Source organism: Brevibacillus fluminis, from assembly GCF_003710825.1.
Lineage (GTDB): Bacteria > Bacillota > Bacilli > Brevibacillales > Brevibacillaceae > Brevibacillus_D > Brevibacillus_D fluminis.
On the sequence record NZ_RHHQ01000006.1, the window covers coordinates 1 to 114080 of the forward strand.

Consider the following 114080-nt stretch of genomic DNA (forward strand, 5'->3'; position numbering starts at 1 on the left):
GGCAGCGAACAATGCAGCAACGCCAGGAACATTAACGGAAGCGGGCGCCAACGACGGACGCTTAACGTCCTGAGTTATTACGGTAACTGCTACGAACGGTACATTTGCAGCGGATATAGCGAAAAGTGACGTGACAGTAACGGGCTTGCCAAGTGGAATGGATTACACAGTAACTTACGTGGATGCAACCCACATTACAGTAACCTTAACAGGTCAAGCTACGGATCATGAAAATGCTGATGATACCAATGTGAGCGTTACGGTTGCGCAAGCTAAAGTAGCTGGAGCAACGGCAAATGTAAGCACAGGAAACGTAGCAATTGACTTCAATGATTAATAAAAAATAAGTGGGCAAGTGATTTTTTCGAAAGATTACCATTTCGATTGTTTCAAACTGTCGAGAAACCCTAAGAGAAACCTCAGGAATCTTTGGGGTTTCTTTTTCTGTTTTTAATTGTCCCCAAAACGTTTTCAAACAGTAAAAACGGATCTGTTCGAGCTGACACAATTAATTTAACTATCAAACCTGCACTTGAACATCATCTTGTTATCAACTATTGATGCAATAGGGATGTTTTAATTGATTGGATTGTAAGGAGAAACCTTATAGAAGAAATAGAACAAAGAAGTTGAGGGGATAACCGAGTTCCCCCTTGACTTCCCCCCACGAAACCCCACAAAATAAAACCAATACCCTTCACCCAATAAACCTTTCACCCACCACCAAAACCATGTTTACCCCCCAAAAAAACAGGGAACCAAATCCCCAACCAACGAAAGCAGAGTAACAGAGAAAAAACAGAGAAAAAACAGAGAAAAAACCAAACCAAGGGAGCCACTTCAACAAATGCAAACGCACATGAAAAAATCAAAATCTTCACTCTCCATCAAAATCATCACCACAACCGCCATCCTATTCCTAATCGCATTTCTCATCAACGGCATCCTTTCCTACTGGCTCAACGGAGCAGCCATCGAGGATACCATTGGCAGCTACGGCGCACAGCTTGCCAGTAACGTAGCAAAAGGCGTAGACGCAGACGCCTACCAGCAGTTCCTGCAATCGCGCACCCAGGACGACAACTACTGGAAGGTGCGTGACCAATTCAGCACCTACCGGGAAAAAATCGGCGCCAAATACATATACACGGTCGGGCTGACCAACGATCGCCAAGTCGAGATCCTGATCGACGGAGCGGCGAAAAACGATGACACTGCGTCACCGATCGGGGAGATTTCCGATGCTACGCCCGATTCCTTGGTGGCACCGGTATTCAATGGCGAGCTTACCCACAGCGCCATCGTCCACAGCGAAAAATACGGCGACTTGATCAGCTCCTATGCGCCGATTGCGGACAAGTCGGGCAAAGTCATCGGCGCCCTCGGGATCGATATGGAGGCGAGCTTTGCCAACACGCTGATCGATAAAAGCATCCAAAGCTTCCTGCAAAAAAACATGCTCTTGATGGTCATCGTCTTCCTACTGATCCTGACGATCTTGTTCCTGCTGATCCGCAAAAGCTTAAAGCCACTTGCCGTCATGAAAGAATATGTGACCCAAATTGCGGATGGTGATTTGACGCTCGATGATTTGCAAATCAAGTCGCGCGATGAGATCGGGGCGCTTGCAGCGGCGGTCGACCAGATGAAAAACAATTTGAAGCTACTGATCGGGATGGCGCGGGGGCTGTCGTTTGGCATTCAGGGTACAACCGACGAGCTGACGGAGTCCATCGCGAATAGTAAAGCAGCGTCACACCATATCGCAGCGTCCATCAAAGAGGTGGCGAGCGGCGTGGTTGTCCAACAGCATGGGGTGGAGGACAGCGCCAAAGCGACGGAGGATCTGTCGATCGGGATCCAGCGCATTGCAGAGTCCGCTTATACGGCGCTTGAATCTGCGATCGAATCGGGCCAAGCATCGGCAAGCGGGGGCGAGGCGATGGAGAAGGTTACCAGCCAGATGTCGACGATTGAGTCGGCGTTTGGGGCGTCTTTCCAATTGGTGCAGCAGCTCGGTTCGCGCTCGACGGAGATCGGGGTGATCGTGGAGACGATTACAGCCATCGCGAACCAGACGAATCTGCTAGCGCTTAATGCCGCGATTGAAGCGGCGCGTGCGGGTGAGCAAGGGCGCGGGTTTGCTGTCGTAGCGGACGAGGTACGCAAGCTGGCAGAGCAGTCGCGTGACGCGGCTGTCCAGATTTCCGGGCTAATCGAGTCGATTCAACTCGACACGCACCAGGCCATTGTGGAAATGGAAAAAGGCAGCAAGGATGTGCAGGAAGGGCTGCAGGTCACAGGTGACGCGAAAGCGGTCTTCTTCACGATCGCGGCGGTGGGCAAACGGGTTGAAGAGCAAATGCAGGAGGTTTCGTCGACTTCCGAGCAAATCTCGGCAAGCTGCGAAGAGATTACTGCAATGGTGCAGCGTATCGCGGATGTCGCCAGAAATTCGTCTGACAGCACGCTTGCGATTACGTCCGCGGCAGAACAGCAGCTGACAATCGTCAAGCAGGTGACGGACGGCATGGATTCGCTACGCAGCATGACAAATGAGCTGGAAGCAACCATCCAGCATTTTAAAGCATAATCCTGATCGTCCATGATATCTCCCGTATTCCGGGAGATTTTCTTTTCTTTTGAGGGACACACCGATTCAAGCGCCCTTTTCCATGCTCCCGCATATTCTATCTCAAAAAGCAAGGGAGACGTCAGCCATGATCCACCCACATACAGAATTGCGCTATATAAATGAAGTGATCGGGTATGGGGTATTCGCGACACAGTTTATTCCAAAAGGAACTATTGTTTGGGCGCTGGATGATCTCGACCAGATTTTAGAGGAAAAGGCCGTCAATGAACTGGAACCTCTGCGCCAGGTCAACGTAAAAAAATATTCGTATCGCAACCAGCATGGAAAATACGTGCTCTGCTGGGATAACGGCAAATTTGTCAACCACAGCTTCCGCCCGACGTGTGCGGCAACCGCGTATGAGATTGAGCTCGCATCGCGCGACATATATCCAGGGGAAGAGCTGACCGACGATTATGGCACGTTGAATCTGGATGAGCCGTTTCACTGCTTGCCGGAAACCGGAGAGAACCGGACGGTAGTGCTGCCTGACGATCTGCTGCGCTACCACCAGCAATGGGACCAGTTGGCGGCTGATGCGTTCCAGTGCTTTTTGCAAGTGAAGCAGCCTCTGTTCCATTTGATCAAGCCCGAATATGTGGAGCAGGTGCTTGCTGTTGCACACGGGAAAATGGTCCCTGAAACGATCTTGTCCACTTATCATGTACGTGCCTGACAGAACGCAAGCTTCGGGTGCGCTGTTCCTTTCTCCGGAAATGGTCCGCACCTCGTCCATGCGCGAACGATGCAACCTCCTTGCAAAACAGCGCCGCGATTGAATATTGACCTGGCAAAAGAGGGAAGCCTACGGGTAGCAAGCTGGTGAAGGAGGCGATGGCATGGAAAAAAGCACATATTCGGTCAGCATTCATTCGAGTGCGAGTACGTGGGAATTGCGGGAAGGCACTGGCGATGCTACGAGCGATTTCGTCATCGAGGCCACCCCGGTAGAGATCGGAGTCCTCAAAGATTTGTTCCAGCAGGCGGCGCTTGCAGATGTGCGCTCGTATGGGCACGCGCACATTTTGGTGAGCGACGTATCCGATGAGGATCATATGGAGTATGATCAGGCTTTGACCCATATTTATGAGATGCTGCATAAGCTTGGGACAAAAAAGACCCAGCGCGATATCGAATCGCTCGGTGTGCTGACAGCGCTAAAAGGGTATGCTGGCAATAATATCCACAATCCCGACCTGCTCAGAGGGACGGTTTATACACTGCCTGAGGTTGAATAGGCGCACAAGCAAGGCTCCGCATCAGTGAAAGAAGCGGAGCCTTTTACGTGCATCCCTAGCTACGCGTCAATTGATGCGCAGCCGGGGGTTTCTACGTTCATCGTGAATGCTAACACGCATGTTTCAAAGGGCTCCTACGAATTTCGCCCCGTCTGTCCTCGATAAGGATGGCTATGGCAATCGGTGTAAGAGGTTTGGCCGACGATTTCGTGCGTATGGCCGCCATTCGCGAGTGGAATGGGCGGGCCGGTCCATCCGCGAAAAGGATGCTCGTGTCCATCCTCATAGGAGGAAATCCCCGAGTAGTAATGGACATGCTGATCGCCTTCGTCGCCCTCCGTCGATGTGGTTGTGCCTCGCACAAGATGCCTGTGCCCTGCGGAAATCGAGGTCGGTAGCGCGAATGGGTGAGCGTGGAGCAATGTCTTTTTTTCAATGGCAGTGGCAACAGGATGGTCATAATCCTGTAACACAAAAACCCCCTCCTTCTGCTGTACTCACAGTACATGCGGGAAAGGGCATTTTGGCTCTAGGCGAATATCACGGTTTTTAGGCGATTGCCTCATTGCGGTTGGAGATGATGGAAAGCAATTTCGCTAAACGAATATTTTTCTGTAACTTTTTACATGTGGGCCCGTAAGACATAATAGTAAGGCAAGAGCCACTGAATTCGGGAGGGAATGCATGATGTTAGTTACAACGACAAATACGGTTGAAGGAAAAGAAATCAAAGAATATTTAGGAATTGTTAGTGGAGAGGTTATTCTTGGGGCCAACGTTGTTCGCGACTTCTTGGCAGGCATCACGGACATCATCGGTGGACGCAGCGGCGCGTATGAAAGCAAGCTGCAGGAAGGCAGAGAGCTCGCGCTGCGGGAAATGACGGAACGCGCACGCCAGCTTGGCGCAAACGGCATCGTCGGAGTGGACCTCGATTTCGAAACGCTGCGTGAAGGCATGATGATGGTCATCGCTTCGGGTACAGCCGTGCGCATCGGCTAAAAAGCTAGGTAAACCAGCAACCTGAAAACGGGAAAGCACATAAAAAACACGATCCGCTGATGAGCAGATCGTGTTTTTTTATGAAAAACGCCGCGACGTTTTTCATTAGATTGGATGTGACCGTTTTTGTGTTTAGTTATGTGCTGTGGATGCAGACAAAATCGACATCACGATTTCATCAGCCTCCATGCGATGATGCAGATCCGGGCAGGTGGTATCGGATTGGGAAATCGTCCAGCCCGCGACTTTTGTTCCGCAAATGGTAGCTTCTTTCAAATCAGCACCGCGTACCAAAGCCGCTACGGCACCGGAGAAGAACGCGTCGCCGGCACCGCTTGTATCGACGACTTGCACTGGGAATACGTGTTGATGACCCGTCTCATTCGTTTCTGCATGGTAATAGACGGAGCCTTGCTCCCCAAGCGTTACAATCATCGAACGCAGACCGGCACGTTTGACGTAGTCCGCGAGCAGACGTTTTTGCTCCTCTGGCGCTTGCTCGGAAAACGGTTGTTGCATCAGCATGTCGGCCTCATAGTTGTTGCAGATGAAGCAGGACAGCCCTTGCAAAAGCTCAGGATGCTGCATGATCGTGTCCAGGTTGCCCGGAATGCCATAAACCGGTTTACCGGCGGCATGAGCGAGGGTCAAAATCCGTTTGGCGATCGTCTCATTCAGATCCAATTCGAGTGCGATGTGGGAAGACTGGGCGACGATAGCCTCGCCGTGCTGAGCGACGATCTGTTCGAAGACATCGAGCTCCGGCATTTGTGAGATCGAACCCGCCAGTTCGCCACGTTCGTCTAAGATCGCCATCCACATACCCATACCACGAGCAGGGGCAGCTTGCATGAAGCCGGTATGGATGTTCAGGTCGTTTAGACGATCAATGACCTCCGTCCCCATGCCCGTCGCGTCGACGGAAGAGACAAAGGAAGTGGAAATGGAGAGGCGTGCCATATTTTCGGCGATATTGCGACCGACTCCACCGTGCACAAACTGGATGGAGCCCAAGTTTCTTGTTGTGGCGTGATAGGTTTGGAAAGGAAAGCCTTTACAATCGACAAAAACCGTACCGATCACCGTTACCAGGTGGCTCATGTTCAATGGTCAACTCCTACATAGAAAATCATCCTTTCTAGTATAGGAACAGTCTAGGCGTTTGTCCATGACCGGAATGGAAATAAAAATCGGGCTGCCAACAACATCCATGTTGACAGCCCGATTTTCCACTCATTTACCACGGTGCTTTTGCTTGGCTTTTTGACGGGCGATCTCTCGCTTATAGGCGAGCTGTTCCTCCTTTCGCTCACGGGAAGCGGTCTTTCGCTCTTTTTTTGCGATGCAAGAGCTCAAGCTTGATCGCTTCCTGTGCGAATGTGGAGATGCCGCGCTGCTGCAGTTCACGGTTCGCTTCACGGGCCATTCGCTTCGGATTAAGTCTGCGTTCTGCCATCGGCTTGGTGTCGACAAGCTGCGTCGCTTGCTCCATCAATGGCAGCATCGCATGATTGACGAAGAAAAGCACCTCCGCGTCTTTCGGCTCTGCACCGAATATGTGTCGCCGTGCTTTGAGCTTGTCGCTCTCATGCTCTTCGACGACACCCACCCATAAGGAACAATCTGCGTCAAAAAAAACAGTTAACTTCATGGTAAACCCCCTCTTGTTTTGCAACAAGAACGACGGACATCCCGAGGGGGGAAGGTTACTGACACCGCAGCCGCAGCAGGCTGGCGATGCATCCGGACTACCAACCGAATCGTGTTTTTTCGCTCTTTCTTGAAGCATTATTATAGAAGGTTTCGAAACGGGTGAAAAGAGATGGCGATGCGATCGCGTTTGTTTTGGGGCACAAGAACCGTAACTATTTTGCAACCATTTGCAGGATGCATCTTGTTACAATAGGGATGAACAGCAAGATGAACGTGAAGGGAAGGGAAATCATGAGGAAAAACCGAGCGGCCTTGGCGATGAGCATGTTGTGTTGCCTGCTCGCCGGCTGTGGGATGAATGCATCGCCGGCAGATTTGGTACGCTCGCCGAAAATGGATGCAGGGCAGCAAGAGGTGAGTCAGGCACTCTCCATCTTTTTGCCGCCAGGGGCGAAAATGGTTGTTCCGCGTCGGCCTGACAACCAGTCAGCTGTTACCGAGATCGACTTCGACGGAGACGGGCAAGATGAGGTTGTCGTCAATTATAAGGAAGAACGCAATGACTATGAAATCAATACGCTCGTACTCGGTAAAACGGCGAAAGGCTGGGAAAAGCGGGCAGAGTTGAAAGGGCTGGCGCAGGATCTGGATTATTTCAGCGCTGTCGATGTCACCGGGGACAAGCGACCCGAGGTAGTCATCGGCTACAGTGGCGGTGATAATCTTGATCGTGAGCTGGACGTATATGCGTATCGCAACGGCGGCATGCAACAAATGTGGAAGCAGCCGTACAAGGCGATGGACGTCGGTGACTTGACCGGTGGCGGGACAGCGGAAATCGCGATCATGGAGCATGATCACGACAAAATGACGGCTTCGGCAGCCTTGTACGACTTTTTAACAGGTAAACCCCACAAATTGGATGAGCTACCAACCGAGGGCGCCATCAATGGCTATAATCAGGCACTGATCGGTCTTGCGGCTCCGGGGCGGAACGCTTTGTTCGTCGATGCGGGAATCGGCGCTCATTCCGAGTATACGGCGCTGATCATGTGGCAAAATGGCAAGCTACAAAACGTCTTGAAAAAGGATGACAACGATACTGCGCTCACCTTCAAAACCTATCCGTTGGCCTCAGCGGATGCAAATGGCGACGGGATCGTCGAAATCGGGCTGCAGACCGAGCCTGCGGGTTCTGAGCAGTTGGCCATCGTCGAAATTCCTTTTATCGAAAGCTGGTACCAATGGGATGGGAGAAACGGTCTCAAGCTGGTAGGTGAAAGCTACTCTGATTACGGGGCAGGCTTTACGTTCACAATCCCGGATAATTGGCGCGGAAAGTTCACGCTACAGCGCGAGCAAGGGATCGACAATGGCTCTGTAGTGTTTTTGTACTTACCTGAATTCCCGCAGAAAAAAGTCCAGCTCATGCGTCTGCTGGAATGCAAACGCAGCGATTGGGTAAAAGTGGAGCAGGATCTCAAGAAGCAGGGCGCCGTCTACGGCATCCTCAGCCAAAATAAAACGAAGCTGGTCCTCGCGGTCCAGCCAGCCGATGAGCCTGCGCCGCGCAGCGCGCATCGAGAAGAGTATCAGCAGATGCGTTTGACGCTTCCCCAAATCAAGCAATATTTCCGCACGTTTTAATGGAGGCTAAGGAGGATAAAGCGCCCGATGACAGTGAAAGTGTTATTGCTCGAAGATGAACAATCAATCCGCGATTTCGTTCGGATCAATATGAAGCGCCAAGGCTATGAGGTAGTCGAGGCGGCGAGCGGAGAAGAAGCGCTCAGCGTGGCGCATCAGCATCCCGACCTCGATATCGCGATCCTCGACGTGATGCTCCCCGTTATCAGCGGGTTTGAGGTATGCCAAAAGCTGCGCGACCAATACCCGAGGCTTGGGATCATCATGCTGACGGCGAAAGGCCAGGAAGCAGACAAAATCGCGGGTCTTGAGTACGGTGCAGACGATTATGTCGTCAAGCCGTTCAGTCCGGCTGAATTGGTAGCACGGGTCAAATCACTCTATCGCCGGATGCATGCCGATGCGCCGAAGGTAGAGCCCAAAGACGATGCGGTGCTGCGTTCGCATCCATTCACGCTGCGGTTGGACGAACGCAAGCTGTACAAAAACAGCGTCGAGGTCGATCTGACCCCAAAAGAGTTGGAGATCCTCAAGCTCTTGATGGAAAATGGCGACAAGGCGGTGAGCCGCGATGACATTTTGAGCAGCGTCTGGGGAAAATTTTATGTCGGTGATTTAAAGATCGTCGATGTGAACATTCGCCGAATTCGGCAAAAAATCGAGGAAGACGCGTCACATCCGGTTTATTTGGAAACGGTTTGGGGCTATGGCTATCTGTGGAGAAAGGGACATCATGATGAAGGGACTTAAACGACGGGTAGCGGCAGGCTTTTGCCTGATCATATTGCTGGTGGTTGCCGTAATGGAAGGGCTGTTTCTGTTCACCGTCCGCCAGTATTATTTGGGTAGCGCTATTGAGGCGCTGCGAACACGTGCCACGACTTCAGCTGATTTTTACAATAAATATTTGCCGGGATACACGCTGCACGATCGTTCCAAATATGTGCTTGAGAACATTTCCAAAAACGAGTTTGCCAAAGTGGAGATTGTTGACCCGCAAAAACGCGTGGTGCTGGACTCGTACGGATTCGCAGCAGACGGGTTGATCGAAACATCCGATGTCGATCACGCGCTGCGCGGCGAAACGGGCGTCTGGGTTGGTGACAACAAGGGGACGGGGGAGCGGATCATCGCGGTATCGAACGCCTTGGAGAACGATCAGGGTAATATCGTTGGGGTACTGCGCTACACCGTTTCCGCGGAAGGCTTGTACAGCGTCATCAACCGGATCACCTGGATCGCGATCGGCGTCGGGCTACTGGTGATTGCAGGCTCGATCGTGCTCAGCCTGTTGCTGGCCCAGCGCATCATCAACCCGATCTCCGAGTTGACGCAAGTCGTCAAGCAGATTGCCAAAGGCAATTTTTCTTCCCGTGCGAAAAAACGCTATGACGATGAAGTCGGCCTGCTCGCCGACTCGTTCAACTTCATGGCGGAGGAGCTGGGGAAAAACGAAAAGCTCAAAAACGATTTCATTTCCTCCATCTCCCATGAGCTCCGCACGCCGCTCACCTCCATTAAAGGCTGGGGGGAGACGATTTTGTCGGGAAATCTCGAAGACAAGGAAGAGACGGTGCTTGGTCTTGAGGTCATTTCACGCGAAACGGATCGGTTGATCGGGCTGGTGGAAGAGCTGCTTGATTTCTCCAAATACCAGTCAGGCGAGATGAAAATGAACCGCTGCCAGATCGACCTGCGGCATTTGGTCGTTGATCTCGAACAGCAATTCGGCCATCATTCCAATCCGAAGGAAATCAGCTTTGTGGTTGCCTGCGAGCCTTCCCCCTGTATGATTGTCGGCGACGCGAATCGTCTGAAACAGCTGTTCGTCAATCTGCTCGATAATGCGTACAAGTTCACGCCACCGAACGGGAAAATCGAGCTTATTGGCACATGCACAGGCAAGGAGGCGATCGTCACGGTTCACGACAACGGGGAAGGCATTGAACCGGAGGACCTCAACCGTGTAATGGACAAATTTTACAAAGGGAAAAGCAAAAAATCCGGGAGCGGCCTCGGCCTTTCCATTTGTAAAGAAATTGTAAGGCTGCATGAAGGAACGATCACTATCGAGAGTGTTCCACTAGAAGGGACAACCGTAACAGTGGCGCTGCCTTTGGCTGCCCAGAGCCATCCTGTCCAAACCTGAAAGTCGTGCCAGCAGACGTAAAAACTAGCAAAAAGTTTCACTTTTCATTGCGAGATTGATAGGGTAAAGTATGGTAAGATCAAGGGTTCATAGGGGAAAGAGGGAACAGATGTGAAACGATCGTTACAATTCATGCTGGCGACCGGTTTAGCCGTGGTGGTGGCAGCGACTGGCATGGAAATCCCCCAAGCATTCGGGGCTACGACGACCTCAACAGCCGCGCAGGCAAAAGGAGCGGCTTGCAGCATAAAGGTAGTGAGGAGCAAAACGGCGGAAGGACCGGTGGTCGCAAGCGGATCAACGCAGCTATTGCCCAATGAGAACGGGCGAATTTATTTCTACGCATCCCAGAGGGGCGACTGGGCGATGATGGATCAGTCAGGCAAACAAGTCGACCAGGGTGTGCGTCAATCTTTCGTATCGAATCCGCTACCAAACGGGAAATATACGCTGACCTTTACGCCAAAAGACACAAAGTGTGGCACATGGAGCACGACGATCAATGTGGAGTCCGTCACTATTTATCAGGGAGCGGCAGGAAGCGGGCAAAAAATCGCCCCTAAGCAAATCGTCAATGTTACCGAACTGCCGGCCAATTTGCAGTTCACCGCTTCTTATCCCGGGCAATGGACCGTGGGCGGCATCAATGAGACCGTATACGAAACGAAAACGTTCCAGTTTACTGTTCCTGCACAATTCGCGGGCCTGAGCATTCCTGTTACATACGTTCCCAATGGCGGGGACGACGACAGTTCGACCCAATTTTTCATCCAGGCAGGCGGAAAACAAAATTCGTCCTCAAGTGGAACCCCCTCCGATTTTGACATGGATGTGGTGAGCCAGATCAACGCGAATTCCACCCCAACAGAAGAGAAAGAGGGACTGGCACAAAACGCATCCGTGACCATTTACCAAAATTCGCTGTATAAATTATGGGTGACACCGAATGCCGAGGCGTTCATCAAAGACCGGGTAGAATACCAAGAAGCCGATCCCGGCTTCTGGACCGTCAACAACGTACTAGCGACAAATGATCATCTGAACTGGAACGATACGGCCCTCAATCTGGCAAGCTACGGGGCAGGAACGTATAAAGTCATGTATCTGAGCAAAACGGATGCCACCAGACAATGGACGGGAACCATCCAAATCGTCAAAGACGCAAAGCCTGCAAGCTCACGCGGCAGTTGCGATCCGGTTGAATCAGGTTCGGCTCCAGCAGCACAGAAGCTGTCGCTTCAAACGGATAAAGGGGCGATTTTACCGAATGGAGGTACAGTGACCGTCTCCACACAGGCAGAATTGGCCGACTACCGGGCGTTAAAGTTAACCGGTACGCATGCGGTTAAAACCGGTATGCAAAAAATCAACAAAGATAACGTGAAAACCAATATCCATTATGTGCATGTGCCAAAGCTTGAATGGGTATCAGAACCGCTTACGTTCGGTGAGCAGCATGAATATTCCGGCGGAAGGATTTCGTCTGCGAATCGGGTGGAAGTGCGCTACAACAATACGGTTCTGGCATCGCTCGTTCCATCTACAGGTGATGACGACGAGGAAGTCGATGGGGAAACGGCGCTGAATGTGGCAGCCCTTATCGCCAAAAACGGGAACAAAGCCGGAAATTACACAATCAATATTGAAAATACATTGTCCAATCTCACGTGCGGATATGAAGAGAATGCGGATTCCTATGACAAGGTGCTTGGCACCAATACGATGAAGCAAACATATACGATGACGATCACGCTGAAGTAGCAGCGGTAAAAACCAGAGGGTCATGGCGATCCCTCTGGTTTTTTTTCTTAGCAACTTTTTCTAGTAAAATGCGTACTACATAGTGTCAAATGCGACTTAAGTACTAAATGAGGTGAACTGTTTTTTGGAGAGCAAGCAAGAATTGGAGCAGATGCTGCTTGAAATCGCAAAATGGGAAAACGCTCAGAAGGACCTCTGGTTTTGGGAAAAGCTTGGGCGGCTGCCGTTTGTCTGGCTGGATAGGCTGACACCTGCGTTCGTCCAGGAAAAGCTTGGTGCAGCCATCGATGAGCTCGCCAGCTTTTTGGAGACAGGCGGCAAGTTTTTGACGGACGAACGTGCGGTCCGCAAGCGTTTCGCTGAACTGCCAGGACTGACAGAGGTGGAGCGGCAATCAATTGCCGATGGGCGGCTTGTAAATCTGTCCATCGCGCGCATGGATTCGGTTGCGGGAGACATCGGGGATTCGCGAGCGCGGTTTGCTACCATTCAAGGAGCGACGACCGGTTTTGGTGGATTGTTCACGCTGGCAGCAGATATCCCTCTATTGATCGGGACTTCCTTAAAAACATTGCAGGAGATCGCGCTCTCCTACGGATATGATCCGCACGCGAAGGAGGAGCGCTTGTTTATCGTGAAATGCCTTCAATTCAGCTCATCAGACTATGTTGGCAAGAAGGCCATTCTCAGTTCGCTGGAAGCTTTTACAGAACCTGAGGGAAAGGTGCGGGACAATTTGATTGCCGAGCTGCAAGGATGGCGCGAGATGGTGATCGTTTACACCGAGAACTTCGGTTGGAAAAAGCTGTTCCAGCTCGTTCCGATCGCCGGCATGGTTTTTGGCGGGTATTTAAACCGCAAGACGGTCGAGGACACGGCGGAGGCTGGCAGGATGCTCTACAAAAAGCGAAGAGCGCTGGAGCGACTAAGAGAAAATGGATAGAGAGAAAGATGGGAGATATATGAAAACGTTGCAAGGAAAAATGCTTGTATTCTTTAGTTTGCTGCTCTTGATCGGCGGCAGCCTGATCGGCTTTTTGATATACCGCTCTTCTACGAATCTGGTGATCGATTCAGTGGGAATGCAAGCGCGGCTCATTTCGGAAAACATGGCAAAACGGATACCCGTCGACGATTTCGTTAAAATCGTAGAGGCGGTTCGCGTGGCGCCGGATGATGAAGCCAATCAAGCAAAGGTTGCCGCCATGCCGGAATATACTGCCATTCGCAAAAGCTTGAATGAATACAAGGAAGCAAACGGCTTGAAATATTTGTACACCATGGTCGAGCGCGAACCGTCGACCTACATGTATGTCGTGGATGGTCAACCCTTGGGCCAGACCAACGGTGTGTCATCGCCGGGTGAAGTGGAAGCCAATACATACAAAAGCATGCAGCAAATATTCCAAACGGGGCAGACTCAGGTCGGGGATTTGAACATCGATGATACGTACGGGGCGACGATCACAGCCTATGTGCCGCTCGAGGACAAGTCGGGGCATATGATCGGAATCGTCGGGGCGGATTTTGACGCGACCGCAATCTATCAGCTCATGGCGAAAAACAAGCGCGATCTGATCTTCATCACGGCCGGCATACTCGCATTCACCCTGCTGCTCAGCTGGCTGTTCGCGCATTATTTGGTCAAGCCGCTTCGCCGTTTGACGGGTGCTGTCCAAGAGATCCGAAAAGGGAATCTCGCCGTGCAGATCGAGCCTGGCAGCAAAGACGAGATCGGCATCCTCGCGCAGGCGTTCGGTGCGATGGTTTCCGATTTGAACCAGATGGTGCGGGGAATTAATGAAAGCTCGTATACGGTGTCCCAGTCGTCCCATCATCTAGAATTGACCGTGGAGGCGGCGAATCGACGCACCGAGCAGATGGCGCGCCAGGTGGAAGCGCTGCGCGATGGTGCAGAAGAGCAGTCACATCTCGTGCAGCAGACGGGCCAAACGATCGTGGCGATGTCGCGGGAGATCGATGACATTTCCGCGCGTTCCCACAACGTGCAGGAGCGCTCGCAGGCCGCCACACAGCTAGCGGATCAAGGGAACATGCAGATCACGCAAACGGTCGAGAAGATGAACGCAGTGCAGCATGCGCAGCAAGAAGCGGAGCAGGTGATCGGCGCATTGGATGACAAATCGCAGGAAATCAGCGAAATCGTCCATGTGATTACCGGCATTGCGGCGCAAACCAACCTGCTTGCGCTCAATGCTGCGATCGAAGCGGCGCGAGCGGGCGAGGCTGGCAAGGGATTCGCCGTTGTGGCGGATGAGGTGCGCAAGCTGGCGGACCAATCCGGCGTTGCGGCGAGCCATATTGAATCGCTGATCGCTGATGTGCAGTCCTGCATCGGGCAGGCGGTCGAGACGATTCGCACGGCTACTGTGCAAATGGGGCACGGCGTAGAATCGATCCAGCGATCAGGTAGCACGTTCTTGTCGATTATGCAGGCGGTGCATGTGGTCAATGAGCAGATCGATAGCGTGGCAGCAGCGGCAAAGCAGCTGTCTACGGGAAGCGAGCGCTTGGTGGATGCCACCAAAGGGGTAGAAAGCTTCGCTGTTCAGACAAGCCAGGCTGCCGATCATTTCGGCGAAGACATGGCGGAGCAGCTCGCGGTCATTCAAGAAGTGAGCGCCTCGACGGAAGAGCTGTCGGCGATGGCTTCTCAGCTTCACGTCTTGATTCGCAACTTCAAGACTGACGAATAGGTTGTCTCTTCGAAACGAATCTGGTAGAGTAAAAGACAATTACATAGTACCGTCTAAATAGAGGTGCGCAAAGAATGAGTACATTTGTCCGCAGTGGCGCGAGGGAGCGCCGGGCATGTGGAAAGGTCAATGCGCCGAAGCTTGCTGCCGTTCCCCTTCGGCACCGGCTGGGGCAATCGCGTGAAGAACGCGTGTCTTGTCATGAAAGGCAACTTTCATGGAGCGCTATTTAACCTTGGGCTAATGGAAAGTGCAATGGGTAAAGAGCGATCTAACTCATTGCATTTCTTTGTATTGCAGCAAATCATAAACCTTGGAGGAGAGAAACAAATGACTATGATGGACGCAAATGAGATCATCGCTTTTATTCAAAAGAGTGAGAAAAAGACACCTGTAAAGGTCCACGTAAAAGGCGACCTCGCGGGCATTGATTTTGGCGCATCCACGAAAACCTTCATCACCGGCAACGTTGGCGTACTGTTTGGCGAGTGGAAAGAAATCGGGCCAGCATTGGAAGCGAATGCAGCAAAAATCGAAGACTATGTGGTGGAAAGCGATCGCCGCAACTCCGCTATCCCGCTTTTGGACACCAAAGGCATCCAAGCGCGCATTGAGCCAGGTGCGATCATCCGCGACCAAGTGACCATCGGCAACAACGCTGTCATCATGATGGGCGCATCCATCAACATCGGCGCTGTAATCGGCGAAGGCACCATGATCGACATGAACGCTGTCGTCGGCGGCCGCGGCACGATCGGGAAAAACTGCCACGTCGGCGCTGGTGCTGTCATCGCAGGCGTTATCGAACCGCCTTCCGCACAGCCTGTTATCGTCGAGGATGACGTTTTGATCGGAGCAAATGCTGTTATTCTGGAAGGTATCCGCATCGGTAAAGGCTCTGTCGTCGCGGCAGGTGCGATCGTGATCGAGGATGTACCGCCAAACGTAGTTGTGGCAGGAACGCCAGCACGAATCATCAAGCAAATCGATGAGAAAACCAAATCCAAAACAGAGATCAAACAAGAGCTCCGCCAACTGTAAAACAAGAGCGAAGCGAGCTGAGAGGAGAACCTGACATGGATTGGCGTCAATTGGATGACACCTACGTGATGTCCACTTACAAGCGGTTGCCGATTGTAGCTGCCAAGGGCGAAGGCAATTACCTTTATGATACGGAGGGCAAGGAATTCCTGGATTTGTTTACCGGGCTTGCCGTCAATGTGCTTGGTCATTCTCATCCTGCAATCATGCAAGCATTACGTGAGCAGGGCGAAAAATTTCTGCACGTCTCCAATTATTTTTACAATCCTCCGGCTATCGAATTGGCGAAGGGCTTGGTGGAGCATTCGATCCCGGGCAAAGTGTTTTTCGGCAATTCCGGTGCGGAAGCGACGGAAGCGGCCATCAAGCTGATCCACAAGTACGCAGCAGGGCAAGGCCATGAAAGAAGCGGCATTGTGGTCGTAAAAAACAGCTTCCACGGCAGAACGCTGGGGGCGCTCCGTTTGACGCGCCAAGCCCATGTGTACCAAGACTTCCCTCAGCCGGCTTTTCCGGTCTATGAAGTAGAACCAGGGGATATGGCGCAGCTTGCTCAAGTGCTCAAGGAAAACAAGCCTGTCGCGGTTTTGCTGGAGCCTATCCTTGGATCCGGTGGCATTGTGACTTTGACTGTCGACTATCTCAAGGCGGTAGAGACGCTTTGCCGCAAAGAAGGTGTGCTGTTCTGCATTGATGAAATCCAGACGGGGATGGGACGGACCGGTCGTCTGTTTGCCTATCAGCATGCGGATGTCATTCCGGACTTGATTCTGTTTGCTAAAGGCGTCGGCGGTGGCCTGCCATTGGGAGGAGTAATCGCAGGCGAAAAGCTGCAGAGCTTGTTTGCCCCAGGTGATCATGGAACGACCTTTGCACCTTCGCCGCTTTCCGCAGCACTCGGAAATGCTGTGCTGAAAACGGTCTTGGATGAAACGTTCATGCAGAATGCCCGCGACAACGCATCGTCTCTGTGGAGCGGGTTGGAGCGCATTGGCGCCGAGTTCCCCGGACTGATCAGCGAGGTACGGGGCAAAGGCATGATGCTCGGGATCGTGCTCGAGGCAGCGCCGGAGCAAGTCAGTCAGCTGCAGCGCGCGATGATGGACAAAGGAATCTTGGTCGACGTTACGCAAAAGACGATTGTCCGCTTGCTGCCAGCACTGATTCTCGAACCGGCACATGTAGATCGCTTCCTTGCCGCGTTCCGTGAAGAATTGAGCAAGCTGCACAAAGGGGTGACCGCATAGCCATGGCATTTCCTTACACGCAGATTCGCCGTGATTTGCATCGCATACCGGAACCTGGTTTTCAAGAATTCAAAACGCAAAGCTATCTGCTGGACTATTTGTCCACGCTGCCGTCGGAGCGATTCGAGCTGAAAACATGGCGAACCGGCATTTTGGTCAAAGTAAAGGGACTTGCACCGAAGCGGTTGATCGCCTGGCGTGCTGATATGGACGGATTGCCGATCCGGGAAGAAACCTCGTATGACTTCCAATCGGAGCATGAGGGCTTCATGCATGCCTGCGGGCACGATATGCACATGACGATGGGTCTTGGCATCTTGACCCACTTCGTGGAAAATCCGATTGCCGATGATCTGTTGTTCGTGTTCCAGCCGGCTGAAGAAGGACCGGGCGGAGCACTGCCAATGCTTTCGAGCGAGGAGTTCAACGAGTGGCGTCCAGATTACATTTTTGCCTGCCACATCGCACCTGAATATCCTGTAGGAACGATTGCACTAAAGGAAGGGATCTTGTTCGCGAACACGTCCGAGTTGTTCATGGACTTGAAAGGATTGGGCGGTCATGCCGCTTACCCGCATAGGGCCAATGATATGGTAGTCGCTGCTAGCCATCTCGTCACACAGCTGCAATCGGTCGTCGCGCGCAATATCGATCCGCTCGATTCCGTGGTGATCACCGTCGGCAAAATCGAGGGTGGCACCAAGCAGAACATCATCGCTGAAAATGCGCGGCTGGAAGGCACGATCCGCACGATGTCGATGGAATCGATGGCAAAGGTGAAGGGCCGTATCGAAGCGCTGGCCAAAGGGATTGAAGCCGGATTCGAATGCAAGACTGCCATTGATTACGGCTCCAATTACTGCCAGGTCTATAATGATCCGGCGCTGACCCGCGATTTCATGGAATGGGCACGTGAGGAGAGCGACGTGCAGGTGATCGAGTGCAAAGAGGCGATGACAGGAGAAGATTTCGGCTACTTTCTGTCAGAAATCCCCGGCTTCCTGTTCTGGCTCGGCGCAGACACACCCTATGGGCTTCACCATTCCCGCATCGAGCCAAGCGAGCGGACGATGCAAGTCGGCATCAATCTTGTGACACAGTACCTTACCTGGCTTTCTCAGCAGGCGAACCAAAGCGCCTAGTCGATAGGCGCTTTTTTTCTTGCTGTGCGTTTTTTGGCAGCGATTGTTGGACGATAGTCCCAGTAACCGTGCTGAATCTGCTTATGCTGTGTATAACTATGCTTTTTTACCATTCGGGCCTTGTGGATACTGTGGATTTTGTTGAAAAAAAGGTCGGAAACACCACAACTTTTTCCTACCCCATGCGTATAACCTTATGAGATGAAAAACGTGAGAAAAGTAACCATACTGTGATGGTAGGCAAATGGAGGATTGAAGGCATGAGAAAAGCAGCGATTGTGGCATGCGCAACCATAGCAATGGCTATTGCGGGTACGGCCAGTACAGCGATCGGTGACGGAAATGTAAAAGTAGTGGTGGACGGAAATTTGGTTGGTAGCGAATTTGCCGCGTCAGATACGGATTCTTTGCAGCAACTTGTCGGTACTATGGGCGGACTATCAGCATATGATAAAAAAGCAGGAAAGTTGGCAGTGGAAAAGCCAAAAGTGAACGTATTGCTTTTGGAAGGAGTCCAACAATACAAAAATAAAAGCATCGTCTTCACCAACCCAATCCAAGGGTACGGAGATAAAGATGTGCCACGGAGCTTCAATGCCTTCGTAGAAATCGACAACGCTCCGGTGAGCAACGAGCTGAAAGTGCGCCTGGTGCTGATTGGCCCAGACGGTAAAACGGTGGATAGAGGGAAAGAGTGGACCTACTCTACGAAAAACGGCACAAGCTTTTACTTCTCTGAGCCGTTCATCTCCACGAAACTGGAGCAATACGGAACGTACACGCTGCAGGTTTGCATGAAAACGGAGAAGTACGACAACTATGTGGTAGTAGGCGAAAACAGTTTTACAGTTGGCCGCTAAGAAATTGGCTTGTCTTTGATTTCAAAAAAATTGCGATTGTGGTATAATTGAATTTGCACAGCTCTTCCTCTTGCGCAAGTTATATGAGAAAGGAAAGATGGGAGCGAATGGATAATTACCCCCCCATGCAGTCATCTACTGATGGAGATGGCCCGAGTATAAGTATCGCCTGGAAAGATGAACAGTCCATTCTGGCAAAATGGCGTATGACCGAGGAGTTCCAAAAGGAGATTGAGCGTGAGTTCGTAATCCCGTTTGCAGAGCTTCCGTTTGTTCTCCGCCTGTACGATGTCACAGATCGAGCGCATATACGGAATGATGGGTCGGATATTTATTCCGATTTCGACATCAACCATCGTTCGAGTGAATGGATTCTTTATGGGGTCATGCCGGGACTTTCTTATTGTGTTGATTTGGGGATACGCATGATTGATGGACGGTTCTATTCCTTTAGTCGATCCGAGATGATTACCAGTTAAACTCTCCTTTTTGAGGAGAGTTTTTTGTGTACCAAAAAAGCGATAAAAAAACAGCCGTCAGCAACAGCTTACGACCGTTTTGCACAAAAGTGACTGTTTTAAGGTTTACGTGGCTGAAAATATTGAATGCGTCCGTTGAATAAGTGCAATTCCGCTTTGAATTCACGTGCTAGATAGCGGCAATACTCATTTGCCTTGCTCATATCCCCGTTCGTTGCAGATTCCGGTATAGCGACTTGAATGTAGTGCTTTTCTTTCCCATCCGCTTCTTTCGACCCGACGCCAACAACCATGTATTTGTACTCCTTCGGGTCTTTCCCTTTGAGCAAAAACCATTGGTCTGCCCCTTCCGGACGGTCTTCCACGACATAAGGAAAAGCTGCTTCCGCATATCCCCAGCCCAATTGCTCGCCGGTCTTTTGGGTCATGTCCGTATACCGCTTGAACTTGGCTTTGACATCCGGGATGGTAGCGGTTTGTGCGGTAGAACCGTCAACAAAATAAATAAAGGCTGATTTCATCTTCATGTAAGCGCTCACCTCTACGCATGCAAAATCGGACTCGCATGAATCTTTCCTCCGCCTAGTTTAGCATTCCTCCCTTTCTTTGACAACAGATTGAGATGTTGGAAAGAAGATTATTGGCAAGAGGACGTGCCTGGTTCGATATGATAAGGATAAGATCGCAAAAATGAAAAAGGGGGGGATGCATGTGGAGCAGTATGAGAGCTTGTATGATCTGTCTGAATCGGCGCAGGTGCGCTTCATCGGGGTCGTGTCTGAGCATACCCGGTACGATTTTGGCATCGTTTACACGTCCCGTTTTTTTGGAAAGCCGCTGGTGGTCTGTATGCAGACCGGGCAATCCGCTTTGCTCGGTTCAGACGATGCACATACCCCCGGTACCCTTCAACGCGTATTTCGCCTAACGAATGAGAATCAAGCGGTGGAGTTGTCCAAAATGCTTTTGGAGCTTCTTCCAGCGTTACCGATGGTGGAAAACCAATATTGATGCTGTAGCAAGCAGTGAGTAGCAATCTCGAGCAGTGGGCACATCCCGCTGCTCATTTTTTGTCGACCAGTCTCCATGCGTGCGATGAAAAAAGAAGTTGACTGTGGCAATGCAGACTCGGCAAGATAATAGCATCATGATTTGGAGAAAGAGGAGATTACTGTGGAATGTTTTCGCCATTGTTGGAGGGCTGATGAGCCGATCGGAACCGTCGTGCTGGTGCATGGGACGGGAGAGCATCATGGTCGCTATGAGCATGTGGCCCGCTATTTGAACAAACGGGGTATTACGGTTGAGAGCGGAGATTTGCCTGGCTGGGGACGCTCCGCAGGCTTAAAGGGGCATGTCGGCCAGTTTGACGATTACGTTGCGGTCGTGGCTGAGTGGGTCGAGGAGGCGAAGCGGAACGCGAAAGGCCCGGTGTTTTTGCTCGGTCACAGCCTCGGTGGTTTGATTGTGACACGCTATATCGAGCAATATGCGTCACAACATGGTTTAGACGGTTTAATTCTCTCTTCGCCATGCTTGCAGCTTAAACTTGAGGTTTCGCAATGGAAGCGGGGCTTGGCGGAGATGCTGAACCGTGTGTGGCCGACGCTGCGGCTCGCCAATGACATTGCACCGTACCATGTGTCGCGCGATCCAGTGGTGCAGGCCGCGTACATCAGCGATCCGTTTAATTATCCAAAGGTGAGCGTTCGGTGGTTTACTGAGCTGTTGAAAGCGATGGAGCAAGCGTGGCAGGACCAGAAACGAATCGATTTGCCGGTGCTGACGGTGCAGGCGGGGGATGATTACATCATCGATGCGGATGGTGTGAAGCGGTTCGTGGATGGGATACCGGTTGCGGACAAGGAGTATGAGCGGTTTGCAGGCTTGTATCATGAAGTCATGAATGAGCCAGAACGCGATGTTGTGCTGGACAGAATCGGTACCTGGCTGGACAAAAAGTTACACAAATAATTATTTTTCGCTAAATGTGCTATACTCTGTTGACGGAATTAGTGTGTCATATTATAGTGGTGATAGTAGATGAATTCCGTGGAGGGGTAGCAGATGGGAACGATTGTATGCCAAAGCTGTGGGACGATTATCGACCATTTTGAGTCCAATTCAGTGAAAACGCTCTACGGAGTGTGCGACTGCAAATGTGAAAAGCAACAATCAAAAATTACAACAACTAACGAATAAACGGTGCGCAGCGGATGCGCATCTTTTTTTTGTTTACAACTCCTCATCCTTCCATAATAATGGAAGAGAGTTTACATGCTGTTTTGTAAATGACTTTGGTAAGAGAGGAGAAAGAAAAGAATGAAAGTAAGACGAATGCAAGGAGCGTTGGCTGCTCTGGTTCTCGCTACTTCCTTATGGAGTGCGACCACGCCAGCGCATGCGGAATCGATCGGGTCTGAAGAATCGATCACTTCCAGCGCACTGTCTGTTTCGAAAAAAGGAATGGACCTTTCTGAAAAGTATGCGGTTTGGGTGAGCACCAATGAGGATAGCGAACAATCGATTGTGCTATACAGCATCGACAATGAAAAAGGAGAGCGGATCACCACATCCAGTTCATCCAAAAGCAGTCCGGTGACCGCCGGCAATTATGTTGCGTGGATTGACTATGGCCGCAAAGATGGCGATATCTATCTGTATGACATTACCTCGCAAAAGACAACGAAGGTGACGGACAGCACGTTTAAGGCGACAGATCAGGAGATTCAGATTTCTGAAAACTATCTGGTTTGGACAAATGCAAAAGATAAAAACATTTATGCTTACGACCTTTCTAAGAAATCGACGATTCAACTGACAACGAAGGGCAAGGCGAGTCACCCGAGCGTCAGCAACAGTTACGCAGTGTGGCAGGATAACAACTCAAGCGATGCTGACATTTTTTATTACGATTTCAAAAAGGGAAAAGCGGTGCTGGCAACTGACAATTCGGAAAACCAGACCTATCCCGACATTTCAGATGATGTAATCGTGTATGAGGATGATCGCAACAGCTTAACAGAGATTTATTCCTACGATATTTCAACTGGAGAAGAAACACGGGTTACAAAGAGCAAAGCATCTACGGACAGCAACAAGGAAGGTCCGCAAATTTCTGGAAACAAAGTCATTTATCTCGATGATGAAGAACTCCGCATCCAGTCCCTGTCTAGCAGCAGCTATGACGAGGTAGGGAGTTCCGTATCAAGCCGCTTGCAAGCGAGAATCAACAGCAAATACGTTCTCTATGCGGTTGAAGGAAGCAACTCTGTATCCCTTTACCTGTACAACATAAAACAAGATGAATCGTCAACGTTAGGTAGCCAGGCGGGCGACCCGGCTTCACCGGCTGCATCCGACCGTTATGTCATCTATTTAAACCAAGGCAAAAAACAAGATCAAGTCGTTTTGTATGATGTCAAATCAAATGTTTCCACCGTTCTGACATCAAGCAATGAGTCGCCGCGTAAGCCTCTGGTGAGCAATAAATATGCGGTCTGGTACGATTTGAAGAAAGACGTGCTTGTCAGCTATGATTTGAAAACAGGCAAGAAAACATCGATCACGACAGACGATGACGTGCCACATGAAGATTTTTATGCGTTGCAAGGTCAAAATCTTGTGTGGGCAGATGAAACACGCAAAGGCTATTCGTTGATGCTGACAGATTTGAAAACGAATAAGTCAAAAGATATCGAAGACGTGTCCACTGAACTGAAAGGTCTGGACCTGTACGATAGTCGCGTTATATGGGCGGATGGACAAGATAACAAGATCGAGGTCAGTGTTTATGATATCGATGATGAAGATACAACCACGCTCAAAAACCGCATTTCAGACATCGACGGTGTAAGTGTCGGAGAAAATTATGCAGTTTGGTCCGAAAATGTAGGCAAGGATTGGGAGTTGTACTATTACGACTTCAAGCGTGAGACGGTAAATCAATTGTATCGCAACAAGGAACCGAATGATCAGCGTAAACCGAAAATGTCTGGCAATGTCTTTGTGTATGAAGATAACCAATATTCACGAGATGATGATCAGTATTACTATTATCTGTACGACTTAGACAGTAAGTCACTGATGAAATATTATCCTGGTGAAGATGGCATACCAAGTGAAATGGCGATTGGCGGAAACCGCGTAGTTTGGGTTGATAATCGCGATTCCGTCTCCAATGTTTACATGATGGCATTCGACCAACCGTCTGACGATCCGGACAATGGAGGCGGCGACGGGGAGTACAAGGATTACAACTTTAAAAAGGTTTTGGAAGATGGAACATTGGACCAAATCATTAAAGACAACGGAAACTCCTATGACGGCATTTACTTTGTGTTTATGGACGGTTCCACGGAGGAAGCATCTGTAAGCATGGATGATGCATCCGAAGACTTCGATGTATTTATTGAATTGATTGAAGGCTACGGTTTTGAAAATATTTACGTTCGCGTTTACCAATAAGCGCATGGCAAAAGCAGGCTGCGGTGATCCCGCATGCCTGCTTAATATTTCTATCTAGGAAAAATTGAGGGAGCTGACAAAGATGACGTTTTCGGAACTTTATAGCAAGGCAAACGCTGTTATCAATCCACGAATGCTATCCCAGCATGCGAGCGCTGGGGGAGTTGGAGCCGCGATTCTGACTGAAGGTGGCACAGTGTATACAGGTGTTTGTATCGATACTGCATGTTCGATGGGTTTTTGCGCAGAACATGCTGCGGCTGCAACAATGATAACCAATGGAGAAAATCGGGTGGTAAAAATGATTGCAGTTGGTAGTAAAGGGAATGTTATGCCTCCTTGTGGACGTTGTCGTGAGTTTATCAGTCAATTACATAGTGATAACTTAAATGCCGAAGTCATGGTGGATGATGGCGTAATTGTCACTCTGAAAGAACTGTTGCCACATGATTGGCGTAAGTAAGTCACGATTATAGCCGTTATGCATTCAGCGATTACATTAGCTCCTTTTGTAAGTCGTTTGGCAGCAAATGAGATTATCGAAAATGTGCAAATGAGCGAATTAAAAAGCTGGCGATTATCAAGGTTTTCCATGCAATATCTTGGTTCTTGAAGCCCAACGAAAAAGACTTTCCTCGCTTCTTGGAGGAAAGTCTTTTTTGTGCAGCGTGCTAATCCAAAATCGCGACTTGTCGTTTGACAACTTTCACGGTTTGGAGCGATTCGTCTTCAGGGCCTTGAACAGGCAGACCTACACGCAAGTTTTCCATAATGTAGTCGATGTTTTCTTGCGTCACAACCTCGCCTGGCATCAGGATCGGAATACCTGGCGGATACACCATGATAAATTCGGTAATGATTCGTCCAGCGGCTTCCTTCAGTGGCACGATCTCGGTCTCGGCGTAAAATGCATCGCGAGGCGAGAGCGAGAGGCTCGGAATGTTCGGTAAGGACACCTTAATCGGATCCGCTACCTCGGCATGTGCGAATTCGATCGCCAAATGACGGAGCGCATTGATCAGAACGGAGACGGTCTCTTCCGTATCCCCTGCGGTGATGAAGCAAAGGATGTTGTAGAGGTCGCTCATCTCCACTTCGATGTTATATTTGTCGCGCAGCCAGTTTTCCACTTCCCATCCAGTGATACCGAGCTCGCGGACATGGATCAAGAGCTTGGTTGTATCCATTGCGAAAGTGGCCGGTTTGCCCAAAATTTCAGAGCCGACACATTGGATGCGTGGAATTTCATTGATTTGTTCACGGGCGGAAGCGGCAAGCTGCATCGCTTGTTCTGCCATCGCATGGCCGTTCAAAGCCAGATGCTGGCGTGCCATATCCAGCGAAGCAAGTAAAATATAGGATGTCGAGGTTGTTGTCAGCATGGAGAGGATCGTTTTCACCCGGTTGACGTCCACCAATCCTTCACGTACGTTCAGGATCGAGCTCTGGGTAAGTGATCCGCCCAGCTTGTGCACACTGGTTGCCGCCATATCGGCACCGGCCTGCATAGCCGACAGCGGCATGTTTTCATGGAAGCCGATATGGACGCCGTGCGCTTCATCGACCAGTACCGGAATTTCATAATTGTGCGCCGTACGGACGATTTGCCGCAAATCGCCAGCAATTCCGAAATAGGTTGGGTTGATGACCAACAGGGCAGCCGCATCCGGATGTTTGTCCAACGCTTTTTGCACCGCTTTAACAGTGATGCCGTGGGCAATTCCGAGCTTTTCATCCATGACCGGATGAATGAACACAGGAATCGCACCGGCAAAAATGATTGCTGCCAAAATCGATTTATGAACATTACGGGGTACAATGATTTTGTCCCCGGGATTGCACGTAGCCATTATCATTGCCATAATCGCTCCGCTCGTTCCTTGGACGGAGAAAAACGTATGATCGGCGCCAAACGCTTCTGCTGCTAACTCTTGGGCCTCTTTGATCATCGCTTTTGGATGGTGCAAGTCATCCAGCGGGGCGATATTGATCAAATCGATTGAGAGCGCATTATCCCCTAGAAATTCGCGGAAGGTCGGGTTCATCCCCATCCCTTTTTTATGTCCCGGTATATGAAACTGCACCGGGTTACGTTTGACATGTTCAAGCAAACCGCTGAATAACGGAGTTTGTGCTTGTCTCAATTCTTATCGCCTCGCTTTACATTCATGGTCTATAAAAAACAAACAAGATGAGTATAGCAAAAAGAGGGGGGAAAGCAAGTGAATTTTTCTTGCAGGAGAACGAATGTCTATGCAAGAAAAAAGTAGAAAGACCAAAGGAGGGAAACCGATGAAAACACGTGTGACCGAGCTGTTGGGAATCAACTTGCCGATCGTGCAAGGGGGGCTTGCTTATTTGGCTTATGCTGACCTTGCCGCCGCTGTCTCCAATGCAGGCGGACTGGGCCAAATAACGGCGATGTCGCTGCCTTCCCCAGAAGCGCTGCGAGAAGAGATCCGCAAAACGAAAGCGATGACGGCCAAGCCGTTCGGGGTAAATTTTGCCATTGGGCAGCATGGCCGTCCGTATGAAGATATGCTGGATGCGGCTTTGGAGGAAGGGGTCAAAATTATTAGCATCACGGGAGGCAATCCTGAGCCATTGATTCGCCGCTCAGAGCCTTACGGTGTGAAAAAGCTGGTATTGGTAGCAGCCGTACGCCAAGCGCAAAAAGCCGAGTCGATCGGCGCGGATGCGGTAATGGCAGTAGGGCAAGAGGGCGGCGGCCATCTCGGACGCGATGACATCGGGACGTTCGTGCTGATACCACGCGTTGCGTCAGCCTTACAAATTCCGGTGCTTGCAAGCGGCGGGATCGGCGACGGGAGAGGTCTGGCCGCTGCGCTGGCGCTTGGCGCAGAAGGGATCGAAATGGGCACGCGGTTTATCGCGACCTTGGAATGTGTCCATGCTCATGCGGCATACAAAGAAGCGTTGCTGAACGCGACCGAGCATGACACACAGGTGATCAAGCGGACATTGGGCACCCCTGCGCGTGTGGTACGCACAAAAGGCTCGGATGAAATTCTCGCACGCGAATCAGCAGGAGCAGGCTACGAAGGGTTGAAAGAACTGATCAGCGGTGCGCGAAACCGATCGTTCATCTACGAGGGCGATGATGATCATGGGTTTGGTTGGGCAGGGCAGGTTGTCGGTCTGATCGACGACATTCCGACGGTTCAGCAGCTGTTTGACCGGATCGTGCAGGAAGCGAAGGGCGCTACGGAACGGCTGGCACAAATCCAAGGCGAATAACAGCAGAAAACAAACCGCCAAGCGGTGGTTGGTCGTGCTGGCAAAAAAAAGACAGGTCACTTGCGTAAATTCCCACGCAAGCGTACCTGTTCTTTTGCATATATCTAGAAGTAATCTTCACAATCACACGTGGATGCCGGTTTTACCCATATTGTACAAACGGGCCAAGATCGCCATTGTTTCGTCTAGTTTTTTCAATAGGCGTTCACCGTCAGCCAGGATAGAATCGTCACAAGGGATCGTCAAACCGCAGAGCAGCTCCGCTTTTTTGACTTGCTTCAATCGTTTGATTAATGCGAGAACCCCGTCTTTGCCCAGCTCAGCTTGCGGTGTGCTTGCAGGCTGCATATGGTCGGGTGACCAATGAAAGTCGTTTGGGATCAATTGCATGATTTGGTCAATTTCAGTCTCTAGCCGTTCGGCGATCTGCTCTTTGAACGGGGACTCATAAATGACAGCATACCAGACAAACAGGTGTGTGCCCCACAGCCCGATCTGGAAATGCGGATGTTTTTTGTAGCCCCGTTTATCAGCGGCAAAGGCTACCCATGTATCCTTGGGCGGATTCACCGTGCGGCGGGCATGTTTGGCAATGTGGGTAAACATTTCCTCACCAGTCAGCGCGGATAAGCTTGGCGCAAAATGCTGACCCAATTGTTCAAAAGACGGGCGTATGACAGAAATGATTTTCTCCATCCGCGCATCCAGACCGTCAATGGTAAAGACATCGAATGCTTCTTGAGAAAAGCCGGTAAAAGTTGACATGAAGCTTCCTTCCTTTCAAAAAAACACGAATCCAGCAGCAAATGTTCCCTTATCATACCAAAAAAACAGGTGCCGAGAAAGGGAAGAAAACGATCTGGCAGGTATAGCAAGAGCGGTCGCAGAATAATATGATATACTACTCCATAACTTCTGGTCTGTTTTATAATCAGATAAATCAGATAATTACAACTGATGAATATTCTTAGCAGACCGACGATGCCAGTATTTTTCGACGATGCCAAGACAAGCGCAAGACAAAAGGAGCTGAGCGAAAATGATCTTTGAAAAAGCGTGCAATGTGACAATGGATCAAGTAATCGCAGCTTTGAAGCGCAAGGACGCCGAGGAACGCATACCTGTACTTCGCTTAGAGCTTGATTACGAATTGGCAACGCTTTATGATGCACTGCAAGCAAACGATTACGCCCAAATCTGCAAGTCAAAAGAACTTCTGAAAAAATTGGGCAGAGAAATGCTGCTCTTGGAGGCATAGTTTGGCACAATTCTTTTCGGAAAGAGACAGGTAGGTTGAAGATGCAACGAAACAAATCAAAGGACTGAAGAACGACATTCACTCATGCGAGCGGGTGTCGTTTTTTCGTTGTACAGATAGGAATTATAAAATTCCTATCCAGTATAAGGGCAACCGCGGCTCCGCCAAAAGGCATGGCGCAGCCAGGTTTTCTAACCTTCCATGCACAGGGGCATTTTGCAAAATCTGCATGGACTGACGAGCCACCTCCGACAAACAATATAGATGAAGAAGCTGACGACCAGCGTGTTGTTCCGATCCGGCTGATTTTTGGTTAGGATTTAATGAGAAATTGCTTAGAAAAAGCTTAACCTTTTGTTCATGCCGCTGTAAGATAGTACAGGGCGTATATGTTCCCGAGGACTCGGATAGGAAGGAAGAAAAAACATGCTGCAAATGCTCACTCCGCTCCAGTCGGAACTTTTGCTTGCGGGCATCGTCGGCGTCAATTTGCTGATTTTGCTTGCACTTATTAGCATGTGGGTCAAAATTTCCCGTACCCGCAAGTTGATGAACAAGCTTTTTTCCGGCACAAGTAAAGATAACTTGGAGGGGCAGCTCAGGTCGCTGCTTGCACAAATGGAGGAGTGGAAAAAACAACAAAACGATCAGCAATTTCTGATCAACCGGCTTTCCCAGCGCGTGGGTGCCCAGTGCGGCAATCTTTCCATCACTCGCTACAATGCTTTTGGCGACCTAGGGAGCGATCTTAGCTTTTCCATGGCGCTATTGGATGACGATCAAAATGGCGTGGTGCTGACCAGCATCTATGGGCGCGAAGAGTCCCGTTTCTATGCGAAACCGGTTCAGGCTGGAAAATCTTTGTATCATTTATCCGAAGAAGAGCACGCTGTCGTAAAAAAAGCGTCTGTTTCCGCGAATCCCTCAAGACAATTGTGAAGAATATGTGTATAATAATACATGTAGGCACGTAAATGTTAAGAGGTTGTACCGTTTTGGTAAAATGATAAAGAGGTGATCTGCCTTCTATACCCAAATCGATGTTCGATTCGCGGGGCAAGGCCAGGTTCAGCAACGTTCCTTTGTAGATACCTAGCTTCTCTGTCTCATGTTCAGGCAGTTTTTTTGACAGCCAAAAACAGGGAATAGAGGAGATAGTATGGCTCAGCGTTTATCGACTAACTACGCGAATGCCTTTTTTGCCATGAGTGAAGAAGAGCTTAACCAATTTGTAAGTTTATTTGCAAACGATAATTTCCTTGTATCGGTACAGGAACGTTTTACAGGTGATCGGGATATCTTCATTTCCGACGGCCAAGGGGAAATCAAATTGACCTTTAGCCGGATCGGCCCGCGTTTTTCTTGTGAAAGCTCGTATGAGATCAGAGATTTGAATCTGGCCAATACGATGCGCAAAGCGATGAAGCGCTTTAAAGGGCACGGAATTGTCCACCGCGTGTATGACAGTTTTACTATGGTGTATCATTATGACGACGGTGACGTGATCCGCATTCAGGAATGCGCGGACAGCAAAGAGACCCTTGTCTTTGAATCGACCAACCACAATCAAGCGAAAGAACTTGAAATGCTTTTTCAACAAAATGGTGTTGAACATGAGATTCAATGTATCCGTGCTGAGACCGATCGCTTGCTAGATTTGCGTATCAAGTCGCGTGAAAAAGCGCCCGATCGACTGTCCGGGATTGACCGCAAGCTGGCGGAATTGTCCCGTCGCTTGTATACATTGGAAGCCTAACTTATGATAATGGGTGCGAAAAGCGCCCATTTTTATTTTTTGGCCGATTTCCCAAAAAAAAGTGTTGTCATTTGTGCTCAACCGTGATAATTTTAAATTCGTTGGAAATCAAGATTAGGAACCAGGATTCACTTTAAAGGGTGGAATACCGTGAGAGAAGCCGCCCCCGTTAGTGAATGACGCAGGTCCTAGCGATGATGTTTCTCTATCACACTTGCTAGGAAGGGGGAACCGAAAGATGGAATACTCGACTTTCGGACGCCATGTTGCCATTGACACATGGGGAGTACAGTTTGACCTATTGAATGATGCAGAGTTTTTGAAGAAAGAAATGATTGAGGCTGCAGAATCTTGCGGCGCTTCAGTTTTGAGCGTTCAAGCTAAGCAGTTCTCACCTCAAGGAGCTACCGTTCTGGTTCTTCTCTCGGAAAGTCATCTTTCTATCCACACTTATCCTGAGCGCGGTTTTGCTGCTTTGGATTGCTACACCTGCGGTGAAACGGTAGATCCGCAAGTGGCGATTGATTACATGGTTTCGATCTTGAAGCCAGAAAAGGTTTATGCGAAGAAATTGGTTCGTGGTCTTGGAGAATTGGAAGTGCTGGAACCGGAGATCAAAATGCCGGAGCTGGCGAAATAAGATACGGATTGAATACAACGAGAAGGTGCCGATGTGGCACCTTCTTTTTTTTGCCTTATTCCACGCCAATGCCGAGATCGGACAGCCGCTCAAAATAATCAGGGCACGTTTTCGCAACACAGCCGGGGTCGGCAATGCGAATCCCCGGAATTTTCGCGCCGATCAGGGCAAGGGCCATCGCCATTCGGTGATCGTCATGTGGGTCTAATAGGGCAGGCGTGACTGGTCCGGGATGCACAGTCAGTCCGTCCGCGTATTCTTCTACTTTGATGCCGAGCTTGTGAAGCTGTTCACAGACCACACTGATCCGGTCGCACTCATGGTGGCGGATATGAGCCGCATCGGTCATCGTAATCGGCGCGTCGGCAAACGTGGCGAGTGCCGCCATTGTCAGCGTCTGGTCGGACCAGCGCTTCATGCTGACGGTGAAGCCGCCTTTCAATTGCGCAGTGCCGCGCACCTCAACGAAATCATCGCCCCGGACAACCGTGCAGCCCATTCGCTCAAGCGTGTCCAACAATTCGATATCGGGCTGCCTTGTGGCGGTTGAGATTCCATTGATCCGAATGCGCCCGTTGGTTAATGCGGCCAAGCTCCAAAAATAACCGCAAGTCGACACGTCCGGTTCGAGTGTAAGAGCTGCAGCCTTATATGTCGCTGGTTCGAAACGAACGCTTTGCCCGCCGTTTTGAACGAGCGGTTCGACACCAAAGGCATGCATCATCTCGAGCGTCATGTCCACATAATCACGCTGGACGACTGTCCCGTCGATATGGACGATCAAAGGGTCTTTTGCATACGGTGCCGCCAGCAGTAGCCCGCTGATGAATTGGCTGGACACACTGCCCGAAATGGTCACTTCACCGCCTTGAAGCCCGTTTGCGCTCAGGGTGAGGGGGAGGCAGCCAGGTTGTCCGGTATAGTCAATTTGTGCGCCCAGTGCGGACAAAGCGCCAAGCAGAGGCGCTAGCGGCCGCTCCTGCATGCGTCGGCTGCCATCAAGCCGCCACGTACCATTCCCTGCAGCCAAAGCGCCAGGTAAAAAGCGAGCTACTGTACCGGCGGCTCCGACGTACAGCTCTTCCTGTTCGACCGGCCATTTTCCCCCAACACCCGTTACCGTCGCTGTCGTTTGGTCGATGGTGATGGAAACACCCAGCTTTTTGAGGCTGTCGATACACCAGTAGGAATCGTCGCTTTTCAAAATGCCGTCCAGCCGGGAGGTGCCGTTGGCCATTGCAGCGATGATCAGCGCACGATTGGTCAAGCTTTTGCTGCCGGACACGTTGATGGTTTGATCGATCGGTCCCGCTGCTGGCGTAAGCTGTATGTGCGCTTGCTGATGGGACGCAGACCAAGGGGACCGGGCAGCCTGATCGGCAAGGTGGAGAGATGTTTCGTTCATGTTCATTAACCTCATTTCGTCTTGAGCATCGTTCTACCTTGGATTATAATGACGAAAATGAAATAGATGAAATCGTAAATTTTGTTCGTTGTCATAGAGGAGATCAATGTCATGTTTCATTTGGAATGGTATCGCATCTTTTATCACACGGCGAAAACCGGTAATTTGACAAGGGCTGCGGAGGCATTGTTCATTACGCAGCCGACTGTTAGCTACGCGATCAAGCAGATGGAGACCGCGCTCGGTTTGCGCTTGTTTCAGCGCATGTCCAAAGGGGTTGAGCTAACTGCAGAAGGAAGAGAGCTGTTTGCTTTCGTTGAGCAAGCATTTCAGCTGCTCGAAGCAGGGGAGCGAAAGGTTCAGGAGCTGAAGGCGCTGGAAGCGGGAGAGCTGCGGATCGGCGCAAGCGATTCGTTGATCAAGCACCTGTTGTTGCCGCAGTTGGAGCAGTTCCGCGAGAGCTATCCGGGGGTGCGAATTCGTTTATCACATGGGAAAACAAGCGAGATCGTGCAGCATGTGAAGGAGGGACTAATCGACTGCGGGCTTGTCCATTTGCCGCTTCCGGCTGAAGAGCCAGTGCTTAAAGTCGTAAGCCAGCTCGGCGTTCAGGATTGCTTTGTGGTTGGGGAGGCACACCGTAGTTTTGCTCTACAGCCGCGCACAGCCGAAGAATTGGCAGCACTCCCTCTATTAAGTCTATCGGCGAAAAGCCGCACCCGACAGTTCATGGAGCGCTGGTTTGCCGTAGAGGGGATTGCGATGGCGCCTGATGTCGAGGTCGGCAGCATCGACCTGCTAATTGAATTTGCAAAGCGGGGATTTGGGATTGCGCTGATTAACCGCGCTTTTGTGCAAGCGGAACTGCGTCTTGGCACGCTTGTGGAAGTACCGACGGTTCATCAGGTGCCGGAGCGCAAGATCGGGTTAGTAATTCGACACACGAGCCGATTATCACTTGCGGCGCTTCAGTTTTTTCATTCACTGCCCATGCAGCAAACAGACAAAAAGGGAGACAGCGACTAAACGCGTCTCCCTTTTTACATGGCTCACCGCTCCTTACCGAAACGGTGCGGTCACGGTACGTCCCATATCTCGTACTAGTGCGCCAAAGTCGGATCCCATGTTCCGCACGTTTTGAGATACAGTGTTCGGTCCATTAAAGATGGAATGCGTACCGGTGCCAGCCCCTGTGTGGGTTCCAGCGCCTGCGCCGGTGCCATAACCTGCTCCAGTGCCATAACCTGTTCCAGTACCGGCCCCTGTGTAGGTGCCACCGTAGCCATGATGCTGGCGGATACCGGTATCCAGTGCGCGAATACGGGCAACCATCGCAGTATCAGAGGTGATGCGAACATGATGATTCGGCAATCCTGCTTTTACAGCGGAATAAACGCGCTGTTCGATGGCGTGACGCTGACGAGTGTGATTGGCATCGACACGAATGTTGACACCGACCAAAGCATCGTTTCCGGAAACAACCGCTACAGCGTTGCTAACCCCTGGGACCGAATCTGCTGCTTTGGCAGCCTTGGTCGACAGATGTTGGTCAAACGTGTAGTGTGTACCAGCCCCATAGTGATGAGGCGCGCCTGTTCCATACGTATGGGGAACGGTAGTCGTACCGTTTGCGTATGGAGCAGTCGTGTTGTACATGTTCGGTGCTGTCGCGCGATACGCGGTGGTTCCTACTGTGCCGGTTGTGCCAGTAGTGCTTGGATGCGTAACCCCTTGCGTACGTGTGCCAGTTCCCGGTTGTGGTGCGGCAGTGCGGTTGTAACCGCAAGCAGTGGTTAACGACGTCGCCAAAACAAGACAGGAGATTGCCAGAGACCATTTTCTCATTGTTATAACACCTCCGCGCTTATTTTGCGTAGGTGTCACGGCAAATACGCAGGAAGTTTCAGGTCAAATTGGAGATTGCCACAGCGTAGAAAGCACACCGTTTCCGTTCCAGCCGATTTTGCGTATGGTGATAGGCTGCAGCGAGCGCACCAGTTCATGTATTTGCAGCGACAGCGTGGTGATGCCATATCTTCGCAGCCGCCCATGCTGAAAAACATAAGCGCGGCCAGCAACAAAGAGTGGTTCGTTCGCTTTTGCAGCTGGTGTTACCGTCAACTCGGATATGAACACGGCTTGCTGCTCGCTGCGCAGCCAATCGCGAAACATTTTTTCACCGGATGATTTCCAATGAGTGGTGTCAGGGCAAAAGTTAGCTGGCAGCAATCTGGCATGCCAGCATGGATATAAGGCACTGTGCAAGGCGTCCGGTGCCAATAAGACCGCTGATTGCGCGGGGACAAGCACTTCACCTTCAGTTGCATCTGGCAGCTGCCCGAGATACCAAGCATGCTCAGCCGAGAGGTACTTCATCTCCGCTGAAGTCGGCAAACGGCTGCTGGACCAGCTTACAGGGACCGTGGGGTTGCTGGCTTGTAAGTTGGCAATCGTACGCTGTTCTTCACGATACAATCCAAGCGAATCGACGACGGTTCGTGTTGTGTATGACAGGCGCCAAGAAAAATGCGTTGCAATGAACGGCTGTGGGCCACAATCTACAATCGTTTTGATGGCAGGATCAAATAACGGGACAGATGGGGAAATTGACATCTGCTCGGTCTGCAGCAATCGGTGCAGCTCCGGCCGGAAAAAACGCAGCTGCCGCCATTTGTCCAAGGGTAATCCATCTACTGTAAGCAAGTCTGGATCGGTAAAACAGATAGACGAGATACTCTTGTCTTGCCAAATAAGCATAAGGGTGCCTGTTGCCTTTTCCAAAAAGTCCAGCGCATGGTCGAGAATATGCTCCACCTCATAGACAAGATGAAAAAAGGTAAGTCCCAGCTCACGTTTTGGCTGGTGGATACATGCATGCAATTCCGCGATGAGCATTTTTACGTCAGCCATGCAGCAATCACACTCCTTGGCCTAGAGAAAATGGCAGTTGCGCCAGTGTGAAGCGGGGCAAATCCGCAACCTGCCAATTGTCTACTGACAGCCAGACTTGTCGCATCGGGCCGAATCCTCTGACGATCGCAGGAATTAGCGCAGAGAGTGAGCCCTTCACTGCTTGCTGCGGAAGTGCGGACAGGCGTCCCGACTCAAATAGGCCCATTCGCTCGGGATAAAGGAGGAAGCTGCCGTCAGTCTGATTCAGCTCGAGATGCCGCACTCCCTGAACGATGAGGCACCCTTTTCCAGCAAGCGCGCCATTACGCGCCCAAGATCGGCAAGCATCCAATAGGTTGACTCGCTCTTCATAACCCGATGTTTCAATAGGAAAGTCAAGGGAAAGGTGAAAGGGACTCGAAGGATGGCTGGTCAAAGCGGCAAGGGAGGCTGTGTCGGTTCCAGCCGATGAATAAATTGCTGTAGTTCCCACCAAATAGCCAAATGGATGGATCGGCGAAAAAGCAGGGCTACCTTCCGCTTGCAAAAAAGACAGTGTCGTTCTCGACGCGGCAGGTTGAAGATGCTGGGGCAAGCGCAAGCAATGTGCCAAAAGCTGTCCCAGAAGCTGGTCGTCCAGCAAAACATTGCGGACTACACCGAAAGAACCAGAAATCGGGCTGGTGCTGAGCATGTCGGCGTGCGCCAAATCCAGGATCGCGTCTTGCCGTTTTCTCGCCAAATCTTGCATAATTCCTTCATATAATTCATCATCAAAGCCTACCGTTGTACTCACACCTGACTGAATGTTCAGCCGATATCTGGTAGCGAGATGACTGCAGATCAATCGATCGAGCGGTAGGGAGAAAAGCTGTCCATCGCTGCGGGCAGCCGTTATGCGTTCGTGCAAAAAGGATACACTTGTAACAGCCGCACCTGAAGGCGCTGAAAAGTGGCGATGCTGCGCTTCTATTTTATGTAAAAATGATTTGTTTATAGCTGTAGGTTGTGAAGAATGGTGCATCATAAAAGGTAGCTGACGCTTTTCCAGTGCAGCGAGTGTATCGAGTGAGCGTGCGATTTGGGGTCGTTCGGATGCATGGCGAACCGCTTGGTGAAAAGCCTGTTCCAGTCTGTCAGGTACTAAGGCCGAGGTCATGGCTTGTCCGATTGTTCCTGAAGCCGTGCGGACGGTCAAATATACGGAGGTTTCAAGATGATGGGAACGGTCGAGAAATCGGCCGCTTTGCCAACGGTATTGCGTCTTTTCTCGCTTGGTGGCCACGAACGTCACAAAAAGCCCGAGCGCATCGGCGAGAGAGAGGATACCATCGGCTAAGGAGTGGATCGGAAGAGAGCGCTCTTGATTCATCAAAGTGCCTCCCTGTTTACATTTTTCAGGTACATTTTAACATGATTCGAATGAACTTACCATTGTATGGCGGTGAGCGAACTGTTATGATGAAGTGTATGCATAAACGAGGAGGAAATTATGAAGCGCCCTGACATTCGCAACATCGCTATTATCGCCCACGTCGACCACGGTAAAACGACGTTGGTTGATAAATTGTTGATTCAAGCAGGTACATTCCGCAGCAACCAGCAAGTAGAGGAAAGAATGATGGACTCCAACGACCTGGAACGCGAGCGCGGAATTACAATTCTGGCAAAAACTACGTCCCTTAAATATAAGGACTTTACGATTAATATTTTGGATACACCGGGCCATGCGGACTTCGGCGGCGAAGTTGAGCGGATCATGAGCATGGTTGACGGTGTACTTTTGATTGTCGATGCTTTTGAAGGCTGTATGCCACAAACCCGCTTTGTTTTGCGCAAAGCGTTGGAAGCGAAAGTAACACCGATCGTTGTGGTGAACAAAGTCGACCGTGAAAATGCGCGTCCGCAAGAAGTGATTAATGAAGTGTACGACTTGTTTATCGATCTGGATGCAACGGAAGACCAATTGGACTTCCCGATCGTATATGCATCTGGTCTGCAAGGCATTGCCGGTATGGAACCAGACAAACTGGAAAGCGACCTGCGTCCACTTTTCGATGCAATCGTTGAGCATATGCCAGAGCCGTATGCAGACGTGGAAGCACCTTTGCAAATGCAAGTTACTATCCTCGACTATAACGACTTTTTGGGCCGTATCGGGATTGGCCGCATCTATCGCGGTGTGATCAACGTGAACGACCAAGTCGCTGTTATGAAGCGCGACGGCTCCGTGAAGAGAATGCGCGTGCAAAAGCTGTTCGGCTTCGTCGGCTTGAACCGTGTCGAAATGAAGACCGCCAAAGCGGGTGACATCGTGGCAATCGCAGGTCTGGAAGACATCAACGTGGGTGAGACCATTTGTGATCCTGACAACCAGGATGCGCTGCCATTGTTGAAAATCGACGAACCGACCTTGCAAATGACGTTCCTCGTGAACAACAGCCCATTTGCCGGCCGCGAAGGAAAACACGTTACATCCCGTAAGCTGCGCGACCGCTTGATGTCCGAGCTGGAGACAGACGTTTCGCTGCGCGTTGACGAAACCGATTCTCCTGATGCGTTCGTCGTATCTGGCCGTGGTGAATTGCACCTGTCCATCCTCGTGGAGAACATGCGTCGCGAAGGCTATGAGCTCGCTGTTTCCAAGCCGGAAGTTATTATTCGTGAAATCGACGGCCAAAAAATGGAGCCAGCCGAAATGCTGATTATCGACGTACCGGAAGAGTTTACTGGTCCGGTAATGGAAACATTGGGTCAGCGTAAAGCTGAAATGGTCAATATGATCAATAACGGTTTCGGCCAAGTCCGTCTGGAATTCTTGATTCCTTCCCGCGGCTTGATCGGTTACCGGAACGAGTTTTTGACCATTACTCGTGGTTATGGAATCCTGAACCATTCCTTCGACAGCTACCGTCCATTGTTCGTAGGTGAGGTAGGTGGCCGCCACGCGGGCGTTCTGATCTCCAACGAAACAGGCACAGCGACGACATACGGTTTGATGTCCGTTGAAGATCGCGGTATCATGTTCATTCACCCAGGTACCGAAGTATATGAAGGAATGATCGTTGGCGAGCATAACCGCGACAACGATTTGACCGTTAACGTATGTAAAGAAAAGCATGCGACAAACGTTCGTTCCGCGACAAAAGACGAGACAGTGAAAATGAAAACCCCTCGTACCTTGACGCTGGAAGAAGCGCTCGAATACTTGAACGACGACGAGCTGTGTGAGGTAACTCCGCAATCCGTCCGTTTGCGCAAAAAGTATTTGAACAAATCCGACCGCGAGCGCTATGCGAAACAAAAACGCTGGGAAGCCCAGCCGCAAGCGTAACCGATACGAGAATAAAGAGCCACCTCCTCATGCAAGAGAGGAGCAGTGGCTCTTCTTCTTTTTTCGACCAAAATCGATTGCTGTATTTTGACAGAGCAGTCTCTCACCTGCTAAAGTAATACTGATACAAGCTGTTCTCATTCATACATACTTTGGTAAAAAAAGCTTGATTCTCCGGGGCAATGGTTGAGGACGGACTAGTGCATAAGCAGCAAAAGAGTACAGGTGATTGATTGCAAGGGGAGAGATTGTGAATGGAATGGTTTGAGTTGGTGTCATCTTATGAGCCTTCCAATCCCAATGCGCTGACCACATATGACTCAATCCGCATTTTCTTTGACCATTATCGCGCGTATGTGATCTTTGTCTATTTGATTGCGGTGTATTATTTGGGGTTTGCGACACGGGTTCGGATGCCATTGTTAAAAAATGTGCTGCTCTACGTCCTGTTGTTTATCGGGGCGATTATTTTCAGCTTCCTGGACACTTCATTGCCGGTAAAGAGCGCGATGTTCGTTGCGGTTCTGCTTTTGGTGATCGTCAAGGTGCGGATTAAGCCTGACAACAAGAGAAAGCGGGGAGAGCGATGAGACTGGGGGACGCGTTGTTTAACTGGCTACAAATTCAGGCGGTTGCCGATGCGCGGCCGCACGATCAATCCGCAAAGGAGACCGCTGCGTTTTTCAGCGCGATTTTGACGGAAGATCACAACGTGACGGCGCTCACGTATACAAAGGACGAGACGATGTATACGCTGCGCTATACGATGGAAGGAAAGCCGAAAATGGAAATGTACCAGATCGAAGCGGTGGAAGAGCTGCTCGATGCGATTAATAGCGAGCCGAAATACAATCAATAACCGTTTGTCTAAAGCTGCCCTGCTCGTTTGTTAAGCGGGGCGGTGTGCGTTCTGCGCTTTTTGCGTGAGAGGTTCCACTTTACTAACGGCAGGTGACTATTTACATGCAGGAACAAGCAATACTGGCAATCGGCATTTTTCTCGTGATTTATGCCATCATTATTTCTGAAAAGCTTCATCGTACCATCGTTTCGATGATCGGCGGGCTGCTCATGGTCGTGTTCGGCATCGTCGATCAAGAGTCTGCGGTGCACCATATTGATTTCAACACGTTAGGCTTGCTGACCGGCATGATGATCATCGTGTCCATTACGGCCGAGACCGGATTGTTCAAATATATCGCCATCTGGGCCGCCAAAAAGGCGAAGGGGGAGCCGCTGCGCATATTGCTTGCACTCGGCATACTGACTGCACTCGCGTCCGCATTTCTTGACAACGTTACGACCGTCTTGCTGATGGTCCCGGTTACGTTCAGCATCACCAAGCAGCTGCGCATCAATCCGATGCCGTTTTTGTTGACCGAGATTTTTGCTTCCAATATCGGGGGTACGTCAACCTTAATCGGCGATCCGCCCAATATTATGATCGGGAGCGCGGTCAAAGAGCTGACCTTTATGGCTTTTATCAATAACCTGTTTTTGATCTCATTTTTGATCTTGTTCGTGACGCTCGCGATTCTCGCGTTTTGGTATCGAAATGAACTGAAGACAGCGCCGGAGTTGAAGCTAGGGATCATGCTGTTGGATGAAAAAAGTGAAATTACTGACAAAAAACTTTTGACTAAATGCCTCATTATTCTCGGAGTGACGATCGCTGGATTTTTTCTTCACCAGCTGCTCCATATCGAATCGGCAACGGTCGCGCTTGCAGGTGCATTTCTGCTCCTGCTCTGGACCGGCGAGCGTTATTTGGAGGAAGCGATGGCCAAAGTGGAATGGACAACCCTCTTCTTCTTCATCGGTTTGTTCGTCCTGGTTGGCGGCCTGATTGAGACGGGCGTCATTAGCAAGCTGGCTACCTATGCGATGGGCTTGACGGGTGGCGAGGTTGGGCCAACCGCTATGTTGATTTTGTGGATGAGCGCGATTGCTTCTGCTTTCGTCGACAATATTCCGTTCGTCGCCACGATGATCCCGATGATTCAGGACATGGGGACAATGGGTATCACGAATCTCGATCCGCTTTGGTGGAGCCTTTCCCTGGGAGCATGCTTGGGCGGCAACGGAACCTTGATCGGTGCAAGCGCAAATGTGATTGTGGCTGGCCTGGCGGCAAAAGAAGGGCATCACATCTCTTTTGTCAAATTTCTTTTCATCGGCTTTCCGCTGATGCTTGTCTCCATCTTGATTTCTACGTTGTACATCTACCTACGCTATCTATAAAAAGGGAGTGACATGTGCATGTTGACTTACCAGTTTGATTCATCGACGCTTTCCATTCAGGAGAGTAAAGTCGAGGGTGACTATGAGTTCCGCATTCATGTGCAGGAAGAAGAACAGCACCAGGCGATGCGCGACATCCGCCACTATTTTGCTGAAAATCGGGTGCACACCGATGTGCTGTTTTACACCCAGATAGACCATGGGTATCAAGTGATTGTGCGCCAAGATTATTATGTCGCCTTTGTGCTCCAACTGTTCGCCTATCGGCTTCTTACACAAGTGGCCTGGAAAGACAACTAAACAGAAAAAACGAAAGCCCCTCCAATCACGGAGGGGTTTTTTGCAACCTTTTGCTAAATTGTTCCGTCTGTGAGATGAACATAACAAAGGAAAGCAAGGAAAGAGGGGACAGGACAAATGAAAAAATACATCAAGAAACCCGTAGTATGGCTCGTAGCAGCCGTTGTTGTCGGAGGAGGGCTCACGCCAGTGTGGGCTGAGAACGGCACGATGAGCAAATTGCTCGCTTCGGATATTTCTGCCACGACTGATGGTGCAGGGTTGAGCGGAGTTGAACAGGTAACTGATGCGAATGGCAATTACATAAAAGCGAACGTCCGGGATGATATCACGAAAGTAATTATTCTTTTACCGAATGACAGCAAAAGCGAGATCGTTAGCTTTCCGAACCATGGCTTGAAAGTCGCAATCCCGGCATCCGCAAGCAAGGATGGACAAACCGCCACGCTTCTGGCCTATGTGAACACGGAGCTTGTTGACACGGTCAAAATCAAGCTGGCAGACGGCACCGTTTCTGACGATGAGCTTGTCTATGCCAACGCGCTGTATGACCAAACCGCTCGTCAAATGAAAGTAAGCGGCATCGTCAATCCAAAAGTGGACAAGGTGGTCGTACGATACGGTACGGTATCGAGAGAAGCTAAATTGGTACACGTTTGGGAAGGAGCAAAATCATTCGAATACGGTTTCGCTGTCACCGATGCCAAAGATGCCAACGTTGTTGTTGAACTGTATACAGGAGACGAGAAACTGAGCGAACAATCCGTCAAGGTCAACAAAGTAAACGTACCGGCCGAAACAGTAAAGCCGACAGGCATGATCGAAGGAACGGCGACGCTTAGCGCTAATAAAAAACAGTTCGAGCTAAAGGGCACCGTCACTTATAAAAACGGAGAGAAAAAAGGCGAATGGAAGCTGGTCGTGACAGGGCCGGATGGCAAAAAGCACGAGATCAAAGTAGGAGAAAACGGCAAGTTTGAAACCAAACTCCCGTTCAAAAACCGCTCTTACAGCGCCAAAGCGATCCATGTGGAGCTGTTCTACGGCAAAACACTAGTTGCCAAATCGGATATTTCTCACGGCACACCTGTCAATCAAGCACCAGATCAAAAGAAGCAGAAAAACCAAGACGAGCAAAACAAGGTCGTGCATGTTGACAAAAAAGAGCTAGAAAAGAAAAAGGAAGAAATGGAAAAAAACAAAGAAAAGCTGAAAGAATATTTGGAGGCTGTCAAGAAAAACGCCGAGAAACAACGGGAAAAAGGGCATAAAGAGAACGAGCACAAAAAAGGTGATCATGACGACGATGAGGATGAAGATTAATCACTGATACGATCTGATGTAATTCATGATGTCTTTGATGTAATCGCCGATGATCGGGATGGTGAGAGACTGAGACAACAACCACCCCAAAATCGCTAATATAATAGCCGTCCCGATCGTCAGCCCGAGACCGCGAGCGAGTCCGGCCAAGAAGTTGATATAGATCAATTTTCGTGGAGCCGTATAGTTTTGGACGATGTCTGCGAGGCGTATATCTTCCAAAAACATGGCGATTTTGTCCATGCGTTCGTTCAGTTTGCGAACTTGCTGCAACTCATGCAGGAGGTGATCCACCTTCTGTAGCAGTTCATCCGTGGGTGAAATTATTTTCGACAAGTGATCATCTCCCCTTTCTTCTTATCTAAGTGTAGGAAAAATCATCCAAACAAGCAAGCAAGCGAATGGAATTAATTGCCTCCAACCGGATCAGACAGGTACAATAGACGTACCAATGTTGACTGGAGGGATCACACATGTCCGAAACGGTTGCCACCTCTTTATCAGAGAGCTTGTTTGGACTCATGCAGCAAGAACGGTTTCTCACCTTAGCTACGATTGATCATGAGACAGGTGCTCCATCCCTTGGCTCAATATCGTGGGTGGTAGCGACGACGCATCAAACCGTACGGATCGCCATCGACAACCGCTCCCGCATCTTGGCCAATCTGCAAAAGACACCGAGCGTTAGCCTGCACTTGCTTGGCAACGGCTCTTCCTACGAAATTGCCGGACGCGTTGCATCCATTGAGGAGCGCTTGGACGGGGTTCCGCTCAAGCTGGCAAAAGTGGAGATCGTGGTAGAAACCGTTCGCGACATCATGTTTTACGGCTCGAGAATCTCGGTTGATCCCGAATATGAGAAAACCTATGACAAGAACGCAGCGGCGAAGCTGGATGCGCAAGTCATGACGGCGCTAAAAAAATAAGTTGTGAAAACGTTGGCTTCGCCGAACCAGTGGCGGAGCCTTTGTTGCACATGAAAAAAGGAGCCTTCTGAAAAGGCTCCTTCTATTTTACACCGCGTTGCGTGCAGCCATACAACTGCAAGCGTAATCGGGTAAGTAACGGTTTACTGTGCGGTCAAAACAGGGGTTGGCTTTGTTTGCGTATTGGACATATGTTGTTCCAAACGCTTGTTGTAGCCATTCACCCACAGCGAGTCGATAATGTTGAATTCAGCATCAGTCAGCGGCGCCACTTCAGAAGAGAGCGCAAACTCTTTCAAGTTTTGTTCGCTGGTGATGTTAGGCAGTACGGTAACAACCGATGGGCGATACAGTGAGAATTGGATCGCCAGCTGACCGATCGTGCGCTCTTTGCCGTCAAACAGACCTTTTGCTTTCATTTCTTCGACAACCTCTACGCCAGCTTGCATCCAAGCGGTTGGGCGGTGGCTGCGGTGGTCGCTCTTGTCGAAATGCTTTTGCGGATCATACGTGCCATCCAGGAGGCCGGATGCATGAGGGACACGAACGATCAGAGCGCGCTTCTCTTCATCTGCGATAGCGAAAAGGTTGCGAGCTGGGTCTTGTTCTACGATGTTGTTAATGATTTGAATGCCGGCATAACCAGGGCGTTTCAAAGCGGCGACGGACTCATCTTCCCAACCGATGTCAGGACCCATAGCAGCGCCGTACTCGCGAATTTTGCCTTCTTTTTTCAGCTCTTCGAGAACCTCAATGACCTCTTCATTCATGACAGCTTCCATCCGTGGATTGTGGAGCTGATAGAAATCGATGTAATCGGTTCCCATACGCTTCAGGCTTTGCTCGCAGGCGTAGCGGATATGTTCTTTGGACCAGTTCTGCGGCAATTCCGAATGGCCTTTGCGCTCGCCTGGCAAATTGTAAATGTCATATCCGAATTTCGTTGCGATGACAACTTTGTCGCGAACATCTTTAAGCGTATCAGCGAGAATGGTTTCTCCAAAGCCGTTGCCATAAACATCGGCGGTATCAAAGAAATTGATGCCATACTCTTCATATGCGGAACGAACCAAGCGTTTCGCCAGCGATTCATCGGTGACTCCCCACCATTTAGTGGCGACCGACCAGACGCCGAAACCTACTTCGGAGACTGACAACTCCGTTCCTGGAAGTGTTCTGTACTTCATCTTCCATCTCTCCTTCGAGAATTATTAATGGCTCGTCCTTATCTTACCATGTTCAGTCCACAGGATGAAACAACGTGACCGATTAGATTATAACAGGTTTGTGAAATAAAACACCTTCCCGCAAGAAACGGGAAGGTGAGGGAAGGATTATGGCTGTTGTGCAGGCTGTCCATGCTTACCGGATGCCGGTGGAGTTCCATGCTGATTCGTCTGGTGCGGATGGTTGCCTGGAGCCGGGTGCTGCAAGTGATTCACACCAGGGCGCGGCTGTTCGTTTTTCTGCACATTTTTCGGCAGCTGCGGCATGATCCGGCCCACGATATCGGACAGCTCTTCCGCGATTCCCTTGATCGGCTTGCCATGTTTCATATCAACGGACATTTCGCGCAATCGCTGGACGATAGCGGGGTCAGCGGTTACAATCGCGTTTGCGCCTTGCGGATCTGCTTTTAACGCCTCGGCTACGCTATATTTAATGACACCAACTTCAGGTCGATCCAAGGCAGGATCTACGGTGATCCCGACGACCGCCCAGTTTCCGGCGACGACGGATGTGGCGCTGTGTACTTTTTTCACACGGGAGGCAAGCTGTGACAAACGTTCTGCCTTGGCTTGTGGCGACTGGTTGTATGCAGGCTGAGGCGCCGTTTGGGGGACAGCTTGTGTTTTGGCTTGATGCTGTTTGGGGGCTGCGTTGTTTAAAGCTTGCGGATTTTCCCGCGTGCAGCCGAACAAAGCCAAGCTTGCGCCTATCAGTAAAATCGCGTAGCGAATCACGATCATCCTCACTCCTTACCTTTTTTGTGAATGTCTTACGCGTATTGTTTGTTGATCCGTCGGTTTTCATTCCGTTTCGTCTAAGTGAAGGACTTGCGTCATAGACTGTAAGTAACTTCAAATCGCCTTGCGCAATGCAAAATGGGGCAGCCGTTTTGCTTGCCCGACCGCTAGCGGTCACAAATCCCTCAAGGAAAAACAGCAAGAGGCTTCATCCAACAAAAAGCATCCTTGCCACATTTGCATAAACTATACAAGATGGGTTATAGGAGGCGAGATCTTGAAAAAAATCTACGTACTGGACACGAACGTACTCCTGCAAGATCCGCTGGCGATTTTTTCCTTCCAGGACAACGAAATCGTCATCCCTGCCGTTGTGCTGGAAGAGGTCGATTCCAAAAAGAGATACATGGACGAGATCGGCAGAAACGCCAGACACGTAGCACGGTTGCTGGACAGCTTTCGCCAGCTGGGACAGCTTCATCAAGGAGTTTTGCTGCAAACAGGTGGTTTCTTTCGGGTAGAACTGAACCACTCTTCCTTGAATCAATTGCAAAAGCAATTCCATGAAATGACCAATGACAACCGCATTTTGGCGGTTGCATTGAACCTGCAGGAGGAGGAGAACCAAACACCTGATCCACGACCGGTCATTCTTGTCAGCAAAGATGCGCTGATGCGCGTAAAAGCGGATGCGCTCGGTTTGACTGCCGAGGACTTCCTATCCGATCGGGTCGTGCGTGAATACTCCAGCATATATCCCGGTTATTTGAAGCTGTTGGTACCGTCCAACGTGATTCAGGCCTTTTATGCCAATCGAAGATTGCCTCTATCCCTTCATTTTCCGAACCGCGCTTTTTATCCTCATCAATTTCTGATACTCAAGGATGAGATCAATCCGTCCGCTTCCGCCATCGGCAAAGTGGATGCGGATTGTAAACAGTTGGAAATGTTGGTTGCCGACGATGATCCGATGTGGGGGGTAAAAGCACGGAATGCGCAGCAACGCATGGGGACTGATCTGCTTCTGCGCGATGACATCCCGCTGGTAACCATGACAGGCAAAGCGGGGACGGGCAAAACATTGCTGGCATTGGCGGCAGGTTTGTTTCAAATTGAAGACATGCAAAAATACAAAAAACTGCTCGTCGCACGTCCCATCGTTCCCATGGGGAAAGATATCGGGTATTTGCCAGGGGAAAAAGAAGAAAAACTCCGGCCGTGGATGCAGCCGATCTACGATAATTTGGAATATTTGTTCAATACAAAGAAGCCGGGTGATTTGGATAAAATCCTCGCCGGGATGGGAAGCATTCAGGTTGAGGCGCTGACATATATTCGCGGGCGTTCGATACCGGGGCAGTTCATCATCATTGATGAGGCGCAAAACTTGACGAAGCACGAGGTGAAAACCATCCTGACGCGCGTCGGGGAAGGCTCGAAAATTGTGCTGGTCGGCGACCCCGAACAAATCGATCATCCGTATTTGGATGAGAGCAACAATGGTCTCACGTATGTCGTCGAAATGTTCAAGGATCAGAAGCTGGCTGGCCACATCAAGCTGGAAAAAGGGGAGCGAAGCGTGCTGGCCCAATTGGCTGCAGATATTTTATAGCCGTATGTATGAAATGGCCGAACCCCGACCATACTATTATCATCAAGCCTGGTGATGAACAAATCAATCGGATACGATTGCTTTCTCGGAGGCGATGTGTCTTGGACGATTTTGCGATTCACCCTATGTTGTGCAGGTAATATCGAAAAACGCTTTTGATAGCTCTTTCTATCCTCAGGAGGTAGATGTGCCTTCAACGTTTAACGATTTACCCTATCTACATCAGGCTTGATACCGAACCGTCTCCACTTGGAGGCGGTTTTTCGCATGTCCACTCCCTTGCAGCCATATATATGGGGTACTAGGAGGGATGCATATGGTAACGTTGGACTCATCTATTTCGTTTCTTATCTATATTACCGCTGTATCCAGTGCGGCGGCGGGGATCACAGAGGCAGTCAAATCGGTTGTTCCGTTCCTGTCGGTCGATTACGAGCCACACGATGATGAAAAGCAGGAAGACCATCATTTGGCAGGGCGTTTGACCAATTATAAGAAGTTTACCAATCTGAGCGTGTCTGTGTGCTCTGCGAGCGTCATTTTCGCATTGCTCGGCCTTGATCCAGCCAAAATTTTGACCCAGTCGGGTTCTGCAGCGGTTGATTCGCCCTGGAGCTTGGATATTATGGCATGGGGGATCGTTGCAGTGTTTGGTTCTCCATTTTTTCATTCTGTTTTGAAAATTATGGAAGGTCTGCGCATGAACATGGATAACAACACCTTTACGCCCAAACCGGTACAGAAGGTTAGCAGCACGAAAAAATAATTTTACCGCGCTTGTCCTTCTTGTTTTCCTATATTAAGATAGGGGGGAATGTAGACACGAGACAAAGGAGCTAACGTACGTGCTTAGAAAAAGTCGCTCGATTTTACTGATGCTTCTGGTAGTGCTCGCAATCATTACCGGATGTAACTCAAAAGCGGAGCCTGCGAAAGGTGAGCAAGGACAGCTTACAGCGTCATTCGATCCGGAAAATGCCAAGGAGTACGGCATTCGCGGAATTTATGTAGGGCAAGGAATTAAGGAAGCGATAGACACGCTGAAGCCGACCAAATACGATTTCATGGATGTAGAGAGCCGCGCTTCGATGACAGTCGATCAACTGGCAAACGGGGAGGGCACGCTTGTGACCGGCATGCTTGTAGTGGATAACTCCCAGCTCATGCTGAAAGTACGCAAGGGCGTCATCGATTCAATACTGGTCGGCGGGATCGTGGAGACGGAACGGGACAAGTTCAAGACAAACCGCGGCCTCGCATTGTACGATACGGTTGAACAAGCCAAAAAACTGTACGGCGACGCGGAAGGCGATGCGGAGCTGACCTACAAAGGGAAAAGCCAGCAAATGCAGTTCAGCACGGTAAATGGCAAAATCGTCGGCTTCCGCTTTGAGTTAATTCAGCAATAACATGCAAAAAGCAATGCGCTCCCAAATGGGTGGAACGCATTGCTTTTTTTACGTTAGCTCCCAATTTAGCCGTACCGCATAGGCGCGGGCGATGCCTTCCATCAGCTCCACCTGATTTTTATCAATCAAGTGTAGCGTGCCGTTTGCAACATCTGGTAAGCTATGGATGATATGTTCCTTCATTTGTTGAAGCGCTGCCCATTGATTGGCTTCCGTTCCAGCGGTCGCGTCTAGCGAAAAGGTCGCGATTCGATCGGTGTACAAAAAGGCGTGTTCCGACATACTGATAAAGCCGTAATCGTGAATGTCATCAGGAATTGCATCGCTTGGGAGCAGCAGCAGCTCGAATTGTTCGCCTGCCATCCCATGCGTTTCCAATATGCTGACGAGCGTGCGCAAATGATCTTCCGACTCCACGATCATCAATTGTCCGTCACGGTCAAAGAGCGGGACCTGATCCCCGATCTTATGAATGACCTGCGCATAAAAACCGGGCAGTTTACCGGTGGGAACTTCCATTTCGACCCCGTACATGTTTTGCAGCATTTGTCTCACCTCAACTACCAGTATAAACCAAAGGAGAGAATCATACATGGAACCAATCATCAAAACATTTGCCTTGGGCGCTTTTCAAACGAATGCGTACCTTGTAAAAAATCAAGCCACCGGAGAGGCGGTTGTGTTCGATCCCGGGATGGAGCCAGACGAGCTGCTGGCCGCTTTGGCTCATGAAAATGTGGTGGCGATTTTGCTGACGCACGCACATTTGGACCATATCGGCGGATTGAACGATGTCCGCAAGTTGACGGGTGCACCTGTTTACATCCACCCGCTGGAGCAATCCTGGCTGACCGATCCTGAATTGAATGGTTCCGCGCGCTGGAGCAATATGACTGCACCAATTCGCTGCGAGCGGGCAGAGCATGAATTGGCGGATGGACAGACGCTAGAGCTGGCAGGCTTTACGATTCAAGTCATGCATACCCCCGGCCACTCCCCGGGCAGCTGCTCGTTTGTCATCGGACAGCACTGCTTTGGTGGTGATGTGCTGTTCGCCCAATCAATCGGCCGAACCGATTTGCCTGGCGGGAACTATGAGACATTGATGGAGAGCATACAGGATAAACTGCTGGAGCTGGACGACGCGACGATCGTGTACCCGGGGCATGGACCGAAAACCACGATTGAAATGGAGAAAATGTACAATCCGTTTGTAACCGGTTTGTTGAGATAGGAGAACGCAGCAAAATGAAAAAAAGAAGGTTGGTCTCGTCTGTAATAGCTTGTTTAGCGGTTTTACTGACGGTTGGTTGCACTGTCCCGCAGCAGATCGCTACGCCGAATGTACAGACAGACGAAAGCAAGACAGAGAATCAAGCGGGAACCGTTTTGGCGACCCCGCCTGTACCTGAAAATGCAACTCCTGTGACTGTGCAGCCAAGCGAACCTGTCGCGCCTGTCGAGCATGAATTGACACTAATGGCCGTCGGCGACATCATGGTGCATGACCAGCAGCTGGAGGCAGCATGGGACCCGAAAACAAAGACATATCGGTTCGATCAATTTTTTGCCAAGATCGAGCCAACATTGAGGCAGGCCGATCTTTTGCTCGGCAACCTGGAAACGACGATGTCAGGAAGCGACCAGCGTTTTACTGGCTATCCGATGTTTAATTCACCTGAATCGTTGGCAACTACATTAAAAAACGTCGGTTTTTCGGCTGTGACCACCGCCAACAACCATTCGCTTGATCGTCATGAGCTAGGGGTAATGCGTACGATCTACAACCTCGATAAAGTGAAAATGCCCCATACCGGGACATTCCGCACTGCAGAGGCGCGCAATGAGCCGTTGATCCTGGAGAAAAACGGGATCAAGCTCGGTGTCTTGGCGTATACCTACGGCACCAACGGAATTAAAATCCCTGCTGGCAAGGCTTATTTGGTCAATTTGATCGATCCTCAGCTAATCAAGAAAGACGTTGCGCGTGCGCGCGAGCTTGGCGCCGATGTCGTGGCGGTTGCGCTGCACTTTGGCGTGGAATATCAGCGTCAGCCGAACGATGCGCAACGCAAGGCTGCCGATCTGTGCTTCGCAGCCGGTGCCGATCTGATTTTAGGTTCCCATCCTCATGTGGTGCAGCCATATGAATGGCGGGAGATCCAAAATCCGGACGGGAGCAAACGCAAGGGATTGGTCATTTATTCGCTCGGCAATTTCGTCTCGGCCCAGCGGTGGGAGTATAAAGATGTCGGCGCGATTTTGAAGGTTGTTTTGAAAAAAACGGATCCCGGAAGTACGGTATTGGCGCAAGCAGAAGTCATCCCGACGTATGTCGTATACCAAAAAGTTGCTGGGAAGCGGAGTTATACGATTTATCCGCTGAAGGATACCGTTCTCGCGTACAAGGCGAAAAAAGAAAAGGGACTCCCGAAAGAAACGTATCAGACGATGGAAAAGCTGCTCCAAGAGATGACGATCCATGTGTCGTCAATGTCTTCACCTAAAAAAGCCATGTAACAACCTTCAGTACAATTGAAATTGTCATAATAACGTAATCATCCTGAATGGTTTGGAAAACGACAAAAGACCGGCGATTGCCGGTCTTTTGTTGTACGTATAAGAATTTATAAACCGCTAGTTCTTGCTGCCAAAGCCAAACGGCAGGTCAAGCTTGATTTTCAAGGTCAGTGCTTGATCGGCCAGTTTGATGTCTTCAACTTGGATGTTCGGCGAGATCATCGTCGGGTAGAAGCCGAGATCGAACTCTTTTGCCAGTTCATCGACGGTGGATTGAGGCAATTGGAAGCCGTCGTAAAACAATTGGACGATATGGAATTTCAGTTCGGTCGGTGATACAAGCTGATATTCGCCGATCATCCTCATGTTCATCTGGTTATAGGAGCCTTCCACCTGCAGCTGATTGTTCTCAAAGTGGAACTGCGATTGCTTGAACATCGCATTTTTTGACTCCAAAAATTGATTGAAATCCGTTTCCTTGATCGTGAGCGTATGAGTGAGCAACCCTTCAGCATGAATCCGGTCCGGTGTGGCCAACTCGGGAATCTCAAACATGACCTTGGTCAAAATGGCGAAATAGTCGCGGAAGGCGGGAAGCCCATCCTTACGCCAATCCTCTACCAAATGATCCATCAGCGATTGGACGGAAGTAGGATCGGTCAGCTTTTGCAAATTCTCCTCTTTCTCCTTCTGGACCGCAAGCATTTCAGCCAGCTGTGTTTCATAATGCGTGCGCAGCGTGCGCACCTGTGTCAGCCGCTGTTGCTTATCTTGCTGCAGCTGTGCTGCTTTTTGGCGCTCTGTCTGATAATCCTGCATTTTTTCCATATCTCTTGTAAACAGAATCTGCAAAAAATCGTAGGCAAGCAGAAAATCGTTAAAATTGTCCGTTTCAAACAAGAGGGCGAGAAGGTCGTCGCGCTTGCCCATGTAATACGCGCGGGCGACTTCACCAGCATGCCTGCGCTTCGCATCGATGATCAACGCTTGCCGACTGAGCTCGGAATCCAGTTGGGCGATTTGCGTGAGCAGCGTCTTTTCCTCATTACGCGTAATCTCCAGATTGCGTTCTAATTCCTTCTGCGTAAAGTGCTGCTGTAAGATGACTTGCTCAAGCTCGGGGGCATTCATTGCTCTTCCGACCGGCATGGGCTGTGGGAAGAGCAGGATCAAGAGAAACAGAATAAACCAGGCACGGCTCTTTTGCATAGATTCACCTTATCAGTTCGCCATCATTTGCCCCATCAGTTCCATAAATTTGATGACTTCTTCGGCTTTTGGTGTACCAATCTCCCATTTCGGCGCCACATTTTTGTTGGTTACTTTCTGATCCATCGTGATCCCGAAATCGAGAGATCCCGGCTCGTTTGGCGGAGTCAGTGTGATGTCGAGATCCATTTTTTGATAGGAGATGCCATCCTTTTCGACGCCAAACAGCCAGTTCGCTTTTTTGATCTGAAGGGTTTTCTTCCAGTCTTTGTTCGCTTCCAATTCCTTGATTGCAGTTTGCAGCTGTTCTTTCGCTTGCGTCGCTTGCTCAGGCGTCATGTTCATCTCTTTTGCCATTTCGGATTGTGCTACCGCATCGATGATTTGCGGCAGCGTCGTTCCCAAAAGGGTTTTGGCGAAAGGTTCAAGCGTTTCGTTCGTCAAGGCGAATTTAACAACTTGATCTGCCTGCACATCGCTAGGAAGAGCAGCCTCTTCCTTGGTCACGTCAGTAAAATAGTCGGTTCCCAAGTCTTTGAAGAAAATATCGAGCACTTTAGAGGAAAGCTCGCGCTGTGCTTTCGGGTCTACGGAATAATTGACAGGCTGCCCGCTCAATTTGCTCAATTCTTTATAATCTATCTCTACGTACTTGCCGCTCAAATGATTCAATTCTGGTATCATGGAAAGCGCAGGAATTTTTACCCAGAGCTTATCTTGATTCATCACAATCGGCATGGTAAAATTCATCGAAACATCTTGGAGTGGGACGGTCGCATCGAGAACCAGCTCGGTTTGCAGCGGTTCTACGGACGTAGCGCCGTGGTAGGCGATCTTTGTATTTTTCAAAGCCTCGAGAAACATTTTCGCTTCAGGGTCGTTGTTCAGCTCGTCGCTTTTCGAATCGACGCGCAAGGTCAGATTACCGGAGAAGCTGTAGCTGTTCAGGGTGGTTTGCTGCTGGGCTGCCGCTTTCAGCGCATCCTTTGCCGGCACCTTTTGGCCGCAGCCTGCCACGATAATCGCGAACAGACCGAGCATAAGCACAGGCATGATAAAACGAAAACTACGCATTTGACAAAACCTCTTTCTATGGGTAATGGGAAAACTACGCACCTTGTTCATGACGTAAGCAAAAGCTGCTGCGTCGTAAAAACTTGTTGTTTGAGGAGTTCGCAGATGGAAACGCTAGAACAACTTATCCGTGAAGAATGTGAACAAAGTCCGTCGAGGATGATACCGTTTGCCCGTTTCATGGAGCAAGCGCTGTACCATCCTCGCTACGGCTATTATACCGCGAATCGACCAAAAGTGGGGAAAAAAGGCGACTTTTATACAAGTGCCTCCGTGCACCCTGTTTTTGCCGAAACAATTGCAGATGCGATTGTGAGCATGATCGAGGTGCTCAAGCCGGTTCAGCCGACCATCGTGGAAATTGGCGGGGGTACGGGATATCTCATGAAGCATTTGCTCACCCGTATTCGAAACATTCAGCCTGAATTGTTCGCTAAGCTAGGTGTGATCGTTATTGAGGCCAGTCCATATCACCGCGCATTGCAGCAAGAAGCGTTTGGGCATATGACGAATCAGATTGAGTGGTATGACTCTCTTGCGGAAGCTGCCAGGGAGAGAACGGTGGAGGGCGTCATTTTTTCCAACGAATGGCTGGATGCGTTCCCGGTTCATATCGTGGAGCAAGGAAAAGACGGCTTGGCTGAGATCGGTGTCAGGTGGGATGAACAGGCCGCTGTTTTTGCAGAATGCGTTTTGCCTGCGCTTACGCCGCAAGTCAGCCGATTTTTGGCTAAGGAAAAGCTGGCTTTGGCTACGAGCATGCGTGCAGAGATTTGCCTCGGCATGCACGACGCCGTCCGCGATGTCTCCTCGCTGCTTGCCAGAGGGGCTGTCATTACGATCGATTACGGAGATAGACAGGAGCTCTTGCATCATCCGGTACGCAATCGCGGCACCCTGATGTGCTATCATCAGCACCATGCCCACGATGATCCGTTCCGCGCGGTGGGGGAGCAGGACATGACGGCTCACGTGAATTTTTCGCTGTTAGAAAAATGGGGAGAGGAAGCGGGGCTTTCCACCGCATGGTACGGAAGGCAAGACGACTTTTTGATCAAGAGCGGAATCTTGCAAAGGCTGGTCGAGCATCAGGATCGGGATCCGTTCACAAGTGTGGCAATGAAAGTCAATCGAGCCATCCAACAGCTGATTTTGCCTGGGGGCATGGGCGGAGTATTTAAAGTGCTCATGCAAACGAAAGATGCGCCGGAGGAGCTCACTGCTCATTTACAAAGAAAAGATGCCCGTTTTTAACGGAGCATCTTTTTTAGATTCGCTGATTATAAACAAAAAAACGGCGTCTCAGCCGTTTTTTTGCGAAAGTCCCGTTTGACTACATCAGTAGCAGGCTTGCCAAGGAATGCTCCTCAGCAGGTCCTACCGGCATTACCAACATGGTGTAGTACGTAAAGCCGACAAAAGAGACAAACATAAATCCAAAGAAGATTTTTACGTACGTTCTTTCAGACAAATTCATGTAGCCCAAGGACAGGAAAAAGGCGGTTAAGCCGAGAAAGATCAGCGCCATAGGGTATAAGCCACCCCAGAACGCCATCAAAGAGAACATCAGTGTCCAGAAGCTAAGCACGCGAAACATGCGATCCATCTGTATCACCCCTTTGGCAAATAACCTGCATGCATATGGAACTATTAGCAAGATTTCCTTTCCATTATATAGGACAGGAAGAAACGTGTAAACGGTTCTAATTTTGTCCGTTTTATGACGAGCTATTGAACAGGCTCAGCCAAACGAAACACCGTGTACGTGCAGGATTTGCAGCCGGAAAGCATCGACTCTTCTTCCTTTAACTCAATTTCTCCAAAATACGCTTCGAATATTCCGTGAAGCAGGGCGTTGTGCATTTTGCACACCATGCCGGAGAAGCGCTTGGTCGACTCCATGAAGGTACAGTTGTAAACACGGAAGCGCAATGTTTGTGTATCAAGAAGCTCGATCTCCGGCTTCAGCCCTTGGGCGATCACAAGGCGTTCCATGTGCTGCAGCGTTTTTTCCAAGTCTTCCTTCGGATTGAGCGGTCGTTCCATCATCGCGCGCTTTGCGGCCTCAATGCCCATTCGGTGGCCCATGGTCACCAGGGCAGCTTCGCCGGCAGGGCCGAGTGAAAGCAACGCCTCGATGGCGATATCAGCGAGGAACCGATAATCGCGAGGCGGGAACTGCAGGTTGACGACCTGGTCGGAGAGCGAGTAAAGACGGCTCGGTCTGCCGCCTTTTCCGCTTTTGTCCGAAATAGACTTTAACAGATCGACGTCCTCGAGCTTCGTCAGATGAAGGCGGGCGACGTTCGGATGGATGGTGAACTGGTCTGCAATCTCTTGTACGGTAACAGCATTTTTTTGCGATGCGACGAACTGGTATATGGAAAACCGGGTGGGGTCGGCCAATGCGCTCGTTAACTTTTGGGTATCGCTATCCATTTGAATCTCCCCTTTCAGATAGCCTGATCAATGGAAACGTCCACCGAAACGTTCGGCGGTCAAATACTTGCGGCAACTCGATCGCCACTCATGATGGGCAGGCGATCGAAGCGACCCGCCTTCCTCAAGAGAAAATTGCTCAGTTGCGCGTTTTGTATTAGTGTAGCCGATTTTTTCAATCTTGTTAAGAATAGAGTGCGTGGATAACTGTTTAAGGTAATATTTTAAATTAAACACTATTGACACAGTGTTAATGGAAGTTCTATAATTTCATCAAAAGGGACGGTCTCTTTGCCCATAACTGATGCGTGAAAGAGAACCACATTAAGGAGGTATCGCTCATGACAGCAGTGGCAGTTGAACAGAAACTGACGTTTTTTACATATCCAAGTTGTACGTCCTGTCGGAAGGCAAAATCGTGGTTATTAGAAAACGGAATTTCTTTTGAAGAGCGCCATCTGTTTAAAAATCCTCCGACGGCGCAAGAGCTTCTTGACATCATCAAGATGACGACCAACGGACTGGACGAAATTCTATCGACTCGCAGCCAGAAGTTCAAAGGCTTGGATCGGGATATTAACGATATGTCCGTAAGTGAGCTGTTGGAAATGTTAAGCGATGAGCCGCGGTTGCTGAAGCGTCCGATTTTGACTGATGGGGAAAACTTGATCATCGGCTACAATGCACAAGCTATGAAAAAAATTCTTTCGCCGCGCGGTAGCAAGCGTACGTGCGCGTAAAGGACAAATAGATGGGAGAAAAAAAGAGGAGCACCGGTTGCTGCCTCTTTTTTCTTTTCGGGTTCAACCTTACAATGAGAGATGATAAATGGGCGTCTTTACAGTCAAAGGAGGAGGCACTTTGCATACATATGAGACATTGATGGTTGCTGTGGTTGATGGGATCGCGACAATTACCCTAAACCGGCCGCATGTACGCAATGCGATCAGCTTGCGAATGGTGGAGGAACTGCATGAGTTACTTGACATTCTTGAACAGGATACGACGGTCAAGGTGCTGATTTTTACGGGAGCGGGCAGTACGTTCATTTCCGGGGGGGATTTGGAAGAGTTCCTGTCCGTGCGTGGGGAGGAGGCATATCCACGGCTGCGCAAAGTGGGCGATCTCCTCGACAGACTCGATGCGTTCAGCAAACCGACGATTGCGATGATCAACGGCACGGCGATCGGCGGCGGCTGCGAATTCGCCGCATCCTGCCATTTCCGCCTTGCAAGCAATGCTGCAAAGATCGGCTTTGTCCAAATCGGCATGCACATTACGACCGGCTGGGGCGGAGGCAGCCGTCTGCTTTCCAAGCTGTCCGAGGGGCAGGCGTTGACTCTGCTTTTGACGGGGGAGCGGCTTGATGCAAAGCGCGCGAAAGAGCTTGGCTTTGTCGACGACTGTTTCCCACCGGAAGAATTGGACGCAAAGGTGCATGCTTTTGCCCAATCGATCGCAACACAGCCACTTGAAGGCATTCAAGCGTATTTGCGCCTTTTGGGTTGGAAGCGCGCGGGCATTCATGAAACGGAACGCGTGGAGATGGAAATCAGGCAATGCACCGGGATGTGGGGCAGCGAGCCGCATCTGTCCGTCGTCCAACAGTTCCTTGGCAAGTCTAAGTAGGGGAAAAAGAGCAAGTAGGTTTACTCTCGTTTAAATAAGGACATGCTTGGAGATACTTTTCTAGTAGATGGCGATTCTACCAGAGTATAAACGGGCATAGGATAAAGTACATCATTTTATCAAAGACGTCCGGTATCCCAACGACCGGGCATGTACTTTATGAAGCGGGAGGGACTTCACATATGGTAGCTTCCAGACAAGATGCTTGGACAGACGATGATGATTTGGTATTGGCCGAGGTAACGCTTCGGCATATTCGTGATGGAGGAACCCAGCTTGCCGCTTTCGAGGAAGTTGGACAGCGATTGGGTCGGACAGCAGCCGCATGCGGTTTCCGCTGGAACAGTGCCGTGCGGAAGCGATATGACGCTGCGATCGCGATTGCGAAAGGGCAGCGCCAGCAACTGAAAAAGAACGGGCGGGCAGTTACCGCAGCCGTTCGCACTGAATTTGCCACTGAGGCGCCACCGAGCCTTCCTCAGTCACCGCCGGTGGTCACCCCTGCGGCTACCGCGACGATTGTGCCGGAAATGCCGGAACCAATCGCAGGAGACACGGAGAGCGAGCTGGATGCTGCCATTCGGGTCCTTATGAATCAGAAGGAATTGTCGCGCCGTGTCAAGCAGTTGGAAATCGAGCTTGCCAACAATCAGATGCAGCTCAAAGAAGTGCGTGAAGAAAATCAGCGGCTGAAAAAAGATATGGAGACCGTGCAAGATGTGAACGAGGATTACAAAGCACTCGTACAAATAATGGAGCGTGCTCGCAAGCTTGCCTTTTTAAAGGAAGAAGAATCGGCGAAGCCGGTTTTCAAAATGGACTCTAACGGCAACCTAGAACGGATTGAATAGGGTAGTTTGGTAAAAAAAAGAAGCGGTGCATTTGCCCCGCTTCTTTTGCATGTTTCGTTACTCTTGCATTTGAACGTTTTCAGGAAGCCAAACGTATGGGTTTTCACCACGGTCCCGGATGAAGTTGTATTTCACCGGAGTCAGGCCCATTTTCAACCAGAATTGATCGGCACGACAGCGCGAATTCGTTTTGATCGGCATTCCGAAGCTTTTCGCATGTTCAACCAGAGCGGTTCCCAAGTCTTTTCCGCGATACTCCGGCAGCACTTCCAGTTTCCACAGCTCGAAATAATCTTGCGGCGGTTGGAAGTAACGATCGTATTTGCCGTCAATTTTGTAGAGGCTCATACGGGCAACGAGGCGATCGCCATCATAAATTCCGTAAAACGGGGAATCCGAATCGTTTTCTACGATATTAGCCTCCAAGTCTTCCTTCATCGAAAGCTCTTCCAAACCAAATTCGCGAAATTTTTGAAACTCCTCGAGCGTTTTGTAATTGATGCTCAGGCGTTTTACTTCGTACATGAAAACCAAACTCCTCTCGAAACGATGTCCTCAACCAATCTTTCTCTTCTATTATACACAATACGAGCTACAAATTCTCTACAGGATCGAAATTGCCCCTAGGGTGAAGTACATCTGTAGTTTGCCCAATTTAAAATCTAGTCCGCCATTTATAAAAAAATCGACGAAAAATTTGCGGTCCGTACACGAAAATTTCATCTAGAACGAATAAGATTCATTGAACGTTTTTTAAATCTTTGGTATTCTTTTGATAAGTATTCATAATCAAAACCTTTTGACAGCCAGCGATTCAAGGCTGAATTCGGTTTGGGAGGTGCAGCAGGACGCTGGTGGCTCTTGGTTCAGAATTTTCAGCCCTTTTACTATGCTAAACCTGGAGTTTTCAAAAAAATAATCAACATACATGGAGGGATATCTCCTCCATTTGCAGAAATAGGATGTTTATGTTGACTCATTTGGAAAAAATCGACAAAGCATTTGTGCAAAGGAGGGATGGAGCATGGCAATACTGGCTTCAATATGGTCCTATTTTTGGGCAGTGCTCACCGCTTTGCCGATTGTCGGTTTTGTTCTTGTATATGCAATCGCGTTTTTCGTCAAAAAGAATCATCATGACGCCTTAACATGGTCGATTACTATATCGAATGTTCTGCTTATTCGGGCAGTTGCTGCTGCGTACGGGGTGATATGGCCCAATGCGATGTCGGTTTGGCTGTGGATCGTCTTGTTATTTCTGGGCATCGCCTTACTGATCGGGTGGATGCAAATCAAGGTGCGCGGCAAGATATCGCTCTCTAAAATCGGTTTTTCGACGTGGCGTATCACGTTTGTCCTCTTTGGCTTAGCCTACATTATGCTTTTTAGTACCGGCATTTGGAAAAGTATGCAATTTGTTTAACGCGCCAAAAGATAGAAAAGAGAGGGAAAGAGGGTCGAATGCTATGCGCCTCCCAATTGAAATGATCGGCAATAAAATTCGCACGATTCGCAAGGAAAAAGGATTTACCCTGGAAAACATGGCCTCGAAAACAGGGCTGAGCAAAGGTTTGCTGAGCCAGGTGGAACGCGGGATTTCACAGCCGTCGCTCGATTCCTTGTGGAAGATCACCAAAGCACTTGAAGCCTCGATGGTCCATTTCTTTGAAGAGATCGACCAGAAGCACGTTCATGTGATCCGCAAGCAAAAACGCCGCCAACTGATGTTCCCTGATTCGGCGGGTACCTTCTCGCTCTTGTCTGCAAGCGGTGGTGCCAAGCTGGCGATGCTGGAAGTACGTCTGCAGCCCGGCGAGATTGTCAAAGAAACGCTCGTACAAACCGAAGGGGAAGAATGTCTGGCTATCATCTCCGGTACCGTTACCGCGCGTCTTGGGGAAGAGGAGTACATTTTAACCGAAGGCGACAGTTTGTACCTTGCCAGCACCCAATCCCATCAGATTGAAAATACGGGTGAAGTCGAGGCGACCATCATTTGGTCCGTCACCCCATCGCAACTGTAGCGCTCGCTTGTATGGCGGAAGCAAGAAGGCAACCCTACACTTTGGGTTGCCTTGTTTTTTCCCTAAATCGTTGTCTCGTGCTATAATCTTAAGTGACGGAAAAAAAGTAAGTAAGGAGCGTACCATGGAGATCGATTGTCTTTCGCTGCCAACCGCCAACCGGCTAATCGCCGATTATATCCAAGCGAGCCCGGAGGCTATGCGGTTTTTTTCTTATGCACCTTATGATGCCGAAGCTGCACGGCAGCGTCTAACCTGGTTGAAGGAGCGACGGTTTGCCCATCGTCAGCAGCTGGCAGATGGACTTTCTGCCTATAATCAGAGCATCGGCAACGATTCTGCGGCGCTTGCCAATATTGAATCACTACGAAACGAGAATACGTACGTCGTCATTGCAGGACAGCAAGCAGGCGTTTTGACAGGGCCGCTATACACGATTCACAAAGCGTTGAGTATCATTCATACGGCTAAAAGGCTGGAAGCTGAGCTTGGCGAAAAGGTTGTGCCTGTCTTTTGGATCGCCGGTGAAGATCATGACATCGAGGAGATCAATCACGTTTATGTTCCTCATGTGAGCGGGACACCAGGCAAGCTGAAGCTGTCGCTCGGCGTAAAAGGGAAGCGCTCCGCCAGCATGGTTGCGCTAAAAGCGGAGGCAGCGGATCGTTTTGTAAAAGAGTTTTTCGCTGCCCATCCAGAAACGGAGCATACGCAGCAATTGCGCGAATTGGTGGAGAGCACTCTGTCGCAAGCAGAGACAGTGGTGGAATGGTTTGCTCGGCTGATGACCCATTTATTTGGAAAGCATGGACTGATTTTGGTGGAATCCTCTTCGCCGTTTGTGCGCGAGCTGGAAAAACCGGTATTCCGCGCAATGATTGAACGAAACGATGAGGTTCAAAAGCTGTTGCTGTCGACGGAAAGCCAGCTGCGCGAGGTAGGGTATGCAGCACAGCTGGAATTGGATGAGCAATCTGCCCATCTTTTCATTTATGAGCATGACGAGCGGCTATTGCTAACACGCGATCGTGACGGTTTCCGCACAAAGGACGGACGGCATTTTTATACAGAGCAGCAATTACTGGAGCTGCTGGAAACATCACCTGAACGGTTTAGCGCCAATGTTGTGTCGCGTCCGCTTGCGCAAGAACACATTTTCCCGACGCTTGCATTTTTGGGCGGGCCCGGCGAGATCGGCTACTGGGCCTATTACAAATCGCTTTTCGCTGAACTGGGCATGGACCTGCCGCTGATCGTACCGCGTACGTCCATCACGTTGTTGGAAGGCTGTATCGAGCGCATCATGGGACAGCTGGAAATTTCGACAGAAACAGCTTTACGCGATTTCGCCACATGGAAGGCTGAATGGTGGGCTGGCTATCAGGAGCCGGAGCTGGTCAACCAGTTCGAAGTGGCACGCCAAGCCATCTTGGCCGCTTACCAGCCGCTGACGGAGCAGGTCGTCGCGTTTGACCCAGGCTTGCGGGAGTTGGCGAAGAAAAACACGGAACGATTGCTCGAACAGATTGCGTTTTTGGAGGATCGTGTCGGACGTTCCATTGAAAGCAGACATGAAGTGGCGATCCATCGTGTGACGCGATTGGAAAATGCCTTGGTACCATTGGGCAAGCCGCAAGAGCGGATTTGGTCGGTCTTTACCTACTTGAATTCACACGGACCGGATTTGATTGATCGGCTGTTGCAAGCGGAGTTTCCGTTTGACGGCACGCACAAGATTGCAGCGATCTAATGCATAGAAAAAGAGCGCCCCATTACAAGGAGCGCTCTTTTTTCATTTTCGTTTCCAAACCATGTACAAGATGAGGATGACGACTGGATACAGCGCTGACCACCCGAGAAACGGATAAAGCCCGAGCGTGACTATGAGCGAAATCCATGCGCTGATTCGGCCGAAACGATTTTGCTTCAGCAGTCGGACGCCGGCTAGACAACCGCCGATATAGGTGGCGAAAAAGGTAGCATTGGGCAGCTGGATCAATTGCGCAAGCGATACGGTTCCGCTCCACAGGACCGTGAGCACGATCAGAAAACAGAGGGTGAGAAAACCTAGCCCGCCGATCGGTGTCCGATATTTGGTGTGCAGGATGCCGAACCAGCGTGGCGCACTGCCTTCGTTTGCCAATGCATACGCGATCCGTGAAGCTGCGCCGACATAGGCGTTTGCTGTGGCGATGCAGATGAACAGTGCGGTGAAGCCGACGATCCACCCGCCGACAGGACCGAGAGAAAGCTGGATCATGACGGAGAGCGAAGCTTCTGATAGCCCGTTTCCGTAGCTGTGCGTCGCGACGGTAGCAAACGCGATGCCGAAATAAAGCAGCGCGACAAGACCGGCGCTCCAGACAACGCCGCGAATTGCATTTTTTTCAGGCTCGACGAATTCTTCCGATAAATGGGTGACAGCTTCCCAACCGATAAAGCACCAGAAAAGCAGTCCGGCCGCCTGAAACACGCTGAACCAGCCGTTTGGCGCAAATGGCGTGAAGTTGACCGCCGATGTGTGTGGCAGAGCAGCGATAATCGCAAGGATCAGAATTGCCAAAATCAAGGCGACGACAATGGTTTGTATTTTGCCCGCCACGTGCAAACCAACCCAGTTCATCACCAGCACCGCTAGCAAAATTAGGGCAGCGATACCGTATACCTGCAGATCGCTCAACTGAAACAGCACGGCGATATAGCGGGCGCCGGTGACAGCGAGGATCGGTGCACCGATTGGCACCGACAATAGGAAAAACCAGCCGACCAAATTGCCGAAGCGGTCCCCGTACGCTAGCCTGACAAAATGAGAGACACCGCCTGCGCTCGGATGTGAAGCGGATAAGAGTCCCATCGTCACCGCCATCGGAATGACCAAGAGTGACATGACCACCCAGGCGACGATGGAAGCCGGTCCGGCCATTTCGGCGGCGAGACCCGGGATCAGCAAAATGCCTGATCCAATGACAGCACCGATGTACAGGGAAACGATTTGTGGTAACGATAACGTTTTCTGCAGGGAAATGGGCTGTGCCTGTGCTTTTGACATAAGGAAAACCTTCTTTCGTCATACTGAGATTGTCGATTTCGTAAAAACATTGTAGCATGGGAAGTGGCATCGGAATTATCTATAATAATTGATTGATCGCATCATATATTTTGATGAGTGGTAGGGGAAGGAGAGGGTCGGATGGATACCCGCTATCTGCAAACGTTTCGGGAAGTGGCAAAATGGCAAAGCTTTACACGCGCTGCGGAAGTGTTGGGCTATGCGCAATCAAGCGTCACGACCCAAATCCAGATTGTGGAGTCTGAATTCGGTGTCTCGCTGTTTGAACGGTGGGGCCGCAAAATACGTTTGACGCGCGAAGGTGAAATTCTTCTAGGCTACAGCGAGCAAATGCTTTCTTTGCTCGAGGAAGCGCACGATCGGTTGCATCAGGAAGAGCAGCTGACGGGCACGCTAACGATAGGGACGGTCGAGTCGCTGGCGGCTTTTTTTCTCCCCCCTTATTTGCAGCTGCTGCGGCAGGAGCATCCGCAGGTTAAACTTCTGGTCGTCCCCGGCATCTGCAGCGATTTGCGCGTAGGAGTCCGAGAGGGAGCCTATGATTTTGCGCTGATTTTGGATCGGATTGTCGTTGAGCAAGACTTGCATTGTATCAACCTTGGAGAAGTGGAGCTGGTTGTCGTTGCAGCCCGTACCCACCCGTTATCCGCCGAGAAGCATGTGGATGCAAGCCAATTCGCCTCGCACAACTGGATTTTTACCGAAATGGGCTGCAGTTATCGGGCAATGATGGAGTCGGTTCTGCGAGATGCAGGGATTCGCGTCGATACGCCGCTTGAATTCGGCAGTCTGGAAGCGATCAAGCAGTGCGTCGCCTATGGTTTAGGTCTGGCGATTTTGCCGCGGATCGCGGTCGAGGACGAGCTGGAAAAGGGAAAACTCGCGGTGCTGCCTTTCTCACACCCGGACATCCGAGTCTATCGCCAACTGGTTTATCATCGGAAAAAAAAGCTTTCTGCCGGCATTCGTCGCTTTTTCGAACAACTTGCAAACAGTTCGGTCGACAAAGATGGTGAACAGGACGAAACGGTATGATAGAATAACAAGGAGAAAAAAGGAGGTATTTGCTAATGAACACGGTTTCGGAAAGTATTGTAAAAGACATGGCCCTTGCTCCCAACGGTCATTTGAAAATTGACTGGGTAAAAGAACATATGCCGGTGCTTAACCGCATTCGCGAACGTTTTGAAAAGGAAAAACCATTCGCTGGCCTGAAAGTGGCGATTTCCCTGCACTTGGAAGCGAAAACTGCTTACTTGGCAAAAGTTGTGCAAGCTGGTGGAGCAGAAGTGACGATCACGGGCTCGAACCCACTTTCTACACAAGATGATGTTTGCGCCGCACTGGTAGAGGACGGCATCCGCGTTTTCGCGAAATACAATCCATCTCCAGAAGAGTACAAGAGCCATCTGATTCATACGCTGGAAACTCGTCCTGACCTGATTATCGACGATGGCGGCGATCTGGTAACCATTCTACATAGCGAGCGCCCTGATCTTGCAACACAAGTGCGCGGTGGCGCAGAAGAAACGACAACTGGTATTCTGCGTCTGAAGGCTTTGGAAAAAGAAGGCAAACTGTCCTTCCCGATGGTAGCGGTAAACGATGCATACTGCAAATACTTGTTCGACAACCGTTATGGCACTGGCCAATCCGTTTGGGATGGTATCAACCGTACGACAAACCTGGTCGTTGCTGGTAAAGTTGTTGTTGTCGCTGGCTACGGCTGGTGCGGTAAAGGTGTGGCAATGCGTGCGAAAGGCCTCGGTGCGAAAGTTATCGTAACAGAAATCGATCCAATCAAATCGATCGAAGCGTACATGGATGGCTTCGAGGTGATGTCGATGGATGAAGCGGCGAAAGTCGGCGAATTCTTCGTTACTGTAACAGGCAACCGCGACGTAATTCGCAAAGAGCATTATGAAGTGATGAAAGATGGCGCGATCTTGTCCAACGCTGGACACTTCGATGTCGAAGTGAACAAGGTGGATCTGGAAGCTCTCTCGACGTCCAAGCGCGTGGTTCGCAAAGATATCGAAGAATATGTACTCACAGATGGTCGAAAAGTGTACCTTTTGGCAGAAGGCCGCCTGGTAAACCTGGCAGCAGGCGACGGCCACCCAGCAGAAATCATGGATATGACATTCGCGCTGCAAGCGGCTTCCCTGGAATTTGTGAACAAAAACTATGAAGCCATCGGCAAAAAAGTATTGAATGTTCCGCTCGAATTGGATCAAACCGTGGCGAGCTACAAACTGGAAGCATTGGGCATCAAAATCGACAAATTGTCAGATGAGCAAAAGGCATATCTGGACAGCTGGGTCGAATAGGTAAAAAGCTTGCAGGAATCTCTGCGAGAAAACCATCAAAACATGAGGAAAAAAACCTGCTTACAAACGCAGGTTTTTTTTTTATAATAGCAAATAGGTAGTTAAGTGGGGAAAAGTGGGGGAAAGTGGAGAGACCCTCGCGGAAAGTGGGGGACCGTGGGCGTGTTCATGGGTGAATTTCAACATAGCATCGATGAAAAAGGACGCTTGACGATCCCAGCTAAATTCCGTGAAGGACTTGGCGCTTCCTTCGTGATCACCCGCGGACTGGATCAATGCTTGTTCGTTTATCCCCTTGAAGAGTGGACCATCCTTTCGGAAAAACTGAAGACGCTCCCGTTTACCAAAGCGGATGCGCGCGCTTTTACGCGGTTTTTCTTTTCGGGTGCCACCGAATGCGAGTGGGACAAACAGGGTAGGGTAAACATACCAGCCAATCTACGCGAGCATGCAGCATTGGAAAAGGAATGCGTTGTAATTGGTGTCTCCAATCGGGTGGAAGTTTGGAGTGCACAAAAGTGGGGGACGTATTTTGAAGAATCGCAGGGTTCGTTCAGCACCATTGCCGAGAGCCTCGTAGATTTTGATCTGTAGAAGTGTTTTTAAAGGAGGACATACATCGTTGTTCCATCATATAACGGTTTTAAAAGAAGAAGCAGTTCAAGGACTGAACATCCGACCAGATGGAATCTATGTGGATTGTACGCTGGGAGGAGCGGGTCACAGCGCTTCCATCGCATCCCAATTGGGAGAAGGCGGCCGGTTGATTGCCATCGATCAGGATGAGACGGCATTGGCGAATGCGCGGGAGAAGCTCGCGTCCTATGGTGACCGTGTCACTTTGGTCAAAAGCAACTTCCGTCATGTGAAGCAAGTGATCGAGGACTTGGGGTTGCCTGGAGTAGACGGTGTCTTGTTTGACCTAGGCGTTTCTTCTCCACAGCTTGATGTGGGGGAGCGGGGGTTTAGTTATAACGAGGATGCGTTGCTTGACATGCGGATGGATTTGCAAGCGCCATTAACGGCGCACGAAATCGTGAATGAGTGGGACGAGGCAGAAATCGCCCGGATTATTTGGGTGTACGGGGAAGAGAAATTTTCCCGCAAGATTGCCCGGAAAATCATTCAGGAGCGGGAAAAAGCGCCGATTGAGACGACAGGCCAGCTCGTTGAAATCATTAAAGAAGCAATCCCTGCTCCTGCAAGACGGACAGGCCCTCATCCGGCAAAGCGCACGTTTCAGGCGATTCGCATTGCAGTCAACGATGAGCTTGAGGCATTTGAGGAAGCTGTAGCTGATGCGGTGGCCATTTTGAATCCACGCGGACGCGTATCTGTCATCACCTTTCATTCATTGGAAGATCGCATCTGCAAGCAAGTGTTTCAGCAGTTGGCACAAGGCTGCATTTGTCCGCCTGACTTCCCGCAGTGCGGTTGCGGACGCACGCCTGTCATCAAGCTGATCACGCGCAAACCAATCGTGCCAAGCGAAAGTGAGCTGGAAATGAACCCACGTTCCCGCTCAGCCAAGCTGCGTGTCGCGGAAAAAGTGTAAAAAAAGAGTAGGGGGGAGAATCGGTGAGCTATTATTATCGCGGCAATCTGGCCGTTGAATTGGAGCCACAGCGCAATACGTACAAGAAGCAGCAGCGTCGGATTAAAGTGAGATCCTCTTTACCCACAAAAGAAAAGTTGCTGTATCTGTTTTTCATCAGCGTCCTGGTAGTGGGTGTCGGGTATATCGGTCATCGGTACATCCTGATTTCTCAATACAATTATCAAATTCAAAACTTGAAAGAAGACATCGCCAAAGTGCAGGAGAGTAACGCGGCGACCCAGCTGAAAATCAACCAGATGAACAGCCGCGAGCGGATTTATGATGCCGCGCTGCAAATGGGCATGGTTTCAGCTCCCGATGCAGTTCATGTGATCGGGGGAGCGAACGTCGGAGCTCCTGCCCAATCCGTCAAATCAAATTAGGACGATTACCCCATTGGATGACTGGGGTAATTTTTTTGTACAGATAAGTGCAACCGCGGCTCCGCTTACAAAAGCTTGGAGCAGCCACGAATAGGGAATGGTGAGGTGAGGAAGCTTGGATTTCAAACGAAGGGCGAATGCGCGCATCTTGCTGATGGGGCTGTGCTTCCTGCTCGTATTCGGTGTCCTGACCGGCAGGCTGTGGTGGCTCCAGTCTGTCGATGCCGCTTGGATCATGCAGAAGGGCAGCAACCAGTGGGAACGCGAAAAAGTGCTGCAGCCAAAACGCGGGTCGATATTGGATCGGAACGGGCAAGTGCTGGCGTATGAGGGAAAAGCGTATACGGTGACAGCTAACCTTCAGCCGCGCAATGAGAAGGAAAAATCGTGGGTTGGCGACAACTACGTTCGCGATCCGTTTGGCACTGCACAAAAGCTGGCTCCTATCCTCGGTTCTTCTGTCGATTCGCTGACGAAAGCGATGACGCAGACGTATGACGCAGAAGGCAAGCCGCTAAAGTTTTACGTCAACCTCGGGCGTGAAGCCTCGAAGATTACGGAGGAACAGAAGGCGCAGATTTTGGCGCTGCAGCATCCGAAAGACGCGTATGGCAAAGAAGTCAAGGAAAATCAGCTGCCAGGCATTTCGCTGACAGAGACAACGCGACGCTACTATCCGAACAATTCTCTCGCATCACATGTACTTGGCTATTTGAACTACGAGGGCAACAAAGCGGAGATGGGCATCGAGAAGCAGTTTGATGAAGAGCTGCGCGGCGAATCCGGTGAATTACAGTTCATGAAGGATGGCGCGGGCTTCCCGCTGCCGGATGGACAAATTACATACAGCCCGGCGAAAGACGGCCAAAACGTCGTGCTGACAATCGACCAGCAGATACAGGAGTACGTCGAGCAGGCATTGGACAAAGCCAATAGCGAGTTCAAGCCTCAGCATATGACCGTTCTGGTTACTGATCCGAAAACGGGTGAAGTGCTGGCAATGGGGGACCGTCCGGATTTTAATCCGAATGAATATTGGGGGATCACCAACTATTTGAACTTGGCCATCAGCTTCCCGTTTGAGCCAGGGTCTACGTTTAAAATCATTACATTGGCTGCTGCGATTCAGGAAGGTGTGTACCATGGTGAGGAGAAGTACGCGTCAGGTTCCTACCGCAAAATTAAAGGTAAGCCGATCAATGACCATAACAACGGTCTCGGTTGGGGGAACATCACCTTTGCCGAAGGGGTTCAGCGTTCGTCCAACGTGGCCTTCGTCATTTTGGGTTACGAACGGCTGAAACAGGAGCTGTTGACCAAATACTTCCATGATTTTGGTATTGGCCAGCTGACCAATATCGATTTGCCAAGCGAAACGAAAGGGATCATGCGCGACCTCAGTCACCCCAGATCCGAACGTGACGTCGCGGTTACGACGTTCGGTCAAGGTGTGGCGGTTACCGCGATCCAGCAGGCAGCGGCAGTTGGTGCGGTGGCAAACGGCGGGGAGTTGCTCCGCCCGCGCATAGTAAAAGAACTGCGCGATCCGCATACCGGCGAAGTTACCGAGAAGTTCGAGCGCGTGGTTGTCAGAAGAGTCGTGTCCGAGCAAACCGCTAAGCAAGCGCGCGACATTCTCGAGACGGTTATTACCGGTGACCACGGTACAGGGAAAATATTTGATCTCAAAGGCTACCATGTTGCCGGTAAGACGGGGACTGCCCAGAAATACGACGAGAAAACAGGGAAAATCATGGAGGGGCACTACATTGTCTCCTTTATCGGTTTCGCCCCGAAAGATAACCCGCGTCTGCTCGTATACGTTGTCGTCGACGATCCGACGACCGACATGTATTACGGCGAGATGGGGAGAAAAATCTTGGCTCCGATCTTTAACTCGGTCATGGAGCAGAGCTTGCGCTACCTCCAGCAGCAGCCGGACTTGAAGGAGCTGGACCAACAGGCCGCAAAAGCTGTGCAAAAGTCGTCAAAGACATCCAGCGATGCCGTTGCGCAGTCGGCCCCGGTTCAGGAAGTAAGCATGCCGCAGCTGAGTGGTTCGACCACCTCGGTTGGCAGCATGATGGCGAAGCAGCTCGGTCTTGTGCCGAAGGTGCTGGGCACTGGGACCAAGATCGTCCGCCAGATTCCATCTGAGCAGGAAAAGGTAATGTCCGGAACGGAGGTTTATTTGGTGACGGACCGTTTGACCGATGTCAAGCTGCCTGATTTCACGGGCAAATCGCTGCGGGAGGTCATGGAATTCGCCTCCTTGCTCAAGCTCAATGTGATCCCGACCGGCTCTGGCTATGTCAGGTCACAGAATATCGCGCCTGGAACGGCCGTGACAGGTAAGGAAACACTGTCAGTCACGCTTTCGCCAGACCCGTCGCCGCCCGAGTAGGATCGCTTTTCGACGTTCTAACAAGCCCCTCCCACGAATAAAGTGTTGTAGCAGACAACCTATTCGCTGGGAGGGGTTTTTCGTGCGGGTTTCCAACGCGACCGTGCGCCGACGCATCTTTATCGCAATGATTATCGGAATCGTTTTGTATACGGCACTGATTACGAGACTTGGCTACGTACAGCTGGTGCTTGGGCCGTCGCTTAGGGATAAGGCGGAAAATTTGCTGCAGCGCAACATCCCGTTTGAGCCGATGCGGGGTGAAATACTGGACCGCAATGGTGAAGCGCTTGTCACGAACATCAGCGTGCCATCCGTGTGGGCGATTCCTGCCCAGATCAAGCAACCGGAGGAGACGGCACGTCAGCTCGCGACGATACTGGGTGTCAAGCAAGAGGATGTGTTTACGGCCATCACAAAAAGGGCGATCAACAACCGCGTTCCGGGCGGACGAAAAATTTCGGCGGAAAAGGCGAATCAAATCCAGGCGCTCGGCCTGCCGGGGATCCAGGTAGCGGAAGATTCGGAGCGGTTTTATCCGTACGGGGCGATGGCTGCGCATGTTTTGGGCTTTACCGGCATAGATAATCAAGGGCTTACCGGATTGGAAAAAATATATGATGCATTCTTAAAAGGGACACCGGGGCATGTATCGTTTCCGACGGATGCGAGTGGACGGGTCATGCCCGGCGAATCGGAAAAATATGTGCCTGCGCAAAACGGCATGAACATGTACCTGACGCTCGATAACCACATACAATCATTTATTGAGCGTGAGCTGGATCAGGCAATGGTGGCGTACCAGGCGACAGACGCGCTGGCGATCGCGATGAATCCGAAGACGGGCGAAATTTTGGGGATGTCCAGTAGGCCCACTTTCAATCCGGAAGATTATCGCGATTACCCGTCGGAAGTGTACAACCGCAACTTGCCGATTTGGAAAACGTATGAGCCGGGGTCTACTTTCAAGATCGTTACCTTGGCTGCGGCTCTGAATGAAGGCGTCGTCAACTTGAATGAAGGCTTTTACGATCCGGGTTATATCAATGTGGCAGGGGCCCGGTTGCGCTGCTGGAAACGTCAGGGGCATGGGCAGGAAACGATGCTGGAGGTTGTGGAAAACTCTTGCAACCCGGGCTTTGTCACCATGGGGCAGCGTTTGCAGAAAGAACGTCTTTTCGATTACATCAAAAAATTTGGCTTTGGACAAAAAACCGGAATCGACCTGTTAGGCGAAGAGAATGGTTTGTTGTTCAATTTGAAAAAAGTGGGGCCGGTTGAGCTGGGGACGACCTCATTCGGGCAAGGGGTTTCGGTCACGCCGATCCAGCAGATGGCGGCCGTCGCCGCTGCGATCAATGGCGGTCATCTGATGAAGCCGTATGTGGCGATGGAATGGCGCGACAGCGTAACGAACGACATCATCGGTCGGACACAGCCGCAGGAAGTGCGGCAAGTCATAACGGAGGAAACGTCCGCCAAGGTTCGCTATGCACTTGAAAGCGTCGTAGCACAAGGATCAGGACGAAATGCCTATATTGATGGATATCGTGTAGGGGGGAAAACCGGTACCGCGCAAAAAGTGAAAAACGGCCGCTACATGGACGGGGAGTACATCGTGTCCTTTATCGGGTTCGCGCCTGCAAACGACCCGCAGGTCATTGTCTACGTGGCCATCGACAATCCAAAGGCGCTCGCCTTCGGGGGATTGATCGCAGCGCCGACGGTTCGCGGCATCCTAGAATCGACGCTCGCCTATCTCAAGGTACCGAAGCAAAAAGACGGTATTCCACGCGAATCGCAATATGGCGACAAAAAATATATGGAAGTCCCGAATTTGACGGGTCTGAGCTTGCAGGAAATCGGTCAATCGTACTATGCGATGCCGATCGAGGTCGACGGACAAGGCAAATACGTGGTGAAACAAGCGCCAGCAGCAGGGACCAAGATCGAAGAGGGGCAAAAGGTACGAATCTATCTGGGTGACAAATCGAGCAATTAGCAGTACAATCTACCTTTGGATAGAAAGTACATGCGATGGGCAAAACCACGTTGAAAAGCGAGCGCTTTTGTCTATAATAGGGAAAGAATGGGGTGCCTGATATGAAACTTACGGATCTGCTATCTTCTTTACTGCCAGTACGCGTGAAAGGAGATTCCAACATAGATATCACTGGTTTGACAGCAGATTCCCGAAAAGTGAAACCAGGAGACATGTTTATTTGTCTTACCGGCTTTACGGTTGATGGACATGAGTATGCGGCGAAAGCGCTGGAGTTGGGCGCAGCCTGCATCTTGGCGGAAAAAGACTTGCCGCTAGAAGGAAACGTTGTGGTGGTGCCGGATACGCGCCGCGCGATGGCCCAGCTTGCCAATCGCTTTTACATGTCGCCGACATCTGAACTGAAGCTGATTGGTGTTACGGGAACGAACGGAAAGACAACGACAACGCATTTGATAGACAAGATTTTGCAGGATCAGCAGAAAAAAACCGGCCTGATCGGCACGATTCACATGCGCATCGGTGACACCTATGAAGAAATCAAAAATACGACGCCTGATGTGCTCGATCTCCAGCGCAGCTTCCGGCGCATGAGGGATCTGGATACGGAATATGCGATTATTGAAGTGTCTTCCCACGCGCTCGACATTGGCCGAGTGCGTGGTTGTGACGTACATACGGCGGTATTCACGAACTTGACTCGCGACCATCTCGATTACCATGAGACGATGGATAACTACAAGCATGCGAAATCGCTGCTGTTCGCACAACTCGGCAACGGCTATGACACCAACCGTGTAAAAACTGCGGTGCTGAATGCAGACGACCCTGCGTCCGAAATGTTTGCACGTGTTACACCGGCGAGAGTCATTCGGTACGGGATCGATCAAGAAGCGGATGTGCGCGCGACAGGAATTCGTATTACGGCAAAAGGAACCAGCTTCATGATGGAGACTTTTGCAGGCAATCTGGAGTTCAACCTGAAGCTGATGGGCAAGTTCAATGTATACAACACATTGGCAGCCACAGCAGTCGCGTTAGCGGAAGGCATCTCACTCGAATCGATCAAGGCCAGCTTGGAAGAAGTGGCGGGTGTGGACGGACGTTTTGAGGCGGTGGATGCAGGACAATCGTTCACTGTAGTCGTTGACTATTCGCATACGCCCGACAGCCTGGAAAACGCGCTTGTCACCATCAAGGAATTTGCCAAAGGCCGGATCTTCTGCATCGTCGGCTGCGGCGGCGACCGAGACAGGACAAAACGCCCAATTATGGCGCAGATTGCAACAAAATATGCCGACATGAGCGTCTTAACATCTGACAATCCACGTTCCGAGGAACCGGAAGCGATTCTCGCAGACATGGTCGCGGGGCTTGCCGATACGCCAAATGACCGCTATATAAGCATTGCGGATCGGCGCGAAGCAATCGCACATGCCGTCTCCTTGGCCGACGGACAGGATGTCATTCTCATTGCCGGAAAAGGGCATGAGACATACCAAATCATCAAAGATCAAGTATTGTCGTTTGATGACCGCCTGGTAGCAAAAGAGGCCATTGAAAAGAAGCTTGCCACATAACGTGTGATGCATCGAAGAAAGGAGGGTAGGGCATGCCCTTTGACAATGTCCTCATCATAACCATTATTGCAGCATTTTTAATCTCCGTCCTGATCGGACCTCTCTTTATTCCGGTGCTTCGCCGGATGAAGTTTGGCCAGAGCATCAGGGAAGAGGGACCGAAATCTCACCAGAAAAAGGCGGGTACCCCGACAATGGGCGGGACGATCATTTTGCTCGCGCTCGCTTTCACCGTATTGAAATTCGCAAACCTGACTAAGGAAGTCGTGTTCCTCTTGCTGGTTACGTTTGGATACGGACTTATCGGATTTTTGGATGACTACATCAAGATCAGTAAAAAACGCAATCTCGGTTTGACAGCCAAACAAAAGTTTGCGGGACAGATCCTGCTTGCCATCATTGCGTATGCATTGCTCTTGTATATGGGCTTCGACACGTCTCTGCATCTCCCAGGTACAGGATGGAAGATTGAACTGGGCTTCCTCTACTTCCCGTTTCTTTTGTTCCTGTTGGTTGGTACGACCAATGCGGTGAACATCACGGACGGACTCGACGGCCTGCTCGCCGGAACCGGGGCGATTGCCTTCGGAGCGTATGCGATCATTGCTTCTGTGCTTACGAAGCCGGATACAGCGACGTTCAGTGCGGCTGTAGTCGGTGCGGTCCTCGGCTTCCTAGTTTTCAATGCGCATCCTGCGCGCGTGTTCATGGGCGATACGGGCTCTCTGGGATTGGGAGGGGCCTTGGCCGGAGTCGCGATCATTACAAAGACAGAGCTGCTCTTGGCAGTGGTCGGCGGTGTGTTCGTGGTCGAAACCATCTCTGTCATTATGCAGGTGATCTCCTTTAAAACAAGAGGAAAACGGATTTTCCGTATGAGCCCGCTGCATCACCATTTTGAACTGACCGGTTGGTCCGAGTGGCGCGTAGTCGTTACGTTCTGGCTGGTGGGAATGGTGTTTGCCGGACTGGGTGTTTATTTGGGAGTGGTGAGCTAACATGAAACCGATGGAAATCTATCAAGATCGACAAGTTGTTGTGCTTGGCCTCGCAAAAAGCGGTGTAGCGGTTGCAAAACTGCTGCACCGCTTTGGTGCGCATGTCACAGTAAATGATAAAAAGCCTCGCGAACAATCGGTGGGTGTGGAAGAACTGGAAGCTCTCGGCATTCGCGTGATCACCGGCGGACACCCGGATGACTTGATTCATGAAGAAATCGCGCTCGTCGTCAAAAATCCGGGCATCCCGTATGAGGCTCCACCGATCCAGCAGGCGCAGGGGCTTGGTATCCCGGTCGTGACTGAGGTGGAAGTGGCCTCTTGGCTTCTTCGTGCCCCAGTCATCGGCATCACAGGGTCAAATGGCAAAACAACCACAACGACACTGGTTGGCTTGATTATGCAAGAAGCCGGTCTTTCGCCGATTGTGGCCGGAAATATCGGCACGCCTTTGAGCGAAATTGCCGAAGGCGCAGAAGCAAACCAATGGATTGTCGCAGAGCTGAGCAGCTTTCAACTGATGGGCACGAAAACATTCCGTCCGCGGATTGGCGCACTTTTGAACATATACCCGGCACATCTCGATTACCACCATACGATGGACGAATACGTGTCGGCCAAAGCCAAGCTGTTCGCCAATCAAACACAAGATGATTATGCAATCCTGCCGTTCGATCAACCGACAACACGAGAAAAAGTGGAACCGGTAAACGGGCGCGCGTATTATTTCAGCCACACAAGCGATGTGCCAAGAGGTGTATGCGTACGTGAAGGGAAAGTCGTCTTCGTTGATGGAGAAATGGAAGAGACCGTGATGGAACGATCGGAACTGTCGTTGCCCGGCGAGCATAACCTTGAGAATGCGCTCGCCGCGATTCTGATCAGCAAGCTGGCAGGTGCAGATGCCGCTTCCATGCGTAAGGTGTTGACCACCTTCCACGGAGTAGAGCACCGGCTGGAAAGAGTATTGGACATCAGTGGCGTCCGTTATTACAATGACTCCAAAGCAACAAACCCGCAAGCTGCGACGAAATCGATCGAAACCTTTTCCGAGCCGATTGTGCTGATTGCCGGAGGGCTTGATCGCGGGATTGATTTTAAAGAGCTGGTCCCTGTTCTTGGGCGGAATGTGAAAGCATTGGTCGCATACGGCCAAACGGCCTCGATCCTACTGGAACGTGCGGAGGAAGCGGGGATTAGCTTGAAGGCGCATGCCGATACTGTGGAAAAGGCGGTTGAGATCGCTGCACAGTATGCGTCGCCTGGAGACGTGGTACTGCTTAGCCCCGCTTGTGCGAGCTGGGATATGTTTCCTTCTTTTGAGGTGCGCGGAAGCATCTTTAAGGACGCTGTGCATAGACTAAAACAAGCCTAGCATAAACGTCTTTGAAAGGATGACTTTGCGATGAGCAAGGTAAGAACGTCTCCTGATTTTGTTATCATCGCGACTACGCTCTGCTTGCTTGGCATCGGCATCGTAATGGTTTACAGCGCAAGCGCCGTGTTCGCACAGAACACGTTTCAAGATGCGTACTACTTCACGAAGCGGCAATTGATTTTTGCGGTACTCGGCCTGACTTCCATGTACCTAATGATGAACATCGATTATTGGGTTTGGAAAAAGTGGGCGAAGCCCGGGTTTTTGATCAGCATTTTTTTGCTAGTGCTGGTATTGATCATCGGGCGGGAAGTTAACGGCTCTAAAAGCTGGCTCGGCCTTGGCTCATTCGGGATCCAGCCGGGCGAGTTCGCCAAGTTTGGCGTTGCCGCGTTTCTCGCAGCGTGGCTGTCTGATAATCAGAAAATGATCGTGCTGTTCAATCGCGGGCTAATGCCTGCGCTGGCGATTCCCGTCGCCTGCTTTGGGCTGATTATGCTGCAGCCTGACCTCGGGACCGGCACCGTGCTGATTGGGACCGCCGTGCTGATGATTTTTACGGCTGGCGCGAGGGTAAGCCATTTTGTGGCGCTCGGGCTGATTGGACTGGCTGGCTTTGTCGGGCTGGTGCTTTCAGCGCCTTATCGGATGGCGCGAATAACGGCATTTCTTGATCCGTGGTCCGACCCGCTCGGAGCGGGCTACCAAATCATTCAGTCGCTGTATGCGATCGGCCCCGGTGGCGTCTTGGGACTAGGGCTTGGGGGAAGCCGGCAAAAATTCTCCTATCTGCCTGAGCCGTACAATGACTTCATTTTCTCCATTGTGGCGGAAGAGTTGGGCTTTATCGGCGGAACGCTTATCCTCCTGCTATTCCTGCTGCTATTGTGGCGCGGCATGAGGGTAGCGATTACGGCGCCTGATCTGTTCGGCAACCTGCTCGCCTTAGGCATCATCAGCATGCTGGGGATTCAGGTTGTCATCAATGTGGGCGTTGTCACCGGGATGTTTCCGGTTACGGGTATTACCTTGCCGTTCCTCAGCTATGGCGGCTCATCGCTGACCCTGATGCTGACGGGAATTGGCGTCTTACTAAATATCTCGCGCTTTTCGCGTTAAAAAAAGGTGATTTTCATGCGCATTGTCTTAACCGGTGGAGGAACCGGCGGACACATTTATCCAGCGCTTGCGGTTGCAAAAGAAATTTTGCGAAAAGAGCCGCAAGCGACCTTTTTGTATATAGGCAGTGGAAAAGGACTTGAAGCCGACATCGTGCCGCGCGCCGGGATCCAGTTCGAAGCGATTGAAATCGCAGGCTTCAAGCGGAAGCTTTCGTTTGAAAATGTACGCACGGTCTGGAAGTTTATCCGGGCAGTGTCGCGCTCGAAGGAGCTTTTGCGTAAGTTCAAGCCGGATGTGGTGATCGGTACGGGCGGTTACGTATGCGGGCCGGTCGTCTATGCGGCGGCGCAACTTGGCATCCGCACGATGATCCATGAGCAAAATGTCGTGCCGGGATTGGCCAACAACTTCCTGTCGCGCTATGTCACGAACGTGGCCGTTTCATTCCAAGATTCGTTCGCTCACTTTCCGAAAGCCAAGACGGTGTTCACCGGCAATCCTTGCGCAACGCAAGTGCTCCAGGGCAATGCGGAGGCAGGGAAAAAATCGCTCGGCATTGCGCCGGACAAGCGGCTTGTTCTGATTTTTTCCGGAAGTAGGGGAGCGCGGGCCATCAACGAAACGACGCTCGCTATTTTGCCGGACATACACCAATATCCCGGCCATCATTTCGTCTACGTCACGGGTGAGGTCCATTACGAAAACATCGCAAAGCAATTGGAGAGCATCGGGAAGCCGACAAACTTGACAGTGATGCCGTATGCGCATAACATGCCGGACCTTTTGGCGGCGTCCGATGTGGTGATCGCGCGTGCAGGGGCTTCTACGCTGGCGGAACTGACGGCACTTGGCATACCATCGATATTGATCCCTTCTCCATACGTCACGAATAACCATCAAGAAAAAAATGCGCGGGGGTTGGAGAGCGCAGGAGCAGCGATTGTGATTACCGAACGCGAGTTAAACAAAGAAAAGCTTCAGGAAGCTTTGCATCAAATCATCGTCGATCGCGATCACAATCAAGAAATGCGCAAGAGCGCTCTCGCGTTGGGAATGCCGGACGCTGCGGAGCGGATTTACCGGCTTCTGTCAACGGGCCAGGCGCTCTAAACTCCTTATAGGCTGCTGTCACGTCGCTCTAGGCGTTAGCATAGTATGTGAGCAAAGACGTGAACAGACTGGTCCGAACTAGCATTTGTGTTAGGAGGTTCATTATGCAGCATTATGCAAGCATCGCAGAGGAATTAAAGGAAGCAGGGGTCGGAAAAGTATGGCTTGATGAACCTCTCGCCAATCATACAACCTGGCGAATCGGGGGACCGGCAGATTTGCTGATCCAACCAAAGGATAAAGAATCACTCATTTTTGCTGTGCAAACGATCCATCGTCACAATATTCCTTGGAGTGTGATTGGGCGCGGTTCCAACCTTCTAGTGAGGGATGGAGGGATTCGCGGGGCCGTGCTAAAAGTGGCTGAGGGCTTAAGTCACTGTGAGTTCAGGGGCGAAGAGGTGCGTGTGGGTGCTGGGTATTCCATGGTCCGCCTGACGGTGGAAGCAGGCAAAATGGGTTTCACTGGTTTGGAGTTTGCAGGAGGCATTCCCGGTTCGGTAGGGGGCGCCGTTTACATGAATGCAGGGGCACACGGGTCTGAACTGTCACGAATTCTTAAAGAAGCCGAAATCCTCTTTGAAGATGGCGAAACAGCGGTATTGACGAACGAGCAGCTGCAGTTTGCCTATCGCACGTCCCTTTTGCAAAAACGGAAAGGAGTTGTGCTGGAAGCGGTCTTTTCGTTAAAACCCGGAGACCGCAAGCAAATTGCTGCGACATTGGCTACGTTCAAAGACCGCAGGCGGCAGACGCAACCGTTAAACATGCCATGCGCCGGAAGCGTATTCCGTAATCCTCCAGGCGATCATGCAGGACGCTTGGTGCAAGCAGCGGGATTAAAAGGGTACCAGTACGGCGGCGCACAAGTTTCTCAGTTACATGCCAACTTTATCGTCAATCGAGGAGGCGCTACGGCAACCGACGTCCTCACCTTGATGGAGCATGTACGACAAACGGTTTTGGAAAAATTCGGTGTCGATTTGCATCCTGAAGTATTGGTGGTGGGCGAGGGGTAACTCGGAGGTGAAAGTTTGGAGACTTTTACTATCGAAGGCGGTAAACCTCTGTCAGGTTCACTACGCATTCAAGGCGCAAAAAACGCTGCCCTTCCTATTCTAGCGGCTGCCGTTTTGGCAGAAGGGCAATTTCATATTTATGATGTTCCCCACCTGAAGGATATTGAAGTGATGCAAAAAATCCTGACTGATTTGGGAGCAACATTGAATCATAGCGATGGCTGCGTCTCACTTGATACAACTTCCATTTCTCATTCCCATGTACCTGATGACTTGATGGGACAGATGCGCTCTTCGATTTTTTTAATGGGTCCTTTACTGGCACGCTTTGGCGAAGTTACAGTATCTCGCCCTGGTGGGTGCGCAATCGGGGAACGCCGAATTGATTTGCATCTTGCCGGATTAACCGCGCTAGGAGCCAAAATAGTTGAAGCGGAAGGGTATATTACATTCCGCGCGAAGCAATTGCGCGGGGCGAATATTTTTCTGTCGTTCCCATCCGTTGGAGCGACGGAAAATATTATGATGGCTGCGGCTACCGCAAAGGGCACGACGCGCATCTGTAATGCCGCAAGGGAACCGGAAATCGTAGATTTGCAAAACTTCCTGAATGCAATGGGGGCACGGGTGCGTGGCGCCGGAACGGATACCATTGAAATCGATGGAATTCCGCGCCTGCGGCCGGTTAGCTACCGAGTGATTCCCGACCGGATCGTCACCGGCACGCATTTATTGGCGGTAGGCGTGACGCAAGGGCACATCGAGCTGACAAATACCATTCCGGAGCATTTAACTGCCTTAATTCAAATCGCCAGAAGTTGTGGTGTTGAAATCAAAAGTCGCCATGATATAATGGAAATCAAATGTACGAGTAGGCCGCGCGCGATTGATCGAATCATCACGGCGCCATTCCCAGGATTTCCAACGGATTTGCAAGCTCAGCTGATGGTTTTCCTGTCGCTGGCGCGAGGGACCAGCGTACTAAAAGAAACCGTTTTTGAGGGAAGATTCAAACATGTAAATGAATTGGCACGAATGGGAGCATCGATCCACGTTGATCTCGGCTCCGCGTTTATCCGGGGTGTTGGTCGTTTGACCGGGGCTTCGGTTGAAGCGACGGATCTCCGTGCAGGTGCGGCTCTTGTCATTGCAGGCTTGGCGGCGGAGGGGAAAACCATCGTCGAACAAATCCACCACATCGACAGAGGATATGAGCGATTGGATGCGCAGTTTCAACAATTAGGCGCTGAAATGTCACGCTTAACCATATAATGCATCGTTTGATCTGGGGAAAAGCGGCAGAAAGAGTGCCGCTTTTCCCGATTTTACTACCTATACATAATGGGTCGGAGGGGTGGATGTGCAGCAGTACGAGGAAGAACGCATTCCACAGATTAAGAAACAGCAGCCTAAGCGAAAGGCAAACCGAAAGCTATTGACATTGCTGACCGTGTTTTTTCTTGCGATTTTGATTGTGCTATTCGTCCGTTCGCCATACAGCAAGGTGACTTTAATTCAGGTTAATGGCAATGAGATATACGACTCACAGCAAGTGATCACCGCCTCTGGCTTGACGATCGGCATGCAGTTTTTAAATGTGTGGCAATCAAGCGTGCAAGAAGGCGTCGCGCAGCTTCCAGGCGTGAAGGAAGTGACGGTCGAACGTCATTTTCCCGGCGTGATCCTCTTGAATGTGGTGGAGCATCGACGCGTTGCGTTCTATTTCTCGCCCGATGGCAAGCAATCGCTTCTTTTGGATAATGGGCAGGTTCTTCCCGAGCCACGACCTGGTGAACGGGTGGTGGACAGGCCTCTCGTCCGGTCCTGGAACTCGCAGCCGCTCCTGGTTTCACTGGCCAAGTCACTCTCGCAGCTGCCGGTTGCCCTGCTTGCGGAAATATCCGACATCTCGCTGACGCCGACTGCCTTTGACAAGGAACGGATCACCATGTACATGCGTGACGGTAATGAAGTGAGGACGATCATACACATGATCGAATCCCGTCTCCCATGGTATCCATCTATTGCCAAAGAGCTGCCGAAAGATGAAAAAGGCGTCGTATTCATGCTGGAAAGCACGTGGTTCAGCAAATATGGCAGCGTACCGCCAGCAACCGACCCGACACAGGGCCAAACTGAGGGAACCGACCAAAACGGCCAGACGCAAATGGGGCAAGACCAGCAAACAACCCAAACGCCAGGACAAACCCAGTCTGACGGACAGAGCAGCCAGTCGGGCCAGTCGAACCAACCCAGCGGTCAGACAAATCAGTCAAGCGATCAATCGAACAGGTCAAACGGGCAAAGCGGGACGACCGATTCCAACGGACAAGCCAACACGCAGCAGCAGTCCTCGCAAACGAAGATCAATTTTGAGTGAAGCAAAGGAGCAGCGTCGCAATGAAAGTGCGAAAGTTTCACGTGTATTTAACATTCGTAACCATCTGCACTGGGTTTTTGATCGCGTATTCCATCGAGCTGACTCAACTGCGTACGCAAGCGCGGCAAAATGACCAGCAGGTGCAGCAAGAAACCCAGCTGACAGAGCGGATCATTGCGGAAAAGGAACAAAACCGCAAGCTTGAGCAGCAGATGATCGACCTTCAACGCCAGGTGGCGAAGCGCGAGGAAGCGATGGCGAAGCGCCAATCGGCGGCAGCTAATATCTTGGGTCAGCTTGAAGCAGCGCGGATGATGGCTGGTGTTGTTCCCGTTCAGGGGCCGGGACTGGTCGTCACCTTGAAAGACAACCAAAATGCGGCAAGTTCACGCGACATCAGCAATTATATCGTCCATGAGCAAGATGTGCGTCTGGTGGTCAATGAGCTGCGCGCGGCGGGAGCAGAGGCGATCAGTATCAACGGCCAGCGACTTGTCGCCAATTCTGCGATTCGCTGTGTCGGGCCGACAATCATCGTCAACGGGATCAAGTCGGCGGCGCCATTTGTCATCACCGCGATCGGGGAACCAATCACGCTTGACAGTGCCCTGAATTTGCCTGGAGGAGTTCTGCAGACGCTTGATGAATTTGTACACATTGAGGTGGCGAAGAAGGATATGGTGCAGTTGCCCGCATTTGTCGGCGACAGCAAGCTGAAGAACAACGCCTCATAGTCTGCAGGGAGGCTACACCAATCCGGGAGTAACAGATGACAATTGGATGTAAAAGAAAAGGTGGTACGTATTTTCTAGGAGAAAAGGTGCAAAGAGGATGTTGGGGAAAAACCGCAAAATTACGTTTATTCTGACACTTATCAGTGCTATTATTGGAATTATGCTGGCGACACAGTTGCAAAGCAGCATAAATCCAATAAAAAAAGAGTCTAGGAGCATAAACGATCTCCGTATTACGCTGCAAAAGGAACTGGAAAAACGCAAAAACCTTTTGGCCGACACGTCCAAATACGATCAGCTGCTCTATCAGTACGAAACATCCATGACGGAGGGCGAAAGCATCAGCGTCATGAAAGAGGAGCTGGCCCGTGCTCGAAATTTGGCTGGTATGGTTAGTGTGGAAGGGGAAGGCATCGTCGTCAAGATCACGGATCGCGTGGTCGACACGATGACACCTCCGCCACCGGATGCAATCGACCCCCATGGTCCGCCGCTTGTCATAGATGAAGATTTGCGCTGGTTGGTCAATGTGCTGTTTTCCAACGGAGCAAAAGCTGTATCTATCAATGGCAATCGCCTGATTTCGACGAGCTCCATCCGCAATGTCGGCGAAGATATTCAAGTCGATACACGGACGATCAAGCCGCCATACGAAATTAAGGCGCTCGGCGACCCAGATGGTCTGATATCCGGTTTGAAGCTGGAAGGTGTCGATTCCAATTTCCAGTTAGCCAACAAAACGGTTGTGTTGGAAAAAGAAGAGAAGCTGATGATTCCCGCTTTTACGGGAGCACGGACGATCCAACATATGAAACCAGTCAATGTAAAAGGAGAATCGTAAAACATGTGGCTTCCGGTGCTTGGCCTTATCGTAGGGGTGACAGTAGGCTTTTTGCTGGATTTGCGTGTCCCGCAAGAATACAGCAGCTATTTGTCGATTGCACTCCTCGCAGGATTGGACACCATCTTTGGCGGGGTTCGGTCCTATCTTGAACGAATGTTTAACGTTCGCATCTTTATGTCCGGATTTTTTTTCAACACACTGTTTGCCGCGGGCCTTGCTTTTCTTGGTGCTTTTTTGGGAATTGACCTGTACATGGCGGCCATTGTTGCGTTCGGCGTGCGCTTGTTTAACAATTTGGCGGTAATCCGACGAATCATACTGTCCAAGTGGTTGAATCAACAAGAGTAAAAACGCTTAGGAAAAAGGTCATTTTTTTAAAAAAGTTGGAAAAAAAAAAGGGAATTGATTTCCCGTGTTGAATAGTGTAACCGAGTGTTCTCACTTTAAGAAGATATTAGATGTAGTGCAAGGGAGGTGTCACAGGTTTGGTGAGTGGTCACAGTGAACTCGTTGTCAGCTTAGATATAGGGACGTCCAAAGTTCGCATCATCATCGGGGAGATCAACAACGGGGCGATCAACATCATTGGTGTGGGACAAGCCCACTCTGAAGGAATCAAAAAAGGAGCTATCGTCGATATTGACCAAACTGTGCATGCCATCCGGGAAGCTGTCGAACATGCAGAACGAATGGTAGGCGTATCCATACATGAGGTATTTGTCGGGATCACCGGCAACCATATCGAATTGCATGAAACGCATGGTGTCGTTGCCGTTTCCAGCGACGATCGAGAAATCAGAGAAGATGATATTCTACGGGTAATCCAGGCGGCGAAAGTCGTTGCAATTCCGCCTGATCGCGAAATTATTGAAGTAGTGCCGAAGGAGTACATCGTCGATGGACAGGGGAGTATCAAAGACCCTAGAGGAATGATCGGCGTCCGTTTGGAAATGGAAGGAACAATTGTTTCCGGCTCGAAAACAGTCGTTCACAATATCGTACGTTGCGTAGAGAAAGCAAGCTTACGTGTGGCAGGAATCTTTTTGCAGCCGCTCGCAGCAAGCAGTGTGGCACTGAGCAAAGATGACAAGAACATGGGTGTAGCTCTTGTCGACATCGGTGCAGGCTCTACGACGATTGGTGTATTTGAACAGGGACAACTGGTCGAAACGACCGTGATTGGTATTGGGGGAGACCACATTACCAACGATATCGCTCTTGGATTGCGCACGAATACGGAAGCGGCGGAAAGAACCAAAACGAAACATGGCTGCGCTTTGATCGATGATGCATCTGATGATGTCAAATTTAAGGTAACCCGCATCGGCAGTGAAGTGGAGAAGCAGTTTACCCAAGTTGATTTGGCAACGATTATCGAACCGCGCGCAGCGGAGATTTTCCAAATCGTCGAGGATACGATCTACAAGCTCGGATTCGGCGACGAACTGGCAGGCGGTTTGGTTCTTACAGGCGGTTCTGTCTCGATGCCGGGCATGCTCGAGCTAGCAAAGGAAGAGCTGGATATGCCTGTGCGGGTAGCGATTCCTGATTACATCGGGGTTCGCGATCCTGCCTATACGACAGGCGTCGGCTTGATCCAATACGCGCTGCTGCGCATGGAACGCAAACCTGTCAAGGTGGGGTCCACTGCGAAAAGCGCTCCAAAACCGAGTCCAGTCAAACAGGCGAAAGACGGCCCTGGCTTGATCGATAAGGTGAAAAACTGGTTTAGCGAATTTATTTAATCACCGACAATTCATTTGACTGCATGCGGTCAGCGAGTTTGTCACCGATAAGAGGGATTAAAAACGGGAATGACCGTTTTTGAAGACGGTTGAGATCGCGTAAGCCTAAAAGCCCCCCGCTGGCTGTGCAACCACGGGTCAAGGATGCTTTTGATCATAAGACTCAATCAAATCTCTTCTGACGATCTAATGAGGAGGAACTTGCAAGATGCTGGAATTTGACTTCGATATGGAATCGTTTGCACAGATTAAGGTAATTGGCTGCGGCGGTGGCGGAAGCAATGCGGTTAACCGCATGATTGACGGCGGGGTGAAGGGCGTTGAATTCATCACCGTTAACACAGATGCCCAAGCGCTTCACTTGTCGGGTGCAGACTTGAAATTGCAAATTGGCGAAAAGCTGACACGGGGTTTGGGCGCAGGTGCTAACCCTGAGATCGGTAAAAAAGCGGCGGAAGAAAGCCGTGACTTGATTGAAAATGCTCTGCGCGGTGCTGACATGGTGTTCGTTACTGCGGGTATGGGCGGAGGAACAGGGACAGGCGCAGCTCCAGTGATCGCGGAGATTGCCAAAGAGCTGGGAGCGTTAACCGTTGGTGTTGTAACCCGACCATTCTCGTTTGAGGGTCGCAAACGCTCTTCGCACGCTGAGGCGGGGATCGCTGCGTTGAAAGAAAAAGTGGATACGCTGATCGTAATCCCAAATGACCGACTGTTGGAAATCGTGGATAAAAACACGCCGATGCTGGAAGCATTCCGCGAAGTAGACAACATTCTGCGTCAAGGGGTTCAGGGGATTTCCGACTTGATCGCCGTACCTGGTTTGATCAACCTTGACTTTGCAGACGTGAAAACCATTATGACCGAACGCGGATCCGCTTTGATGGGGATCGGTGCAGCTAGCGGCGAAAATCGTGCGGCGGAAGCAGCGCGCAGAGCGATTTCGAGCCCGCTTTTGGAAACGTCCATCGAAGGAGCGCGCGGTGTGCTGCTCAATATCACAGGTGGAAGCAACCTGAGCTTGTATGAAGTAAACGAAGCGGCAGATATCGTTTCGTCTGCTGCCGATTTGGATGTAAACATGATTTTCGGTGCGGTAATCAACGAAGATTTGAAAAATGAGATCCTCGTTACGGTAATCGCTACCGGTTTTGAAGAGAACCAACAGTCCGAGATGCGCAGAGCACAGCAGCAATCCGCTGCAGCTCAGCAATCGCGCACATCGCAGCAGCAGCCATCCGCTGCACCTAGTGCGCGTCCGCGTGAGGAAGAACCGGAAAAAACGATCTTGTCCATGTCCAATCTGGACAACCTCGACATCCCGGCATTCCTGCGCAATCGTCGCCGCAACCGCAAATAAGCGAAACGTACGAACAATGGGAAACCCCCTGCTCTTCTCGTAAGAAGAGCAGGGGGTTTCTTTCTTTTTCAGCATTAATTTTGAAATGGACCTGTCAAATTTTGACAGACTTCACATAGACATTAAGATATACTATGTTTGCCCGGGAGAAAATCGAACTCTTTTCTTGCGGTGGAGGCCCGATCACATGGTAATTTATTTAGATGTCATTCTGCTGCTCAATTTGGCCATCGACGCAATGCTGCTCTATTTTACCGCATATTTTCGCAAGGAACGCGTCGTATGGTGGAGACTCCTTCTGGCAGCTGCGTTTGGCTCCACGTACGTCGCCTTTTTCTTTTTTCCCGCCTTCGCCGGTATGTATCAATGGATGGTCAAGCTGCTGTTTTCCATCCTGATGCTCTGGATCGCGTTTGGGTTTCGCCGCATTCTCTCATTTTTTCAGACGCTCTGCATTTTTTACTTTGTTGCTTTTGTTTTTGGAGGAGGTGTGTTCGCTCTTGAATATTTGGGGGCAGGCCAGAATGAGATTGTAAACGGGATTCTGGTCACACATAACGATGGCTTCGGTGTGGGAACCAAACCTACGCTGCTCGTGCTTGTCGCAGGCTTCGCCATCGTCATTTTCTTAAGCCGTCGCAGTTATCAGGCGATCGCCGAACCTAAGCGGAGGGGACAATTTCTCACGGAAGTGGTCGTGAAGCTGGCGGATGAACATATTTTGTGCACTGGTCTGATCGATACAGGCAACCAGCTGTACGAACCGTTTTCCCGTACGCCCGTGATGCTGATGGAAAGCAGGGTGTTTGCCCATCTGATCCCGAGCGCCTTAACGACCTATTTGGCGAAAGCACAGGACAAAATGGGGCAGGTCGACGAGGTTTTCTCAGAGCTGCCGCCAGAATGGCAGACGCGCTTGCGGTTGATCCCGTATCGGAGCGTATCGCGTGGGATGGATTTTCTCATCGCGATTAAACCGGATGAGCTTAGCATCGTTTTGGACGGTCAGACATTTCAAACGACAAAGGTCTTAATCGGATTGAATCCGATCGCATTATCGGCAGATGGCCGGTACCAAGCGATCGTTCATCCTGCACTTATACAAAGTGATCCGCAAGTGCAAGCGATCTCTAATTCTTAGGAGGGCTAACATGAAGCTAAATATTCGCCTGAATCTTCAATTGTTCTGGTATCGTGTGCTGATTCGTCTTGGAATGAAAGCAGAAGAGATCTACTACATCGGCGGAAGCGAAGCCCTGCCACCACCGCTCACGCGGGAGGAAGAGGAGTATTTGCTGCATCGGTTACCCTCTGGTGATGTAGCTGTGCGAAGCATGTTGATCGAACGGAATCTGCGTCTGGTCGTCTACATTGCCCGTAAATTTGAAAACACGGGCATTAACATTGAAGACTTGGTCAGCATCGGCACCATCGGTTTGATTAAAGCGGTGAACACGTTTGATCCAGAAAAAAATATCAAGCTTGCCACTTATGCCTCTCGCTGCATTGAAAATGAAATTTTGATGTATTTGCGCCGAAACAACAAAATTCGTTCGGAAGTGTCGTTTGACGAACCGCTGAACATCGATTGGGATGGCAATGAGCTCTTGCTTTCGGATGTGCTGGGTACAGAAAACGATACGATTTACAAAAACATCGAAGACCAAGTGGACCGTAAGCTGCTGAAAAAAGCGCTGGACAAATTGTCCGACCGCGAACGGACGATCATGGAGCTACGCTTCGGACTTGCTGGTGAGGAGGAGAAAACGCAGAAAGACGTAGCGGACTTGCTGGGAATCTCCCAGTCCTACATTTCCCGTCTGGAAAAACGAATTATTAAACGATTACGGAAAGAATTCAACAAGATGGTCTAAGCCAAAAATACGCATATTTTCCCAATCCAAGGAGATACTGTTCCTAAACCGCGTTCACCCGTGGCCGTATGAGCTGACAACCGGTATAGGGACTTTTTCTTTTTGCTCCAGAGGAGGGGGATCATATGACGCGCAACAAGGTGGAAATCTGTGGAGTAGACACATCGAAGCTACCCGTCTTGACCAACAAGGAAATGCGAGAGCTGTTTGAACGGCTGCAGGGTGGGGAGCATGCTGCACGCGAAAAGCTGGTGAATGGTAACCTCAGATTGGTGTTGAGCGTAATCCAGCGCTTTAACAATCGCGGCGAGTATGTGGACGACCTGTTTCAGGTAGGGTGCATCGGTCTCATGAAAGCGATTGATAACTTTGATCTTGGACAAAACGTCAAGTTTTCTACCTACGCCGTGCCGATGATTATCGGGGAAATCCGGCGTTATCTGCGCGACAACAACCCGATTCGCGTCTCTCGCTCTTTGCGTGACATCGCCTACAAGGCGCTGCAGGTTCGCGATCAATTGACCAACCGGCATTCGCGTGAACCCACCATCACAGAAATATCCTCCCAGCTGAACGTGGCCAAGGAAGACGTGGTGTTTGCACTCGATGCGATCCAAGACCCGGTCTCTTTGTTCGAGCCGATCTATCAGGACGGCGGAGATCCGATCTATGTGATGGATCAGATCAGCGATGAAAAGAACAAAGACACTACATGGGTGGAAGAAATCGCACTGCGCGAAGGCATGCAGCGACTCGGCGACAGGGAGAAAATGATCATCTCCATGCGTTTTTACGAAGGCAAAACCCAAATGGAGGTCGCTGAAGAAATCGGCATCTCCCAGGCCCAAGTCTCCCGCCTCGAAAAAGCGGCGATCGCCCACATGCAAAAACACGTCCAAACCTAAAACGTGATCATTCGAAGCTTTCTTGATGAGAGGAAGCTTCTTTTTTATTGATGGGAGATTATTTGAGTTGAGGGATAAAGGACAGGAATGAAACAGTTGCTAGGGATTTGCAAAAAAAGCGGAGCGAAAGCTTTGGCCATGCCCACCAGGCGCAGGCGAAAAAATGAAAACGTCTTTCGCGCCACATATCATCTGTGAGATACACCCGCCGCGCAGCGTGTGGCTTTGGGGCGCTGTTTCCATTTTTTCGCTTGCGCCGTACACCCCGACCCCCATCAGGCATGGTCACCGCTTTCGAGGAGCTTTTTCTGCAAATCCTCTCACCTCCCCCGAAGCCATCCTATACAGTTTTTCTCACAATCCCGGACATATTTCCACCCCCCGTCATTATATTAATAAAAGTAAGGGCAGAAAGTGCAGGTGACATGGAATGGTGAAAATCTCTGACTTTCAAACCAAAGAGGTCGTCAATATTTTGGACGGAAAACGCCTTGGACAGATCGCAGATTTGGAAATCGACTTACGTCAAGGGCGAATAGAGGCGATTGTCGTACCGGGGCCAGGCAAGTTTCTCGGCTTTTTCTCGTCAGGAAACGATTATGTGATCCCATGGCGAAATATTGTCAAGATTGGGAAGGATGTCGTGCTAGTCAGGGTCGAAGAGCCGATACGGTTGGATTCACGACAGTCTTCATCGGGGGACGAATGAAGAACGTACAGCGCAGGGGAGGCCGAATTGGTCTCCCCTGAAGAATGTCCTATTGCGAAAAGCAAACAATACCCGTTAAGATGGTAGGAGTATCCTTAGACTAGGTAGGAGGAGAGTAGTGTGGATTCTTTCCGATTGGCGCCAGAGTCGCATAGCCTGCAGCTAGCGCCGTGGGAAGCACGATTTCCCTCGCTGCAAGCTGGTTTTACCATGCGGACAGGCGGCAGCAGCAAAGAGCCGTTTGGATCGTTTAACATGGGCCTTCACGTTGGGGACGATCCCCAAGCTGTCATTTCGAATCGGCAAACACTCTGCGACGAACTAGGTTTTTCATTCGCAAGGTTTAGCTGTGCCGAACAAATTCACGGCAACAAAGTCATGCGCATAACGGCAGCCGAAGCGGGAGCAGGGCGTGAAACGTTTGAAGAGTCGATAGCCAAAACGGACGGAATATATACCGATGAAAAAGGGATTTTGCTTACTTCCTTCTATGCGGATTGCGTGCCTCTTTATTTCATCGATCCGGCGAGCCTCGCCATCGGACTGGCACATGCTGGTTGGCGGGGAACGGTAGGCCGCATTTCCGAGGAAATGATTCGTGCGTTTGCGCGCGATTTCGGTAGCAAGCCAGAAGAGATTTTGACCGCGATCGGTCCGTCGATTGGCGGCTGCTGCTACGAGGTGGACGATTTTGTCATCGATCAGGTCAAGCAGTCGAGCAATCGTTGGCAGACTTGCGTAACAAAAACGGGGCAAGGAAAGTATATGCTTGATCTGAAATTGCTCAATCAATTGATCATGGAAGAAGCAGGCATACGGCCAGAACATATTTTGCGTACGGATTGGTGCACAAGCTGCCGACCGGATTTGTTTTTCTCCTATCGGAAAGAGGCGGGAAAAACCGGACGGATGGCTTCTTACATCGGCTGGGCATAAGTAGAAAGGGGATTTTGGAAAGTGTCGGAACGATTTGTATCGCGTGAAGTAGTTCAAAAGCGATTGGCGGAGTTGGAACCGCGCATCTTAGCGGCATGTGAGCGTGCGGGACGCAAGCGGGAAGAGGTAAACATTATTGCGGTAACAAAATATATCGAAGTCCCGGCAATCGGCGAGGTGCTGGCTGCAGGGCTCACGCACATTGGGGAAAATCGCGTGCAGGACGGGTTGCCGAAATACGAGGCATACGGGGAAACGGGCACATGGCATTTCATTGGCCATCTACAGACGAACAAAGTCAAAGATGTGATCGGTAAATTTGACCTGTTTCACTCCCTCGACCGTTTGTCGCTTGCTGAGGAACTGAATCGACGGGCAGAAGCGCTCGGCATCACAGCACAATGTTTTCTTCAGATCAATGTATCTGGCGAGGAGACAAAATTTGGACTGGATCCCAAGGATGTCTTGGCTTTTGTACAAGAAACCAGTAATATGAAACATATAAGAATTATGGGTTTAATGACTATGGCACCATTTGTCGAAAATGCTGAGGAAGTGCGTCCGGTTTTCCGCGGACTTCGGGAATGGCGTGATCGGTTGTTGTCGCTGGGCATTGACAATTTGACACCGAACGAGCTGTCGATGGGGATGTCTAACGATTTTGAGGTGGCGATCGAGGAAGGCGCAACCTATATTCGGGTGGGTTCTGTACTGGTGAGCCCAGAATAATCTTTGGAAGCAGAAGACGAAAGGAGGGTACATATGGGGGTCATGAACAGGATCATGAATTTCCTGGGGCTAGAAAACGAGGAAGTTGTCGAAGAAATCGTCGAAGAGCAGCATCAGGAAGAAGAGATTGCCCCAAAGCGCAACACCATGAATAACACGGCGAGGACGAATAATGTCGTCAGCATTCATTCGGCCCGCGAAAAGGAAGCGATTCGTTTGATGCTGTTTGAACCGCGCAGTTATGGTGATGCGCAAGATATCGCCGACAACCTGCGTTACCGCCGTCCGGTCGTCATGAATTTGCAACGAGTTGAGAAGGACCAAGCGAAACGAATTGTCGATTTCATCAGCGGCACGGTGTATGCGCTGAACGGAGATATTCAAAAAGTGGGCGACCATATCTTCGTCTGCACGCCAGACCATGTCGATATTCAAGGAAACATTTCGGGCATCATTGAAGAGTAGGTATCATTACGCAATCGAGGTGAATCCATGGTTTATTTGTGGACGGTCATTGATTTTTTATTTAGTGTTTATCAGTTTATGGTAATCGCTTATGTACTGATGTCATGGGTTCCTCAAATGAGAGATACAGCAATCGGACAACTGTTGGAACGGCTGGTCGAACCATATTTGTCGCCATTTCGGCGCTTTATCCCGACGCTCGGTTTCATTGACATTTCGCCAATCGTGGCGTTGATTGCGTTATCGCTCGCAAAAGACGGCCTGAGAGCGCTTATTTTGATGGTGATCTAGGATGAGTATGTACGATCATTATCGAAAAGAGGAATTGCCTTTTGTAGAACGGGCGCTGGAGATGCTGAAGCAAGCAGAGCGGAAGCAGACCCTGCGCCTGACTGATTTTATGGACCCGCGTCAGCTTGTGATCATGCAGAGCTTGACGACACATGCTGACGTAAAGGTGACGGCTAGCGGCGGCTATGAAGGTGCGGAGCGTGTCAGGGCCGTCATCCATCCGCCTTATATGGTGGCGGAAGAGGAAGACTACCAGCTGACATTGGCAGAGATCAGCGGGGACCAGCGCTTCCTTAAGCTTGCGCACAAAGATGTGATGGGCGCTCTTTTGCATATCGGGATGAAACGGGAAAAGTTCGGGGACATTTTGCTAGATGAGCGCGGCTGTCAGGTGATCGTGGCAAGAGAGGTATTTTCCTTTATCCAATTGCAGCTTACACAGGTTCATCGTTTGCCTGTCGAATGCACTGAGATTCCGTGGACTTCGCTGCGTATACCGGAAAAGCGCCGTGTCGAAAAACACGTAACACTGCCATCCCTGCGGCTTGATGCGGTGATCGGCGAGGTGCACAATTTATCGAGGACGAAGGCGCTCGTACCAATTCGTGCAGGCAAAGTGAAGGTCAATTGGAAGGTAACGGAAGATCCGTCGCATCATGTGGGAACGGGTGATGTCATCTCGGTCGGTGGATTCGGGCGGTTTGAGATCATCGAAACAGGCGGTCCGACAAAAAGCGGACGTACCCGCATGATAGTCGGAATCTACGCATAGTATTGCAAGTAGGGATTGCATAATTTTGCAAATTCAGCAGGAAATAAGTGAAGCGTGTCGAAATGACTAAATAACGATTTCTGGGGAAAATGGGGTGTTTGCGTGCCGTTAACGCCATTAGACATACACAATAAGGAATTCAGCACAGGTTTTCGCGGTTACAATGTGGACGAAGTAAATGAATTTCTTGATCAGGTCATCAAAGATATGGAACTTTTGATCAAGGAGAAAAAAGAGCTCGAAGACCGCACTGCCATGCTGAATGAGCGCATCGAACACTATAAAAGTCTAGAGGAGAACTTGAGCAAATCGATTTTGATTGCCCAAGAAACTGCTGAGGACGTAAAGTCCAATGCGCGAAAAGAAGCACAGCTGATTTTGAAGGAAGCAGAAAAGAACGCTGATCGCATTGTGAACGAAGCGCTGGCTAAATCGCGCAAAGTAGCAATCGAGATCGAAGAGCTGAAAAAACGCGCATCTGTCTACCGGATGCGGTTCCGTACGCTGCTTGAAGCACAGCTGGAAATGCTGGAGAACGGTGATTGGGAAGACCTCGAACGCGAGAAATCAGAGGTTTTGGTTGAATAGAGCATTGACGAAATGGCTAGACTGGAGCTATAATTTCTTTTAACTTTTCGTACTTTTATAGACCATGACGATGAACGGGATAAGTAGAGAAGCGAGCAGCTGTCAAGAGAGTCGGGGCCTGGTGAAAACCCGATCAGCGCACTTGTCGAATATCACCCGGGAGTTCTAGGCTGAAGGCTCTGCTCGAGCTTGTAGGCGGGCGGTTCATTCCCGTTACGAATGATGGAGTGTTCCTGTTGCGGTTTTACCTGCAACGGGTTCAGTAGGGTGGTACCACGGGAGTCTGTCTCGTCCCTAGAGGGATGAGCAGGCTTTTTTTGTATTCAAAAAAGAGTGGTTCCTCCAAAAGACGCTTTACTTAGCGTACATACGAATCAAACAAGTAGGAGTGAAGGGTAATGGATTACAGTAAAACACTGAATTTGCCAAAAACCGATTTTCCAATGCGTGGGAATTTGCCAGCGCGTGAGCCACAAATGCAAGAGTTGTGGAATGAACGGGACATTTATGCGAAAGTGCAAGAGCGGACGAAAGGTCGTCCCACTTTTATCCTGCATGATGGCCCTCCGTATGCAAACGGCGACATCCATATTGGACATGCGCTGAACAAAATCTTGAAAGATATCATTGTTCGCTACAAATCGATGGCCGGTTTCGATGCGCCGTATGTACCGGGTTGGGATACTCACGGTTTGCCAATCGAGCAAGCGATCATCAATGCGCAAAAGCTGGATCGCCGCAACATCGAGGTCAATGACTTCCGTGCGCGCTGCGAAGCGTATGCGTGGGGTTACATCGAAAAGCAACGGGAGCAATTCAAACGTCTGGGCGTGCGCGGAGACTGGGAAAATCCGTATGTAACGCTTTTGCCTGAGTATGAAGCGCGCCAAATCAAGGTTTTCGGTGAAATGGCGAAAAAAGGCTACATTTACAAAGGGCTGCGCTGTGTATATTGGTCACCTTCCTCGGAAACAGCGCTTGCAGATGCAGAGATTGAATACAAGGACAAGCGTTCCGCATCGATCTATGTCAGCTTCCAAGTGAAAGATGGAAAAGACAAGCTGTCGAACGATACCGGCGTGATTATTTGGACGACCACGCCTTGGACACTTCCAGCCAACTTGGCAATTTCGCTCCATCCGGAAATCGAATATGTAACTGTCAAGGCGGGAGAGCGCAAATTCTTGCTGGCGCAAGGCTTGCTTGAAGCAGTGACCAAAGAAATCGGCTGGGAAACCGTCGAGGTGCTGGAAAGCTTCAAGGGCAGTGAACTTGAAGGCGTCGTGACCCAGCATCCGTTCTACGATCGCGAATCGCCGCTTATTTTGGGTGAGCATGTCACGCTTGATGCTGGTACGGGCTGCGTCCACACAGCTCCAGGACACGGGGAAGACGACTTTGCCGTCGGTATGAAGTACGGCATCGGCGTATTATGCCCGGTGGACCATGAAGGTAAGCTGACCGCAGAGGCACCTGGCTTTGAAGGGATTTTCTATGAAGATGCCAACAAGCTGATTACAGAAAAGCTGCAGGAAAAAGGGGCATTGTTGAAGCTCGGCTTCATCACGCACTCCTATCCGCATGACTGGCGCACGAAAAAACCGGTAATATACCGGGCAACCGAGCAGTGGTTCGCATCGATCGACGGTTTCCGTGACCAACTGCTGGCCGCAATCAAAGACGTCAAATGGATTCCGCATTGGGGCGAAACGCGCCTCGCGAACATGGTTGCCGACCGTGGTGACTGGTGTATTTCGCGTCAACGCGTATGGGGCGTGCCGATTCCAATTTTCTACTGCAAATCGTGTAATGAGCCGGTCATCAACGATACGACGATCAACCATATCGCCGACCTGTTCCGCAAAGAAGGTTCCAAAGCCTGGTTTGCCAAAGATGCGAATGAACTGGTACCTCCTGGCCTTGCGTGCGAGAAATGCGGCTGCACGGATTTCCGTAAAGAGACAGACATCATGGATGTATGGTTTGACTCTGGCTCCAGCCATGAAGCTGTGCTTGCCGAGCGCGACGATCTCGTAACGCCTGCAGACCTGTATCTGGAAGGTTCGGACCAATATCGCGGCTGGTTCAACTCCTCGTTGACAACCTCTGTTGCGATCCATGGCCGCGCACCTTACAAAGGCGTACTGAGCCACGGCTTTACGTTGGATGGAGAAGGACGAAAAATGTCCAAGTCGCTCGGAAACACAATCATTCCACAAAATGTCGTCGATAAGCTCGGCGCAGACATTTTGCGCTTGTGGGTAGCGTCTGTGGATTATCAGGCGGACCAACGTATTTCTGATGCGATCCTGAATCAGATCGCGGAAGTGTACCGCAAGCTGCGCAACACGTTCCGCTTCCTGCTCGGCAATCTGGATGGCTACGATCATCAGCGTGATCAAGTGCCATATGAGCAGTTGAGCGAACTTGACCGCTACGTGCTTGCTCGCGGCGCCGAAGTGGTAAAACGCGTGCGCAAAGCGTATGACGATTATCAGTTCCATACTGTATTCCACACGGTTCACAACTTCTGCACCATCGATCTATCGGCATTTTATCTGGATATTTGCAAAGACAGACTCTATGTGGAAGCGCCAAACAGTGCGAAGCGCCGTGCGTCCCAAACTGTCGCTTATGAATGCTTGATGAATTTGGTACGTCTCGTAGCGCCGATCATTCCGCATACCGCTGATGAAGTATGGAGCTTCATTCCTGGCGCAGAATCGTCCAGCGTGCAGCTGACCGATATGCCAGAGGCGAATGTACAGCATCTTTCCTTCAGCAAAGAGCTTGCTGCCAAATGGGATGCGTTCCTGTCTGTCCGCGATGAAGTGTTGAAAGCGATGGAAGAAGCGCGCCGCAACAAAGTATTCGGTAACTCTGTTGATGCCAAACTGGTGCTTTATCCAGCAACCGAAGAAGTGGCGAATGTGCTCGCTTCCATGGAGGATCTGGCCGATCTCTTCATCGTTGCTCATGTAGATGTTGAGGCTGTAGGTGCTGCTCCTGCTGCAGAAGCGACGAAGCTGGAAGGAATTTCCGTGCTTGTGTCGGCTGCTGAAGGTGTGAAGTGCGAACGCTGCCGTGTCGTGAAAACGGATGTAGGCGTGAAAGAAAGCCATCCGCAGCTTTGCGTACGCTGCGCGGATATCGTAGATGAGCATTATGCACATGTAGCTGAATAATAAAATACGAAGCAAAAGCCCCGAGCTCCGATTACAAAGGAGCCCGGGGCTTTTTGGTGCGGCGTTTGATTCTGTTTCGATTCGTGGAGGTTGCTTCCATTCCTGACGGGCTTTCCCGTTTTTTTGCCCGCCGAATGAGACATACTACACGAAACAACTGCACATCGAAAACGAGCAAAACGAAGGATGGTGCAATCGTGGATCAAACTTTCCTGAATCAATGCAAAGAACAATTGCTGGCACAGCGGCAAGACTTAGAAGCCAGGCTGAAAGAGAACTCCCATTATGACCTGGAGGAATCGATGAAGGGCTCGATTGAAGAGCTGTCGATGTACGATAACCATCCAGCAGATATCGGAAGTGAGATGTTCGAACGCGAGAAGGATATCGCGCTATACAGTTTGGATCGGGAGACGCTAAAAGAGATCGACACCGCTTTGGAACGTATGGAACAAGGCACATACGGAATCTGCACGGTGTGCAATCAGCCGATCCCGCAAGAACGCCTAGAGGCATTGCCGCAGGCAATGACGTGCAAAGAGCATGCGCCATCCCCGTTCGTGGACACATCGCGCCCGATTGAAGAGGAATTTTTAAAGCCGCCGTTTGGCCGGACCTCTTTGGATGAAAAAGAAGGGCAAAACGGTTTTGATGGCGAGGATGCTTGGCAAATTGTTGAATCCTGGGGCACATCAAGCACCGCTTTTTCGTTCAATGACAACGATCGAACCGATTACGGCCAAATGTACATTGAATCGGACGAAGAAGAGGGCTTTGTCGAGCCGGTAGAAGAAATCGGTTATACGGACATGTATGGTAATGTCGGTCCGGATTCCGTCCATTTTATGCGCAGCGGAATGTATGACGAGTATATGCGCAACAAGGAAGGAAAAGGGAACTACTTAGATTACGACGATTATGAGGATGAGAGGGCCGAGAATGAAGGACGAACAGACTTGCTGTAGCGCTGTAAGCGAGCCTGCATTAACGATTGAGCGAGTCGAAACCTATCCACTACTGTATCGATTGCAGGAGCCATATGGGGATGCAAATGGCTACAAACAATACCGTTCGTGCTATTTGATCCGTGTCATAACGACAGATGGTGTGGACGGATGGGGGGAGTGCATCGATTGGCTTCCCACGGTTGATATCGGTTTTCACAAGCGGATTATCCCGTTTCTTGTTGGGAAAAATGCTGCCAATCGACTCGCATTGGCGGGTGCGATAAAAAAATGGCACCAGCGGGCTGCGACAGCTGTCAGCATGGCGTTGACCGAAATTGTGGCCAAATGGACGGGGTTATCTGTTTGTGAGCTATGGGGAGGCAGGCTTCATGAGCAAATACCGGTATATGCCTCCATGCAATCGTATGTCGAGCGAAGCGATTGGCAAAAGCAGTCGTTGCGAAAAGTCGAGCAGTCGCTTAACAACGGATTTTCGCTGATGAAGCTGAAAATCGGGGGGAAGCCGCTTGCGGTTGACCAATCGCATATCGATCAGGTCGTCTCTTTTGTCGATGGTCGTGCGCAGATAGCGCTTGATGCGAACCAAAGCTATGACATTGCATCGGCACGCAATTGGGAGCGATGCTTCCAACGTTGGCAACAGCCAATTGCTTGGTTGGAGGAACCGCTTCCCCTTGTGCAACCGCAAGCCTCCCATTATCACATGCTGAGGCAAAGCTTGTCCGTTCCCATTGCAGGGGGGGAGAACTTGGGCGGGTTGGAGGCGTTTTTGCCCTTTCTGCGGTCGGAAAGCTTTGATTTGGTACAAGCAGACCCGCAGCATCATGACGATTTGGACGCGTATCGGTGCGCACTGGCTGGCAGCCGCCAGTTCGGCGTTCGCTGCTCCCCCCATACGTTTGATGGGGCTTTGTCACGTCTGTATGCGTTAATGGCCCAGGCACTTTTGCCCCCATACAGCAAAATGCCGGATCAGTTAATCGAACCAGTCGAGTGGGATGTTATGGAAAATCCTTTTACCCAGCTGTTTTTCATTCGCATGGAGAACGGTTATGCGACGGTGCCGAGCGGCCCCGGCATCGGGTGTGAGCCGGATATGGCAATCATTCGCGCATATAGCTGGGATGGCGGCACGTATTAACATAAGCGAGGAGAGCGTATGGCACAAAATACGAAAAACCTCATTGGCATAACGGGCGTACCATTTGTGATGGTGCTCGGCAACTCCATGCTGATTCCTGTACTACCGGCGATGAAAGGAGCACTTGGGTTAACAAGCCTTCAGTCCAGTTTCCTTATCACGGCGTTTTCGATTGCGGCCGGTTTGGTGATCCCGATAGCAGGCTATTTATCTGACCGATTTCCCCGCAAGAAAGTGATCATGATTGCGTTGATTATTTATGGGATAGGCGGCTTGCTCGCAGGATTTGCCGCCATGTGGTGGAAAAACCCGTATCCGATTATATTGGCGGGGCGCTTTCTGCAAGGGATTGGCGCTGCGGGGACAGCACCGATTGCCATGGCGCTCGTTGGCGATCTGTTTAATGGTTCATCGGAAAGCAAAGCCCTTGGACTATTGGAAACGTCAAATGGCTTAGGCAAGGTGCTCAGCCCGATCATTGGTTCCTTGCTCGGGCTCATCGCTTGGTATATGGTGTTTCTGGCGTTCCCCGTTATTTGCTGTCTATTGCTCGTTATGTTTTTATGGTTGGTTACCGAAAAAAAGAAAACAGTCGAGCCACTCCCATTTGGTGCATACAAAAAAGCGGTTGGCGCGGTATTAACCAAGCATAAGCAATGGCTGTGGGCGGTCTTTTTGATCGGTAGCGTGTGTTTGTTTACGTTATTCGGCGTCCTTTATTATTTGTCAGAACGTCTGGAGGAAGAATTCAAGATTGAGGGCGTTCTAAAAGGCGGGATTTTGGCGATTCCGCTTCTGGCAATGTCAATCATGGCTTATTTGACCGGCATCATGATCAAGCAAAAGCTAAACCGGATGCGTTGGTTCATCATCACGGGCATGCTGCTATTGTCCGCTTCCTATGTTGCCGCGGGATTCGTCAAGAATGTGTATATCTTGATCGGGATCTTGACCGTGGGAAGTGTCGGTTCCGGGATGATTTTGCCATGCTTGAACAGCATGATCACAGGGGCGGTCAAAAAATCGGAACGCGGCATGCTTACTTCCTTGTATAACGGTGTTCGTTTTATCGGTGTGGCAATTGGACCACCCGTGTTCAGCTGGCTGATTAAAATTTCCTCGAATGTGATGTTCATGAGTGTTGCCGTGCTTGCATTCGTATCGGCAGCAGTGGCGTTTTTCTTCATTAAGCCGGAAAACATGGAGCTTGACGCCGCCTCCAAAGAACAACAGGAGGCGAAGAAAAAAGAGCAGGATGCGATCCGCAAATCGCTTGCGATTTTGGGTATCGAGCAGGACGGGGCAGAGATGGAAGAACAGCACAGATCGCGCGAGCAGTTCGGGTTTAATATCAACGAGATGGTTGATCAGCTGCTGAAGCAAAAGGAGAAGGAAAAATAAACAGCCCTGGTCTCGGTAGTAATTCACCGTGCCAGGCTGTTTTTTTATGCCAAGCCATGCTCACGCAGGTAGGCGAGGGTAAGCGGGTACACATCGTCGCGCAGCGTCGGGCTGAATTTGTCATCCGTCTTCAGCGTTTCCGGAACGTCCAGGAGAAGGCATCCACCGACATTGTCGTGCACCATCTCTTGGAGTTGACGCTCCACCTGGGCCACATAAATATCTTTGACGATGGCGTCGCCCACGGTGTATTGCCCGATTTTTCGGATAGCGGACAGGCAGTAGCCCGTTTCTTCATAGGTTTCGCGGATTGCCGCCGCGATGCTGGTCTCGCCGGGCTCCACTTTGCCCCCCGGAAGTTCAATGCCCCGTTCGGTATGGATCGTAAACAGCAATTTGTTTTGATAAAAGGGAAAAACCAGCACATGCTTGGCTGTGCGCTCACTAAAGATCGCTGGATCAAAGGTCAGCGTTACAGGCAGGCCGTAATGGTCAAGAAAGCGATGCATCGTGTGAATTCTCCTTTCGGGTCAGGATCATATGCTTGATTGCTTTCATCGCTTGGCCTGAGGCCAAAGCGAGACTGGCATAAGCAGGTCCGTTGACCACATCGCCAATCGCATAGATCCAGTCGATCTCTGTCTGAAGCACATCATTGACGACATAAAAGCCTTCACCGTACGTGGGGAGCCCGGGTAAAAGCTCACTGTTGCCCCGAACTCCGATTCGCGGCAATATCCAGTCTGCGTCAAGTGTCAGATCCGGTTTGCCTACAGTGGAGTGCAAGGTCGCGACGGGAGTAGGAGCGGCAGTTACCTCTGCAATCTCCGTTTCCCAAAGGATCGTCACGTTATCGCGCTCGTGCAGCTGTTTTTGCCATTCATCGCGTGCGCGCAGGCGATTGGAGCGCACGCTGACCCACACGTTTTGCGCATAGGAAGACAGGTTTATAGCGGATTCAACGGCGCGGTCGCCACTGCCAATTACGAGAATATTTTGGTTGGCAAGCGATTTGGCGTTCGATGTTGTTGAAAACCAAGGGCCGAGAACATTCGGGGCATTGTTCAAAGCCGCGAGCTGATTGGGGCGTATTCCAGTCGCAATGACGAGGTAGTTAGGACGGTATACGCGCGCTGTCGTATGTACGAGCCGTTTGGCTGTATCGATGGAGACGGCTTGTTCATTCATGCGGACGAGACCGTTTACACACAGGCTCTCGTTTTTTTTGAGTTCGGTCAAGAGAGCTTCTCCATCCTGATAAACGCCAGGCGGGAAGTCCCATATTCGGTTGCGTATCTGGCCGATTTGCCCGCCGATGGCATCCGTGCCTTCCAAAACAACGGCAGATAACCCTAAGCGCTGGCACCAGATCGCAGCGGAAAGGCCGGCCATTCCACCACCGATAATTAACACCTGTACATGTTCCACCGCTCTCCCTCCTCTCTCTATTCTTAATAATAGCGCAGGTTGATGAAAAAGAAAAAGCCTGACGTGAGGTGGTGTGGATTGAAAGGGGCCCGCATCTCCATGATATAGTGAAGATGAGGTGAAGAATGGTGAAGCACTACTTCTCGATTGGCGAGGTGTCCAAATTATTCAATCTGTCTGTGCAGGCGCTGCGCCTGTATGATCAGCTGGGCATTGTGAAGCCTTCCTATGTCAATGAAGACAACGGATACCGGTACTACACCATAGATCAGTTCACGCTGCTCGACTTTTTGAAGGTGTGCAAAGCGTCACAGGTGCCGTTGAAAGAAATAAAAGAGATTCTCGATCAGCCGTTGACTGTCGAGCACACAAAACAGCTTTTGCAAACCCAGGAAAACATCCTGGCGGAGCAGATTGCTTCGTTAACCGAGGTCAAAAACGGCATCGCGCGGAAACGGGGAGACATCGAACGCTGGCAGGAGAGGCTTCCGCAATGCATCACAGTGTTACATCTGCCTGAGCGCCGGATCGCACAAAAGCGGGTACAAATCTCGTCGGAAGTCGCATTTGAGCTGATGTATCGCGAATTGCTCCTGACTTTCGACAAAACACCATCCTTTCTCTCGTTCCAAACCGGCGTCATCACATCGCGCCAAGCGTGGCTGGACCGGAATGAATGCACGACGACCCACATGTTCGTCACGTATCACGAAGAGGTGCCGGTAGGATATGATAGAGCGACGATTCCGGAGGGCACATTTCTGTCCCTGATCATTGAGGATTCTTACCTCAACTATATGACCTATTACGAGCAGCTACGCAGTTATGTTGAGAAAAACGGGATCGAACCGTTAGGCGAATTATATGAGCTTTATGTCATGTCCTTGCCGGGAACGGAAAAGAATGGCGGAAAAGACAAAACATTGTGGGAGCTTCAGGTGCAAATAAATCCCTTGACTCTATAGTTACAATAGACCTTACACTCTCCTTACGTAAGGGGAGGAAGGGACGTTATGAAACAAACATTTACATTTTCACAAAAGCTTGGTCAGTTGCTCGCGATCTTGCTGCCGGTTTTGGTTAGCCAAATTGCGATCTTCGCGATGAGTTTTTTCGATACGATCATGTCTGGGCATGCCAGCTCGGTCGATTTGGCTGGCGTAGCGATCGGTTCCAGCATTTGGGCGCCGGTTAGTGCCGGTTTGACGGGGATCGTCGCAGCGGTTACCCCAATTTTAGCACAGCATCTCGGTGGAAATCGCCGCGAACAAATCCCGTTTACACTTGCCCAAGGGATTTACTTGAGTATCGCACTTGCGCTGGGCACCGTTGTCGTCGGCGTGTTTGCCTTACAGCCAATTTTGTCGCACATGGATTTGGAGGAAGGCGTACGGTCGATTGCCTTTCGCTTTTTGGTAGCTTTGTCTTTTGGTATCATACCTTTATTTTTGTACACGGCTTTTCGCAGCTTCATCGACGCGCACGGCAAGACACGGGTAACCATGTTGATTTCACTTGTCGCCTTACCGGTAAATATCGCGCTTAACTATGTGCTGATTTTTGGCAAACTGGGCTTTCCACGCATGGGTGGTGTGGGTGCAGGCGTAGCGTCAGCGATCACGTATTGGGTAATCGCCGCCATCTCACTGCTCGTCATCGTCCGTCATGAATCGTTTTCGCAATACCGGATATTCCACCGCATGCCGCGCATTTCGTTTGCGGCTTGGAAGGAGCTTCTGCGCATCGGAGTGCCGATCGGATTGTCGGTTTCGTTTGAGGTCGGGGTTTTTGCAGTCGTAACGCTTTTGATGAGTGGATACAGCACGACGACGATCGCTGCCCATCAAGCGGCCATCAACTTTGCTTCATTCCTGTACATGATCCCCTATAGCATTTCTACCGCGCTGACGATCATGGTCGGATTTGAGGTTGGGGCAAAAAGACCGGCAGATTCCAAGCAGTACAGCTTTATCGGTCTGTTTCTGGCTGCTGGACTCGCGATCGTATGCGCAGCATTCCTGTTCCTTTTCAACAAAGAGGTAGCGGCATTGTACACGACTGATATGGATGTGCTGACGCTGACCCAGCATTTCCTCTTGTATGCGATCTTCTTTCAAATGTCAGATGCGATTGCCGCACCGATCCAAGGTGCATTACGCGGTTATAAAGATGTCAATGTCACCTTCATCGTGGCGTTCATCAGCTATTGGGTCATTGGATTGCCCGTCGGTTATGCACTTGCTGCATACACGTCGATGGGAGCATTCGGCTATTGGATTGGTCTCATCACCGGGCTTGCCGTCGGGGCGGTCTGTTTGCTGGCACGCTTGCTCTTCATTCAGCGCCGGTTCCAGAAAGGTGCGCTGCAAGGGAAAATCACGACCAAGGCAGATGCGGCCGCTTTGGCGGTAAAACAAAACGTGCAGAACAACTGCTAATTACGAATTTGGGCGGCGAATCGTAGGCACATCGGCTAGGCTTCTGTACGTATACTGCAGGTGTGATGGTTATCATGGAAAGGGGCCGCTTTTCGTGAAGCACCTGCGGGAAACTATGAAGCATTTTCAAAAAACAGCGGAACGGCTTTCCAAGCTTGGCTTCAACAGTGAGCAGCCGTGGAAAACGCTGTCGCAAATGAATGAGCTGTTGGATGGCGAGTTTTGGGAGAACATGGCGACGTTGGGCAAATATGCTGACCAAACATGGGGGGAGCCGGAGGAGCAGCAAGAGACGGAGCAGGCGGTGACCAAAGCGTCAGCTAAAGCACCGGCAAAGAAATTCGTGCCGAATGTGGATCTGTTCAAGACAGATACGCGAGTGATTGTCTCTTGCGAAATCTCCGGATTCGATCGGGACAGCCTCGAAGTCAAATTCATCGATCCGCGAACCATCATCATCATGGGACGCATCCGCGAGCATACATTTGCGCATGCCAGGTTGACAAAGGAACGCAGCTATGGGAAATTCCGCCGTGAAATTAAGTTGCCGGTCGCGGTCGTTCCCAAAAAAATGAAAGTCGAATATGCCGATGGCGTACTCGAATTGCAGTTTATCCGCAGCGGCAAAACGCGGAGGAAACAACCGGGTACGACATAAATTGAATCGCAAAAAGGCGTAAAAAAGGGAGGAACAGCGAACAGCGTGTTCCTCCCTTTTTATACGTTCCCCACCTGCGGCTGATCAATGATGCTTGGATCGAGGGTGTTGGTCAAGCTGATTCCATTCACCGTATTGACGATATTGCCAGTATTTCCGCCCCCAGAACCGGAAAACGTCTTGGCGGTTGCCTTGGGAGAGATATTTAATGCATCACCAAAATTGACTGTTCCTGAATTGCTGTTGATGTTGACAGCACCCACGACGGATGGCAAAGAATTCCCTCCCCTTCGTATCGTTTTGTGACGATGTCTAGCGTGCTAGGTGGCGAATGGTTTTGACACGAGATTCGGCATAGGTGGACACGGTTGAGCCAATCTGCACAACGGAAGAAGTCACCACGCTCTGTATATTGACAAACTCAACGCGAATGAAAGGAGATTCATTCAACGTAATGATCTCGAGCGGTTCGTCAACAACGGGCTGAGTGATGTCCGCGCAAAAAGTGGCGAATCGGTCCAACGTGTAGTCGCTTTCGAAAAACGTCACTTCTTCACGCTGAACGGCCAATACGTCGGCGTGCAAGTTGTGCTCCTCCGAATCCCCGATTTGAAAGACGGTGGAATCACCTGTTTGTAAAATATCTATACGTTGTACTTTCGATGTCCGGAACGGCATAGTGACCCCCTTCTACGCCCGTCTTACGCGCGGAAGACGCGGAACGCGGGGTTCAACCTCAGGCACAAGTGGCGTCGTGACGCCGACGATCAGTGACTCTGGAGGCGTTTCAAAAATACTGCCAAGCTGAATGCACTGACTATCGCCGATCCTGAGGATCGAGGAAGTCGCAATCTCTGTACATTTGACGGTTCCGATTGAAAGGCAGCCATTGATAACCGTATATCGCATCTACGCTCCCCCTGCTTCCCGAGGAAGATTCTGCAGGAACGATTCGCACGTCTTGTCGATATCCCGTTTGACTTTCTCGATGACTTTTTGCTCGATTGCCGGATACTGAGACGGATCGAGTTGATCGGGCTGCAATTGGTTCAAATAGTAATGAATGCGCTGATCGATTTGGTTTTTTATGTCATTCATGATGAATTTGCGATAGGGGTCATGCAGAGGGTAGGCGTACTTTTGCTCCAGCGCTTCCAGCGAGTAAATCGCGTCGCTATCCAGGTAATGATGAATCTGCTCTTGTATCCGGCAGAAAAGCTCATCGGACGGTTTGACTGCAGAAGGTACATCCATGGATTGATTGACGGCATACTCGCTGATGGAGGCGTCCTCGCTTTTTGGCGGATTCAGCCCGATATTTAAGGTGCCTTCCAGCCGCTCGATTTTCAACAGATCAAACTTGTACTCGTTTGTGATAGTTTGAGTGCCTGCTTTATCTTTCAATTGATTGACATCTTTCTGCAGATCTTCTACCAACTTGGTGAGTTGCTCCATTTGTAGGGTCTGCGCCTGCAAGAAGCAGGTTAGCTGCTCCAGGCATGCGACCACTTCAGGACTCATCATCGTCATCTGTCATCACCTTCTTCTAAATTACCATACTCAAAAACGCGATGGCTGTGTAAGGGGAACGAATGGAGTGGTGGGGAGTTCGACGGGGCCTGGCCTGGCCTGTGGAGCTGCCTCTGTGAACCCCCCTGTGTTGTACAGTTTGGCTAACGGTTTGACGATGCCGGCGCTGCCGATTTGTAAGACCGATGCGTTGGAAATGCCCTCGACTTTTAACGTATGAATCGTGATGGTTTGTTGCACAAAAAAATTCATCTTCGTTCACTCCTGCATCCAGCAAATAATCAAGTGCGTTGAATGAAAACGGCTTGATCTTCCGCCTCGGAATCATATATCTGAATGATGCTCTTGGGATTATTAATGAGCAGATTGGTGCCTGAATTGAACGAACCGCCGCCTGCAAACGTTTTGGTTACGCTTTGCGGGGCAATGGTTCGCACATCCCCGATGTTCATCACACCGGACAGACTGTTTACATTTACGGAACCTACGATTGCCGGCATAGAAACGACACCCTTTTTATACATCCTTGCTTGCATTCTATGTCGATTGGCTATGGGTGTTCATAACTGTCTGCAAACGAAAATAACTTGAAACGCATAGGCTGTATGATACGTCTAACAGAAGAGAAGTGAAACAATAAATGGAAATGACGGTAAAGAATGAAAGCATCACGATTAAAGAAGTGGAGGTAGAGAGCGTTACGCGGTCATCGCTCGTACTGATTGGGGATGTGGATGTCATTACGTTCTCGTCCATTTTCGATACGCCGCCAGACTCGCTTATTCGGGACAAAAAAGAAGCTGGCCAAAGCAAGACGACTAACCGCGCTACCATGCGGTTGGGGTCCGATTTTTTTAGGGAAGCAGTCGAATTGGAATGATGGTAAACTACAAAGAGAAAACTGACAAGCTGAAATAGGAGCTTTTACCATGAAACTGATTATTGCCGAAAAACCGGACCAGGGGGCGAAATTGGCGTCCCCCTTCGTACATAAAAAACAACAGGGATTCATTGAAATTCAGCCGAACGCGATCTTTCCGCAAGGAGCTTGCGTGACGTGGGCGGTCGGGCACATTTGCGAGCTGGTCGCCCCGGAGGAGTACAATCCCGCGTGGAAGCGCTGGACGGTCGCGACGTTGCCGATCATTCCCGAGCAATTCCGCTATCAGGTGACCAAGTCAAAAGCGAAGCAGTTTGGCGTTATTAAACAGCTGCTGAAACGCTCGGATGTGACCGAAATCATCCATGCAGGCGATGCCGGGCGCGAAGGGGAACTGATCATCCGCACAGCGGTGCAAATGACCGGTGTCCGCAAACCGATGAAACGGCTGTGGATCTCTTCCTTAACCGAAAAGGCGATACTCGACGGGTTCAGCAATTTGCTCGGCGAGGCGGACACCCGCAGCTTGTATCATGAAGCATACAGCCGGGCATGTGCCGATTGGCTGATCGGAATGAACGCATCGCGGATATACACGATTTTGCTGAAGGAAAAAGGCATTGCCGATGTATTCTCCGCAGGCCGCGTGCAGACACCGACTCTGGCATTGGTGGTCAAACGGGAGCGGGAGATCGCCAATTTCAAATCGGAGCCGTTCTGGGAGGTTCTCGCCAGATTTGACATTGCGGGCAAGGTGTATGACGGAGTTTGGCAAAAAGACGGCGAATCGCGCATTGACAACCAAGAGCTGGCGGAAAAAATCGCGGCGTTTTGCCAAAAGAAGCCGGCATTGGCCAAAGAAGTGATCAAAGAGCGCAAAGAGTTTCAACCACCTTATTTGTTCAATCTTTCCGCACTGCAGGCAACGATGAACAAACTATACAAGTTTCCGCCGAAAAAGACGCTCGATACGGCACAGCAGCTGTATGTAAAAGGCTATCTGTCCTATCCACGCTCCGATTCAGCATTCGTGACTGCGGGCGAGGCAAAAACGTTTCCCGAGATTTTGCAAAAGCTCGCACGCAAGCCGGAGTACAAATCGTATTTTCCGACACCGACAACCTCTTTGTTGCAAAACAAACGGTATGTGAATGAGAAGAAAGTAACGGACCACTATGCCATCATTCCGACCGAGCAAGTACCGGATTTGGGGCGCTTGAGCGAGGATGAACGAAAGCTGTACGATCTCGTCGCCCGAAGGTTGATCGCGGCGCATCATGATGTAGCGATTTTTGACTATACGACCATCACGACATTGGTCGATGAGCGGGCCGAATTCGTCTCGAAAGGCAGCGTGCTCGTTCAGGCAGGCTGGCGACAAGTTCTTTTTCAGGAAGATGCGGATGAAAAAGATGAAGAGAAACAGCTGCCGCCTGTCGAGCAAGGAGAGCGCGGCAGAGTGGAAAAAGCGAGGGTGAAGGAGAGCAAGACGCAGCCACCCAAGCGCTATACAGAAGGTCAACTGATCACGTTAATGAAGACAGCGGGCAAGAATATCGACAACCAAGAGCTGGAAAAAGTGCTGATGAAAACGGAAGGGCTTGGTACGGAAGCGACCCGCGCCGGCATCATCACGATGCTCAAGGACCGCAAATATATTGAAGTCAAAAAAAATCAGGTGTTTGCAACAGCGAAAGGAATGCTATTGATCGATGTGATCGGCGATAAAATCTTGGCGTCGCCCGAAATGACCGCTCGTTGGGAACAGCGGCTGGGTGAAATCGGGCAAGGGGAGGCATCGCCGGAAGCGTTCATGGAGCAGGTGAAAAAGCTGTCGGCCAAAATCGTCGAGGATGCCGTCGGGCAAGCGCCCGAATGGAAGCTGGACGGAATCGAGATCGAGTCGATGCCCAAAAGTGCATCCAAGTTCAGCTTGGGTAAAACCGTAGCGACTTGCCGCGTTTGCGGCGGCAATCTGGTCGATAAAGGCTCGTTTTACGGGTGTTCAAACTATACAAAAAATCGATGCAAGGTGACGGTTCCGAAAAAATTGCTCGGCAAGTCCATCTCTGCGACGAATGTAAAGAAATTGATGGAAACCGGTCAGAGCAATGTGATTAAGGGATTCAAAAAGGGAGAGAAGACTTTTGATGCCTCGCTGGTTTGGAATGAGGCGGAGAAAGGGTTCCGTTTTGGCTTTGGCGACAAAGCGTAATGAACCGAGCAGGTAGGGGGAAACGATGAAAAGAGGATCAATCCTGATCGTATGGATGGTCGTCATGGCTGTGTTCTCGCTACCAGTGACAAGCTTTGCAGAGAGCATGGCTCCTGTTCAGCCCACAGGAAGCGAGCCTGTAGAGCAGCTGGGAGGTATCGAGCCAGCGCAGCAGCAGCAAAATGCACAAGTGGTACAACCAACAAGCACGCCAGCGGCATTATCCCAGCAAAATACCCCGGCAGCGCAGCTGCCAAAAGAGACCGTTACAGCTGGGAAGGTTGCACAGGGGCAGCGGAAAGTGCGTACGGTGACTTTTCCGAATCAAGATCGCTATTGGATGGAGCGCATGGAATTCGCCGTGACGTCCAAAACGCCATACATACAGAAAATTGTCGTGCCGGGACGCAACGGGACGATCCGGTACGTCGCGCAAAAGGCAGACGCGAACAAAAAGCTGACGCGCGAATGGAAAACGGGACCGCTCGGCGCGGTGCTGCCGGCCACGACCGTTTTCATCGATACGGATCAGACGCATATGCTGATAAGCTATCCCGAGCGATATATCAGCAGAGCAAACCATACGCTGGAGTATAGGGCGAATCAGTATCCGATCGCAGTCAAGCAAACGGCTGCAGGCTATGAGTTAACCGTCAAGTTTCCACAGGAAAAAGGGTCGATCGGAGAAGTATGGTCATTGAGTTCTGCGAAGCCGCTGGTCGATTGGTCGAAGCCAAATTTGCCTGCGATCTGGCTTCTGCTCGATCTGCATGATCAGCAAAAATGGTCATGGGACGGCTTCTACGTAAAAACGCCAGCAACCTATGAGCCACATGGCCCCAATTTGTACTGGCGGATTCCGATCAACTATGTGGCGAAATCGTTTGTCATGACAGGCGGCAGTCAAGCTGCAGACGACTTGGGCTGGGTGATGCTCTCGGTCATTCTGACGAATCAGAATCAGCTGGGGTATTGGGAAACACAGCCCGGGTCATCCTGGTTGAGAGGGCTATATGACGTGCAGCCAGGCTTTTATGATACGCGTTTCAACACCGATATGGCGATCGTGCTTTTGAGAGGCTATCACAAATATAAAGATGTCCGCTTCTGGAACGCGGCCAACCGCTATGCGCAGTTTTTCCTCGAGCACGTGGAGAAGAATCACTTTGTGCTACAGGGGCCGAAAGAAGGATGGCTGGTCAGCGATTACGCTCATTTGGCGAAACCTTTCAAACCGACGCACAGTTCGCTCAATCATCAATTGCAGGAAACCAAATTTTTGTTGGAAATGTTTACGGAAACGAAACTACCGGTCTATGAGGAACAGGCGCAAAAGCTGCTGCAAGGAGTGAAAAACTCGACGGCAAGCTGGATCAAGGAAAATCTCGACCTGCATTATGCCTATTTGCCAAGCGGACAAATGGGGATGGCGGACTATCCGTTTCTCACCTATGACGATCTATGGCAAACCCAGCAGATGCTGATCGTCCTTTACGGCCAGATGGACAGCGATTTGGCGACGCTGATGGAAAGCAAAAAGGCGTTCATGGATCTCACCAATATTACAGGCTACATTCAACGACCGTTGCCTGAGCCAAAACCGGTGGCGGTAAAAATGGAAACGTCTGAAGCAGGCGGTAATCAATAAGCAAAAAGAAGCGCGGGTTCCCATGTGGAGCTCGCATTTTTATTCCCGTCATAAATAATAATCATTACGATTTATCTTGACTAATGCAATCAGCTTATGTATTCTTTTTTATAAATCGTAATTATTACGTTTTGTGTAAAAAGCAAACGAGAAGGGGCGAACCTTGCATGGAACAAGAGAAGCAACAAAGTGCAACAAAACGCATCCCGGTAACCGTGTTGAGCGGCTACTTGGGGGCTGGAAAAACAACGATCCTCAATCATGTGCTGAATAATCGACAGGGGCTGCGCGTTGCCGTCATCGTGAACGACTTGAGCGAGTTAAATATCGATGCGGAGCTGGTGAAAGAGGGCGGAGGCGTATCGCGCACGGATGAAAAAGTGGTGGAGATGTCGAACGGCTGCATCTGCTGCACCTTGCGTGAAGATTTGCTGGTTGAGGTGCAGAGGCTGGTAGAGGCGAATCGGTACGATTACATATTAATCGAATCGACCGGGATCGGCGAACCGGTTCCGGTCGCGCAGACATTCACCTATGTCGATGAAGAAAACGGCATTGATTTGTCGGCGGTCTGCCGTCTGGACACGATGGTCACCGTCGTCGATGCGTATCGATTTTGGCACGACTTTTCTTCAGGCGAAACCTTGCTTTCACGCAACCAGGCGGTCGATGAACAGGATACCCGCGAGGTCGTGGATCTTTTGATCGACCAGATTGAGTTTTGCGATGTGTTGATCCTAAACAAATGCGACATGGTGGATCCGGACGATTTGGCAGAGCTCGAGCTCGTTTTGCGCAAGCTGCAGCCGACAGCCCGTTTCATCCGTGCCGAAAAGGGCGTAGTGGATCCGGCACACATCGTAAATACGGGCTTGTTCGATTTCGAAAAGGCAAGTATGTCGGCAGGTTGGATCAAGGAGCTGGAGATAGAAAGCCACACGCCCGAAACGGAAGAGTACGGGATTTCCTCTTTCGTGTACCGCCGTCGTGAGCCGTTTCATCCTGCACGTCTCGCAGCATGGCTCGAAGAGTGGCCGGAAGCGGTCGTACGGGCAAAAGGGTTCTTCTGGCTGGCGACTCGTCCTGATTGGGCTATGACTTTGAGCCAAGCTGGACCATCCATCCAAGTGGGGACTGCCGGGCAATGGGTGGCCGCACTTACCGGTCGAGAGCGGCTGCTCGCGCTGGCTGAAGACCCGGACCAACAAGAATCGTGGCATCCGGAGTTCGGCGATCGCATCAATGAACTGGTGCTGATCGGCATCGACATGAACAAGGAAGAATTGATCCGCACGCTGGACGCCTGCCTTTTGACAGAAGAAGAGCTGGCAGGTGACTGGAGCCAGCTGCCTGATCCGCTCCCGACCGAGAGCACGGTCGTCGAGGTAGCGCTTCACTCTTAAACTCATGAACAGACAAGGAGAATGACCATGCGTGTAACCGTCATTTTGCAATGTATAGAAACAGGAGACCGAAACTACATCACATCAAAAAACAAGCGGAACAATCCAGAGCGGTTGGAGCTGAAAAAATATTCGCCGCGTCTCAAGCGCTATACCCTTCACCGTGAAACGAAGTAAAACGGTACAATGCAAAAAGAAAGCTACCATGTGTGCAATCATGGCAGCTTTCTTTTTTTCTTGAGTATGGGTCATGTCAGCTTCGTCCGCCTGCGCCTCACGGGTCCAACCAAGACGCTTTCTCCAGGCTTCAAGGTGATTCGGAACGTGCGATTGTGCCGTCTTCTTGCCAAGCAAATACCCTCCCAACAGGTCCACTCTAGTGGCATGATATGCAGTCTTCCGCCATGGTGTCGGTTATAGTTGTCCCAAGGCGGATGAGGATTTTGCTGCAAGCGGGTTTTACGGCCCGTTAGCTGTTCCGGCTCCGGTTCCGGAGAGGTATACGTAAGGTGTTTTCGGAGCTTTGACTGGCGTAATCTGTTCCGCTTTCAACATGAGGAACTGGCTTCCGTTCAAGCTTGTCATCGTAAGCGTGCCTTTTACCTTCACCCACGAATCCGTGGCAAAAGCTTTGGCATTTTTGGCATCGACCAACACGCCTGCCACAGTCGCATCGGCAGTACAGCATGAGACCGTGAAGCGCGCCACGACAAATTCAGAGCCGGAAAAATCAGGCTGTCGATACACGAAGCCGGTCGTCTCGAGCTCGTGGCCCTCGAATTCTTTCGGATACAAATCGAGAATCGTCAAGCCGTCAAGAAACAGCTTGTCGTCCATGTTAATGATCGGCTGCTTGTACATAAACATGGCAATGTCGGTGTAATAGTCGCCAAAGTTATTGGATTGAAACATATTTCGGATCTCTGCATCCCTCAGCTTTTTGCTCTGTTGCTTCGGTGTTTCCATGGTTTGGGGTAACGCTGGCGATTGGGCAGGTGACGTTGTGCTATCCGGCTGTGCGGGCGCTTGGCTCCCCGCTTTACTTGGCGATAACGACGATTGCTTGGCGATCAGTTCCTTTGCGTTTCCGGCGAGCAAGTTGACGCCTTTTTTCTGCGCAAGTTCGCTGCCTAAAATCTTGTGCGGGAGCAAAAAGCCCATCGCTAATGGTAAAATGAACAACCCATAGAACAGTGTCGAACGAATCACGCCGCGTGGCAATCCGTGATCGCCGCCGCAGTCGCAATCGTTTGCTTTCGCGCCGGTAATCGCTTGCGTCAGGCACGCGATAGTAAGCAGGATCATGATCCCGAGCGTAACGTAGCAGAGCATGTGTAAGCGAGGGGCCAGGTAATACTGAATGTCGCCCGTGATCAACAGCTTGGTCAAAAGCACGGTGAATCCGAGCAATATGTAGGAGCGCAAAAAATAGTGAAAGCTGAATGTTGCACGCAAAATGGTCTCCCTCCTAACGGTATAAGGTGTGTGGATCGAGCCAAATTCCGCAAACCAAGGACAAAACCAGCACGATAACAGTGGTGACCGCGATCAGTGCAGCAACAAAGGCAAAGCGGAACGAACCGAGCAGCATGAGCGTGTTTTTCAAATCGATCATCGGTCCGAACACGAGGAATGCCAAGAGCGAACTCGTGCTAAACGTGTTGCCAAAGGAAGCCGCGATGAACGCATCGGCCTCAGAGCAAAGTGAAAAAATATATCCCAGTCCCATCATAACCAGGTGTGAGGCGAGGGGAG

119 protein-coding genes, 1 riboswitch and 1 other annotated feature (1 of these 121 running past the window's edge) are annotated in these 114080 nt (G+C 50.6%); of the genes, 88 read left to right on the forward strand and 31 right to left on the reverse strand.

From position 1 onward, the window contains the following. The first annotated feature begins 76 nt into the window (after nucleotides 1-76). The 4 genes from EDM56_RS31150 to EDM56_RS05640 all read left to right on the forward strand — a co-directional run bounded on the left by EDM56_RS31150 (nucleotide 77) and on the right by EDM56_RS05640 (nucleotide 3873). A complete protein-coding gene (locus tag EDM56_RS31150) occupies nucleotides 77-337 on the forward strand; it encodes a hypothetical protein (protein ID WP_183192322.1) in 261 nt (86 codons plus the stop codon). Between the two features lie 510 nt (nucleotides 338-847). Next, entirely contained in the window at nucleotides 848-2593 is a 1746-nt protein-coding gene (locus EDM56_RS05630; RefSeq protein ID WP_122916926.1) for a methyl-accepting chemotaxis protein, read from the forward strand. A 127-nt stretch (nucleotides 2594-2720) separates the two neighbouring features. Continuing rightward, complete coding sequence (locus tag EDM56_RS05635; protein WP_122916927.1) at nucleotides 2721-3311, forward strand: SET domain-containing protein; 591 nt, start codon at nucleotides 2721-2723, stop codon at nucleotides 3309-3311. 163 nt (nucleotides 3312-3474) lie between these two features. Next, nucleotides 3475-3873, forward strand: a complete 399-nt coding sequence (locus EDM56_RS05640) for a hypothetical protein (RefSeq protein ID WP_122916928.1) — start codon at nucleotides 3475-3477, stop codon at nucleotides 3871-3873. A gap of 134 nt (nucleotides 3874-4007) precedes the next feature. On the opposite strand, the gene EDM56_RS05645 is transcribed toward EDM56_RS05640, so the two are convergent. Next, nucleotides 4008-4346 (reverse strand): YmaF family protein, encoded by a 339-nt coding sequence (locus EDM56_RS05645; protein WP_221175967.1) that lies wholly within the window; start codon nucleotides 4344-4346, stop codon nucleotides 4008-4010. Nucleotides 4347-4560: 214 nt separating this feature from the next. On the opposite strand from EDM56_RS05645, the gene EDM56_RS05650 reads away from it, so the two are divergent. Continuing rightward, entirely contained in the window at nucleotides 4561-4875 is a 315-nt protein-coding gene (locus tag EDM56_RS05650; protein ID WP_122917148.1) for a YbjQ family protein, read from the forward strand. 132 nt (nucleotides 4876-5007) lie between these two features. On the opposite strand, the gene EDM56_RS05655 is transcribed toward EDM56_RS05650, so the two are convergent. The 3 genes from EDM56_RS05655 to EDM56_RS05660 form a co-directional block, all read right to left on the reverse strand. Further along, entirely contained in the window at nucleotides 5008-5976 is a 969-nt protein-coding gene (locus EDM56_RS05655) for a carbohydrate kinase family protein (protein ID WP_122916929.1), read from the reverse strand. Between the two features lie 132 nt (nucleotides 5977-6108). Next, complete coding sequence (locus EDM56_RS32210; RefSeq protein ID WP_425456284.1) at nucleotides 6109-6231, reverse strand: DUF2992 family protein; 123 nt, start codon at nucleotides 6229-6231, stop codon at nucleotides 6109-6111. Next, a complete protein-coding gene (locus tag EDM56_RS05660; RefSeq protein WP_342772369.1) occupies nucleotides 6185-6526 on the reverse strand; it encodes a YjdF family protein in 342 nt (113 codons plus the stop codon). The genes EDM56_RS32210 and EDM56_RS05660 overlap by 47 nt, the downstream gene beginning before the upstream one ends. 293 nt (nucleotides 6527-6819) lie before the next feature. Here EDM56_RS05660 and EDM56_RS05665 point away from each other — a divergent pair, with 293 nt between their 5' ends. The 11 genes from EDM56_RS05665 (at nucleotide 6820) to EDM56_RS05715 (ending at nucleotide 19571) form a co-directional block, all read left to right on the forward strand. Next, the gene (locus EDM56_RS05665; RefSeq protein WP_148040361.1) at nucleotides 6820-8175 is read left to right on the forward strand and encodes a VCBS repeat-containing protein; all 1356 of its coding nucleotides are present in this window, start codon (nucleotides 6820-6822) and stop codon (nucleotides 8173-8175) included. Between the two features lie 33 nt (nucleotides 8176-8208). Then, entirely contained in the window at nucleotides 8209-8925 is a 717-nt protein-coding gene (locus EDM56_RS05670; protein WP_122917149.1) for a response regulator transcription factor, read from the forward strand. Then, nucleotides 8909-10324, forward strand: a complete 1416-nt coding sequence (locus tag EDM56_RS05675; RefSeq protein ID WP_342772370.1) for a sensor histidine kinase — start codon at nucleotides 8909-8911, stop codon at nucleotides 10322-10324. Before EDM56_RS05670 ends, EDM56_RS05675 begins: the two co-directional genes overlap by 17 nt. A gap of 111 nt (nucleotides 10325-10435) precedes the next feature. Then, nucleotides 10436-12085 (forward strand): hypothetical protein, encoded by a 1650-nt coding sequence (locus EDM56_RS05680; RefSeq protein WP_122916931.1) that lies wholly within the window; start codon nucleotides 10436-10438, stop codon nucleotides 12083-12085. Between the two features lie 151 nt (nucleotides 12086-12236). Next, a complete protein-coding gene (locus EDM56_RS05685) occupies nucleotides 12237-13028 on the forward strand; it encodes an EcsC family protein (protein WP_122917151.1) in 792 nt (263 codons plus the stop codon). Nucleotides 13029-13047: 19 nt separating this feature from the next. Next, nucleotides 13048-14802: a methyl-accepting chemotaxis protein gene (locus EDM56_RS05690; RefSeq protein WP_183192310.1), complete on the forward strand. Its 1755-nt coding sequence runs from the start codon at nucleotides 13048-13050 to the stop codon at nucleotides 14800-14802. A 50-nt stretch (nucleotides 14803-14852) separates the two neighbouring features. Continuing rightward, a riboswitch (Lysine riboswitch) is annotated at nucleotides 14853-15038 on the forward strand. Nucleotides 15039-15132: 94 nt separating this feature from the next. Further along, complete coding sequence (gene dapD, locus EDM56_RS05695) at nucleotides 15133-15843, forward strand: 2,3,4,5-tetrahydropyridine-2,6-dicarboxylate N-acetyltransferase (protein WP_122916933.1); 711 nt, start codon at nucleotides 15133-15135, stop codon at nucleotides 15841-15843. Nucleotides 15844-15878: 35 nt separating this feature from the next. Next, nucleotides 15879-17090, forward strand: a complete 1212-nt coding sequence (locus EDM56_RS05700) for an aspartate aminotransferase family protein (RefSeq protein WP_122916934.1) — start codon at nucleotides 15879-15881, stop codon at nucleotides 17088-17090. 2 nt (nucleotides 17091-17092) lie between these two features. Beyond that, nucleotides 17093-18232, forward strand: a complete 1140-nt coding sequence (locus EDM56_RS05705; RefSeq protein ID WP_122916935.1) for an N-acetyldiaminopimelate deacetylase — start codon at nucleotides 17093-17095, stop codon at nucleotides 18230-18232. A 260-nt stretch (nucleotides 18233-18492) separates the two neighbouring features. Next, entirely contained in the window at nucleotides 18493-19092 is a 600-nt protein-coding gene (locus EDM56_RS05710) for a hypothetical protein (RefSeq protein ID WP_122916936.1), read from the forward strand. A 125-nt stretch (nucleotides 19093-19217) separates the two neighbouring features. Continuing rightward, the gene (locus tag EDM56_RS05715; RefSeq protein ID WP_246009278.1) at nucleotides 19218-19571 is read left to right on the forward strand and encodes a DUF4912 domain-containing protein; all 354 of its coding nucleotides are present in this window, start codon (nucleotides 19218-19220) and stop codon (nucleotides 19569-19571) included. Nucleotides 19572-19669: 98 nt separating this feature from the next. On the opposite strand, the gene EDM56_RS05720 is transcribed toward EDM56_RS05715, so the two are convergent. Then, nucleotides 19670-20098, reverse strand: coding sequence for a DUF1885 family protein (locus tag EDM56_RS05720; protein WP_122916938.1), 429 nt, complete (start codon nucleotides 20096-20098; stop codon nucleotides 19670-19672). A gap of 178 nt (nucleotides 20099-20276) precedes the next feature. Between EDM56_RS05720 and EDM56_RS05725 the strand changes: the two genes are divergently transcribed. The 5 genes from EDM56_RS05725 (at nucleotide 20277) to EDM56_RS05745 (ending at nucleotide 24501) form a co-directional block, all read left to right on the forward strand. Then, entirely contained in the window at nucleotides 20277-20582 is a 306-nt protein-coding gene (locus tag EDM56_RS05725) for a DUF3055 domain-containing protein (protein WP_183192323.1), read from the forward strand. Nucleotides 20583-20744: 162 nt separating this feature from the next. Then, a complete protein-coding gene (locus tag EDM56_RS05730) occupies nucleotides 20745-21545 on the forward strand; it encodes an alpha/beta hydrolase (RefSeq protein ID WP_122916940.1) in 801 nt (266 codons plus the stop codon). Nucleotides 21546-21638: 93 nt separating this feature from the next. Next, nucleotides 21639-21773, forward strand: a complete 135-nt coding sequence (locus EDM56_RS05735) for a GapA-binding peptide SR1P (protein WP_122916941.1) — start codon at nucleotides 21639-21641, stop codon at nucleotides 21771-21773. Nucleotides 21774-21893: 120 nt separating this feature from the next. Next, the gene (locus EDM56_RS05740) at nucleotides 21894-24038 is read left to right on the forward strand and encodes a TolB family protein (protein ID WP_122916942.1); all 2145 of its coding nucleotides are present in this window, start codon (nucleotides 21894-21896) and stop codon (nucleotides 24036-24038) included. An 82-nt stretch (nucleotides 24039-24120) separates the two neighbouring features. Beyond that, nucleotides 24121-24501: a cytidine deaminase family protein gene (locus tag EDM56_RS05745; RefSeq protein WP_122916943.1), complete on the forward strand. Its 381-nt coding sequence runs from the start codon at nucleotides 24121-24123 to the stop codon at nucleotides 24499-24501. 208 nt (nucleotides 24502-24709) lie between these two features. Here the strand turns inward: EDM56_RS05745 and EDM56_RS05755 are convergent, their stop codons facing one another. Continuing rightward, a complete protein-coding gene (locus tag EDM56_RS05755) occupies nucleotides 24710-26182 on the reverse strand; it encodes an aminotransferase class I/II-fold pyridoxal phosphate-dependent enzyme (protein ID WP_122916944.1) in 1473 nt (490 codons plus the stop codon). Nucleotides 26183-26330: 148 nt separating this feature from the next. On the opposite strand from EDM56_RS05755, the gene EDM56_RS05760 reads away from it, so the two are divergent. Beyond that, nucleotides 26331-27296 (forward strand): NAD(P)H-dependent flavin oxidoreductase, encoded by a 966-nt coding sequence (locus EDM56_RS05760; protein ID WP_122917152.1) that lies wholly within the window; start codon nucleotides 26331-26333, stop codon nucleotides 27294-27296. A 123-nt stretch (nucleotides 27297-27419) separates the two neighbouring features. On the opposite strand, the gene EDM56_RS05765 is transcribed toward EDM56_RS05760, so the two are convergent. Further along, nucleotides 27420-28061: a YktB family protein gene (locus EDM56_RS05765; RefSeq protein WP_122916945.1), complete on the reverse strand. Its 642-nt coding sequence runs from the start codon at nucleotides 28059-28061 to the stop codon at nucleotides 27420-27422. 274 nt (nucleotides 28062-28335) lie between these two features. Here EDM56_RS05765 and EDM56_RS05770 point away from each other — a divergent pair, with 274 nt between their 5' ends. The 4 genes from EDM56_RS05770 (at nucleotide 28336) to speD (ending at nucleotide 30950) form a co-directional block, all read left to right on the forward strand. Further along, nucleotides 28336-28554: a hypothetical protein gene (locus EDM56_RS05770; RefSeq protein WP_246009279.1), complete on the forward strand. Its 219-nt coding sequence runs from the start codon at nucleotides 28336-28338 to the stop codon at nucleotides 28552-28554. A gap of 426 nt (nucleotides 28555-28980) precedes the next feature. Continuing rightward, nucleotides 28981-29493: a DUF4446 family protein gene (locus tag EDM56_RS05775; protein ID WP_122916946.1), complete on the forward strand. Its 513-nt coding sequence runs from the start codon at nucleotides 28981-28983 to the stop codon at nucleotides 29491-29493. 220 nt (nucleotides 29494-29713) lie between these two features. Continuing rightward, complete coding sequence (locus tag EDM56_RS05780) at nucleotides 29714-30310, forward strand: hypothetical protein (RefSeq protein ID WP_122916947.1); 597 nt, start codon at nucleotides 29714-29716, stop codon at nucleotides 30308-30310. Between the two features lie 238 nt (nucleotides 30311-30548). Continuing rightward, nucleotides 30549-30950, forward strand: coding sequence for an adenosylmethionine decarboxylase (gene speD / locus EDM56_RS05785; RefSeq protein WP_122916948.1), 402 nt, complete (start codon nucleotides 30549-30551; stop codon nucleotides 30948-30950). A gap of 55 nt (nucleotides 30951-31005) precedes the next feature. On the opposite strand, the gene aroA is transcribed toward speD, so the two are convergent. Continuing rightward, complete coding sequence (gene aroA / locus EDM56_RS05790; RefSeq protein ID WP_122916949.1) at nucleotides 31006-32355, reverse strand: 3-phosphoshikimate 1-carboxyvinyltransferase; 1350 nt, start codon at nucleotides 32353-32355, stop codon at nucleotides 31006-31008. A gap of 111 nt (nucleotides 32356-32466) precedes the next feature. Here aroA and EDM56_RS05795 point away from each other — a divergent pair, with 111 nt between their 5' ends. Continuing rightward, complete coding sequence (locus tag EDM56_RS05795) at nucleotides 32467-33381, forward strand: LysR family transcriptional regulator (RefSeq protein WP_122916950.1); 915 nt, start codon at nucleotides 32467-32469, stop codon at nucleotides 33379-33381. A gap of 33 nt (nucleotides 33382-33414) precedes the next feature. Here EDM56_RS05795 and EDM56_RS05800 read toward each other — a convergent pair whose 3' ends face one another. The 3 genes from EDM56_RS05800 to EDM56_RS05810 all read right to left on the reverse strand — a co-directional run bounded on the left by EDM56_RS05800 (nucleotide 33415) and on the right by EDM56_RS05810 (nucleotide 36619). Continuing rightward, nucleotides 33415-34200 carry a YhcN/YlaJ family sporulation lipoprotein gene (locus EDM56_RS05800; protein WP_122916951.1) on the reverse strand — a complete coding sequence of 262 codons (786 nt, stop codon included), beginning with the start codon at nucleotides 34198-34200 and terminating at the stop codon, nucleotides 33415-33417. A gap of 63 nt (nucleotides 34201-34263) precedes the next feature. Then, nucleotides 34264-35265 carry a hypothetical protein gene (locus EDM56_RS05805; RefSeq protein WP_122916952.1) on the reverse strand — a complete coding sequence of 334 codons (1002 nt, stop codon included), beginning with the start codon at nucleotides 35263-35265 and terminating at the stop codon, nucleotides 34264-34266. Between the two features lie 7 nt (nucleotides 35266-35272). Next, nucleotides 35273-36619: a hypothetical protein gene (locus tag EDM56_RS05810; protein WP_122916953.1), complete on the reverse strand. Its 1347-nt coding sequence runs from the start codon at nucleotides 36617-36619 to the stop codon at nucleotides 35273-35275. 120 nt (nucleotides 36620-36739) lie between these two features. Here EDM56_RS05810 and typA point away from each other — a divergent pair, with 120 nt between their 5' ends. The 6 genes from typA (at nucleotide 36740) to EDM56_RS05840 (ending at nucleotide 42445) form a co-directional block, all read left to right on the forward strand. Next, on the forward strand, nucleotides 36740-38581 hold the full coding sequence (gene typA, locus EDM56_RS05815) for a translational GTPase TypA (protein ID WP_122916954.1): 1842 nt from the start codon (nucleotides 36740-36742) through the stop codon (nucleotides 38579-38581). Between the two features lie 254 nt (nucleotides 38582-38835). Beyond that, entirely contained in the window at nucleotides 38836-39171 is a 336-nt protein-coding gene (locus EDM56_RS05820) for a YlaH-like family protein (protein ID WP_122916955.1), read from the forward strand. Continuing rightward, nucleotides 39168-39440, forward strand: a complete 273-nt coding sequence (locus EDM56_RS05825; protein WP_122916956.1) for a hypothetical protein — start codon at nucleotides 39168-39170, stop codon at nucleotides 39438-39440. Before EDM56_RS05820 ends, EDM56_RS05825 begins: the two co-directional genes overlap by 4 nt. 104 nt (nucleotides 39441-39544) lie before the next feature. Further along, nucleotides 39545-40822 (forward strand): ArsB/NhaD family transporter, encoded by a 1278-nt coding sequence (locus tag EDM56_RS05830; protein WP_122916957.1) that lies wholly within the window; start codon nucleotides 39545-39547, stop codon nucleotides 40820-40822. An 18-nt stretch (nucleotides 40823-40840) separates the two neighbouring features. Then, nucleotides 40841-41122, forward strand: a complete 282-nt coding sequence (locus EDM56_RS05835) for a hypothetical protein (protein ID WP_122916958.1) — start codon at nucleotides 40841-40843, stop codon at nucleotides 41120-41122. Nucleotides 41123-41239: 117 nt separating this feature from the next. Continuing rightward, nucleotides 41240-42445: a hypothetical protein gene (locus EDM56_RS05840; RefSeq protein WP_122916959.1), complete on the forward strand. Its 1206-nt coding sequence runs from the start codon at nucleotides 41240-41242 to the stop codon at nucleotides 42443-42445. Here the strand turns inward: EDM56_RS05840 and EDM56_RS05845 are convergent, their stop codons facing one another. Continuing rightward, on the reverse strand, nucleotides 42446-42781 hold the full coding sequence (locus EDM56_RS05845) for a DUF5665 domain-containing protein (RefSeq protein WP_246009280.1): 336 nt from the start codon (nucleotides 42779-42781) through the stop codon (nucleotides 42446-42448). Between the two features lie 137 nt (nucleotides 42782-42918). On the opposite strand from EDM56_RS05845, the gene EDM56_RS05850 reads away from it, so the two are divergent. Then, the gene (locus EDM56_RS05850; RefSeq protein ID WP_122916960.1) at nucleotides 42919-43371 is read left to right on the forward strand and encodes a pyridoxamine 5'-phosphate oxidase family protein; all 453 of its coding nucleotides are present in this window, start codon (nucleotides 42919-42921) and stop codon (nucleotides 43369-43371) included. 143 nt (nucleotides 43372-43514) lie between these two features. Here EDM56_RS05850 and EDM56_RS05855 read toward each other — a convergent pair whose 3' ends face one another. Together EDM56_RS05855 and EDM56_RS05860 are read right to left on the reverse strand one after the other, a co-directional pair. After that, nucleotides 43515-44558: an aldo/keto reductase gene (locus EDM56_RS05855; protein ID WP_122916961.1), complete on the reverse strand. Its 1044-nt coding sequence runs from the start codon at nucleotides 44556-44558 to the stop codon at nucleotides 43515-43517. A 147-nt stretch (nucleotides 44559-44705) separates the two neighbouring features. Continuing rightward, entirely contained in the window at nucleotides 44706-45341 is a 636-nt protein-coding gene (locus tag EDM56_RS05860; protein WP_122916962.1) for a YhcN/YlaJ family sporulation lipoprotein, read from the reverse strand. Nucleotides 45342-45615: 274 nt separating this feature from the next. Between EDM56_RS05860 and EDM56_RS05865 the strand changes: the two genes are divergently transcribed. The 3 genes from EDM56_RS05865 to EDM56_RS05875 all read left to right on the forward strand — a co-directional run bounded on the left by EDM56_RS05865 (nucleotide 45616) and on the right by EDM56_RS05875 (nucleotide 48359). Next, nucleotides 45616-46950, forward strand: coding sequence for a PhoH family protein (locus EDM56_RS05865; RefSeq protein WP_122916963.1), 1335 nt, complete (start codon nucleotides 45616-45618; stop codon nucleotides 46948-46950). A 316-nt stretch (nucleotides 46951-47266) separates the two neighbouring features. Next, entirely contained in the window at nucleotides 47267-47716 is a 450-nt protein-coding gene (locus EDM56_RS05870; RefSeq protein ID WP_122916964.1) for a hypothetical protein, read from the forward strand. A gap of 79 nt (nucleotides 47717-47795) precedes the next feature. After that, nucleotides 47796-48359: a hypothetical protein gene (locus tag EDM56_RS05875; RefSeq protein ID WP_122916965.1), complete on the forward strand. Its 564-nt coding sequence runs from the start codon at nucleotides 47796-47798 to the stop codon at nucleotides 48357-48359. Between the two features lie 48 nt (nucleotides 48360-48407). Here EDM56_RS05875 and EDM56_RS05880 read toward each other — a convergent pair whose 3' ends face one another. Then, the gene (locus EDM56_RS05880; RefSeq protein WP_246009281.1) at nucleotides 48408-48905 is read right to left on the reverse strand and encodes a hypothetical protein; all 498 of its coding nucleotides are present in this window, start codon (nucleotides 48903-48905) and stop codon (nucleotides 48408-48410) included. A gap of 46 nt (nucleotides 48906-48951) precedes the next feature. On the opposite strand from EDM56_RS05880, the gene EDM56_RS05885 reads away from it, so the two are divergent. Both EDM56_RS05885 and EDM56_RS05890 read left to right on the forward strand, forming a co-directional pair. Beyond that, complete coding sequence (locus tag EDM56_RS05885; RefSeq protein WP_122916966.1) at nucleotides 48952-49593, forward strand: MBL fold metallo-hydrolase; 642 nt, start codon at nucleotides 48952-48954, stop codon at nucleotides 49591-49593. Between the two features lie 14 nt (nucleotides 49594-49607). Further along, nucleotides 49608-50879: a CapA family protein gene (locus tag EDM56_RS05890; protein ID WP_122916967.1), complete on the forward strand. Its 1272-nt coding sequence runs from the start codon at nucleotides 49608-49610 to the stop codon at nucleotides 50877-50879. A 117-nt stretch (nucleotides 50880-50996) separates the two neighbouring features. Here the strand turns inward: EDM56_RS05890 and EDM56_RS05895 are convergent, their stop codons facing one another. Both EDM56_RS05895 and EDM56_RS05900 read right to left on the reverse strand, forming a co-directional pair. Continuing rightward, the gene (locus tag EDM56_RS05895) at nucleotides 50997-52088 is read right to left on the reverse strand and encodes a coiled-coil domain-containing protein (RefSeq protein WP_122916968.1); all 1092 of its coding nucleotides are present in this window, start codon (nucleotides 52086-52088) and stop codon (nucleotides 50997-50999) included. A 12-nt stretch (nucleotides 52089-52100) separates the two neighbouring features. After that, nucleotides 52101-53162: a hypothetical protein gene (locus EDM56_RS05900; protein WP_122916969.1), complete on the reverse strand. Its 1062-nt coding sequence runs from the start codon at nucleotides 53160-53162 to the stop codon at nucleotides 52101-52103. Nucleotides 53163-53267: 105 nt separating this feature from the next. Here EDM56_RS05900 and EDM56_RS05905 point away from each other — a divergent pair, with 105 nt between their 5' ends. Next, on the forward strand, nucleotides 53268-54416 hold the full coding sequence (locus EDM56_RS05905; RefSeq protein ID WP_122916970.1) for a class I SAM-dependent methyltransferase: 1149 nt from the start codon (nucleotides 53268-53270) through the stop codon (nucleotides 54414-54416). A 79-nt stretch (nucleotides 54417-54495) separates the two neighbouring features. Here EDM56_RS05905 and EDM56_RS05910 read toward each other — a convergent pair whose 3' ends face one another. Together EDM56_RS05910 and EDM56_RS05915 are read right to left on the reverse strand one after the other, a co-directional pair. Then, complete coding sequence (locus tag EDM56_RS05910; protein WP_122916971.1) at nucleotides 54496-54768, reverse strand: DUF2626 domain-containing protein; 273 nt, start codon at nucleotides 54766-54768, stop codon at nucleotides 54496-54498. A 122-nt stretch (nucleotides 54769-54890) separates the two neighbouring features. Next, nucleotides 54891-55601, reverse strand: coding sequence for a helix-turn-helix transcriptional regulator (locus EDM56_RS05915; protein ID WP_122916972.1), 711 nt, complete (start codon nucleotides 55599-55601; stop codon nucleotides 54891-54893). Nucleotides 55602-55942: 341 nt separating this feature from the next. Between EDM56_RS05915 and EDM56_RS05920 the strand changes: the two genes are divergently transcribed. The 3 genes from EDM56_RS05920 to EDM56_RS05930 all read left to right on the forward strand — a co-directional run bounded on the left by EDM56_RS05920 (nucleotide 55943) and on the right by EDM56_RS05930 (nucleotide 58081). Next, entirely contained in the window at nucleotides 55943-56341 is a 399-nt protein-coding gene (locus tag EDM56_RS05920; RefSeq protein WP_122916973.1) for a Spx/MgsR family RNA polymerase-binding regulatory protein, read from the forward strand. Between the two features lie 121 nt (nucleotides 56342-56462). Further along, nucleotides 56463-57230: an enoyl-CoA hydratase/isomerase family protein gene (locus tag EDM56_RS05925; RefSeq protein WP_246009282.1), complete on the forward strand. Its 768-nt coding sequence runs from the start codon at nucleotides 56463-56465 to the stop codon at nucleotides 57228-57230. Between the two features lie 182 nt (nucleotides 57231-57412). After that, nucleotides 57413-58081: an RsfA family transcriptional regulator gene (locus EDM56_RS05930; protein ID WP_122916975.1), complete on the forward strand. Its 669-nt coding sequence runs from the start codon at nucleotides 57413-57415 to the stop codon at nucleotides 58079-58081. Between the two features lie 57 nt (nucleotides 58082-58138). Here EDM56_RS05930 and EDM56_RS05935 read toward each other — a convergent pair whose 3' ends face one another. Beyond that, nucleotides 58139-58606 carry an N-acetyltransferase gene (locus EDM56_RS05935; RefSeq protein ID WP_122916976.1) on the reverse strand — a complete coding sequence of 156 codons (468 nt, stop codon included), beginning with the start codon at nucleotides 58604-58606 and terminating at the stop codon, nucleotides 58139-58141. A 499-nt stretch (nucleotides 58607-59105) separates the two neighbouring features. On the opposite strand from EDM56_RS05935, the gene EDM56_RS05940 reads away from it, so the two are divergent. The 3 genes from EDM56_RS05940 to bshC all read left to right on the forward strand — a co-directional run bounded on the left by EDM56_RS05940 (nucleotide 59106) and on the right by bshC (nucleotide 61855). After that, nucleotides 59106-59504: a DUF3397 family protein gene (locus EDM56_RS05940; RefSeq protein ID WP_122916977.1), complete on the forward strand. Its 399-nt coding sequence runs from the start codon at nucleotides 59106-59108 to the stop codon at nucleotides 59502-59504. A gap of 43 nt (nucleotides 59505-59547) precedes the next feature. Next, entirely contained in the window at nucleotides 59548-60105 is a 558-nt protein-coding gene (locus EDM56_RS05945; protein WP_122916978.1) for a helix-turn-helix domain-containing protein, read from the forward strand. A gap of 124 nt (nucleotides 60106-60229) precedes the next feature. Further along, on the forward strand, nucleotides 60230-61855 hold the full coding sequence (gene bshC, locus EDM56_RS05950; protein WP_122916979.1) for a bacillithiol biosynthesis cysteine-adding enzyme BshC: 1626 nt from the start codon (nucleotides 60230-60232) through the stop codon (nucleotides 61853-61855). Between the two features lie 42 nt (nucleotides 61856-61897). Here the strand turns inward: bshC and EDM56_RS05955 are convergent, their stop codons facing one another. Then, nucleotides 61898-63154, reverse strand: a complete 1257-nt coding sequence (locus EDM56_RS05955) for an APC family permease (protein WP_122916980.1) — start codon at nucleotides 63152-63154, stop codon at nucleotides 61898-61900. Nucleotides 63155-63295: 141 nt separating this feature from the next. Here EDM56_RS05955 and EDM56_RS05960 point away from each other — a divergent pair, with 141 nt between their 5' ends. The 34 genes from EDM56_RS05960 (at nucleotide 63296) to EDM56_RS06125 (ending at nucleotide 100125) form a co-directional block, all read left to right on the forward strand. Beyond that, nucleotides 63296-64210, forward strand: a complete 915-nt coding sequence (locus EDM56_RS05960) for a LysR family transcriptional regulator (RefSeq protein ID WP_122916981.1) — start codon at nucleotides 63296-63298, stop codon at nucleotides 64208-64210. 35 nt (nucleotides 64211-64245) lie between these two features. After that, a complete protein-coding gene (locus EDM56_RS05965; protein WP_122916982.1) occupies nucleotides 64246-65505 on the forward strand; it encodes an adenosylhomocysteinase in 1260 nt (419 codons plus the stop codon). Between the two features lie 162 nt (nucleotides 65506-65667). Then, on the forward strand, nucleotides 65668-66099 hold the full coding sequence (gene mraZ / locus EDM56_RS05970) for a division/cell wall cluster transcriptional repressor MraZ (protein WP_122916983.1): 432 nt from the start codon (nucleotides 65668-65670) through the stop codon (nucleotides 66097-66099). A gap of 28 nt (nucleotides 66100-66127) precedes the next feature. After that, nucleotides 66128-67060 carry a 16S rRNA (cytosine(1402)-N(4))-methyltransferase RsmH gene (gene rsmH / locus EDM56_RS05975; protein WP_122916984.1) on the forward strand — a complete coding sequence of 311 codons (933 nt, stop codon included), beginning with the start codon at nucleotides 66128-66130 and terminating at the stop codon, nucleotides 67058-67060. 23 nt (nucleotides 67061-67083) lie between these two features. Next, on the forward strand, nucleotides 67084-67485 hold the full coding sequence (locus tag EDM56_RS05980) for a cell division protein FtsL (protein WP_122916985.1): 402 nt from the start codon (nucleotides 67084-67086) through the stop codon (nucleotides 67483-67485). Nucleotides 67486-67600: 115 nt separating this feature from the next. Then, on the forward strand, nucleotides 67601-69889 hold the full coding sequence (locus tag EDM56_RS05985) for a penicillin-binding protein (RefSeq protein ID WP_122916986.1): 2289 nt from the start codon (nucleotides 67601-67603) through the stop codon (nucleotides 69887-69889). 82 nt (nucleotides 69890-69971) lie between these two features. Next, nucleotides 69972-71891: a stage V sporulation protein D gene (locus EDM56_RS05990; RefSeq protein ID WP_122916987.1), complete on the forward strand. Its 1920-nt coding sequence runs from the start codon at nucleotides 69972-69974 to the stop codon at nucleotides 71889-71891. A gap of 101 nt (nucleotides 71892-71992) precedes the next feature. Beyond that, nucleotides 71993-73471, forward strand: coding sequence for a UDP-N-acetylmuramoyl-L-alanyl-D-glutamate--2,6-diaminopimelate ligase (locus EDM56_RS05995; RefSeq protein WP_122916988.1), 1479 nt, complete (start codon nucleotides 71993-71995; stop codon nucleotides 73469-73471). Between the two features lie 32 nt (nucleotides 73472-73503). Beyond that, nucleotides 73504-74469: a phospho-N-acetylmuramoyl-pentapeptide-transferase gene (mraY, locus tag EDM56_RS06000; RefSeq protein WP_122916989.1), complete on the forward strand. Its 966-nt coding sequence runs from the start codon at nucleotides 73504-73506 to the stop codon at nucleotides 74467-74469. Nucleotides 74470-74479: 10 nt separating this feature from the next. After that, nucleotides 74480-75844: a UDP-N-acetylmuramoyl-L-alanine--D-glutamate ligase gene (gene murD / locus EDM56_RS06005; protein ID WP_122917156.1), complete on the forward strand. Its 1365-nt coding sequence runs from the start codon at nucleotides 74480-74482 to the stop codon at nucleotides 75842-75844. Nucleotides 75845-75874: 30 nt separating this feature from the next. Next, nucleotides 75875-76966, forward strand: a complete 1092-nt coding sequence (gene spoVE, locus EDM56_RS06010) for a stage V sporulation protein E (protein ID WP_122916990.1) — start codon at nucleotides 75875-75877, stop codon at nucleotides 76964-76966. A gap of 15 nt (nucleotides 76967-76981) precedes the next feature. Then, complete coding sequence (murG, locus tag EDM56_RS06015) at nucleotides 76982-78079, forward strand: undecaprenyldiphospho-muramoylpentapeptide beta-N-acetylglucosaminyltransferase (RefSeq protein WP_122916991.1); 1098 nt, start codon at nucleotides 76982-76984, stop codon at nucleotides 78077-78079. Between the two features lie 104 nt (nucleotides 78080-78183). Beyond that, nucleotides 78184-79098 (forward strand): UDP-N-acetylmuramate dehydrogenase, encoded by a 915-nt coding sequence (gene murB, locus EDM56_RS06020; RefSeq protein ID WP_122916992.1) that lies wholly within the window; start codon nucleotides 78184-78186, stop codon nucleotides 79096-79098. Between the two features lie 15 nt (nucleotides 79099-79113). Next, a complete protein-coding gene (gene murA, locus EDM56_RS06025; RefSeq protein WP_122916993.1) occupies nucleotides 79114-80370 on the forward strand; it encodes a UDP-N-acetylglucosamine 1-carboxyvinyltransferase in 1257 nt (418 codons plus the stop codon). Between the two features lie 88 nt (nucleotides 80371-80458). Further along, nucleotides 80459-81478 (forward strand): cell division protein FtsQ/DivIB, encoded by a 1020-nt coding sequence (locus tag EDM56_RS06030; RefSeq protein ID WP_122916994.1) that lies wholly within the window; start codon nucleotides 80459-80461, stop codon nucleotides 81476-81478. 20 nt (nucleotides 81479-81498) lie between these two features. Beyond that, complete coding sequence (locus tag EDM56_RS06035; RefSeq protein ID WP_122916995.1) at nucleotides 81499-82212, forward strand: DUF881 domain-containing protein; 714 nt, start codon at nucleotides 81499-81501, stop codon at nucleotides 82210-82212. Nucleotides 82213-82309: 97 nt separating this feature from the next. Beyond that, nucleotides 82310-83053: a DUF881 domain-containing protein gene (locus EDM56_RS06040; protein ID WP_122916996.1), complete on the forward strand. Its 744-nt coding sequence runs from the start codon at nucleotides 82310-82312 to the stop codon at nucleotides 83051-83053. A 3-nt stretch (nucleotides 83054-83056) separates the two neighbouring features. After that, entirely contained in the window at nucleotides 83057-83404 is a 348-nt protein-coding gene (locus EDM56_RS06045) for a small basic family protein (protein ID WP_122916997.1), read from the forward strand. 137 nt (nucleotides 83405-83541) lie between these two features. Then, on the forward strand, nucleotides 83542-84801 hold the full coding sequence (ftsA, locus tag EDM56_RS06050) for a cell division protein FtsA (protein WP_122916998.1): 1260 nt from the start codon (nucleotides 83542-83544) through the stop codon (nucleotides 84799-84801). 208 nt (nucleotides 84802-85009) lie between these two features. After that, entirely contained in the window at nucleotides 85010-86161 is a 1152-nt protein-coding gene (gene ftsZ, locus EDM56_RS06055; protein ID WP_122916999.1) for a cell division protein FtsZ, read from the forward strand. Between the two features lie 187 nt (nucleotides 86162-86348). Continuing rightward, complete coding sequence (gene spoIIGA, locus EDM56_RS06060) at nucleotides 86349-87302, forward strand: sigma-E processing peptidase SpoIIGA (RefSeq protein ID WP_122917000.1); 954 nt, start codon at nucleotides 86349-86351, stop codon at nucleotides 87300-87302. A gap of 10 nt (nucleotides 87303-87312) precedes the next feature. Beyond that, nucleotides 87313-88035, forward strand: coding sequence for an RNA polymerase sporulation sigma factor SigE (sigE, locus tag EDM56_RS06065; RefSeq protein WP_122917001.1), 723 nt, complete (start codon nucleotides 87313-87315; stop codon nucleotides 88033-88035). Nucleotides 88036-88160: 125 nt separating this feature from the next. After that, entirely contained in the window at nucleotides 88161-88940 is a 780-nt protein-coding gene (gene sigG / locus EDM56_RS06070) for an RNA polymerase sporulation sigma factor SigG (RefSeq protein ID WP_122917002.1), read from the forward strand. A 430-nt stretch (nucleotides 88941-89370) separates the two neighbouring features. After that, nucleotides 89371-89649 carry a YlmC/YmxH family sporulation protein gene (locus tag EDM56_RS06075; protein WP_122917003.1) on the forward strand — a complete coding sequence of 93 codons (279 nt, stop codon included), beginning with the start codon at nucleotides 89371-89373 and terminating at the stop codon, nucleotides 89647-89649. A gap of 120 nt (nucleotides 89650-89769) precedes the next feature. Continuing rightward, nucleotides 89770-90585: a peptidoglycan editing factor PgeF gene (gene pgeF / locus EDM56_RS06080; RefSeq protein WP_246009283.1), complete on the forward strand. Its 816-nt coding sequence runs from the start codon at nucleotides 89770-89772 to the stop codon at nucleotides 90583-90585. A 21-nt stretch (nucleotides 90586-90606) separates the two neighbouring features. Next, a complete protein-coding gene (locus EDM56_RS06085; RefSeq protein WP_122917004.1) occupies nucleotides 90607-91314 on the forward strand; it encodes a YggS family pyridoxal phosphate-dependent enzyme in 708 nt (235 codons plus the stop codon). 33 nt (nucleotides 91315-91347) lie between these two features. After that, the gene (locus tag EDM56_RS06090) at nucleotides 91348-91779 is read left to right on the forward strand and encodes a cell division protein SepF (RefSeq protein WP_122917005.1); all 432 of its coding nucleotides are present in this window, start codon (nucleotides 91348-91350) and stop codon (nucleotides 91777-91779) included. A 27-nt stretch (nucleotides 91780-91806) separates the two neighbouring features. Beyond that, complete coding sequence (locus EDM56_RS06095) at nucleotides 91807-92070, forward strand: YggT family protein (protein WP_122917006.1); 264 nt, start codon at nucleotides 91807-91809, stop codon at nucleotides 92068-92070. Between the two features lies 1 nt (nucleotide 92071). After that, a complete protein-coding gene (locus EDM56_RS06100; RefSeq protein ID WP_122917007.1) occupies nucleotides 92072-92842 on the forward strand; it encodes a YlmH family RNA-binding protein in 771 nt (256 codons plus the stop codon). A gap of 102 nt (nucleotides 92843-92944) precedes the next feature. Next, nucleotides 92945-93430: a DivIVA domain-containing protein gene (locus tag EDM56_RS06105; RefSeq protein ID WP_122917008.1), complete on the forward strand. Its 486-nt coding sequence runs from the start codon at nucleotides 92945-92947 to the stop codon at nucleotides 93428-93430. A 61-nt stretch (nucleotides 93431-93491) separates the two neighbouring features. Continuing rightward, nucleotides 93492-93729 (forward strand) — a binding site (T-box leader). 99 nt (nucleotides 93730-93828) lie between these two features. Next, a complete protein-coding gene (gene ileS, locus EDM56_RS06110; protein ID WP_122917009.1) occupies nucleotides 93829-96615 on the forward strand; it encodes an isoleucine--tRNA ligase in 2787 nt (928 codons plus the stop codon). Between the two features lie 197 nt (nucleotides 96616-96812). Further along, entirely contained in the window at nucleotides 96813-97580 is a 768-nt protein-coding gene (locus tag EDM56_RS06115; RefSeq protein ID WP_246009284.1) for a TraR/DksA C4-type zinc finger protein, read from the forward strand. Beyond that, complete coding sequence (locus EDM56_RS06120; RefSeq protein WP_122917010.1) at nucleotides 97555-98724, forward strand: mandelate racemase/muconate lactonizing enzyme family protein; 1170 nt, start codon at nucleotides 97555-97557, stop codon at nucleotides 98722-98724. The genes EDM56_RS06115 and EDM56_RS06120 overlap by 26 nt, the downstream gene beginning before the upstream one ends. A gap of 18 nt (nucleotides 98725-98742) precedes the next feature. Then, on the forward strand, nucleotides 98743-100125 hold the full coding sequence (locus tag EDM56_RS06125) for an MFS transporter (protein WP_122917011.1): 1383 nt from the start codon (nucleotides 98743-98745) through the stop codon (nucleotides 100123-100125). Between the two features lie 44 nt (nucleotides 100126-100169). On the opposite strand, the gene EDM56_RS06130 is transcribed toward EDM56_RS06125, so the two are convergent. Both EDM56_RS06130 and EDM56_RS06135 read right to left on the reverse strand, forming a co-directional pair. Beyond that, the gene (locus EDM56_RS06130) at nucleotides 100170-100634 is read right to left on the reverse strand and encodes an NUDIX domain-containing protein (protein WP_122917012.1); all 465 of its coding nucleotides are present in this window, start codon (nucleotides 100632-100634) and stop codon (nucleotides 100170-100172) included. Next, nucleotides 100618-101553, reverse strand: a complete 936-nt coding sequence (locus tag EDM56_RS06135; RefSeq protein WP_122917013.1) for an NAD(P)/FAD-dependent oxidoreductase — start codon at nucleotides 101551-101553, stop codon at nucleotides 100618-100620. The genes EDM56_RS06130 and EDM56_RS06135 overlap by 17 nt, the downstream gene beginning before the upstream one ends. Nucleotides 101554-101678: 125 nt before the next feature. Here EDM56_RS06135 and EDM56_RS06140 point away from each other — a divergent pair, with 125 nt between their 5' ends. The 3 genes from EDM56_RS06140 to EDM56_RS06150 all read left to right on the forward strand — a co-directional run bounded on the left by EDM56_RS06140 (nucleotide 101679) and on the right by EDM56_RS06150 (nucleotide 104649). Next, nucleotides 101679-102518: a MerR family transcriptional regulator gene (locus tag EDM56_RS06140; protein WP_122917014.1), complete on the forward strand. Its 840-nt coding sequence runs from the start codon at nucleotides 101679-101681 to the stop codon at nucleotides 102516-102518. A gap of 48 nt (nucleotides 102519-102566) precedes the next feature. Further along, a complete protein-coding gene (locus EDM56_RS06145) occupies nucleotides 102567-103991 on the forward strand; it encodes an MATE family efflux transporter (RefSeq protein WP_122917015.1) in 1425 nt (474 codons plus the stop codon). A gap of 94 nt (nucleotides 103992-104085) precedes the next feature. Then, the gene (locus tag EDM56_RS06150; RefSeq protein ID WP_122917016.1) at nucleotides 104086-104649 is read left to right on the forward strand and encodes an Hsp20/alpha crystallin family protein; all 564 of its coding nucleotides are present in this window, start codon (nucleotides 104086-104088) and stop codon (nucleotides 104647-104649) included. A gap of 59 nt (nucleotides 104650-104708) precedes the next feature. Here EDM56_RS06150 and EDM56_RS06155 read toward each other — a convergent pair whose 3' ends face one another. The 6 genes from EDM56_RS06155 to EDM56_RS06180 are packed head-to-tail and all read right to left on the reverse strand — an operon-like array spanning nucleotide 104709 to nucleotide 106679. Next, nucleotides 104709-104924: a spore germination protein gene (locus EDM56_RS06155; RefSeq protein WP_122917017.1), complete on the reverse strand. Its 216-nt coding sequence runs from the start codon at nucleotides 104922-104924 to the stop codon at nucleotides 104709-104711. Nucleotides 104925-104961: 37 nt separating this feature from the next. Beyond that, nucleotides 104962-105327: a spore germination protein GerPE gene (locus tag EDM56_RS06160; protein WP_122917018.1), complete on the reverse strand. Its 366-nt coding sequence runs from the start codon at nucleotides 105325-105327 to the stop codon at nucleotides 104962-104964. Between the two features lie 12 nt (nucleotides 105328-105339). Continuing rightward, entirely contained in the window at nucleotides 105340-105558 is a 219-nt protein-coding gene (locus EDM56_RS06165) for a spore gernimation protein GerPD (protein ID WP_122917019.1), read from the reverse strand. Further along, the gene (gene gerPC, locus EDM56_RS06170; protein ID WP_246009285.1) at nucleotides 105559-106179 is read right to left on the reverse strand and encodes a spore germination protein GerPC; all 621 of its coding nucleotides are present in this window, start codon (nucleotides 106177-106179) and stop codon (nucleotides 105559-105561) included. 30 nt (nucleotides 106180-106209) lie between these two features. Then, entirely contained in the window at nucleotides 106210-106431 is a 222-nt protein-coding gene (locus EDM56_RS06175) for a spore germination protein GerPB (RefSeq protein ID WP_122917020.1), read from the reverse strand. Between the two features lie 29 nt (nucleotides 106432-106460). Beyond that, the gene (locus EDM56_RS06180) at nucleotides 106461-106679 is read right to left on the reverse strand and encodes a spore germination protein (protein ID WP_122917021.1); all 219 of its coding nucleotides are present in this window, start codon (nucleotides 106677-106679) and stop codon (nucleotides 106461-106463) included. 140 nt (nucleotides 106680-106819) lie between these two features. On the opposite strand from EDM56_RS06180, the gene EDM56_RS06185 reads away from it, so the two are divergent. The 5 genes from EDM56_RS06185 (at nucleotide 106820) to rpmG (ending at nucleotide 112502) form a co-directional block, all read left to right on the forward strand. Continuing rightward, nucleotides 106820-107059 carry a spore gernimation protein GerPD gene (locus tag EDM56_RS06185; RefSeq protein ID WP_122917022.1) on the forward strand — a complete coding sequence of 80 codons (240 nt, stop codon included), beginning with the start codon at nucleotides 106820-106822 and terminating at the stop codon, nucleotides 107057-107059. 49 nt (nucleotides 107060-107108) lie between these two features. Beyond that, nucleotides 107109-109274, forward strand: a complete 2166-nt coding sequence (locus tag EDM56_RS06190) for a DNA topoisomerase III (protein WP_122917023.1) — start codon at nucleotides 107109-107111, stop codon at nucleotides 109272-109274. A gap of 25 nt (nucleotides 109275-109299) precedes the next feature. Next, a complete protein-coding gene (locus tag EDM56_RS06195) occupies nucleotides 109300-110922 on the forward strand; it encodes a hypothetical protein (protein WP_122917024.1) in 1623 nt (540 codons plus the stop codon). Between the two features lie 167 nt (nucleotides 110923-111089). Further along, nucleotides 111090-112325: a GTP-binding protein gene (locus EDM56_RS06200; protein ID WP_122917025.1), complete on the forward strand. Its 1236-nt coding sequence runs from the start codon at nucleotides 111090-111092 to the stop codon at nucleotides 112323-112325. Between the two features lie 27 nt (nucleotides 112326-112352). Next, complete coding sequence (gene rpmG / locus EDM56_RS06205) at nucleotides 112353-112502, forward strand: 50S ribosomal protein L33 (RefSeq protein WP_122917026.1); 150 nt, start codon at nucleotides 112353-112355, stop codon at nucleotides 112500-112502. Nucleotides 112503-112784: 282 nt separating this feature from the next. On the opposite strand, the gene EDM56_RS06210 is transcribed toward rpmG, so the two are convergent. Further along, the gene (locus EDM56_RS06210; protein WP_246009286.1) at nucleotides 112785-113780 is read right to left on the reverse strand and encodes a TIGR03943 family putative permease subunit; all 996 of its coding nucleotides are present in this window, start codon (nucleotides 113778-113780) and stop codon (nucleotides 112785-112787) included. Nucleotides 113781-113793: 13 nt separating this feature from the next. Then, on the reverse strand, nucleotides 113794-114080 hold the 3' end of the coding sequence (locus EDM56_RS06215; RefSeq protein ID WP_183192311.1) for a permease. The gene runs 610 nt beyond the window's last position; the window shows 287 of its 897 coding nt (coding positions 611-897); its start codon lies off the right edge, out of view; the stop codon is at nucleotides 113794-113796.

What these genes read in the sequence shown, in the direction of transcription:
- EDM56_RS06130 (WP_122917012.1), bottom strand. Translation starts at nt 100,634, where the DNA reads ATGCATCGCTTTCTTGACCATTACGGCCTGCCTGTAACGCTGACCTTT.
- typA (WP_122916954.1), top strand. Translation starts at nt 36,740, where the DNA reads ATGAAGCGCCCTGACATTCGCAACATCGCTATTATCGCCCACGTCGAC.
- EDM56_RS05635 (WP_122916927.1), top strand. Translation starts at nt 2,721, where the DNA reads ATGATCCACCCACATACAGAATTGCGCTATATAAATGAAGTGATCGGG.
- sigE (WP_122917001.1), top strand. Translation starts at nt 87,313, where the DNA reads ATGAAGCTAAATATTCGCCTGAATCTTCAATTGTTCTGGTATCGTGTG.
- EDM56_RS06100 (WP_122917007.1), top strand. Translation starts at nt 92,072, where the DNA reads ATGAGTATGTACGATCATTATCGAAAAGAGGAATTGCCTTTTGTAGAA.
- EDM56_RS05735 (WP_122916941.1), top strand. Translation starts at nt 21,639, where the DNA reads ATGGGAACGATTGTATGCCAAAGCTGTGGGACGATTATCGACCATTTT.
- EDM56_RS06075 (WP_122917003.1), top strand. Translation starts at nt 89,371, where the DNA reads ATGGTGAAAATCTCTGACTTTCAAACCAAAGAGGTCGTCAATATTTTG.
- EDM56_RS05775 (WP_122916946.1), top strand. Translation starts at nt 28,981, where the DNA reads ATGCTGCAAATGCTCACTCCGCTCCAGTCGGAACTTTTGCTTGCGGGC.
- EDM56_RS05715 (WP_246009278.1), top strand. Translation starts at nt 19,218, where the DNA reads ATGCAGTCATCTACTGATGGAGATGGCCCGAGTATAAGTATCGCCTGG.
- EDM56_RS05880 (WP_246009281.1), bottom strand. Translation starts at nt 48,905, where the DNA reads ATGCTGCAAAACATGTACGGGGTCGAAATGGAAGTTCCCACCGGTAAA.
- EDM56_RS05900 (WP_122916969.1), bottom strand. Translation starts at nt 53,162, where the DNA reads ATGCGTAGTTTTCGTTTTATCATGCCTGTGCTTATGCTCGGTCTGTTC.
- murB (WP_122916992.1), top strand. Translation starts at nt 78,184, where the DNA reads ATGCAGCATTATGCAAGCATCGCAGAGGAATTAAAGGAAGCAGGGGTC.
- EDM56_RS05690 (WP_183192310.1), top strand. Translation starts at nt 13,048, where the DNA reads ATGAAAACGTTGCAAGGAAAAATGCTTGTATTCTTTAGTTTGCTGCTC.
- EDM56_RS05725 (WP_183192323.1), top strand. Translation starts at nt 20,277, where the DNA reads ATGCATGTGGAGCAGTATGAGAGCTTGTATGATCTGTCTGAATCGGCG.
- EDM56_RS05870 (WP_122916964.1), top strand. Translation starts at nt 47,267, where the DNA reads ATGGTAACGTTGGACTCATCTATTTCGTTTCTTATCTATATTACCGCT.
- EDM56_RS05995 (WP_122916988.1), top strand. Translation starts at nt 71,993, where the DNA reads ATGAAACTTACGGATCTGCTATCTTCTTTACTGCCAGTACGCGTGAAA.
- murD (WP_122917156.1), top strand. Translation starts at nt 74,480, where the DNA reads ATGGAAATCTATCAAGATCGACAAGTTGTTGTGCTTGGCCTCGCAAAA.
- EDM56_RS05805 (WP_122916952.1), bottom strand. Translation starts at nt 35,265, where the DNA reads ATGGCTGACGTAAAAATGCTCATCGCGGAATTGCATGCATGTATCCAC.
- EDM56_RS06160 (WP_122917018.1), bottom strand. Translation starts at nt 105,327, where the DNA reads ATGCCGTTCCGGACATCGAAAGTACAACGTATAGATATTTTACAAACA.
- EDM56_RS06145 (WP_122917015.1), top strand. Translation starts at nt 102,567, where the DNA reads ATGAAACAAACATTTACATTTTCACAAAAGCTTGGTCAGTTGCTCGCG.
- EDM56_RS06090 (WP_122917005.1), top strand. Translation starts at nt 91,348, where the DNA reads ATGGGGGTCATGAACAGGATCATGAATTTCCTGGGGCTAGAAAACGAG.
- EDM56_RS06095 (WP_122917006.1), top strand. Translation starts at nt 91,807, where the DNA reads ATGGTTTATTTGTGGACGGTCATTGATTTTTTATTTAGTGTTTATCAG.
- EDM56_RS06190 (WP_122917023.1), top strand. Translation starts at nt 107,109, where the DNA reads ATGAAACTGATTATTGCCGAAAAACCGGACCAGGGGGCGAAATTGGCG.
- EDM56_RS05810 (WP_122916953.1), bottom strand. Translation starts at nt 36,619, where the DNA reads ATGAATCAAGAGCGCTCTCTTCCGATCCACTCCTTAGCCGATGGTATC.
- speD (WP_122916948.1), top strand. Translation starts at nt 30,549, where the DNA reads ATGGAATACTCGACTTTCGGACGCCATGTTGCCATTGACACATGGGGA.
- EDM56_RS05955 (WP_122916980.1), bottom strand. Translation starts at nt 63,154, where the DNA reads ATGTCAAAAGCACAGGCACAGCCCATTTCCCTGCAGAAAACGTTATCG.
- EDM56_RS05705 (WP_122916935.1), top strand. Translation starts at nt 17,093, where the DNA reads ATGGCATTTCCTTACACGCAGATTCGCCGTGATTTGCATCGCATACCG.
- EDM56_RS06125 (WP_122917011.1), top strand. Translation starts at nt 98,743, where the DNA reads ATGGCACAAAATACGAAAAACCTCATTGGCATAACGGGCGTACCATTT.
- gerPC (WP_246009285.1), bottom strand. Translation starts at nt 106,179, where the DNA reads ATGACGATGATGAGTCCTGAAGTGGTCGCATGCCTGGAGCAGCTAACC.
- sigG (WP_122917002.1), top strand. Translation starts at nt 88,161, where the DNA reads ATGACGCGCAACAAGGTGGAAATCTGTGGAGTAGACACATCGAAGCTA.
- EDM56_RS05760 (WP_122917152.1), top strand. Translation starts at nt 26,331, where the DNA reads ATGAAAACACGTGTGACCGAGCTGTTGGGAATCAACTTGCCGATCGTG.
- EDM56_RS05650 (WP_122917148.1), top strand. Translation starts at nt 4,561, where the DNA reads ATGTTAGTTACAACGACAAATACGGTTGAAGGAAAAGAAATCAAAGAA.
- EDM56_RS05830 (WP_122916957.1), top strand. Translation starts at nt 39,545, where the DNA reads ATGCAGGAACAAGCAATACTGGCAATCGGCATTTTTCTCGTGATTTAT.
- EDM56_RS05915 (WP_122916972.1), bottom strand. Translation starts at nt 55,601, where the DNA reads ATGGATAGCGATACCCAAAAGTTAACGAGCGCATTGGCCGACCCCACC.
- EDM56_RS05860 (WP_122916962.1), bottom strand. Translation starts at nt 45,341, where the DNA reads ATGATCGTGATTCGCTACGCGATTTTACTGATAGGCGCAAGCTTGGCT.
- EDM56_RS05660 (WP_342772369.1), bottom strand. Translation starts at nt 6,526, where the DNA reads ATGAAGTTAACTGTTTTTTTTGACGCAGATTGTTCCTTATGGGTGGGT.
- rpmG (WP_122917026.1), top strand. Translation starts at nt 112,353, where the DNA reads ATGCGTGTAACCGTCATTTTGCAATGTATAGAAACAGGAGACCGAAAC.
- EDM56_RS05795 (WP_122916950.1), top strand. Translation starts at nt 32,467, where the DNA reads ATGTTTCATTTGGAATGGTATCGCATCTTTTATCACACGGCGAAAACC.
- EDM56_RS05630 (WP_122916926.1), top strand. Translation starts at nt 848, where the DNA reads ATGCAAACGCACATGAAAAAATCAAAATCTTCACTCTCCATCAAAATC.
- EDM56_RS06140 (WP_122917014.1), top strand. Translation starts at nt 101,679, where the DNA reads ATGGTGAAGCACTACTTCTCGATTGGCGAGGTGTCCAAATTATTCAAT.
- EDM56_RS05945 (WP_122916978.1), top strand. Translation starts at nt 59,548, where the DNA reads ATGCGCCTCCCAATTGAAATGATCGGCAATAAAATTCGCACGATTCGC.
- spoVE (WP_122916990.1), top strand. Translation starts at nt 75,875, where the DNA reads ATGAGCAAGGTAAGAACGTCTCCTGATTTTGTTATCATCGCGACTACG.
- EDM56_RS06045 (WP_122916997.1), top strand. Translation starts at nt 83,057, where the DNA reads ATGTGGCTTCCGGTGCTTGGCCTTATCGTAGGGGTGACAGTAGGCTTT.
- EDM56_RS06180 (WP_122917021.1), bottom strand. Translation starts at nt 106,679, where the DNA reads ATGCCGGCAATCGTAGGTTCCGTAAATGTAAACAGTCTGTCCGGTGTG.
- EDM56_RS05835 (WP_122916958.1), top strand. Translation starts at nt 40,841, where the DNA reads ATGTTGACTTACCAGTTTGATTCATCGACGCTTTCCATTCAGGAGAGT.
- EDM56_RS05700 (WP_122916934.1), top strand. Translation starts at nt 15,879, where the DNA reads ATGGATTGGCGTCAATTGGATGACACCTACGTGATGTCCACTTACAAG.
- EDM56_RS05720 (WP_122916938.1), bottom strand. Translation starts at nt 20,098, where the DNA reads ATGAAGATGAAATCAGCCTTTATTTATTTTGTTGACGGTTCTACCGCA.
- EDM56_RS05935 (WP_122916976.1), bottom strand. Translation starts at nt 58,606, where the DNA reads ATGTACGAAGTAAAACGCCTGAGCATCAATTACAAAACGCTCGAGGAG.
- EDM56_RS05820 (WP_122916955.1), top strand. Translation starts at nt 38,836, where the DNA reads ATGGAATGGTTTGAGTTGGTGTCATCTTATGAGCCTTCCAATCCCAAT.
- EDM56_RS05840 (WP_122916959.1), top strand. Translation starts at nt 41,240, where the DNA reads ATGAAAAAATACATCAAGAAACCCGTAGTATGGCTCGTAGCAGCCGTT.
- EDM56_RS06120 (WP_122917010.1), top strand. Translation starts at nt 97,555, where the DNA reads ATGAAGGACGAACAGACTTGCTGTAGCGCTGTAAGCGAGCCTGCATTA.
- EDM56_RS05665 (WP_148040361.1), top strand. Translation starts at nt 6,820, where the DNA reads ATGAGGAAAAACCGAGCGGCCTTGGCGATGAGCATGTTGTGTTGCCTG.
- EDM56_RS05640 (WP_122916928.1), top strand. Translation starts at nt 3,475, where the DNA reads ATGGAAAAAAGCACATATTCGGTCAGCATTCATTCGAGTGCGAGTACG.
- ileS (WP_122917009.1), top strand. Translation starts at nt 93,829, where the DNA reads ATGGATTACAGTAAAACACTGAATTTGCCAAAAACCGATTTTCCAATG.
- EDM56_RS05825 (WP_122916956.1), top strand. Translation starts at nt 39,168, where the DNA reads ATGAGACTGGGGGACGCGTTGTTTAACTGGCTACAAATTCAGGCGGTT.
- dapD (WP_122916933.1), top strand. Translation starts at nt 15,133, where the DNA reads ATGACTATGATGGACGCAAATGAGATCATCGCTTTTATTCAAAAGAGT.
- EDM56_RS05930 (WP_122916975.1), top strand. Translation starts at nt 57,413, where the DNA reads ATGGTAGCTTCCAGACAAGATGCTTGGACAGACGATGATGATTTGGTA.
- EDM56_RS06035 (WP_122916995.1), top strand. Translation starts at nt 81,499, where the DNA reads ATGAAAGTGCGAAAGTTTCACGTGTATTTAACATTCGTAACCATCTGC.
- EDM56_RS05965 (WP_122916982.1), top strand. Translation starts at nt 64,246, where the DNA reads ATGAACACGGTTTCGGAAAGTATTGTAAAAGACATGGCCCTTGCTCCC.
- EDM56_RS05765 (WP_122916945.1), bottom strand. Translation starts at nt 28,061, where the DNA reads ATGTCAACTTTTACCGGCTTTTCTCAAGAAGCATTCGATGTCTTTACC.
- bshC (WP_122916979.1), top strand. Translation starts at nt 60,230, where the DNA reads ATGGAGATCGATTGTCTTTCGCTGCCAACCGCCAACCGGCTAATCGCC.
- EDM56_RS05920 (WP_122916973.1), top strand. Translation starts at nt 55,943, where the DNA reads ATGACAGCAGTGGCAGTTGAACAGAAACTGACGTTTTTTACATATCCA.
- aroA (WP_122916949.1), bottom strand. Translation starts at nt 32,355, where the DNA reads ATGAACGAAACATCTCTCCACCTTGCCGATCAGGCTGCCCGGTCCCCT.
- EDM56_RS05710 (WP_122916936.1), top strand. Translation starts at nt 18,493, where the DNA reads ATGAGAAAAGCAGCGATTGTGGCATGCGCAACCATAGCAATGGCTATT.
- EDM56_RS06185 (WP_122917022.1), top strand. Translation starts at nt 106,820, where the DNA reads ATGGAAATGACGGTAAAGAATGAAAGCATCACGATTAAAGAAGTGGAG.
- EDM56_RS05890 (WP_122916967.1), top strand. Translation starts at nt 49,608, where the DNA reads ATGAAAAAAAGAAGGTTGGTCTCGTCTGTAATAGCTTGTTTAGCGGTT.
- EDM56_RS05685 (WP_122917151.1), top strand. Translation starts at nt 12,237, where the DNA reads ATGCTGCTTGAAATCGCAAAATGGGAAAACGCTCAGAAGGACCTCTGG.
- EDM56_RS05745 (WP_122916943.1), top strand. Translation starts at nt 24,121, where the DNA reads ATGACGTTTTCGGAACTTTATAGCAAGGCAAACGCTGTTATCAATCCA.
- murG (WP_122916991.1), top strand. Translation starts at nt 76,982, where the DNA reads ATGCGCATTGTCTTAACCGGTGGAGGAACCGGCGGACACATTTATCCA.
- EDM56_RS06040 (WP_122916996.1), top strand. Translation starts at nt 82,310, where the DNA reads ATGTTGGGGAAAAACCGCAAAATTACGTTTATTCTGACACTTATCAGT.
- EDM56_RS05940 (WP_122916977.1), top strand. Translation starts at nt 59,106, where the DNA reads ATGGCAATACTGGCTTCAATATGGTCCTATTTTTGGGCAGTGCTCACC.
- EDM56_RS06200 (WP_122917025.1), top strand. Translation starts at nt 111,090, where the DNA reads ATGGAACAAGAGAAGCAACAAAGTGCAACAAAACGCATCCCGGTAACC.
- EDM56_RS05910 (WP_122916971.1), bottom strand. Translation starts at nt 54,768, where the DNA reads ATGGATCGCATGTTTCGCGTGCTTAGCTTCTGGACACTGATGTTCTCT.
- EDM56_RS05905 (WP_122916970.1), top strand. Translation starts at nt 53,268, where the DNA reads ATGGAAACGCTAGAACAACTTATCCGTGAAGAATGTGAACAAAGTCCG.
- spoIIGA (WP_122917000.1), top strand. Translation starts at nt 86,349, where the DNA reads ATGGTAATTTATTTAGATGTCATTCTGCTGCTCAATTTGGCCATCGAC.
- EDM56_RS06175 (WP_122917020.1), bottom strand. Translation starts at nt 106,431, where the DNA reads ATGAATTTTTTTGTGCAACAAACCATCACGATTCATACGTTAAAAGTC.
- EDM56_RS05850 (WP_122916960.1), top strand. Translation starts at nt 42,919, where the DNA reads ATGTCCGAAACGGTTGCCACCTCTTTATCAGAGAGCTTGTTTGGACTC.
- EDM56_RS05740 (WP_122916942.1), top strand. Translation starts at nt 21,894, where the DNA reads ATGAAAGTAAGACGAATGCAAGGAGCGTTGGCTGCTCTGGTTCTCGCT.
- EDM56_RS05780 (WP_122916947.1), top strand. Translation starts at nt 29,714, where the DNA reads ATGGCTCAGCGTTTATCGACTAACTACGCGAATGCCTTTTTTGCCATG.
- ftsZ (WP_122916999.1), top strand. Translation starts at nt 85,010, where the DNA reads ATGCTGGAATTTGACTTCGATATGGAATCGTTTGCACAGATTAAGGTA.
- EDM56_RS05885 (WP_122916966.1), top strand. Translation starts at nt 48,952, where the DNA reads ATGGAACCAATCATCAAAACATTTGCCTTGGGCGCTTTTCAAACGAAT.
- EDM56_RS05655 (WP_122916929.1), bottom strand. Translation starts at nt 5,976, where the DNA reads ATGAGCCACCTGGTAACGGTGATCGGTACGGTTTTTGTCGATTGTAAA.
- EDM56_RS05800 (WP_122916951.1), bottom strand. Translation starts at nt 34,200, where the DNA reads ATGAGAAAATGGTCTCTGGCAATCTCCTGTCTTGTTTTGGCGACGTCG.
- EDM56_RS05895 (WP_122916968.1), bottom strand. Translation starts at nt 52,088, where the DNA reads ATGCAAAAGAGCCGTGCCTGGTTTATTCTGTTTCTCTTGATCCTGCTC.
- EDM56_RS05960 (WP_122916981.1), top strand. Translation starts at nt 63,296, where the DNA reads ATGGATACCCGCTATCTGCAAACGTTTCGGGAAGTGGCAAAATGGCAA.
- EDM56_RS06165 (WP_122917019.1), bottom strand. Translation starts at nt 105,558, where the DNA reads ATGCGATATACGGTTATCAATGGCTGCCTTTCAATCGGAACCGTCAAA.
- EDM56_RS05770 (WP_246009279.1), top strand. Translation starts at nt 28,336, where the DNA reads ATGATCTTTGAAAAAGCGTGCAATGTGACAATGGATCAAGTAATCGCA.
- EDM56_RS05675 (WP_342772370.1), top strand. Translation starts at nt 8,909, where the DNA reads ATGATGAAGGGACTTAAACGACGGGTAGCGGCAGGCTTTTGCCTGATC.
- EDM56_RS05855 (WP_122916961.1), bottom strand. Translation starts at nt 44,558, where the DNA reads ATGAAGTACAGAACACTTCCAGGAACGGAGTTGTCAGTCTCCGAAGTA.
- EDM56_RS06195 (WP_122917024.1), top strand. Translation starts at nt 109,300, where the DNA reads ATGAAAAGAGGATCAATCCTGATCGTATGGATGGTCGTCATGGCTGTG.
- mraY (WP_122916989.1), top strand. Translation starts at nt 73,504, where the DNA reads ATGCCCTTTGACAATGTCCTCATCATAACCATTATTGCAGCATTTTTA.